Raw genomic sequence first — 114,043 nt, 5'->3', positions numbered from 1 at the left:
CACGATCCAATAGGTTTTTCCGTCAAAGCTGCTCATGTCTGGGCCGTATTGTGATCTGATGCTTATTTTACGGGCGGGCACGGATGCTGGATCACGCCGCCATACAGGAAATTCGGCGCAGAAGTCACAATATAGAGCAGCGTGGAAAATAATCTAATCTGATTGATCCGACATCAAACCTGCTACGTATCCCCTTGTAAAATGTCGCACTAAGGGGATCACATGTTCGACGAAACGCGAGGCGAACGCAAGAAAATCGCAATCGTAGGTGCAGGCATTTCCGGTCTATCCGCAGCCTATTATCTGTCAGAAGATCACGACATTACTATTTACGAGGCCGAACCCCGGCTGGGTGGGCATGCCCGTACTGTCATGGCCGGCAAGAATGGCGATCAGCCTGTCGATACCGGGTTCATCGTCTTCAACTATGCGACCTACCCCTATCTGACCAAGCTGTTTGACGAGTTGAACGTGCCGGTCATCAAATCCGAGATGAGCTTTGGCGCAACCATCGACAACGGTCGGATCGAGTATGGGCTTAACAACCTGCGCACCCTGACCGCGCAGAAACGGAATCTGGCGCGCCCGTCCTACTACAAGATGATCGCCGACATCCTGCGGTTCAGCAAAGAAGCACCCGAGGCTGCCAAGGATGATGACACCACAATCGGAGAGTTGGTGGATCAGATGCGTCTGGGCCATTGGTTCCGCCACAACTATCTGATGCCGATGTGCGGCGCGATCTGGTCGACCCCGGTGGAGTTTGTCGATCAGTTCCCGGCGCGCTCGCTGGTACAATTCTTCCGCAACCATGCGTTGCTGGCCAGTGGCCGGGCCAATCAGCATCAGTGGTATACGGTCAAAGGTGGCAGCATCGAGTATGTTCGCCGCATCGACGCCGCCCTGCGCGAACGGGGCTGCGATATTCGACTGGCTGCCCCGGTCGATCACGTTCAGCGCGACGACATGGGCGTTTCGGTGACAAGCCAGGGACATACCGACCAGTTTGACGAGATCATTCTGGCCACCCATTCCGACCAGTCCCGCGCCATTCTGGGCGACAATGCCACGACCGCCGAAGCTGCAGCATTGGAAGCGATCCGCTATCAGCCCAACAGCGCCATCCTGCATTGCGACCCCGGTCAAATGCCCAAGCGTCGTGCCTGCTGGTCCAGCTGGACCTATCGCTCGCAAGCCGGGAATGTTGGCGTCACCTATTGGATGAACCGGTTGCAGAATATTCCGGACAGCGACCCGCTGTTTGTGACGCTGAACGCGTCGTCAGAAATTCCCGCGGATAAAATCTATGATCAGGTCGAGTTCGCCCATCCGGTGTTCGACAAGGCCGCCCTGAAAGCACAAGGGCAAATCCGCGAGATGCAGGGACAGAACCGGACCTGGTTTGCCGGAGCGTATAACCGGCACGGGTTTCACGAAGACGGGATTGCCAGTGCGATGCACGTTGTGGATCGCATCAAGGGCACCTCGCAAACGATCGGAGCTGACCATGGCACTTTGGAACAAGACCCGGCCATCCCTGCTGTTGCGGCTGAATAGACGCCTGTGGCGCGCTGGGCTTCTGTCCTTGACGCTGCTGGCCCCCGGTGGGTTGGCGGCTGATCCGCTGGCAAGCGAATTGCAAGATCCCAAACAGATCGGCAGCGGGACCTTTCGGTTTCTCGGCCTGCCGCTGTATGATGCGAAACTCTACACACCAAGCGGGGCCGCGTTCAGTTGGAGCCAGGATTTTGGCCTGAAACTGACTTACCGCAAAAACCTGAAACAAAAGGCGCTGGTAGAATCGACGCTGGAAGAAATGGCCCGTCAGGGCAATCCGCAGCCCACGCAGGCGCAGCTTGAAAAGTGCTTTCAGGCTGTCAGCAAAGGGGACAGCTATCTGGCAATCTCAGAGGGGCCAAACAAGGTTGGCTTCTGGCGGAATGGTACCCAGACCTGCACATTGGCGAGCAACGACATCAAGAAGTCCTTCATGTCGATCTTTCTGGGCAACAACACCCGCTCGGCCAGCTTTACGCAAAGCTTGAAGGGCCAGTGATGCTGTACCCCCGTGTCAGCCTGTATGCGCTGATGCTCGCTGCGGCGGGTATTCCGCTTTATATTCACCTGCCACGCTTTGCGGCGGTGAACTTGGGCATTGGTCTTGGGGTGATTGGCACGGTCCTACTGGTTATCCGGTTGGTCGATCTGGTTCAGGACCCGCTGATCGGCTGGGCCATCGACCGCTGGCCAGGCGGGCAGCTTTTGTTCGCCGCCTTGGCCGCGCTGGGTCTGGCCATCGGCTTCCCCCTGCTGTTTGGCCTGCCCGAAGGCGCTAGTATTGCCACTTTGGTGGCGGTCCTGATCTTGCTGTTCTCGGCCTACAGCCTCGGTACGATCCTTTTATATGGTCGCAGCGCGACGCTTGCTAAAAAGGCCGATGCCAAAGAGCTGATGACACTCGCCGCCTACCGTGAAGGTGGGCAATTGACAGGCGTCGTTATCGCCGCCAGCGCCCCGGCGCTGTTCGTGGCCTTGGGTGCATCCGCACAAGGATATCCCGCCTTTGGCCTGTTTCTGGGCCTGTTGGCGCTTTTGACCCTAGCCTTGACCATTCCAATCTGGCGGCGCACACCGATCACCGGTCAGGGCCTGTCCTTCGCCGGGCTCGGACAGGCCGGAGCGCTGCGTCTGCTGGCATTGGCACTGGTCAACAGCCTGCCGGTCGCCATCACATCCACACTGTTCCTGTTCTTTGTCGAAGATCGCCTGCAACTGCCCGGCAAGGCGGGGCCGCTGCTTATCCTGTTCTTCCTCAGCGCAGGCGCAAGCGTTCCGCTTTGGGCCAAGCTCAGCAATCGGATCGGCCCGAAAAAGACCCTGATCATCGCCATGCCGCTCTCCATCGCGGGCTTCATCGGTGCCGCAACGCTATCCTCCGGAGACCTCACCGGTTTCGCCATCATCTGCATCGCGTCTGGTGCCGCGCTTGGGGCGGATATGGTTGTCCTGCCTGCCATGTTCTCGGTCGTGCTGACGCGCGCGGGGCTGAACGCCTCGGCCGCGTTTGGCATCTGGTCTTTTGCCGGCAAGCTGGGCCTCGCGCTCGCTGCCTTTTTCACTCTGCCACTGCTGGAGCGCAGCGGCTTTACACCCGGTCAAACCAATAGTGTCGAGGCTTTAAAAACACTCAACCTCGCCTATGCCGTACTGCCCTGCATCCTCAAGCTTGGCGCATTCGGGATGGTTCTGACCCTGCCCACGGAGGTTACAGCCAAATGAAGACGCTTATCGTGTTTCTGCTCGCCATCCTCGCTGTTCTAGCGGCCAAGGGGCGGTTCCTCAGCTTTCGCTCACAATCGCCTGCCGATTATGCGGGCACGGGCCCCAACTTCTCGCTGAAAGAGCACTTGAATGGCGAAATCCTGTCCGAAGGCCTGATCTATGGCCCGAATGGAAAGATGTCGAACAGCTTTGTCGCCCGCATGGTCGGCGAATGGGATGGCAATTCGGGCACACTGGCCGAATGGTTCACCTATTCCAATGGCAAACAGATGACCCGCAAATGGTATCTGACACTGGGCACCGGCAACACGTTCATCGCCACGGCGGATGACATTGTCGGTGAAGGAAAGGGAGAGATCTCGGGCTCGACCGTCAAACTGACCTATCGGATCATCCTGCCTGAAGATGCAGGCGGGCATACGCTGGATGTCACCGACTGGATGTACCTGACGGAAAATGGCGCGATCATGAACCGCTCGGAAATGCGCAAGTTCGGCATCAAAGTGGCTGAGCTGGTCGCCACGATGCGCCCCGCGCCCGAGGTCAAGACCGCGCATCTGAACGGTGCAAATGGCTATGATGCCAAGGCTGCGGAAAGACCAATTCAATGATCCGCGCCCGCTTTGTCATCACCTTTTCCGCCATCGCGTGCCTTTTGGTTCTGGCCGCCTGCTCGGCCAAGCCCCGCGTGCCAAAGACCTTCCTTTCGGACCGTGAATTGAACCTCGAGGAGTTTTTCGAAGGCAAAACCGTCGCTTATGGTCAGTTTCAGGACATCCTCGGGAACGTCCCGCGTCGTTTCTCTGTCGATATCGACGGAACCTGGGACGGAGAAACGCTGACCTTGGTCGAGGATTTCGTCTATGACGACGGCGCAACCGAACAGCGTATCTGGACCCTGACCAAAACCGGTGCCGATACCTGGACTGGCACCGCCCCCGGTGTGCTTGGCACTGCCGAAGGGATCGAGCGGGGCGATACGTTCAACTGGAAATACAAGATCGACCTGCCGATCAAAGATGGCACCATGCGTGTGAAGTTCGATGACTGGATGTGGCTGCTGGAGGATGACCGCTTGCTAAACCGCGCCTATGTCTCGCGCTTTGGCGTCCGCATTGGTGAGGTGATCCTGTTTTTTGAGAAAAAGTAGGCTCTAAACAGGGTCTTCTACACCTCACGCATCAGCGCGGCCAGCTGATCGGTTTCAGCGCCAAAACCGGTCGACACCTGATCCGCCGCAGCGCGCCGCACCTCATCGGGCTTGTTCTGGCCCAGTTTCCAGGTGCCCTGAATATCCTCGACCTGCATCCGGCAAGGCACGATCATCCGCATCATCCGGGCCAGAGCATCCTCTGACATCTTACCCGTGACCCAAGGGGGTTTCGGCAGCAGCTTCTGTTCGTAGAACGCAGATTGCCGGTTCAGCAGATCCAACAACTCCTCCTGCGGGCGCAACTCAAGGCGGCCGATCAGATGAACCGCCACATAGTTCCAGGTGGGCACTTGATCATCCACGTCATACCAATCGGGCGAGATATACGCATCCGGCCCCGTCACCGCGATCCGCACAGTGCGCGGTTCCTTGAGCAGCCTGACAATCGGGTTTGACCTTACCAGATGCAACTCGGCCAGCTCACCCGTCTCGTCCAGCAATAACGGGACGTGGCTCATGATCGGCGCGGTATCGCCTGACACAGCCAAAACGCCAAAGCCACGGTCACGGGCAAAGGTGATATGCCGGTCGCGCTCTTCGGCACGAAATGCGGGATTGGGGTGCATGAAAATCCTCCTGTCAAATCTCTTGCAGATCAGGTGGGTTCTATGCAAGGTCGCGCCTGTTCTCAGGGCGGGGCGAAATTCCCCACCGGCGGTATGCGGGCAATGATCCGTAAGCCCGCGAGCGGCCCCGAAGTCCGGGGTGTCAGCAGATCTGGTGAGAGGCCAGAGCCGACGGTTACAGTCCGGATGAAAGAGAACGTGCATCGTGCCGCCCAGCGGCGCGCCTGCTCGTGATCGCCTTGGGTGACGTGTCTGTAACTCAGGAGGTCCGAATGACACACACCCGCTATGCCTTCATCAAAGCCAACTGGCACTCCGATATTGTCGACCGTGCACTGGATGGGTTTCTGCAACACATCCCCAGCGATCAGGTTGATGTCTTCGATGTCCCTGGTGCGTTCGAACTGCCGCTACTGGCCCGTGATCTGGCCCAAACCGGACGCTACGCTGCAATCGCCTGTGCGGCGTTTGTGGTGGATGGTGGCATCTACCGGCACGATTTTGTGGCTCAAGCCGTAGTTGATGGGCTAATGCGGGCCGGGCTTGATACGGGCGTTCCCGTCCTCTCGGTCTCATTGACCCCACATCAGTATCAGGAAACCGATCACCACAACGCCATCTATCGCGACCACTTCGTGCAAAAAGGCCGCGAGGCCGCCCAGGCAGCTCTCAGCATCACAAAAACCCACCAGTCCCTGAAAGCACAAGCCTGATCCACTTCATCTGGCCAAAAATATCCCGAGGGTGAATTGAGCCAACGGCTTAAGAGGGGGCTGGCCCCCTCCCCCTTATCCGAAATCCGCTTGAGGCCAAGGGCTCTCCCCGCTAATCACAACCCACAAAGGAGCATGCCCCATGTCGATGAACAGCTTTGGACACCTCTTCCGCGTCACCACCTGGGGTGAAAGCCATGGGCCCGCATTGGGTGCAACCGTTGATGGCTGCCCTCCGGGTGTGACAATCGACGCAGCGATGATCCAACACTGGCTGGACAGGCGCAAACCGGGGCAGAACAAATTCACCACCCAGCGGCGCGAGCCCGATCAGGTGAAAATCCTGTCCGGCGTGTTCGAAGGTCAGACCACCGGCACGCCCGTTCAGCTGATGATCGAGAACACGGACCAGCGCTCGAAAGACTACGGCGATATCATCGACAAGTTTCGCCCGGGACATGCCGATATCACCTACTGGCAGAAATACGGCATCCGCGACTATCGTGGCGGCGGGCGCAGTTCGGCACGGGAAACCGCCTCGCGCGTGGCAGCCGGAGGCTTGGCCCGTGAGGCGATCAAACAAATCGCGCCCAATGTGCAGATCACCGGCTACATGACCCAGATCGGCCCGCACAGGATCGACCGCGCCAATTTCGACTGGTCGCAGATCGAACAGAACCCCTTCTGGACACCTGACCCCCAAGCCGCCGAGGACTGGGCCGCCTATCTGGACGATCTGCGCAAATCCGGCAACTCGGTCGGCGCCGTGGTTGAGGTCGTGGCGCGCGGTGTCCCTGCTGGGATCGGAGCACCCGTTTACGCCAAGTTAGACACTGATCTGGCCGCTGCGATGATGTCGATCAACGCGGTCAAAGGCGTTGAAATTGGAGAAGGCATGGCCGCCGCTGAACTGACCGGCGAGGCCAATGCAGATGAGATTTTCATGGGCCAGAACGGCCCTCAGTACAGCTCGAACCATGCGGGCGGCATTCTGGGCGGCATCTCGACCGGGCAAGACATCGTGGTGCGCTTTGCGGTCAAACCGACGTCGTCGATCCTGACCACGCGCAAGACGATTACCAAATCCGGTGAGGAAACCGAGATCATCACCAAAGGCCGCCACGACCCATGCGTCGGTATCCGCGCCGTGCCGGTGGGTGAGGCAATGATGGCCTGCGTGATCCTGGATCACCTGCTACTCCATCGCGGCCAGATCGGTGAGAACCGTGGCCACATTGGCTAATCTCCGCACCCGGCTGCGCGGCATCGTCGCGCAGCGCATGCGGGCTGATCCGGCCCATGATCTGGCGCATCTGGACCGCGTCTGGTGCAACGCACAGGCCATCGCAGATGATCAGGCCAATATACAGGTCCTCATGGCCGCATGCTATCTGCACGATCTGGTCAACCTGCCGAAAAACGATCCGAACCGGCATCTCGCATCTCGTAAATCGGCACAGATATCAGAGTCTATATTGGACGATTTGGGCTTTGACGCCCCTTCGATCCATGCCACCCAACATGCAATCGAAGCGCACAGCTACTCGGCCAATATCCCGCCTCGCTCACCCGAGGCCCGCATCCTGCGCGATGCGGATCGCCTCGATGCGCTTGGGGCAATTGGGATTGCCCGGTGTTTCACCGTGGCCGGTGCTCTGGACCGGACGCTTTACGATCTTGATGACCCATTTGCAGAAAACCGCAATCTGGACGATCTGACATTCGCGATCGACCATTGGAAGATCAAACTGCTCGACCTACCGTCCGGCATGCTTACACAGAGCGGACGGGATCTGGCGACCGCGCGTGTGTCAGTGATGCTGGGATATCTTGAGGCTCTGGCAGAGGAAATCGGCCACCCCGTTCCCGATCATTGGAAATCTGCATAATTGGTACAATCTCGTCGTTGATCTTTCCGCGCCAAAGGCGCAGGTTCGCCGCACATGGCACAATCCTTAACATCGCATCGACCTATGCTTGCCGTGGGTCTGAAACTGGCCGCGCTGATGCTGTTCACTTCGATGTCGGCACTGGTCAAAGCCCTGTCCGAGGATTTCCCGCCGGGTGAGCTGGTGTTTTTTCGCTCACTCTTTGCCGTTCCGGTGATCATTGCCTGGCTGATCTGGCGCGGAGAGTTGGCGCAAGGCTTTGTCGTCAAGAAGCCTATGGGCCATTTCTGGCGTGGTGTGTTGGGTACCAGCGCGATGGGCTTGACCTTTACCGGCCTCAGCCTGCTGCCCCTGCCTGAGGTCACGGCCATTGGCTACGCCACCCCGATCTTCACCCTGATTCTGGCCGCCGTGATGCTGGGCGAGCGCATTCGCATGATCCGCATTGGTGCGGTTGCATTGGGGCTGCTGGGCGTTTTGATCATGATCTGGCCCCGGCTGGGCAGCACCCAGATGGAAATGGCGGCAACCATAGGCGCGCTATGCGTCTTAGCCGCAACGCTGGCCCGCGCCTTTGTACAGATCCATATCCGCCAACTGGTTAAGGTCGACCATCCCGCCGCCATCGTGTTCTATTTCTCGATGACCGCGACGCTACTCTCCTCATTGACTGCGTTCTGGGGATGGACGATTCCGACCCTGAATCAGGCTCTAATACTGGTTACAATGGGCCTTGTCGGCGGGGTGGCGCAAATTCTGGTGACTTCATCCTATCGGTTCGGGCAAGCCTCAATGCTGGCACCTTATGACTATACGACGATGCTGTTTGCCATCTTCATTGGCTATGTCTGGTTTGATGAACTGCCAACACTGGCCATCCTATTGGGGGCTACTCTGGTGATCGCGGGCAATGTGGTCGTGATCTGGCGCGAGCATCAGCTTGGGCTGGAACGCGGCAAGGCCCGTTCGGTCACGGACCCCAAAGCCTGATCTTTACCTTTCGCAAACTTCGCCTAGGTTGGGCGGAACAATCAATGAGGGTGCCCCATGAGCGACGCGCAGGATCACAAGGAAAAGATGCAGAAGGTGCAGGCCAAGCACCGCAAGAAAGTGTCCGAGGCGGTCGATCCGGGGCGCGGCCTGGTTCTGATTAATACTGGCAAGGGTAAGGGGAAGTCCTCGGCAGCCTTTGGTGTTGTGATCCGTGCGCTGGGCTGGGGGCAAAAGGTTGCCGTTGTTCAGTTCATCAAAGGCAAGTGGAAGACGGGCGAGCGCCGGTTCTTTCAAGACCGCGATCTGGTGACGTGGCACACGATGGGCGAAGGCTTTACCTGGGACACACAAGATCGCGAACGCGATATTGCCGCCGCTACCGCTGCCTTTGACAAAGCCTGCGATCTGATGGCCAGCGGGGATTATGATCTGGTAGTTCTGGACGAGATTAATATCGCGCTGCGGTATGAATACCTGTCGGTCGAGCGTGTACTAGACGGTCTCAAGGCGCGGTCGGATAAGACTAGCGTTTTCCTGACGGGCCGCGACGCGCCGCAAGCACTGCGTGACTATGCCGATCTGGTCACTGAAATGACCGAAGAAAAACACCCTTTCCAATCAGGCATCAAGGCACAGCGGGGCGTTGATTACTAAGGGGTTTCGTGACGGGCAGGATGTGAGAGGGCCACACCTGCCTTATTCGAAGCGCCTTAGAAGTACATTTTCGAAGATGTAGCGTATCGAATCCATGCGGCAGGTGGCGCTTTCAGGTGGTGTCGCGTCCTCGGGCCGTTCAGAAATCGCGCTCTCGCGTTTCGTGCAGTCGAAATAGGCTGCAAAGTCAGTGTCGCAGCAGCTGCAGCCACAAGCGGTTGCAGCGTCATGCCGTGCAATGATCTCTTCAAGCGGATCGCCCATGCCAGAACCCAACGCGGTCGTTTTCGGAGCGGCGACACGCCATCACCAAGTTGCGCGCTAAGCCTGCAAACCGCCCCGAAACCCATGGCCGGACAAGGTACAATCCGGCGTTGGCTTTTATCTGACTATTTTTGTATACTATTGCAAGGAAAAAACGCCCTCGAAAAACAACGAGGGCGCAAGTCACAGGGAAACAAGTATCAGATGGACTGACCTTGCGGATCCAAAGTCACCGACCAAAGCTCAGTATCGGCACGATCCATCAGGCGCACCGTCATCTGTTGCGTAGCACCATCAATGTCGACCAGACCAAAGAACTGCAAACCAGCGCTTGGGGGAAGGTTGACACCCTGCCCTTCGGCCGGGGCTTTGACAAATTTTACCTCGGGACCAAAGGTACCATCCAGCGCATTCGGGCCAAAGGTTCCCGCGTGCAGAGGGCCGGACACAAACTCCCAAAACGGCTCAAAATCCTGGAATTGTGCTTTGTTAGGGTCATAGTAGTGCGCCGCTGTATAGTGTACGTCCGCAGTGAACCAGACAGTGTTGGCGACGCCAGCGGTTTTGATGAACCGCAGCAGATCGGCAATCTCTAGCTCGCGCCCCTTGGCTGGTCCACTATCACCGTTCGAGATCGCCTCTGCCCCGGCCTGTTCCTTCCAGTTGTCCCAGACAATCAAGCCAATCGGCATGTCCGAGGCGATGACTTTCCAGGTCGCTTGTGATGCTGCAAGTTCGCGCTTTAACCAATCCAACTGTGCCGCGCCCAGAATGCGGGACTGGTCCGTGATCTCATCTTCCATCGCCGGGCCGTTCGGGCCGCGATAGCTGCGAAGATCCAGGAAGAAGACGTCCAGCATTGGACCGTATGAAATCTTGCGATAAACCCGACCGGGTTCAGCCGGTGTGATCCGAAGCGGCGTCATCTCATGAAAGGCGCGTCCCGCGCGCGCTTGCAGAACATGCACCGATTTCTCGGAATACCGGTCATCGGAAATCAGGTCTTTGGCATCCGACCAGTTGTTCACCACCTCATGGTCATCCCACTGGAAAAAGGTCGGGCATACCGCATTCATCGCCCGCACATGTTCGTCCATCATGTTGTATTTCCACTGGGCGCGGAATTCATCCAGTGTTTCCGCAACCTTGCGTTTCTCATCGATCAGAGTGGCGTTCTTCCAGATCACCTGCCCGTCTTTTTCAACCTCGTCCTGCATCGGGCCATCGGCGTAGACGGTATCGCCAGAATGGATGAAGAAATCGGGCCGGTGCTGGCTCATGGTCGCATAGGTGCGCATTCCATCGTCGTCGATGCCCCAGCCTTGACCGGCGGTATCCCCTGACCAGGCGAACCGAATATTGCGCCTTGCGGTCGGCGCGGTGCGGAACTGGCCTATAATAGGCTCTGATATGGTATTGATATCGCTCAGATCAGCGGCCACAAAACGATAGAAGATATCCTGATCCGAGGGCAGCCCATCGATGAGACGCTTAACCGCAAAATCGCTGTTTGGGATCGCATCCATTGGCGGCAATTGGCGGGCATCAGCAAAGCTCTCGGTGGTCGAAACCTCCATCATCACGCGCGCCGGGCGATCTGTACGGGTCCAGATCATGCCAGAGCTTGTGTCCACATCGCCCGACTGAACGCCATGGGTAAACACCGGGCGCGAAGCCGCGCGGCTGATTGCTGGCATCGACAGCGAAGCTGCAACAGCGGTGCTGCCAGCCAGAAACATGCGACGGTTGGGGCGAAGGAATTTGGTCATGGGGGCTCTCCTGTCTGGACACCTGTTCGAAGGCGCGCGATTGGTAAGCCGCAGTGAGCCGCCCATTTGTAAAACGGACGGCTCAGTTTCTTGAAACTATCACGATGATATTATGAAGCCCTGTGGATAACTGCTCAGGCAGCTACGCGTTGTTCGGGTGCGCTGAGCGAGATAACCGCGACCACCGCAGCCCCGTTCAGCCAGTAGAATGCTGCGTCCAGACCCGAAAACCCAAACATGCTGGGTGCAAACAGGAATGTAATGCCGACCAGCAGATCGACAGCCAGATGAAATTTGTAGGGCAACACACGCCAGATGCCGAGGTGGTGATCTGTGAGCACGGTTAGCACGAAGGCAGCCGCCCCGGTGACGACAGACAGCCACAATGCCAGCGGATTGGATTGACCCAGTCCAAGCGCGAAGGGCAGCACCATCAAAGCGATAGCAACAGGATAGTCCAGATATGCATGGACAGAGCGGGTGACAAAGCGAACAGACATTGCGATTTCCTTTCCTGGGTTGGTATGGCCCCAAGTTAGGTGCAGGTATTCGGTCGCAGAATTCCGGATCGTTCGCGAAATCGTGCAGATCGTTCAGAAACCTGTTCGATCAGTGCATCGATCGATAGGCTGCCGGGGACAAGCCGATCTGTTTTTTGAACACACGGGAAAAGGCGGCTTCGGAAGCATATCCAACTTCTGCCGCCGCATCAGCCACATTCCAGCGCGCCTCGGTCAGGCCATGGCAAGCGATTTGCATGCGCCAATCGGTCAGATATTGCATTGGCGTGGTCGCCATCTTCTCAGCAAAAAGCTGCGCGAAGGCAGTGCGTGACATCCCCGCCTCACGCGCCAGAGACTCAACGCTCCACTCCTGCGCAGGCGCCTGATGAAATGCAGTCAACGCGCGCGAGATACGAGGGTCAGCAAACCCGGCAAGAGCCGAATCCGTAGGGCTTTGATGTTCAAGATGGGCGCGGATCGCCTGCGCAAACAGCACTTCCGAGAGTTTCAGTGCGATCAAGTCACCGCCAATCCGCGCACCGCTAACCTCAGACCCGATCATGCGAAGCGTGGCTTCGATCCAGGCCCCGGCCTCTTCGCCATAGTTCTCGATCAGGATGTAAGGTGGCAGGCGGTCGATCAGCATATGGCCGGTACCTTGGCGCCCCGGCGGACCCGTGAATGAGAAGTGACCACAGATCAACTGAGTGTCACGCCCGGTCTCTTCACCGCCGTAGACCAGCACACCGTCCCCCTGATAGCCCGACTCCTCCAGCACCTGTTCAAGTGGCAACGCATCCACCGGTTGAACCTCGTTGCACAACAGTGCATGGGCAGAACCGTGGGGGATCAGGATTAGGTCGCCTTGCTTAAGACGCACAGTTTCGCCTGTGTTAGAGACAAATACCTTCAACTCACCCCGTTGCACAAAGTGGAAGCGCGCCACATTCTGATAGGATGGCACCTGGACACCGAAGGGTGGCGTGAAAGAGGTTCGGAAGTAGAACGTTCCCCTTAGGGACAGGCGTGTCAGGATATCGCTCAGCAGGTCTAGCATGGGTGTAACCTACAACGGCTCATGCATTCGTCCAGCTGTCTGAACGATCTGCACAAGAACTTGAACGATGCGCAATGAAAACCCCCGCTTAACGCGAGGGTTCAGAGCTGATGCTTCAACGTTGCTTAGGCGCGCACCAGTTTCTCATAGTCTTCGGCGATCTCACGCGTGATGTCGCCCACCTCAAACGTGTAGTCACCGATTTGGCCTACAGGCGTGACCTCGGCCGCTGTGCCGGTCAGCCAACACTGTTCAAAATCCGCCATTTCTTCGGGCTTGATACGGCGTTCATGGACGGTCAGACCTTTGTCTTTCAGCATTTGAATCACGGTCTGACGTGTAATGCCGTTCAGGAAGCAATCGGCCAGCGGGGTGTGCACCTCTCCGTCCTTGACGAAGAACACGTTCGCACCGGTTGCCTCGGCCACATAGCCGCGCCAATCCATGAACAGCGCGTCGGAACACCCCTTGGCTTCGGCCTTGTGCTTTGAGATCGTGCAGATCATGTACAGGCCTGCCGCTTTGGCGTGTACTGGGATGGTTTCAGGGCTGGGGCGCTTCCATTCCGCGATGTCCAACTTGGCGCCCTGCATCTTGGCATCTCCATAGTAGGCCCCCCAAGGCCAGACCGCGATGGCCATGCGCACTGGGTTCTTGGCCGAGGCCACGCCCATATCCTCACCCGATCCGCGCCAGACCAGCGCTCGTACATAAGCGTCCGTCAGACCGCTGGCTTTCAGGGTTTCTTCCTTGGCGGCTTCGATATCATCGACCGAATAGGGCATCGGCATGTCCAAAGCCTCAGCCGATGCGATCAGACGCTCGGAATGTTCGCGGCTTTTGAAGATCTTGCCGTTATAGGCACGCTCACCCTCGAACACCGAGGACGCATAGTGCATCGCGTGGGTTAGAATATGTACGTTCGCCTCACGCCAGGGCACCAGTTTGCCATCCATCCAGATGGTGCCATCACGATCATCATACCCCGCCATGCGAAACCTCCAGCTTTGGGTTGAATTTCCGATTGTTGCGCTATTTAGGTCCGATGCGGACACAATCTTGCGCAAAAACTGCGATTCGATACCTGTCTGCCCTTGGAATGTCAATAACGCTGACATAAACTCGGAGCCGTGTAACGCATGAGGCATGATATGTCCGAAATCCGCCCCGCCCCGAAGTTTGGGGGCGAAAGCCTGTTGTTTCTTACTGATGAGCAGTTGCGGCAGGGGATCGAGGCCATGTTCTTTGCCTATCGCGGCTTTACTGCTGATCCCGATCGCATCCTGTCCGAGATGTCTTATGGCCGCGCCCACCATCGGGCGATCCATTTCGTCAATCGCGCACCGGGTACGACAGTCAACAACCTGCTGGCCATACTGGGTGTGACAAAGCAATCCCTGAACCGTGTGCTACGGACATTGATCGAGGATGGTATGGTCGAAAGCCGAGTTGGAACCGTTGACAAGCGCGAGCGGCATCTGTTCCTAACCGAAAAAGGCCATGCGCTAGAGGCGACATTGTCCGACGCCCAGCGCGCCCGGATGCGTGCCGCATATAAGGATGCGGGGCCCGAAGCCGTCGCTGGATTTCGTAAAGTTCTTGAAGCGATGATGGATGCTGATATGCGTCATGCTTACACGAAGTTGCGGGATACGACCTCATGAGTGATATGGACGCCCATCTGCTGATCGTCGATGATGACGAGCGCATTCGCGATCTGTTAAAGAAGTTTCTGATGCGGAACGGGTTTCTGGTGACGGCGGCCCGCGATGCGGCCCATGCGCGGCGGGTTCTGTCCGGGTTGGATTTCGACATGATCGTGTTGGATGTGATGATGCCCGGTGAGGACGGCGTGAGCCTGACCAAGGCACTGCGCGAAACCCATAGCACTCCGATCCTGCTATTGACCGCCCGAGGTGAAACCGAGCATCGGATTGCCGGTTTGGAAGCCGGGGCGGATGACTATCTGGCCAAACCGTTTGAGCCCAAAGAGCTTCTGCTGCGCATCAACGCCATTTTGCGCCGCATGCCGGAAGCGCCGGCTCAGGATGCAGCGGCGAAGATTCTGTCCCTTGGACCCATCCGATATGACATCGAACGCGGCGAGATGTGGCAGGGTGAAGACCCGGTGCGTCTGACCGCAACAGAAAGCCAGTTGATGAAGATATTCTCGGCCCAGCCGGGTGAGCCGATCAGCCGGGCAAAACTGGTTGAGGATCTGGGCCGCGACAAGGGACAAGCGCAGGAACGCGCGGTGGATGTACAGATCACACGGTTACGTCGCAAAATCGAGCAGGACCCAAAGCAGCCTCGGTATTTGCAGACGGTCCGGGGCGCAGGGTATATGCTGGCGCCGGATTGATTTAGCCGCTGCGCGGCGATTTTATGCCTTCGGCGAGGATATTTTTAGCCAGACGAAGAAGGGATCCCGATGAAGACTGCCTTGTTGACCCATGCCGATTGTCTTGGGCACGTGACGCCGGACGGGCATCCCGAGCGGGTGGCGCGGCTGGAGCATATTCTTCATGCGCTGGAGCCTTTGGATCTGGACCGCAGGACGGCCCCGATGGCGGCGGATGATGATTTGCTGCGGGTCCATCCCGAAGACCACATCCGGGATATTCGCGCAGCGCGTCCGGCTGAGGGCTATACGCAGATTGATGGGGATACCTTTATGTCTCCGGGCTCGGTCGATGCGGCCTATCGCGCGGCGGGCGCCGTCGTACGGGCGGTCGATCTGGTGCTTGGGGGAGAGGTTTCGAACGCGTTTTGCGCGATCCGGCCGCCGGGGCATCATGCGGAAACGGACAAGGCGATGGGGTTTTGCCTGTTCGGTAATGCGGCGCTTGCAGCGAAACATGCGCTGGATCATCACGGGTTAAGCCGCGTCGCCGTGGTTGATTTCGATGTGCATCATGGCAATGGTACGCAGGATCTGCTGTGGGACGAGAAGCGCGCGTTGGTGATTACCAGCCAGCAGATGCCCCTATGGCCCGGATCGGGACGACCGGATGAGACTGGTGCATATGAAACCATTGTGAACATACCACTGGCCCCGGGCACGGGTGGGTCTGAGATGCGGGCGGCTTATGAAGCGCAGGCGTTTTCGCGTCTGCGTGCGTTCAGGCCTGAGTTGATCATCATCTCAGCCGGGTTTGACGCCCATCAGGACGATCCGCTGGCCAATCTGAACTGGTCCACCGGCGATTTTGCATGGATCACCGCTGAGCTGTGCAAGATCGCCGATGAGGTTTGTGAAGGCCGTATCGTCTCGACTCTGGAAGGCGGGTATGATCTGAACGCACTGGCCGAGGCGACGCGCGCCCATGTGGAAGAACTGATGAAGGCAGCACAATGACCGATACTCCCGTTGAACAGATGACGTTTGAACAGGCGATGAAAGAGCTTGAAGCTGTAGTCGGCCAGTTGGAACGCGGCGACGTGGCTCTGGATCAGTCAATTGCGCTCTATGAACGCGGAGCGGCCCTGAAGAAACGCTGCGAAGATGAGTTGAAGCGGGCCGAAGAGAAGGTCGCCGCGATCACTTTGGACGCGGGCGGCCAGCCGACCGGGACGACACCTGTCGACGGTCAGTAAATGTTTCGGGACAGGCTGGCACAGGACGCCGCGCAGATTCAGGCGCAGTTTGAACATGTGCTGAAGGGCTTCGATGATTTCGACGTGACGCGGGCCATGGGCTATGCCACTCGTGGCGGTAAGCGCTTGCGGGGGTTTTTGGTGCTGGAAAGCGCCCGCCTGCATGACGTGGACGAGGCGCGCGCGATCTGGCCCGCCGCGGCGATTGAAGCACTGCACGCTTATTCACTGGTCCACGACGATCTGCCCTGCATGGATGATGATGACCTGCGGCGCGGGCGCCCCACAACCCATGTGAAATGGGATGAAGGAACGGCGGTTCTGGCCGGAGACGCGCTGCAGACACTGGCCTTTGAGCTGTGCACACGCCCTGAGGTGGGCAATGCCGAAATTCGTGCGGATCTGGCCCTGACGCTGGCCAAAGCCAGCGGTGCGCAGGGCATGGTTATGGGTCAGGCGCTGGATATCGCTGCTGAATCGGCGGCGGAGCCTTTGTCGCTTGAGGCGATCACCCATTTGCAAGCAGGCAAAACTGGCGCCTTGATTGAATGGTCTGCCTGTGCCGGTGCACGGCTGGCACAGGCCGATCCGTCCGCCTTGCGCCAATATGCCCAAGCCCTTGGCCTTGCTTTTCAAATTGCAGATGACATCTTGGATGTGGAAGGTGATGCGGAGCGCGCCGGAAAACGGCTGCAGAAAGATGCGGATGCGGGCAAAGCCACGTTTGTGTCGCTGCTTGGGTTGGGCCCCGCCAAAACCCGTGCGGCAGAACTGGTGGATCGGGCTTGCGCCGCGCTGGATGGATATGGACCAAGGGCCGAAACCTTGAAGGATGCCGCCCGCTTCGTTATTGCCCGGGACAGCTAAGTCAGGAACGCGCTAAATGTCTGATCGCCCGAACACGCCTCTGCTGGATCTTGTGAGCCGTCCTGCCGACCTCAAGCAGTTCTCGGACACGCAGTTGCATCAGGTGGCGCAGGAATTACGGGCCGAGACGATTTCCGCCGTGTCCGTCACCGGCGGCCATCTGGGTGCGGGACTGGGCGTGGTCGAACTGACCACCGCGCTGCACGCCGTGTTCGACACACCCCGCGACAAGATCATCTGGGATGTGGGGCACCAGTGCTATCCGCATAAAATCCTGACCGAACGACGTGATCGCATTCGAACGTTGCGCATGAAAGATGGCCTCAGCGGATTCACCAAACGCAGCGAGAGCCCCTATGACCCCTTTGGGGCTGCGCATAGCTCAACCTCGATCAGTGCAGCGCTTGGTTTTGCGGTTGCGCGCGATCTGGGCGGCGTCACACCCGAAGGGCTGGGCGATGCGATTGCGGTGATCGGCGATGGCTCGATGTCGGCGGGTATGGCCTTTGAGGCGATGAACAATGCGGGCCACCTGAAAAAGCGCCTGATCGTGATTCTGAACGACAATGAGATGAGTATCGCGCCGCCCGTTGGCGCGCTGTCCAACTACCTATCGCGCATCTATGCCGAGGAACCGTTTCACGATCTGAAAGCCGCTGCTAAGGGTGCGGTGTCGCTGCTGCCCGAGCCATTCCGCGAAGGGGCCAAGCGCGCCAAGGAGATGCTGAAAGGCATGGCCGTTGGCGGCACTTTGTTTGAGGAGCTTGGCTTTTCCTATCTCGGTCCAATCGACGGGCATGATCTGGACCAATTGCTGCCGGTGCTCCGCACGGTCAAAGCGCGTGCGACGGGTCCGATCCTTATTCATGTTCTGACCAAGAAGGGCAAAGGCTACGCCCCCGCCGAGCAAGCCCGCGACAAGGGTCACGCCACCGCCAAGTTCGATGTGGTGACGGGTGAGCAGAAAAAGGCGCCATCGAACGCACCATCTTATACGTCGGTCTTTGGTAAGACGCTGGTGGAAGAGGCCGCGCGCGATGACAAGATCGTCGCCGTCACGGCGGCGATGCCAGACGGCACCGGGCTGAACCTGTTTGCGGAACGCTACCCATCGCGCTGTTTCGACGTGGCGATTGCAGAACAGCACGGGGTGACCTTCTCGGCAGCGCTGGCGGCGGGCGGGATGAAACCCTTCTGCGCGATCTATTCGACTTTCTTACAGCGCGGATACGATCAGGTGGTGCATGATGTGGCGATCCAGCGCCTACCTGTCCGCTTTGCCATCGACCGCGCCGGGCTGGTCGGTGCCGATGGCGCAACCCATGCAGGGTCCTTTGACATTGCCTACCTATCAAACCTTCCAGGTATGGTTGTCATGGCCGCCGCAGATGAGGCGGAACTGATGCATATGGTGGCCACCGCAGTCGCACATGACGAAGGCCCCATCGCGTTCCGCTATCCACGTGGCGAAGGTGTGGGCGTTGACCTGCCCGAACGCGGAGAGGTGCTGGAGATCGGCAAAGGCCGCATGATCCAGGAAGGCGCGCGCGTGGCATTGCTCTCCTTTGGCACACGCCTCGCAGAGGTGCAGAAAGCCGCCGAGTCGCTGGCCGCGCGGGGGATCACACCCACCATCGCAGATGCCCGTTTCGCTAAGCCACTGGATCGCGATCTGATTCTGGGTCTGGCGGAAACGCACGAGGCGCTGATCACTATTGAAGAAGGCGCTGTGGGCGGGTTCGGGAGCCACGTAGCGCAATTGTTGGCGGATGAAGGGGTGTTTGATCGGGGCCTGAAATACCGATCAATGGTTTTGCCCGACATCTTTGTCGATCAGGCCAGCCCGGCTGACATGTATGCCGTGGCGGGTATGAATGCCGAGCATATCGAGGCGAAAGTCTTAGATGTTCTGGGCGTCGCATCGATCGGCGAAAAACGCGCGTAAGCGCTAAGCTGAGCTTGGGTGCAACGCTCGCAGGCTTATCTGCGACCGTCAATTCCATCGTTTTGCTTCTCATGGAGCACGCTATGAAAAAGAGCTTTGGTTTCCGATTGGTCTAGGCCCTCATCGAAACGCTCGTCATCAGATGAGTCAGGAGCAAGATTTCCCGGTATGGAAATACGGACTGTTTTGTTTTCCAACCATTGGTTCAGAAGCGACTTAATCGACATTGTTAGACTCCAGCGCGTGTATTTCTTAATCAATGAGGTCGCTGCGGGTCGTTTCCGAACCGTGAGGGGGAAGTGGCTCAAGGAAATTTTGTGAGTGAGCGGAACCCGCAGCGACACGGCGCATCTACGAGTTTTATTTGACCGTGGAAGGTATGGAATTCCGCCAGTTTTTGCGTTTGTTGACCGGTTAGTCAAAATTTTCATTCGAAAGCTTACGTTTACGTCAACTTTCTAACCAAACGGCCTTAAGTTCGGACGTTGCGTCACATTCGTTCGATCGCTTCGGTGAGTGCTTTAAAGCCAGTTTTTGGTGCCGCTGAAGGGACTCGAACCCCCGACCCCATCATTACGAATGACGTGCTCTACCAGCTGAGCTACAGCGGCACCTATGGTCGCCCTGACAGGATACGCCCGGGTGCGGAGCGTCATTTAGACCGTCATGATCGGGCCTGCAAGTCCAGATGCATATGCATGGAAAATCAGCGGGCACCTCGGTTTATGAAAGTTCTGTAAAGAGGTCGAACTTGGATTGATCGGCCGACATTATTTCGATAATTCATGAAGTATGATAGAAAGAATCACAGATCAGCTGGCCATTCTGGGCCACCCACAACGCATCACCGTGTTTCGCATGTTAATGCGTCGGTTTCCTGACACCGTGCCGGCAGGTGAGCTGGCATCTGAGCTGGATATCAAGCCCAGCACCATGTCGAACTATCTGAACGCGCTGCAGCGGTCCGGGTTGGTGACACAGCAACGTTCTGGCACGTCGCTGCTCTACTCCATCGACATGAAGAATGTGCAGGGGATGCTGGATTTCCTGATCGTCGATTGCTGCCGAGGGCGGCCTGATCTCTGTATGCCTTCAACAAAAGGAAAAGGCGAAATGACTGACCGCAAGTTCAACGTTCTGTTTCTGTGCGTGGGAAACTCTGCGCGCTCGATCTTTGCTGAATCGCTGCTGCGCCAGATGGGTGGGGATCGGTTCACCGTCTATTCCGCAGGAACGCAACCCGCGTCCGAGCTGAACCCATTTGCCGTGCAGGTCTTGCACGATAAGGGTCACGATACCTCGGTCCTGCGTTCAAAGCATATGTCCGAGTTCGCCACGGCTGAGGCACCACAGATGGATTTTGTCTTTACCGTCTGTAACAGGGCAGCGAACGAGGAATGCCCCGCCTGGGAGGGCCAACCGATCAGCGGCCATTGGGGCATGGAAGACCCAGTCAAAGCAACCGGAACAGATGCCGAGAAAAGCCTAGCTTTCCAAACCGCATATGGCGCGCTGAAGCGCCGGATCGAAGCTTTCACCTCTTTGCCGGTCGAAAGCCTTGACCGGATCGCCCTACAATCTGCTGTCGATGAAATCGGCAGAACCTCTGTCGGAGACTAAAATGACCACTTATGCTGTGAATGGCCTGGGCCGTATAGGAAAGCTGGCCCTGAAACCGCTGTTGGAAAAAGGCGCCAAGATCGCCTGGATCAATGACGCGGTCGGAGACGCCGAGATGCACGCGCATCTGTTGGAATTCGACACCGTCCATGGCCGCTGGGATGCCACTTTCGAGCATGATGACGACAGCGTCACCATCAACGGCACCCGGCTGCCCTTCATCGGCACCAAGGACCTGAGCGCCCTGCCGCTGGACGGCGTTGATGTGGTGATCGACTGCACCGGTGTCTTCAAGACCGAGGCAAAGCTGGCCCCTTATTTCGAAGCTGGTGCGAAAAAAGTTGTCGTCTCAGCCCCAGTCAAGGACGGCCCGACCGCCAATATCGTGATGGGTGTGAATGACAACATCTACGATCCGGCGACCCATCAGATCGTAACTGCAGCCTCCTGCACGACGAACTGTCTGGCCCCGGTGGTGAAGGTCATCCACGAGAACCTGGGCATCCGCCACGGCTCGATGACCACAATCCATGACGTGACCAACACACAGACCATCGTGGACCGCCCCGCCAAGGACCTCCGCCGGGCGCGGTCTGCGCTGAACTCTCTGATCCCGACCACAACCGGCTCGGCCACGGCGATCACGCTGATCTACCCTGAACTCAAGGGGCGTCTGAACGGCCATGCGGTGCGGGTGCCGCTGTTGAACGCGTCGCTGACCGACTGCGTGTTCGAGGTTGAGCGTGAAACCACTGTCGAAGAGGTCAACGCCTTCTTCAAAGCCGCCGCCGAAGGTGAATTGAATGGCATTCTGGGCTATGAGACCCGTCCGCTGGTGTCAACCGACTACACCAATGACGAACGCTCTTCGATCGTTGATGCGCCGTCGACCATGGTGGTGAACGGGACACAGGTGAAAATCTATGCCTGGTATGACAACGAGATGGGCTATGCCCACCGCCTGGTCGATGTGGCGCTGATGGTTGGGGCCTCGCTGTGACCGATCGGCCCGAGGGGCTGTCGGCCTATATCGCGGTCACGGCGGCCTATTGGGCCTTTATGCTGACCGACGGAGCCTTGCGGATGCTGGTGCTATTGCACTTTCACACGCTGGGTTTCTCGCCGGTGCAGCTCGCCTACCTGTTTGTCCTCTATGAAATCGCCGGGATGGTGACGAACCTTGCAGCGGGCTGGATCGCGGCGCGGTTTGGCTTGACCTCGACGCTCTATGCCGGGCTTGGGTTGCAGGTGGTGGCGCTGCTCGCGTTGACGCAACTAGACCCTAATTGGGCGATTGGCGCATCTGTGGCCTTCGTCATGATCGTGCAAGGCGCAAGCGGAGTGGCCAAGGATCTGGCCAAGATGTCCTCGAAATCCGCGGTGAAACTGCTGGCCCCGACCGAGGGCGGCGGGCTGTTTCGCTGGGTGGCGGTGCTGACCGGATCAAAGAACGCCGTCAAAGGGCTAGGCTTCCTGTTGGGCGCGGCGATGCTGGCAACGCTGGGCTTTCAGGCGGCGATCATCGTGATGGCAGTCGTTCTGGCGGTGATCCTGTTCGCCGTCATCCGCTTCATGCCCTCCGGCCTGCCCAAAGGGCGCAAGGGCGCGAAGTTCTCTGAGGTCTTTTCGAAATCTGCCAACGTCAACTGGCTGTCCGCCGCGCGGGTCTTTCTTTTCGGTGCCCGCGACGTGTGGTTCGTGGTCGGCATCCCGATCTATTTCTACGCCGTCCTCTCGGATGGCACCGAAGAGGGCAACCGCGCCGCCTTTTTCATGATCGGCACCTTTATGGCCTTCTGGATCATCCTCTATGGCGTTATTCAGGCCAACGCGCCCAAGATCCTGCGGGCCTCAGACCGGTCCGAGGGGGATTTGATCCGCGCCGCGCGCAGCTGGGCCGCCATGCTTTTCTGCGTTCCTGCGGCTCTAACACTAGTAGTTTTGCTGCCAGAGGGGCCGGAGACATGGCTGACGATCACGTTGGTTTTGGGCCTTCTGGTGTTTGGAGCAATCTTCGCCGTCAACTCATCCCTGCATTCCTATCTGATCCTCGCCTTCACCAAGTCCGAGCGGGTCACGATGGATGTCGGCTTCTACTACATGGCCAACGCGACGGGGCGCCTTTTGGGCACCGTGCTGTCCGGCTCTACCTATCAGGTCGGCGGCCTGCCCCTTGTGCTGGGCACAGCGGCTGTCATGGTGGCCCTTGCAGCGCTCACTTCGGGCAAGCTGACCGACCAAACAACTGAGGCATATTCATGAGCATCTTCGAGCGCTATCTGACCATCTGGGTCGCCCTCGCCATGGTCGGCGGCGTGCTGATCGGACTGGCAGCACCCGGTCTGGTCGGGTTGGTCGCCTCAGCCGAATTCGCAAGCGTCAACCTGGTTGTCGCCGTTCTGATCTGGGCAATGGTCTACCCGATGATGGTTGGCGTGGATTTCCGAGCGGTCGCCGGTGTCGCACGCCAACCAAAAGGCCTGATTGTGACGCTAGTGGTCAACTGGTTGATCAAACCTTTCACTATGGCCCTCCTGGCCGTTCTGTTCTTTGACTATGTCTTTGCGCCTTGGATCGAACCCGAGGATGCCGCCCAATACACCGCAGGCTTGATCCTGCTGGGCGCAGCGCCTTGTACCGCGATGGTCTTCGTCTGGTCACAGCTGACCAAGGGCGATGCGACCTATACGCTGGTGCAGGTCTCAGTGAACGATCTGATCATGGTGGTAGCCTTCGCACCGATCGTAGCCTTTCTGCTTGGTGTGACCGACATATCTGTCCCATGGCAGACATTGGTTCTGGCCACTGTCCTTTATGTCGTTCTGCCACTGATCGCCGGGCTGCTCACACGCCGGAAGCTGGGATCACAAGACGCAATCGACACGTTTTCTGCACGGGCAAAACCATGGTCCATCATGGGCCTAATCGCTACCGTGGTCATCCTGTTCGGCCTTCAGGGGCAGACGATCCTGTCCAAGCCCATGGTCATCCTCCTGATCGCCATCCCGATCCTGATCCAGAGCTACGGCATCTTTGCCCTGGCCTACGGCGCGGCCTATGCTCTGAAAGTCCCCCACCGCATCGCGGCACCCTGTGCCATGATAGGCACGTCCAACTTCTTCGAACTGGCCGTCGCAGTGGCCATCAGCCTGTTTGGTCTGAACTCGGGCGCTGCATTGGCAACAGTGGTGGGCGTCCTTGTCGAAGTCCCAGTAATGCTGTCCCTGGTCGCCTTCGCCAACCGGACCCGCGGTAGGTTTGCTGAGCCTGTGGTGCAGTAACAATGGCGACCCCGGCAGGATTCGAACCTGCAACCTGCCCCTTAGGAGGGGGCTGCTCTATCCAGTTGAGCCACGGGGCCGCTTGAGGCCTTCTGTAACCGGGAATTTCGCGGTTGTCATTGCCTTTGCACAATTGTTGTACACGTCGACCTGTTCACGCTACCATCGGGCAAAACAACAACGCAGGTGCCTCTCGTGAACACTGAAACCAAACGCCCGCTGACCCTTCGCGATGTATCCGAGGCTTCGGGGGTCTCAGAGATGACGGTCAGTCGGGTCCTGCGCAATCGTGGGGATGTGTCCGACGCCACCCGCACACGTGTTTTGGCCGCCGCGAAAGAGCTGGGATATGTCCCCAACAAAATCGCGGGCGCGCTGGCGTCCAGCCGGGTTAACCTGGTGGCGGTAATCATCCCGTCGCTGTCGAACATGGTGTTCCCCGAAGTGCTGACCGGCGTCAATCAAGTCCTGGAAGACACCGAATTGCAACCCGTCGTTGGCGTCACCGACTACCTGCCCGAGAAAGAAGAGAAGGTGCTGTACGAGATGCTCTCGTGGCGGCCTTCGGGTGTGATCATAGCGGGGCTGGAGCATACCGAGGCAGCACGCGCCATGCTGGATTCATCTGGCATTCCGGTGGTCGAGATCATGGACACCGACGGCAAACCGGTGGATGCGATGGTCGGAATTTCCCATCGTCGCGCGGGCCGCGAGATGGCGCAGGCGATCCTGAAAGCGGGCTATGAACATATCGGTTTCATGGGCACCAAGATGCCGTTGGACCATCGCGCGCGAAAGCGGTTTGAAGGCTTCACCGAAGTGCTCGGCAAGAAAGGGATCGAGATCGAGGATCGGGAATTCTATTCCGGCGGTTCAGCGCTCGCCAAGGGCCGCGAGATGACACAGACCATGTTGGAACGCTCACCCGATTTGGATTTTCTTTATTATTCCAACGACATGATCGGGGCAGGTGGTCTGTTGTATCTACTGGAGCAGGGCATCGATATTCCCGGACAGATCGGTCTGGCCGGGTTTAACAATGTGGAACTGTTGCAAGGCCTACCGCGCAAACTGGCAACGATGGATGCCTGTCGGTTGGAGATTGGTCGGCAAGCGGCCGAAATCATCGCGGAACGGCTCAAGGACCCGGAGTCTGAGATTGAGACCCGCGTGACCTTGACCCCCAAGATTAGCTTTGGCGATACGCTGAAACGGCGCTAGGCCGATGGCACTGCGGCAACTGGACAACCGCGCCGCGCGGGCGATCTTTATGGATCGTCATGCGCTGGCCGAACCGCCTGCGGGACCTTCCAAAGGAGCAGACCTGTTGGAGCTAATCCAGCGGCTGGGCTTTGTTCAACTCGACAGTATCAACACCGTCGCCCGCGCCCATGACATGATCTTGTTCTCGCGCAGGCCCAGCTATCGCAGCGGGAATCTGAAACGCCTCTATGAACGCGATCGGGCGTTGTTTGAACATTGGACCCATGACGCCGCTGTCATCCCGATGGAGTATTACCGTCATTGGCATCTGCGGTTTCTGCGTGATGCTGATCTGTTGAAGTCGCGGTGGAAGAACTGGCGCCGGGATGGGTTCGAACAGCAGTTCGAGACGGTGCTGACCCATATCCGAGACCATGGTGCGGTGTCCTCATCCGATGTCGGGAAGGACGAAAAGAAAGGGTCCGGCGGGTGGTGGGATTGGCATCCCTCCAAGACGGCGCTTGAGTTTCTGTGGCGCTCCGGCGCGCTGACCGTGGTCGGGCGCGACGGGTTTCAAAAACGCTATGACCTGACGGAGCGGGTGATCGAGACGCATCTGTGCCCCGGTCAACACCCATGTGACGCTGAGGCGACCGTCGATTGGCTTTGCAATGCCGCGCTGGACCGGCTTGGCTTCGCCACTTCAGGTGAGATCGCTGCGTTCTGGGATACGGTCAGCCCGGCGGAGGCCAAAGATTGGTGCGCTAATGCGCTGAAATCCGGTGCTTTGGAGGAAATTGAGATTGCCTGTGTTGACGGGCGAATGCGCAAGCTTTTCGCACGACCCGACCTGATCGATGATGTGGCGGACCTGCCCCAGCCAACCGGACGCATCCGCGTGCTCAGCCCGTTTGATCCGATGCTACGTGACCGGAACCGAGCCGAGCGGCTGTTTGGTTTTCACTATCGGATCGAGGTTTTTGTGCCAGAGGCGAAACGGACCTATGGCTACTACGTGTTCCCATTGCTTGAGGGCGACAAGCCAATTGGGCGGATCGATATGAAAGCGCATCGGGATGCGGGCGAACTGCGCGTGCGTGCCCTTTGGCCGGAACGCACCATCCGATGGTCTGACGCGCGCACTCGCCGCCTAGAGGCCGAGTTGGATCGGGTTCGCAGATTTACGGACCTGGATCGTGTTAGCTTTTCACAAGATTGGTTGAAAGAGCCAAAATAGACCCTATTCCGCGTTGCTCAGGGTCAGCCGAAGCGGTGCAAGCCCGTCAATGCCACCTTCGATCATATCCCCCGCAACTACGGGCCCGACGCCGGCAGGCGTTCCTGTCAGGATCAGGTCTCCGGGACGGAGATGATAATAGCCGGACAAATGGCATATGACCTCATCGATCTTCCAGATCAGCTCTTGCAGGGTCGCGTCCTGACGGAGTTCGGAATTGACGCTCAGATGAATGCGCTTGCTATCGTCTGGAGCCCATTCGGTAGCACGGGTCAGCGGTGCAAAAACCGTTCCATTCTCTAAATCCTTGCCCAAATCCCAAGGGCGCTGTTTGTTGCGTTCACGGATTTGCAGATCGCGGCGCGTCATATCCAGCGCACAACCATAGGCATAAACCGCATCCCAGGCCTGAGCGCTGGTCGCTTTGAACACCGATCTACCAATGGCAACGGCCAATTCCATTTCGTGATGGAAATTCTCGGTGCCCGGCGGATATGGCACGGTCGCGCCGGTCAGAATGGCGTTCGACGCGGATTTGGTGAAATAGAATGGCGCTTCACGATCCACCTCATGCCCCATCTCGGCTGCATGGGCAGCATAGTTGCGACCAACGCAGAAAATCCGACCAACCGGATACCGGGCCGTTTCACCCTGCACTGGGATGCCAAGGATATCCGGAATCGGGAACAAATGGTCGGTCATGATGGGCCCTCATGGATGTTTGCGCGCATCTTAATTCACAAGACCAATCCCGCAACCCGCAGAAATCCGCCGGTTTTTACCCAGCTCTCTCTGTAAATTCGGCACGGAACTGCCCAATTTTGACAATTTGGAAACGAATTGTTTCCCGAATCCCGAGGAATCGGTTTTAGATATACACATCGGATGCGCTTTTTGACCCCCGGCGCAGTTCGATACCTGCGATGGGCCCCAGAATCTGCACATCGCCATTTGACGAAAAGTGCTTGGATACCATCCTGTTCGCCCCAGAACGCTGGTTGCCAAAGTAATGAACCAATCTATTTGGCTCTGCGCGATCTGGTGCAGAGCGCTTTATCAACCGCCAGAACCGGATCGTTGGAATGCCGGACAAACAGCACGATCAAAGCGACGAAAAGAAACCACTTGCGGACCAGACAGCAAGTCGGCAAGTGAGCATGACCGCTTCGGAGCACACGCAAAGGTTTAGGTCCATCCCCCTGGATCCTAAGCCTCGGTAACGAACCAATTTTCGGTTCTGCACGTCTTCGAAGCACGGGCCAGGCACATATCCAGTCCGGGTCTGGCCAAACCCCGTCGGAGAGTTCCCCCTACCATCTCCGACGGGGTCATAAACCTAAGGCCGGACCAGATCTTAGCTTTCCAGATCATTGAGTTCATTGAGAAGATCCAGCAGCATTTCATGCTTGTCGGGGCCAAGCTGGCTGCGCACCCGTTTGGCCTGTTCCACACTCACGGCCAAATTAGCGTGAATGATCTGAACACCCGCATCACTGATTTCGACAATCTGACGACGACCATCCTGAGGATGGCGGCGGCGCAAGATCAGGTTTTTCTGCTCTAGCGTTTGCAGAATACGGGTCAGGCTGGGCAACAGCAGGCAGGCGCGTTCAGCAATATGCGTCGGCTCTTGCGGCCCTTCTTCGTTCAAGACACGCAACACCCGCCATTGTTGTTCGGTGACACCGGCATCCACCAACAGCGCACGAATTGGCCCCATCACCTTTTCCCGCGCCCGCAACAGCGCGATGGGTAAAGATCTTGAAGTTAACGGTAAATCATCGGCCATGTTTAACCTTACCACGGTATTGGCGGATCGGCGCTTGCCGAGTTCCAGCCAAGGTCTGCGGCAATGCCTCGGGAATGCGATTGCTTGAAATCTCAAGCGGTTTGTTTCCAAAAGCTATGGATATTGACCGAGACTGCATGACAGAATGTAGCAGAATCTCAAGAGTCTCATACAGGACAGCGCAAAATGCCCGCCCCAAAGAACACGTTCAAACAGGCTCTGGCACAGGGCCAACGGCAGATCGGCTGCTGGATGAGCTTTGCCGAACCCACCACTGCCGAAGTTATGGGAACCACAGGGTTCGACTGGCTGGTCATTGATGGAGAGCACGCGCCCAATGATATCCGGTCGATCCGGGATCAGTTGATCGCCTTAGCCAACAGCCCGTCTCATCCCGTCGTCCGCGTCCCGGTGGGTGAGACCTGGCTGATCAAGATGGTTCTGGATGCGGGCGCGCAGACCATTCTGGTGCCGATTGTGGAAAGCGCAGAACAGGCACGAAAGCTGGTACGTGCTTGCCGTTATCCACCCGAGGGTGCACGCGGTGTTGGCGCGACATCCGCGCGGGCGACGATGTATGGATCAACCCAAGACTACATACAGACCGCCGATCAGGAAATCTGCCTATTGGTGCAAGTAGAAAACCGAGCTGGAATGGCTGCGCTGGACGAAATTTTACAGGTCGACGGGATTGATGGAGTCTTTATCGGGCCCGCTGATCTGTCGACCGATATGGGCTATCAGGGCAACAGCGCCGCGCCCGAAGTGCGCGCAACCATCGCCGACGCGATGAAACGGATCAGGGCCGCAGGCAAAGCGCCGGGGATTCTGGGCACCAATGATGAGGCAACCCAAGCCTATCTGGACATGGATCCACTGTTCCTGGCGGTTGGCATAGATGTCATGCTTCTGGCCAACGCAGCGCGCGCACTGTCGGCGCGATGGAAGTCCTGCTAGCACTAGCCCCGCATCAAAGCCGCCGCCTGCGCATACCCGCCGGATGCACCATCAACGAAATGAACGTGATCATCTCGCGTGGCGGCGGGCACAAAGCAGGTCATCATCGCCTCATCCTGTGCATGCAGGCCAAATCTGATTTTGCCGCGACCTCGCGCCTCTTCCAGCATATGTTCGATCTGGTGCAGCGTGGCATCGTCGCAATCCAGCGTCATCTTCAGCCCATCGTCGAATTTGCGGAAATCGGCATTGCGACTGACCATCCGCTTATAGTGCTCGGGCTCGAACTGACCCATACGCTTATTGGTCCAGAACAGGATCGCAATCAGCAGGTTCTGACCCAGCAGCATCAGCTTTTGCAGCAACAGATTGCGACCGGTTCGCGATACATGCGCATCCAGATCAACACCCGGTGGCGGCCATGTCATGGGCGGTCCGTTTTCAGGCACTGGGTGACCTGCGCGGTCCAACCCGTCCGAAGCACGCAGGACCGATTGCGCCAGATCGGCAAAGTCGCGCTCGGTGGCCTGTGCCGTGGGCTGCACAACAACCGAGACAATGCGCCCATGCTGCGCCGGGCTGTTGGACCAGCGACAGGACAGACCAGTCAGATCTGGCTGGCTACCCGGCTCGGCCAGCGGCACCTGATGCTCTCCGGCCTTCATCTGTGCCTCGGCCCAGGCCAAACCACCGCCTGAGAACATGGCATAGTCGACCCCGTTCGATGGCGCATATCGGGCCACGCGCAAATCCTTTCCCGCCTGGCGCAGCTCTGCCACGGGCACCAACGCCGCCCGCAGCGGCATCGAAAACTCTTCCTCAGCCCAGCGCCGTAGCGCGGCAAGCGTCTGGCGGGCCTGATCGGCGGCACTGGGCGGCACGGCAAGCCCGGCACCGTCTCCACCAAAGACATAAGGAAACAGTTTGCCATCCATCGTGTTGATCATGCCCGAGATCACAGCCGCGCCCACCATGTTCACGGTCTTGTAGCGTCCGCGCGCAATCTCTCCGGTCGAGTCGACGATATCGGCAACGCCCAGAACCCATTCATCCGGGACAGCCGCAAACGAGGACGGATCCGCCAGCTGATTGAAATCGCGCAGCAGCGGCAGGTTTTCGTAAAATGCAGAATGGAGGTCTTTCATGGTCCCCCTCAGATTGAATTGAATGGTCAGATAGCTCAAACGTGATCAATGTCTGTTACCTGCAACATTCTACACGCGCTTGTGCGTTTTACCACAACATGCCAAGGAGTGATCGCAAGATTTGAAGGGGACGTTAGATGAAATCTGGGCTGGTTGTACTGTGTCTGGCCTATGTCCTCAGCCAGTTCTTTCGCGCGTTCCTTGCGGTCCTGAGCCTTGATCTGGAACGCGACATCGGCGCCACGCCCGAAGATCTGGCCTTTGCCTCGGGCCTTTGGTTTTTGGTCTTTGCGGCCATGCAAATCCCGGTCGGCTGGGCGCTGGACCGGGTCGGCCCGCGCCTGACCGCTGCTGTATTGCTGCTGGTCGGCGGTGCAGGTGGGGCGGTTGTGTTTGCCGTGGCCACGTCCGCCGTTCACGTCAGTATTGCGATGGCGCTGATTGGGGTTGGGTGCTCTCCGGTTCTGATGGCGTCGTATTTCATCTTTGCACGCGAGTATCCGCCCGCCCGGTTTGCCACGCTTGCAGCAGTGATGCTGGGCGTGGGATCGGTGGGCAATCTGGTCGCTTCCTACCCAACCGCTCTTGCGGCTGAAATACTGGGCTGGCGTGCCACCCTGCTGGGCCTGGCTTTGGTTTCTGCAGTTGTCGCCCTTGGCATCTGGATCAGCGTGCGCGACCCGGCCAAGGTTGAAACCGAGCATAAGGGATCGGTTCTGGACCTGCTCAAAGAACCCGCCTTATGGCTGATCCTGCCCTTGATGCTGGTGGCTTACGCCCCCTCGGCCGCGCTGCGTGGATTATGGGCCGGTCCTTATCTGAACGATGTCTTTGGGCTCAGCACCACCCAGATCGGCACTGCAACGCTGATCATGGGGGCCGCGATGATTGCAGGGACCTTTGCCTACGGTCCGCTGGATCGCATTCTGGGCACGCGGAAATGGGTGATCTTCGGCGGCAACGCGCTGGGCGCTGCGGCTTTGGGTCTGCTGTGTGTGTGGATCGACAGCGCGGTCTGGGTCTCGGTCCTGCTGCTGGCAGTCATTGGGTTTCTGGGGGCCAGCTTTCCGGTTATCATGGCCCATGGCCGCGCCTTTGTGCCGCCGCATCTGATTGGGCGTGGGGTCACCTTGCTGAATCTGTTTGGAATCGGAGGCGTCGGCATTGCACAATTCGTGACCGGGCGTATCCATGCGGCAAACGCCGCTACCGGAGCCACCGCGCCCTATCTGGCCATCTTCAGCTTTTTTGCCGTGACCCTTGCCATTGGCTGCGTGATCTATCTATTCAGCCGGGACAGCCTGGACTGATTGGAAACCGGAGGAACGGCCCGTGCAGGATATCGAGGTGATCGCACCCAACCTGAAACACAGCCTGTCCGGGGTCACAACCACGGTCATCCGCCTGCTGCCGATCCAGAAAGAGATGATCGGGATCGTCGCTACCGGTCCCGGCCTGCCCGAAGACCTGCCGCATATCCGCCTGATCAAGGTTCCGTTCCTGTCGAACCGCACCTGCCGGGTCTGGCACGCGCGACGCAATACCGAAATGCTGATGGGGCTGTTTCTGCGCAAGGTCCTGCGGCGCAATCTGAAACTGCTATTCACCTCTGCCGCGCAACGGGATCATTCGGGGTTTACCAAGACACTGATCTCGCAAATGGACGCGCTGATCGCGACAACGCCGCAGGCGGCCTCGTTTCTGCAACACCCGTCAACCGTCATCATGCATGGCGTAAACACCGAACTGTTCCATCCAGCGACCGACAAACAAACACTGCGCAACAAGCTGGGCTTACCCAGTGGCACCCTGATCGGTTGTTTCGGGCGCATTCGCCCTCAGAAGGGCGTTGATCTGCTGGTTGACGGCGCACTGAACGTCCTGCCCAATCACCCCGATGCCCACATCATCTTCACCGGCCGCGCCACCAGCGAATTCGAAGGGTTTCAAGCCGAACAGGAATCCAAACTACAAGCCGCAGGTCTAGCTGACCGTGTGCATTTCCTCGGCGAACGCCCGTGGGAAGAGATTATCGAGACCTACCGCGCCCTCGATCTGTTCATCGCCCCTGCCCGCCACGAAGGGTTCGGGCTGACCCCGCTTGAGGCAATGGCCTCGGGCGTGCCCGCGATTGCCTGTCACGGCGTAGGGGCCTTTAGCGCCCAGATTAAGGATGGCGAAACCGGGCGGCTGGTTGAAAAAGACAATGCCCCGGCATTGGCCCAAGCGCTGGATCAGATGCTGTCCGACCCGGCCCAACTGGCTGCCGCCGGACAGGCCGCTCGCGCCCATGTGGAGCGGAATTTTCGAATCGAAGGCGAGGCGGAAGCCATCGTAAAGGTCTATCGATCTCTGCTGGACGCCGATTAGAGTGCGGTGAACGCCTCAAATCCGCGTCATTCATCGAAAACCGATCCGAAAGCTCTTTTTTCTTTGCTGCAACGCGGCTATGAACGCGCGTCCTTAACTTTGGAGACATGAAATGGGCTATCGCGTCGTTGTCGCCGGCGCCACAGGTAACGTGGGCCGCGAAATGCTGAACATCCTGGCGGAACGCCAGTTCCCGATCGATGAAATTGCCGCTCTGGCAAGCCGTCGTTCGCTGGGGACTGAGGTGACATTCGGCGACAAGACACTGACCACCAAAGACATCGACACATTCGACTTCACCGGCTGGGACATGGCGCTGTTTGCCATCGGCTCGGACGCAACCAAGACCTACGGCCCAAAAGCGGCCGCGGCAGGTTGCGTGGTGATCGATAACAGCTCGCTCTATCGCTATGATCCGGAGATTCCGCTGATCGTGCCAGAATGTAACCCGCAAGCGATCCACGACTACAAAAACAAGAACATCATCGCCAACCCCAACTGCTCGACCGCGCAGATGGTTGTCGCGCTGAAACCGCTGCATGACCGCGCCAAGATCAAGCGTGTTGTTGTGTCGACCTATCAGTCGGTTTCGGGTGCCGGTAAAGAGGGCATGGATGAGCTTTGGGATCAAACCAAAGCCATCTACAACCCCACGACCGAGGTTGAGCCGAAGAAGTTCCAGAAACAGATCGCCTTCAACGTCATTCCGCAGATCGACGTCTTCATGGAAGACGGCTCGACCAAGGAAGAATGGAAGATGGTTGTCGAGACCAAAAAGATCGTCGATCCGTCGATCAAAGTCACAGCCACTTGTGTCCGTGTACCTGTGTTTGTCGGCCATTCCGAAGCCGTGAATATCGAGTTCGAGGAATTCCTGGACGAAGACGAGGCCCGCGACATCCTACGCGAGGCCCCGGGTATCATGGTGATCGATAAGCGTGAAGATGGCGGTTATGTATCGCCCATCGAATGCGCCGGCGATTTCGCCACGTTCATCAGCCGCATCCGTCAGGACTCGACGATTGAGAACGGCCTGAACCTGTGGTGCGTCTCGGACAACCTGCGCAAAGGTGCCGCACTGAACGCAGTTCAGATTGCCGAGCTTCTTGGCCGTGAGGTTCTGAAAAAGGGGTAAGAAAACCACCCTGATAAGAATATCCGAAGCCCCGCAGTATCACCTGCGGGGCTTCTTTTTTGTTTGAACACAGCGCAAAAGCGCGAATTCAAACAGTGGCGTGCAAAATCTGAAGAGAGCGGTAGTCGATTAAACCGCCGGTCCGAGCGACCCAGATCAGGACCAGGTCTTGATAGCATCCTCATACAGTAGAACTGCCCGTTCGGATTCGTTTCCAAGCACATCCATCTCGGCGCAGAAATGCAAAACGTCATCAAGGCTGGGAACATCTGCCGCGTCCAAAGCTTCGACTGTGGGCTGAAGCTCGGCCCAATGGGCCTCTACCTGCTTCAACGCTGCAAGCGAGGCGTCGCTTGGAGGCGTGGACATCTTGATATAGTCATTGCCGCCATCAATCAGCGCGTCGACGATCTTGCCAAATTTCGCGGCGTTCTTCTTGAACTTCTCGTGGTGTTCCGCCGTGTCTTTTCCTGTCGCGGCCAGGGCGATTTCCTTGCAGATTTTCTGCGTGATCATCCGCTGCCGACCCGCAAACTCCAGGGCCAAGGCCATGGACGGTTCGATATTGACCTCGCCATAGGCAGCTTCCAGCTTGCGAACGACCACGTGGTTGGCCTCTTCCAGAGGTTCCACATCGCCCACGATCATGGTCAATTGCGCGTCATTCACGGATTTGGTGGCAAAAATATCCTCAACCGCGATCCGATAGGGCGCCCACAAGATGGCAACTTCCTCAAGCGCTTTGTTGACCGAGTAGAACCGTTCGCGATCGATGCCGGACGATCCCTTACCCTCTTTGAAACCAAGCAGAATATCGTCAAATTCATCATGCGCTTGTTGTAGTTCAGTCAGAGCCTTGTCGGCTTCGGCACCCATGCTCAGCAATACGGTTGCTTTTGCGACCTTCTCGGTCAGAAAGCTCAGCTTTTGAGCGGCCAGAATGCGGTGCACCACCTGACCTGCGGCCATTGCAAACGCGTAGCCACCAACCGGCAAGAATGCCGTTAGCCCAAGTCCCAGCGTCCCAGTGACGAAAACACGACGATCGATACTCATTTTTCTTCCTAACCCTGCTGCTTTTGCATGTGCATATCGAGCAACAAGCGCCGCAAATGTCCCAGCGTAGTGTTGAAAATAAGAAAATATAGTGACTTTTCGCGCCTGGGATCAGCAGATTCACACGCTGATCGACCGGATCAGCCAGGGATTCCGTACTGGGTTGTGTCCACCATCGACCCTTCAGCTTTTTGCACAGGTTGATATCAACGGATCGCGCGATCCACTTGGCCCAGACGGGTTTTTCTGTTGATAAATCACCCTGACGGGTACACCAGCCTGAAACCCCTGTTGTTGCATTCACCGGGTGCGTGTTTAGAAATCAGGTGGTCTGGATAAGTCTCAGGCCCACAATCGACCACATCGGCTCAAACAGAAGGCCCCGAGGAACCCTATGACCAACACAGCCTCCGAACAAAACCAACAGGACGCCGTCGAATACAGCCAGTCCCGGGGTTTGGTGGATCGGCTGGCGCGGTTGGGATGCTCGCTTGCGTTTTCCTCCTACCAATCCGGGCTGCTGTACCATATGGGGCGCGGTGTCGACGGGTCGTTGCATGTACATCAGTCGGCCATGCCAAAACCCATGGGGCTGCACTATGATGGCCAAGGCGGGCTGACGCTGGCCGGGGGCGCCCAAATTCTGAGGTTCGAGAACATTCTCGCCCCGCATGAGCGCATCAACAACGTCTTCGATGCCTGTTTTATGCCTCGGGTTATACATAGTGTTGGTGAGTTGGATGTTCATGATATCGGGCTGGATACAGATGGTGCCCCCGTCTTTGTGAACACCCGTTTCAACTGCCTGGCGACCTTGTCCAAGCGCCACAGCTTCGTACCTGTCTGGACCCCTCCGTCGATCACTCAGATCGTGGATGAGGACCGGTGCCACCTGAATGGGATGGCCATGCGCGACGGCCAGCCCGCCTATATCACTGCCGTATCCCAATCCAACACGATTGACGGGTGGAGAGATCGCCGCGTTGATGGAGGCGTGGCCATTAACGTCCAGAACAACCAAGTTGTGTGCAGGGGCCTGTCGATGCCGCATTCGCCGCGCTGGTATGATGGTAAGCTCTGGCTTCTGAACTCTGGCACCGGTGAGCTTGGCTATGTGGACGGGTTGGAGAACGACGCGCCGGGCCAGTTCAAACCAATTGTCTTTTGCCCGGGTTTCCTGCGCGGGCTGCGGTTCTACAAAGGATATGCTTTCGTCGGTCTGTCCAAGCCGCGCTACAAACGGTTCGAAGGGCTGCCATTGGCAGATCGGCTGGACGCCGCAGACAGCGACGCGTGGTGTGGCCTGCAGATCATCGACCTTGCCAGCGGCACCTGTGTCGACTGGTTCCGCATCGATGGCGCGATCGCGGAACTCTATGACGTCGAGATCATACCAGGATTTGCAACGCCCATGACGGTCAGCCCTGGCAGCGCCGAAGCGGCGAGCCTGATCACCTGGGATGAAGCGGGGTCAACCTAGAGCAAAGGCCGTCGCCACGGCCTGAGCACCTGCACCAAATGCTATTTGACCCGCGTGATTTCACCCGGAATATACTCTCCATCCAGCCATTCTTGCCGTGGTCCGTACATCCGCAGAATGGTGAACCAGCTTTTTCCGGGGATGGTCTGGACCCAGTTCTCCTCGAAACCTTCTGGTGCCGTTGGAGCGAAATACACATCGATCGACCCGTCCTCATTAAGTAACGGATCGTTCTGAATGCTGTCGATGGACGGCAGCGGCTGGTTTGTCTGCAACATCGACCGGGTTTGAGCGTCATAGAGCGTGAAGGCCCAAAAATCTTCAGCGGGCGGATTGGGCGGCAGAGTCACCATATAGGTCGCCGACCCGTCGAACGGCTCACCCGCCGCATCAAGATAGGCGATTCTGTAATCCGACCCGACACCCGGCCTTGGTTTGGCCATCGCGGGTGTGACGGCTGTGTAGGGATAGTGGAAGGTAACCCGCGCATCAGTGTTCATCGTCTCATCGTCCGGGCCATTGAAAAAGACATCCTGATTCAGGAATGCTGAATTCCAGTTCATTCCTTCAAAGGTTTGCAAGCCAGCCAGATTCCGGTCTATGCGCGGATGCCAGACAATGGATCGCGCAGCGGCGTTGCCAATGGCCACGGCGTCCTCAAGAATAGCGCGCATTCTGGCATCAGGTTCAAACGGCTTACCCTTTTCAATCCCGATGGATGCCCACAGGCCGCGCGTTTCTGTTGGGAACAGATCGATTGGTTCACGCTGTACGACCGCGTTGAGCTCTTCGTAGAACTGAAAATTGTTCGCATGGATTGTGTTGAAGGATTGACCGGACATCGAAATCAGTTCCAGCGCAGGCGGGTTTTCCGCCTTGCTCAGTGGGTAGACGCGCAGGTTTTCGGCGACATTGTTATATGCGGCCTCCAGACCGTCGGCCACGGACATACGCATGAAGGTCCAAACCGTATAGCTGGGTGATTGCACAACGAAATAGCCGTCAGGCACGTCCCCTTCATAGCCCGGTGGAAGAACAAGATACTTGCCACCTTTCCCTGCGTCCGGACCAGCCGGGCCGACATCACTGATGTATCGGAAATAGGCATCATTAAACGCCCCCAATGCACCCGGCGGCACCTCGACAACCGTTGGCCCATCGCGGTCCAATTCAAGGTTTGGCATCACATACATGGTCGAGCTATTGCCAGTGAGGAACAAAGAATTGGGATCCATCAACCGATCAAAGATACCAACCTGGTGCGCCTCGACCGCACCCAAAGGCTTAACACCTTCGATCAACATATAGACAGACGCAGCCGGGATGCCTTTGAGGAACGCATCAACACCTCTAGCGCGGTCGAGATAATCATAGACCAGCGTTGATGTTTCCGGCAGCGGAGCGCCGTCGATGAACTTGAGTGTTCCAATTGAGGTTTCGACCTCATTCGGCGTCGATATCGCATCCAGTTGTTCTTGTGTGACCTCTGCGGCCACGATGATTGGCAACGCCACAACGACGGCAGCCAATGATCCGGTAGGCTTTGGCAATGTCATTCAATGTCCCCCCTCGATTGGGAAACCAAATACGGTCAAAGTTAGGCATGGACAAAGGATAGGCTGTCAAAACTATGCCGCCAGTGGCTGACCTCTGCACCTACGTCATCGCCCTTCAAGCCGCGCGCGATCAGTAAGGCCAGCCTGTCTGCATGATTCGCTGTCATGCCCCACCTTACCAGTTCCGGGGTGCCTATGCGTAAGCCATTCATATCGCCTTGCACTTCTGGCGCCGGAAGGCCGATGCCACAGGCCAGAAAACCTACCTGTCGCAGGGTTTTGGAGGCTGTTTGCCCGCCGCCAAACGCCTTGGCCAAGACAGCAAACTGGTGGGAGCAGGTGAAACCCTCTCGGCCAGCAAAGACAGGTACGCCATTGTCATTCAGGCGCTCGGCAAGCGCTTGTGCCATTGCGATCATCTGTGCCGCATAGTCGGCCCCGAAATCGCGCCAATCCAGCATAGTGACCGCAAGCGCAGCAGATTTCGCTGCGTCGAAATTGGCCGTCATTCCTGGGAACGCGATTGCGTCCAGACGCTCGGCCAGATCAGCTTCATTGGTGACAATCAGCCCACCGGCAGGGCCGCCAAGGCTTTTGTAGGTGCTCATTGTCATCAGATGCGCCCCTTCAGCCAGCGGGTCTCGCCACGCCTTGCCTGCGATGATCCCGCACTGATGCGCGGCGTCGAACATCACTTTGGCACCAACCTCATCGGCAATGGCGCGTATCTCTTTGACCGGATGTTCGAACAGGTTGAGGCTGCCTCCGACCGTGATCAGTTTGGGTCGTTCGCGTTTCGCCATCACGTGCAGTTGATCCAGATCGATGGTGTATCCATCTGCGTCAGTTGGTGCCTCAACAGTACGCAGCCCGAACAAACCCGCACAGCCCGCCAAATGATGCGTGACATGACCGCCAATCGACGCAGGGGGTGCGATGATCGTGTCACCCGGTTTGCACGTGGCCATAAAGCCATAAAGGTTTGCAATCGCGCCCGACGGCACGCGGATTTCCGCGAAACGCGCGTTGAAAACCTCGGCACAAAGCTGGGTGGCGATCACCTCGATCTCTTCGATGGCCTCAAGGCCCATCTCATATTTGTCGCCCGGATATCCAAGCGAAGGGCGCGACCCGATACCCGAAGACAGCAGCGCCTCGGCTCTCGGGTTCATGACGTTGGTGGCTGGATTGAGGTTGAAACACTCTTTCTCATGAATCTCGCGGTTCCGGTTCGCCAGGTCTTCGATCCGGTCAAGCAATACGGCCGAGGTGCTGCGCGCGGTGGTCGCTGCGATCTGCTGCACAAGCGTTTCACTGGCGTCCGGGACCCAGGATCTTATGTCTATTGTCATTGCTGCATACTCCTTGCTCGGCTTCAGAATGGACGGTCTGCATGACAATGCAAATCAGTTCTGCTATTTCTTGCCCTAGAAAAACTAAGGCTAACACATGGCAGTTCTTCCCGGACGACCCAAAGGGCCACCCCTGAACGCATTGCGCGCCTTCGAGGCTGCCGCCCGTCTGGGCAGTTTCGTTGCGGCAGCCGAGGAATTGGGTGTCACCGCAGGCGCGGTGTCACAGCATGTCAAAGCTGTTGAGGCGTGGTCCGGCACCAGCCTGTTTGAACGCAGCGCACAAGGCGTTTCATTATCTACCGCCGGTCGTTTGTTGACCGAGGATTTCACACAGGCTTTCGATCTTCTGGCAGCTGCAACCCAAAATCTGCGTAATCTGGCACCCAACCCCGAAGTTCACATTGCCGCACTGCCATCAGTCGCGCAGCTTTGGTTGCCGCCCCGTCTGGGTCGATTGCGTGACCTGCATCCCAATCTGAACATATCCGTCACGGCGATGGAGAACCCCCCAAGCCTGTCCAGGGATCTGTTTGATTTGTCCATCTTCATATCCCTGCCCGACGAAACCGAAGATCAGATCATCGTCGAAGACGACATCATCTTTCCGGTTTGCTCGCTTAAGCTGGCGCAGGGTATCGATCTTTCAACGGCGCCGCTGCTGCACGATCAGACCTGGGACAGCGATTGGCCAGCATGGTCAGGCGCCACCGGTATCGACATCGGCGATCCGGCACGCGGCCCTCGGTACTCGCTCTATGCCTTGGCGGTCGAAGAAGCGAAATCAGGCGCGGGGGTGCTGATGGGGCATGCTGCGCTGGTTGCGCAGGCGCTGGATGCGCAGCAGCTCAGCCGTTTGTCCGAGCACAGTCATAAAACCGGCAAAGCCCTGGTGATCGAACGTCCACATCGGTCCCGGCGCCATCCGGAAATTGATCATGTCATCGATCTTCTGTGTAGATAAAGGCCGCAGTTGGTTCTACGAACCCGCAGCATATCCAAGATAGCGGCGGGTCCTGATGTCCTCAGGCCGCGATCCGCACTGTTCGAACAAAGCGCGCGACATGGCAGCACGCGAGGAAAACCCGGTTGCAGCTGCTATTTCGACCAACGACATGTCGGTCTGCCTCAGCAGGTCAATAGCTCTCTCTATACGAAGCTCTTTATACGTATGTAGAAGCGTTGCTCCTGTTTTATACAGGTATCGTCTCTGAAGTTGACGGGTCGAGGCGCCGACCGCCTTTGATAGGTCAGTGATACTCAGAGGCTCCTCGATATGCTCCAGCATGGTCGACAGAGTCAGGATGACCAGTTCGTCCCCACCAGATCTGCGAACAAGCCGATTGGCGGTCTGGCTTTCTACTGCCTGTTTTGGCTCCTCCAGACCGACATATCTGCGTACCGCATCTGCAAGATGTTCGCCATGATCCCTCGACACTAAATCGGCCAGCAGGCGCAGAGCGCTGATGCGTGTGTTGGCGCTGTGCCATCGCCCGTTGAGTGAAAGATACGTTGAGGCACCACAACTTCTTATACCATGCTCTGACGCTGCCGCCTGAAAACTGGAATGTATCGCAGCGATATGCCCGTCACAGCCGCTGGCCTGGGCCAGCAGCATCACAGCGCCCCCAACCAGTACAACCCGAGGCGCCAGGTTCAGCACCTGGGTCGCCCAATGTTTTTGCGAGCCGGTCAGATTCCAGCTGTCCTCCAGATCCCCCCAGATAACAGCCGTCCGCCCGGCCCAATACAACGGCCCACCGACCTTATCCTCGGCAAGAGCGCGCAGAGTGACAACGTAGCGCTGATTTTCCATCAAACCGTTCAGAGCCCGGTAGAAATCCAACGCCAGCTCTGCCGTCGCGCGGGATGCATTCGGGTGCAAAATGACATCAACATATTGAACCCGCTCAGACACCGCTGCAAAGGCGCTTGCCTTGTTTTCGGGTTCGTTACGCAGGACGTAGTGTTTCATATGTCATGACACTTCTGGTTTGAGTGGCAGAGAGCAGGAAGCGCTCTGCTGCCTGTGGGTACCCCCCCTTGGGGGGGTGTTTTTACTCTGCGGCTTCCATGTATTCGGTCATGGGTGGGCATGTGCAGATGAGGTTTCGGTCGCCATATGCGTTATCGACGCGGTTGACGGGAGACCAGTATTTGTCGACGCCCATGGAGCCCGGCGGGAAGCAGGCTTGTTCGCGGGTGTAGGGGCGGTCCCAGTCACCGACCAGATCGCGCACCGTGTGGGGGGCGTTTTTCAGCGGGTTGTTTTCCGCGTCGATGGTGCCGTCGATGATGTCTTGCGCCTCGGATCGGATCGAGAGCATGGCGTCGCAGAAGCGGTCCAGCTCGGCCTTGGGTTCCGATTCCGTGGGCTCGACCATCAGGGTGCCTGCCACCGGCCAGGACATGGTCGGCGCATGGAAGCCTGAATCGATCAGGCGCTTGGCCACATCGTCGACGGTCACATGCGCCGCGGCGTCCAAGGGGCGGGTGTCGAGGATGCATTCATGCGCCACACGACCGGTCTCGGAGGTGTAGAGGATGGGATAGGCATCCTTGAGCCGCGCGGCGATATAGTTGGCATTCAGGATCGCCACTTTGGTCGCTTGCGTCAGACCCGCGCCGCCCATCAGCAGCACATAGGCCCACGAGACCGGCAGAATGGACGGCGAGCCAAAGGGTGCCGCCGAGACCGGACCAACGGCGGTGCCGTATTCCGGGTGGCCGGGCAGGTGCTCAGTCAGATGCGCCTTGACGCCGATCGGGCCCATGCCGGGGCCGCCGCCGCCATGGGGGATGCAGAAGGTCTTGTGCAGGTTCAGGTGGCTGACATCGCCGCCAATGTCTCCCGGACGCGACAGACCCACCATGGCATTCATGTTGGCCCCGTCGATATAGACCTGACCGCCATGATCATGGGTGATCTGGCAGACCTCTTGCACGGTGGTCTCAAACACGCCATGGGTCGAGGGGTAGGTGATCATGCAGCCGGCCAGATGATCGGAATGCTTCTCGGCCTTGGCGCGGAAGTCGTTCAGATCGATATTGCCATTCTCATCCGCCAGAACCGGCACAACCTGCCAGCCGACCATCTGGGCCGAAGCCGGGTTGGTCCCGTGCGCCGAGGTTGGGATCAGGCAGACGTTCCGCTGACCCTGCCCCCGGGCGAAGTGATAGTTGCGGATGGTCAAGAGACCCGCATATTCCCCCTGTGCGCCCGAGTTGGGCTGCTGCGAGATCGCGTCATAGCCGGTGATCTGGCACAGCTTGTCGTTCAGATCGGCAATCATCTCGTGATAGCCCTGCGCCTGATCTTGCGGCACAAACGGGTGCAGATTGCCGAACTCGGGCCAGGTGACCGGGATCATCTCGATCGTGGCGTTCAGCTTCATGGTGCAGGACCCCAGCGGGATCATCGCCCGGTCCAGCGCCAGATCGCGGTCGGCCAGACGGCGCATATAGCGGGTGATCTCGGCCTCGGCCCGGTTCTGGTGGAAGATCGGGTGGGTCAGGTATTCGCTTTCCCGCAGCGCGTAATCGGGCAGGCGATAAGCAACGTTCGAGCTGTCATCGGTGCGGTCGATGCCGAAGGCACCCCAGACGGCCTCGATGGTCTCGGGGCGGGTCTGTTCGTCCAGGCTGATGCCCACCTTCGTCTCGCCAACCTTGCGCAGGTTCACACCACGCGCGACGGCGGCCTCCATCACTGTTGTCTGCAGGGGACCGACCTCAACCGTGATCGTATCGAAGAACACTTCCGGTTCCACGGCAAAGCCCGCCTCTTCCAGACCGGCCGCCAGACGCGAGGTCTTGCGGTGTACCGATTGCGCGATGGCCTTGATGCCATCAGGGCCGTGATAGACCGCATACATCGAGGCAATCACCGCCAGCAGCGCCTGCGCCGTGCAGACATTCGAGTTCGCCTTCTCACGCCGGATATGCTGTTCGCGGGTTTGCAGCGACAAACGGTAGGCCTTGTTGCCGCGGCTGTCGATCGACACACCGATGATCCGGCCCGGCATCGAGCGCTTCAGCTTGTCGGTGGTCGCCATATAAGCCGCGTGCGGGCCGCCATAGCCCATCGGCACACCAAAGCGCTGGGTTGAGCCGATGGCGATATCCGCGCCCATCTCACCCGGTGACTTCAGCAGGGCCAGCGACAGGATGTCAGCGGCCACGATGGCAATGGCTTTGTGTTCATGCAGCGCCGCGATTTCCGATGTGAAGTCGCGCACATGGCCGTGGGTGCCGGGATATTGGAAGATCGCGCCAAAGACCGCGCCCGCATCCAGCGTATCGGGATCGGCGACTTGCACGTCGATGCCCAGAGGTTCGGCGCGGGTTTTGATCACCGCGATAGTCTGCGGGTGGCAGTTCTTGTCGACAAAGAAGGCCGCGTTATTGGCTTTCGAACGCCCGCCGCGCTTGGCCATCGCCATGGCTTCGGCAGCTGCTGTGGCTTCGTCCAGCAAGGACGCGTTCGCCACGTCCAGCCCGGTCAGGTCGCTGACCATGGTCTGGAAGTTCAACAGCGCCTCAAGACGGCCCTGGCTGATCTCGGGCTGATAGGGCGTATAGGCGGTGTACCAGGCCGGGTTTTCCAGGATGTTGCGCAGGATCGGCGCAGGCGTCGTGGTGCCGTAATAGCCCTGACCGATCAGCGAGGTCAGAACGGTGTTCTTGCTCGCCACCTCTTTCATGTGAAAGAGCGCATCGCGTTCCGTCATCGCCGGACCCCAGTCCAGCGGCTCTTTCTGGCGGATCGCGGGCGGGACGGTGGCGTCGATCAGCTGGTCCAGCGTCTTGAAGCCGATCACCTTGAGCATGTCGCGCATCTCGGTCGGGCTGGGCCCGATATGGCGGCGGTTGGCGAAGTCATAGGCTTCGTAATCGGTCAATTTGAAGGCCATCGTTGCGCTCCTGTGAATAAGTCAGGTCGGGCGGAGACCGCGCAGGCCTCCGATACATGACGAGCCGGTCCGGCCCGAATGGGCGGAGCCCCATACAGGGCTCCGGTCTGGATCAGCCGATGAAGGCCTTGTAGCCGGCCTCATCCATCAGATCTTCCAGCTGCGACGCGTCGGTGATCTTGATCTTGTAGATCCAGGCCTCGCCCTCGGGGTCTTCGTTCAGCGCGCCGGGATTGTCGGCCAGCGCTTCGTTCACTTCCGTGATCTCGCCATCGACCGGCGCATAAAGTTCCGAGGCCGCTTTGACGGATTCGATCACGCCGATCTCGCCGTCTTTCTCGAACTCGTCGCCCACTTCCTGCTGCTCAACAAAGACCACTTCGCCCAGCTGTTCAGCCGCGTGTTTGGTGATGCCCAGCGTGGCGGTGTCGCCCTCGACCATCAGCCATTCATGCTCTTCGGAATAATAGGTTGCCATGTCTCTCTCTCCTGGCTTCAACGCTTGTAATTCTGGGTGACAAAGGGCAGCGCCACAATCTGCGCCGGTTGCGCCTTGCCCCGGATGATCAGGTTCACCTTCTCGCCCGGCTCACCGTGACCGGCGGACACGTAGCCCATCGCAACCGGGCCACCCACCGTGGGGCCAAAGCTGCCCGAGGTGATCCGACCGATGGTGTTGCCACTGCTGCACTGGATCTCGACACCCTGACGCGCCGGGGCGCGGCCATCGGGTTTGATGCCCACCAGCTTGCGCGCGGCACCCTCGGCCAGTTCTTTCTGCACGCGATCGGCACCCGGGAAGCCGCCCTCTTCCTTGCGGCGCTTCTGAATGGCCCAGCCAAGGCTGGCTTCAATCGGCGAGGTGCTCTGGTCAATGTCATTGCCATAGAGGCACAGACCCGCCTCAAGCCGCAGGCTGTCGCGCGCGCCCAGACCGGCCGGCTCACAATCCTCATGCGCCAGAAACGCCTTGGTGATCTCAATGGCCTTGTCCTCGGGGATCGAGATCTCATACCCGTCCTCACCGGTATAACCCAGCCGCGAGATACGGCATTCGACGCCGTTGATATCCGCCACGGTGGTTTCCATGAACTTCAACTCGCGCACCGCAGGGCAAAGCTCACCCACCACGTCTTCGGCCTTGGGACCCTGCACCGCCACCAGCGCCCGGTCGAAGATCTCGGTCACTTCAACGCCGTCCAGGTTCGCCTGCATATGTGGAATGTCCTGATGCCGCAGCGCCGCGTTCACCACCACAAAATAATGATCCCCCGCGTTCGACACGATCAGGTCATCCATGATCCCACCGTCTTCGTTGGTAAAGAACCCGTACCGCGCCTTGCCTTCCTTCAGCGTCGCATAAGCCTGCGGGCACAAAGCTTCCAGCTTCTCCCCCACATTCTCACCCCGCAAAATCACCTGACCCATATGAGACACATCAAACACCGCCGCCTTCTCACGACACTGCTTATGCTCCCCCATAATCCCCAACGGATACTGAACAGGCATCTCCCATCCCGCAAAATCAACCATCTTTCCACCCAACTCAACATGAAGAGAGTACAAGGGAGTGCGTTTTAGTTCAGACATAATTCCAACCTTTCGATTAGCGGCACTGATCGCGAACAACCATGACGTTGCAATGTGCATTGCGCACGACTCGGGCCAGGTTCGGGCCAATTTCATAGTTCGGGAAGTCGCCCTTGGTGGAGGCCATGACAATCAGGTCAAACCCCTCTTTGTAGGCGAGTTTCAGGATTTCACGGTAAACGCTGCCTTCTTCGATATGGATCGCCACATCGGAGGCATCAGTGTGATCCAGAATGGCCTGAACCGCGCTGCGGACATGATCCTTGGCACCAGCGCCATAGTTCGCGGGCAGGTTCGGCAGCTGGATAATCTCGGGGATGACAGCGACGGCGTGCAGTTCGGCACCGTAGAACTTCGCCTGTTCTTGCGCCAGTGGCAGGGCGTTTGTCCACGACCGGTCATCGGTGTGATCAATGGGCAGCAGGATTTTCGTCGCCATCATGTCTCTCCTCGTGACTTAGAGTTTTGTTTCGAGGCCGGGGGGCCGGGATGGCCCCCCGGTCATTTCATCCCAGACTACTCGGCAGGTGTTGCGTCCGGCTCTTCGGACTTGCCGCCCGAGGCGAAGAACTCTTTCGTCAATTTGAAGACGATCGGGCTCAGCAGGGCCAGGGCGATCAGGTTAGGAATAGCCATCATGGCGTTCAGCGTATCTGCCAGCAGCCAGATGAAGCCCAGATCTGCAGTTGCGCCGAAGTAGATCATAACGATCCACAGAATGCGGTAGGGCAGCAGCGATTTGACGCCCAGCAGGAACTCGACACATTTCTCGCCGTAGAACGACCAGCCAAGAATGGTGGTGAAGGCAAAGATCGACAGAGCGATGGCGATCAGATACCCACCGATGCCCGGCAGCGACAATTCGAACGCGGCCGAAGTCAACGCCGCACCGGATTCACCCGATGTCCAGGCACCCGACGCGATGATCGCCAGACCGGTGATCGAGCAGACGATGATGGTGTCGATGAAGGTACCCAGCATCGCGATCAGGCCCTGATTAACCGGACCTTTGGTCTCGGCCGCGGCATGTGCGATCGGGGCGGAACCCAGACCGGCTTCGTTCGAGAAAACACCCCGTGCCACACCAAAGCGGATGGCGGCCCAGACGGCTGCACCGGCAAAGCCACCTTCGGCGGCGGACGGGGTGAAGGCGTGAGTGAAGACCAGCGACAGGGCAGAGCCGATGTTGCCGATGTTGATTAGCAGAACCAGCAGGCCGGCGATGATGTAGGCGATGGCCATGAACGGAACAAGTTTACCGGCAACCGCACCGATGCGAGTGATGCCGCCCAGGATCACGGCTGCGGTCAGGACCATGAGAACCAAGCCGGTGACCGAGGTGTTCAGGCCAAAGTTGGCTTCCAGAACCTGCGCCACGCCGTTTGCCTGCACGCCGTTGCCGATGCCAAAGGCCGCAACAGCGCCGAACAAGGCAAATGCAACGCCCAGCCAGGCCCATTTCGCGCCGAGGCCGTTCTTGATGTAGTACATCGGGCCGCCGACAAAGTTACCCAGCTCGTCCTTTTCACGGTATTTCACCGCCAGAACAGCTTCGGCATATTTGGTGGCCATGCCCACCAGGGCGGTCATCCACATCCAGAACAAGGCGCCTGGACCGCCCAGGAAGACAGCAGTGGCCACACCAGCGATGTTACCTGTACCGATGGTTGCCGACAGCGAGGTCATCAGCGCGTTGAACGGGCTGATCTGCCCTTCGCCCTGACCTTCCCGGCCTTTGAACAACAGGCTGAAGCCCGTGCCAATGCGCAGGATCGGCATGAATTTCAGCCCGACCTGCAAGAAGAAGCCGACGCCAAGGATGAGAACCAGCATCAGCGGCCCCCACACGACGCCATTGATGGCCCCTACGATTGAATTTAACGCTTCCATGGTATTCCTCCCTAGTGCGTCTGGTTATGCCCCGGCGGCATTTGCTCGTTGGCGAGCTTGCTTGAGAGCGGCAAAGTCTTCGTCCGCGTGGAACGACGAACGGGTCAGCGGGGTGGCCGACACGTGCAAAAAGCCCTTGGAGCGCGCGATCTGCTCCAGCTGGGCGAACTCTTCCGGTGACCAGAATCGGTCGATCGGGTGATGTTTCGGGGTCGGTTGCAGGTATTGCCCGACTGTCAGGAAATCGACATTTGCGGCGCGCAGATCATCCATCACTTGGCGGACGTCACTGAGGCTTTCGCCAAGGCCGACCATCAGGCCGGATTTCGTAAAGATCTCAGGGTTTGCGCGCTTGGCGTCGTCCAACAGGCGCAAAGACGTATAGTACCGCGCGCCGGGACGAACCGTCGGGTAAAGATTCGGCACAGTTTCCAGATTGTGGTTGAAAACGTCCGGCGCTGCTTCAAATACCAGATCTGCAGAAGTCCCTTTTCCCAAGAAGTCCGGAGTTAGAACTTCGACGGTAGTTTCAGGGTTTTGGTGACGCACTGCTCGGATGGTCTGCGCGATGTGTTCGGCACCGCCGTCTTCCAAATCATCACGATCGACCGATGTGATCACCACATGACGAAGCCCCAGCTTTTTTACAGCGGCCGCAACACGGCCCGGTTCGAACACATCCAATGCGTCCGGCCGACCAGTGGCAACATTGCAGAAGGAACAACCACGGGTGCAGACCTCGCCCATGATCATCATGGTGGCGTGACGTTTGGACCAGCATTCGCCGATATTCGGACAGGCGGCTTCTTCGCAGACCGTGGCGAGGTTATGCTCTCGCATCAAGCGACGGGTCTTATAATACTCGGCGCCATCGCCCTTTTTCTTGCGAATCCACTTAGGCTTGCGCGGAATGACGCTGTCGGCTTTTTTGGCCTTTTCGGGGTGGCGGGGGCGAAGCTGGATGGTCATCTGGTGGCTCCTTCTTACGCGTGGATCGCGCGATCCATGGCGTCGAGGCAGGCTTCTTTGACCGCCTCGCCCATGGCTGGGTGCGCATGACAGGTGGAGGCGACCTCGGACACGGTTGCGCCTTTGGTCATGGCCAGAACCAGTTCGGCAATCAGCTCACCGCCATGGGCACCGCAGATATGCGCACCCAGGATTTTGCCGTTCGGGTCCGCCAAAACCTTGACCGCGCCGTCGGATTCACCTGTCGACCGCGCGCGCGAGTTGGCCATGAACGCGAATTTGCCGACTGCGTATTCGGCACCGGCTTCTTTCAGCGCCTCTTCAGTCACACCGACCGAGGCAACCTCAGGGTCGGTGTAAACGACGCCCGGCACGGTGTTGTAGTCGACATGGCCGCCCTGCCCTGCCAACATCTCAACGCAGGCAACGCCATCTTCCTCGGCCTTATGGGCCAGCATCGGTCCGGGGACGCAGTCCCCGATCGCATAGATGCCGGGAACCGATGTGCGGAAGCTGTTGTCAACTTGAACAAAGCCGCGCGGGTCAAGAGCTATCCCCAATTCTTCCAGCCCCAACCCGCGCGTGACGGGCCGGCGTCCGACGGCGATCAGAACCTTGTCGGCTTCGATCACCGCTTCCTTGTCTTTGCCGACCCGGTCCAGAGTAAGCGTCAATCCGGTTTCAGACTTTTCAATGGCCTTCAGCGCGCGTCCCAACTGGAACTTCAGGCCGCGTTTGATGAGCGCGCGCTGCGCCAGTTTCGCAATCTCGCCGTCGATACCGGGCAGGACACGGTCCAGATACTCAACCACTGTGACCTTGGCTCCAAGACGCGCCCAGACCTGACCCAACTCAAGCCCGATCACCCCTGCCCCGACGACAACCAGATGATCCGGCACCGTGTCCAGCGCCAAGGCACCGGTTGAGCTGAGAACATCCTGCTCATCGATCTCGATACCGTTCAGCGGTGTCGGCTCAGACCCTGTGGCGATCAGGATATTCTTGGCCTCATAGATGTCGTCGCCAACCTGCACCTGCCCGTCGGCGGGAATGCTGGCCCAGCCTTCGATCAGCTCAACGCCGTTCTTCTTGAATAGAAAACCAATGCCCTTGGTCAGATCGCCAACGATCTTGTCCTTGCGCCCCATCATCGCGGGCACGTCGATGCTGGCCCCCTCAACCGCAACGCCATGGGAGGAGAGATGTGCAAGCTCGGCATATTTGGCCGAGGAGGTCAGCAACGCTTTGGAGGGGATGCACCCCACATTCAGACAGGTTCCGCCCAGCGCCCCACGCCCTTCCACGCAAGCCACTTTCATACCCAGTTGAGCCGCGCGGATCGCAGCAACATAACCGCCGGGGCCGCCCCCGATGACGATGAGATCGTAAATGCTCATTGGGTGTTCTTTCAGTAGATTGGATAGTTGGCGCACAAGTCGCGGACTTTTTCGCGAGTCTCTGCCTCGACAGCGGCATTGCCTTCGGGCGTCTCGCGCAGGGCATCCAGAACGTCGCCAATCAGGTGGCCAATCCGGGTGAACTCCTCCGGGCCAAACCCGCGGCTACATCCAGCGGCCGTTCCCAGCCGAATGCCGCTCGTGATCGTCGGTTTTTCCGGATCACCCGGAACACTGTTTTTGTTGCAGGTGAACCCGGCCCGCTCCAGCGCGGCCTCGGCGTCTTTTCCGGTCACGCCAAGCGGCCTCAGATCGACCAGCATCAGGTGGTTTTCCGTGCCGCCCGAAACGATGTCACATCCCCGCGCCATCATCACATCGGCCAGCGCCGCCGCGCTGTCCACGACGCGCTGCATATAGTCCTTGAACTCAGGTTTCAGTGCTTCCCCGAATGCGACGGCTTTACCGGCGATCACGTGCATCAATGGGCCGCCCTGAAGCCCGGGAAACACAGCCGAGTTGATCTTTTTAGCCAGCGCCTCGTCATTTGTCAGGATGATCCCGCCACGCGGACCGCGCAGTGTCTTATGCGTCGTCGACGTCACGATATGCGCATGGCCGATCGGCGAGGGATGCAGCCCAGCCGCAACCAGGCCCGCGATATGAGCCATGTCAGCGAGCAGCCATGCACCAGCTTCGTCGGCAATTTCGCGGAACCGCGCGAAATCGATTTTTTGCGAATAAGCCGATGCGCCTGCGATGATGAGCTTCGGCTTTTCTGCTTTGGCCAGTTCAGCGACCTGATCATAATCGATCAGGCCTTCACCGGTCAGACCATACTGGATCGGGCGGAACCATTTGCCAGACTGCGCGGGTTTCGCGCCATGGGTCAGGTGACCACCTGCGTCCAGCGACATGCCCAGAATGGTGTCACCGGGCTGCAGCAACGCCAGTTTGACTGCACCATTGGCCTGAGCCCCGGAATGCGGCTGGACGTTCGCGTATTCGCAGCCGAACAGCTTTTTGAGCCGTTCGATTGCCTCAACCTCGACTTCATCCACATACTCGCAGCCGCCATAGTAGCGACGACCGGGGTAGCCTTCTGCATATTTATTCGTCAGCACGGAACCCTGCGCATCGATCACGGCCTGCGAGACGATGTTCTCGGATGCGATGAGCTCGATCTGCTGAGCCTGGCGCTGGCGCTCGCGATCAATCGAAGCGGCGATGATCGGGTCAGCATCCTTAAGCGATGTTGTGAACATATTTTCCTCTCTCGCGCTCGAATCTCAAGTACGAAACTTTGTTTCCTATAGGGGAATTTTGTAAAAGATGGCAATACCCATCTCAATTTTGTGAAGTTGTGTCAGGTCGTGGAAATCGTTAACCTACGGAAAACCAGGGAGGTTTCTATGGTCGATGACAGCCTGAATGACGCCGTCGGACCGGAGGAAGAGGATGACGGCGCAGCCTTGGGACGCACGATCCGAGACGCACGCCGTGCCAAAGGGTGGACGTTGGAGGAAGCCGGGCGCGCCGCGGGAATCGGTCGTTCGACGCTGTCCAAGATAGAAAACAACCAGACACGGCCAAGTTTTGATATCGTGCGGCGATTGACTCAGGCGCTGGATATGAGCACCCCGCAATTGTTCCTGCAATCAGGTCAAACTGGGATCGCGGGTCGACGGGATTTCACCCCAAAAGGTGAAGGTGAGATGCGGGACACCCCCACCTATCTGCACGAGCTTTTGTGCCCGGAACTGACCAGCAAACGCATGCTGCCTTACATTGCGACCATCAAAGCCCGCGATTTATCCGAATTCGAGAACTGGATCAGGCACAGTGGGGAAGAGTTCCTGTATGTCATCAGCGGAGAGCTGACCTTTCTGTCCGAACACTATCGCCCCCTGCCGATGAAAGCTGGGGACTCACTGTATTACGACAGCGGCATGGGGCATGGCTGTATCTCGACCAGCGAAGAAGACGCTCGCGTTTTGTGGGTGTCCTTGGAGTAAGCCGCCCGGATCACCCCTGCGATTCAACAAGCACCTTCAGGTTCGACAAACCGCGCTCGTAGTCGCCACCGACCCAACTATCCATCATCAGGCCCATCCAGCGCGACATGGGATTGAGGCCCAGATTAGTTTCAAAACCCCAAGTGACCTGAGTCTGCCCACCTTCGGGCTGCAGGACAAACGCAGCCATTGCCGTCCCCATCGGGCCGAAATCAAGCGCCGTGCGGACGGTTTCGTTTTCAATGCTCTCAACAATCTCCTGCGATCCGGTGCCAACTTGAGGGTGGTCCGAACTCCAGTTCAGGGTGTTGCCAACTCCGGCCTCCGGACCGGAATAGGACAGTTTGGTTTCGGGATCGCGATGCAGCCACGGGGACCATTGTTCGGTCTCTTGCATGGAGTTCACGTAAGGAAAGATCGCCTCAGCCGGGGCGTCGATGGTGATTGAACGAGACACCTCGGCCTTTCCAGGCAGCAGATAAGAGACGCCCACAAGCGCCACGACAATCACAAGCAGAAAGACAAAAAGACGTTTGATAAATCTCATGGGTCCGATCCGATTCCAAAAATACTATTTGACGGGATCATATCAAAAAATGGCCCGGAATCAGAGGTCTGATCCGAGCCATGTTCAATGTTCCTGATGGGACAGCGTCGGAACTACGGCTGATAGGGCAGCGATGAGTGGTGCAAGACAATTCGCAGCACGCCATCGGCGTCTTTCTTGTAACCAAAACTTTTGTCGACCTGCGTCACGTTCCCGTCCTTATTGGTCAGGATGACGGCGCCCATCCACATGGCTACGTCGCCTTCTACAAAACTGGCCGAAGTGACGCTTTCCATCTCGCGCCAACCTTTGATCCCAAAACCGCCGTCCAACGGGTAGACGTCGTCATGACCAACGAAATAGGCCAGCGCACCGTGGCGTGTCGGGCGAAAGGTCTGATCTCCTGATGCAAGTGTCGGCTTGAACAAAACCGGACCCAGATTGTAGCCATAGGCCGCATCCAGAACGGTTTCGGCAACCTGTCGTGCCGCGTCAATGCCACCTTCCTCGTAGGCTTTTGAGATTGCAATCAATCCATCGCCCCAGGCCACGCGGGCAGCAGTCAGTTCGTCAGCAGTGATCGACATAACTCGGTCCTTTTCCGTTGGTTTCGATGGTAAGTGTCAGCATGACGGTTTCATTTCAAGGGTGGCTGCGTCGATTTGCGCGCGCTTATTGCCTCACATCCGGAAACAAGCCTGAATTCACTGAAAATTCGAACCATTCTTGTGGCCAGGGGCAAGGTTTTGCAAAGGAATTCCCGACCAATATCTGGTCTACGCCGTGGGGGCGACAGAACTAGGGTGAATGTGGTGGAAAAAATACTCACGCTTGAACATACAGAAACGGTGCGGCTGGACCCGGACAGGTTGAGCGGCCTGTACCGGCAATTGGGTGACAAGAACGCACTGGACGTTCTGTGCCGCACGGTCGAGGAACTCGCCGTGCGCCTGTCGAATTGCGAACGGTTCTGGCGGAAACGCGATTGGGACAATCTGCGCAAATGCTCGAAATCACTGGTGGCGATCGCCGATCAGATCGGGATGACGGCGCTGGCAAGGGTTGCCGGCGATGTTTCGCAATCGGTTGATGCCGGGGATGCGGTTGCCGCCGGGGCGACGCTTGGGCGGCTGATCCGCATCGGCGAACGGTCTTTGACCGCGATTTGGGATCAGCAGGACCTGTCTGTCTGACGGGGGTTGCAGGCGGATCGCGGGTGACTAGTCTGGGCGCAAAGTCAAACAATCGAGACATCCATGCCCCTCAGCTTTGCCGAACCGACCGATCCTTTTGTCCCGCTTCATGTCATCGCCCAACCTGATCTGGACGCTTGGTTAGCGGATCAGCCCGAACATGTTGGCCGCTGGGTCGTGGCAAACGGGTTCACCGCTGCGCTGGGTCAGACACTGTTGGTGCCCGATGACGCAGGCGGTACCACTTGTGCGCTTGCAGGTTACGGGACCGAGTCAAAACGCACGCGCAAACGCTTTGCCTTGGCCACCGTGGCCGAGTCACTGCCCGAAGGCACCTATAAGATTGTATCTGGCCTTGATGCGAGCCGGGCTGAGATCGAATGCCTGGGCTGGCTGCTCACTGGATACACGTTCGACCGCTACGCAAGCCAATCCCCCGCAAAGGCACGGTTGATCGTGCCAGATGGTGTCGATGCTAAACGCATCGAAGCGATGGCCAATGCCGAGGCGCTGACCCGTGATCTGGTCAACACGCCCGCCTCGGATATGGGACCCGAGCACCTGCAACAGGCCATTGAAACACTGGCGGAAGAATTCGGCGCATCCTGCAAGACCATCCTGGCTGATGCGCTGTTGGAACAGAACTTTCCCATGATCCACACTGTGGGGCGCGCAGCGGATCAGGCCCCGCGATTGATCGAGATGAATTGGGGATCGGTTGGCCCAAAGCTAACGCTTGTCGGCAAAGGCGTGTGCTTTGACACGGGTGGGCTGAACCTGAAGCCCGGTGCCTCGATGGGTTTGATGAAAAAGGATATGGGTGGCGCGGCCAATGTCTTGGGTCTTGCCCGGATGATCATGGCGCTGAACCTGCCCCTGCAATTGAGGGTGCTGATTCCGGCGGTCGAGAACGCGGTGGCGGGCAATGCCTTCCGGCCCGGCGACATCCTGACCTCGCGCAAGGGGCTGACGGTTGAGATCAACAATACCGATGCCGAGGGGCGGCTGGTGCTGGCCGATGCGCTTGCGCTGGCGGATGAGGGCAACCCCGATCTGGTAATCTCGATGGCAACTCTAACTGGGGCGGCGCGCGTTGCACTGGGCCCCGATCTGGCCCCGTTCTACACGGATGACGATCAGACCGCAGCCGCACTGTCGGACGCCGCGCAACGCTCGGCCGATCCGGTTTGGCGGTTACCCTTCCACACGCCTTATGAGGCAATGATCGAACCCGGCATCGCCGATCTGGACAATGCGCCTTCGGGCGGGTTTGCGGGGTCCATCACCGCTGCCCTGTTCCTGCGCCGCTTTGTCGAGAACAGCGCCTACATGCATTTCGACATCTACGCATGGCAGCCCAGCAAATCGCCCGGACGCAGCAAGGGGGGGCTGGGCCAGGGCCCCCGCGCTATCCTCGGCGCACTGCCGGAGATATTGGGCCTATGACCCGGCTGCGCGTCATCCAGCCTGTGATCGACCTGCTGCGCCAGCCAGACGGTCCACGCGACCGGCAATTGCTTTACGGCGACACGGTCGAGGTTACGGACGAGAAAGACGGGTGGAGCCGGATCACAGCGGATAAGGACAACTATTCCGGCTGGGCCCGCTCAACGCATCTCGGCCCGAATGTCCCGCATACTCATATGATCACAGCCCCCGCAACTCATGCCTATGAGCAGGCGGATATGAAGACGCGCGATCTGACCTCGCTGAGTTTCGGCAGCACTGTGCAAGCCCTGTCAGAAACCGAGAGGTTTGTGGAAACCGAACTGGGGTTCGTACCAGCGGTGCACACCACCCCAATCGCTGAGGTGCAACCCGATCCGGTGGCAGTGGCCGAGCTGTTTCTGGGCACGCCCTACCTATGGGGAGGCAACAGCCGGCTCGGGATCGATTGTTCGGGTCTGGTTCAGGCCGGGTTGCTGGCCTGTGGTATCCCCTGCCCAGGCGACAGCGGGGATCAGGAACAGGCTGTGGGCACTGCTCAGCCAGAGGATACAGAGCCCTTGCGCGGTGACTTGCTGTTTTGGAAAGGCCACGTCGCCTGGGTCTCAGGTCCCAATACGCTGCTTCATGCGAATGCGTACCATATGGCGGTGGCCTATGAGCCAATGGATCAGGCGATTGCGCGCATTCTGGCGCAAGGCGACGGACCTGTGACCGCTCATAAACGGCTCTAATCCGGAGAAACTGAGCGGATCAACTTACGCTCCAACACACGCAACACCGTGCGCAGGTCGTGGCCGCGTTTCAGGATGCGCCCGTCCATACCAACAACAGAATACATCCCCTGTTTCTGCCGCAGGCGCGGATGCTTTTCGATGCGATAGATCGGGTGTTCGGCTGTGCGCCGGAAGATCGAGAAGATTGCCGTATCGCGCAGGTTGGATATTCCGTAGTCGCGCCATTCTCCGGCGGCGACCATCCGACCATAGACAGACAGGATATGGGACATCTCGCGCCGGTCGAACGCGACGGGCATCTGGGCCGAGTTTGCAGAGAACCGGCTGGGAGGCTGCATATTCATATCTCAAGCCTTGCCGGAAATCGCGCCTGAATCAAGCCTGATGCGCATCAACGCTGTATTTCCCTATCGCCGCCCGATCTGTCGACAGATCAGGATCACCGGCAACAAGCCAACGGCCAGAATGACCAGCGACGGCACGGCAGCCCCTTCGAGCCGTTCGTCCGAGGCCAAGCGGTAAGCCTGCACCGCCAGTGTATCAAAGTTGAACGGGCGCATGATCAGGGTCGCGGGCAACTCTTTCATCACATCGACGAAGACGATCAGCAAAGCGGTGAGCAGCGATGGGGTCAGAATGGGCAGATGGACCCGCCGCAGCGTTCCCAACGGAGTTTGGCCCAAAGACCGAGCGGCGGCGTCCATATTGGCGTGAACTGTGCTCTGCCCGCCTTCATACGCGCCCAGTGCGGCAGCCAGAAACCGCACCATATAGGCCGCGACCAACAGCCAGATAGACCCTGTAACCAACAAGCCGGTCGAGATATCAAAGGTCTGGCGCATCCAGGCGTCCAGTGCGTTGTCAAACGCAGCGAAGGGCACAAGCAGCCCAACCGCAATCACACCGCCGGGCACCGCATATCCCAGCCGAGCCAGATAAGCCGCGCTGGTCGAGGCGCGCCCGGGTCTGAGGCGCTGAAAGAACCCGACGCTGACCGCCGCCGCTACAGTGACCAGAGCCGCGGTGCCCGCCAGGATCAATGAGTTCTGGATGAACCCAAGGTACCGGTCCGACAGCAGGTTCTGTTCAGACTCCAATCCCATGTCGACCAGAATGAGAACCGGAAATACGAACCCAAACAGGACAGGCACTGCGCAAAGAAGAAACGCTCCAAGGGCGCGCCACCCGGTCAGATGCGCGGTGGGGTGCGCCACATGGTGTTTGCCGCTTTGATGATACTTTGCCTTCCCGCGCAACGTTCGTTCAGCCACGGCCAGCATCAAGGCAAACCCCAACAAACATAGCGCCAGTTGCGCGGCCCCAGCGCGATCACCCAGCGAAAACCAGCTTGTGTAAATGCCGGTCGCAAAAGTCTGAACGCCGAAATAGGAGACGGTTCCGAAATCCGCGATGGTCTCCATGATTGCAAGCAGCACCCCGCCCGCAATCGCCGGGCGCGCCATGGGCAACGACACACGCCGAAACGCCAGCCACGGATTGTTCCCCAAGGCGCGCGCCGCCAGAAACGCCGTAGCGCTTTGCTGCAGAAACGCGGCGCGGGCCAGCAGGTAGACATAAGGATAAAGTACAAGGATCAGCATCGCCGCCGCACCCTCGGTCGAGCGGATCTCGGGGAACCAATAGTCGCGCGGGCCCCATCCCGTCACGTTACGCAGGGTAGTCTGTACGATGCCTGGGTGATCCAGAACAAAGGTATAGGCGTAGGCAAGCACATAGGCCGGAAAGGCCAACGGCAGGACCAGCGCAATCTCCAGCAATCGTAAACCGGGGAACCGAGTCATTGTCACCAGCCAGGCGGCGCCGGTTCCGATACAAAACGTGCCGATAGCCACCAATATGACCAGAATAATCGTGGTGACTGTATACCTGGGCAATACCGTCTCGGCCAAATGCGTTATTGCATCGGTCCCACCGGTCAGCGCAGCCAGAACAACCGCGATCATCGGCAACAGGCACGCCCCAGCCACGACGTAGGCCAGCCCGGCCAAAAGCCGGGTCCCGCGCACGCCGCGGTTTCGCGATCCGTTTTCAGAATAGTCGATCTGGGTCATTGCCCCGCTGCGTTGATGCCGAAGACTTCGCCTTTAATCGACCAAAACGCTCGGAAACACCAGTGTGCGGGCAACAAATCTGCGACACATACTGCCGCAGACCTTACTCATAAACCCGCTGGTCCTCGATCACCAAACCGTCTTTGGGCAGGGAACCAGGGGCGACTACCTCGATCGCGCCTTTCAGCTTCAGCACTTCGGCCACGGATTTGGCATAGGCCATGTCATCGCCGCCGGGGCTTTCGATCTGGACAGTCATAGTGTCCATCTCACCCTGCCGCGCGGCAATCACGCGGGCTTTGACGATCTCGTCATGCTTTTCGACCAAAGCGGCGACCTGTTCAGGGCGCACGAACATCCCCTTGATCTTGGTGGTCTGGTCGGCACGACCCATCCAGCCTTTGATCCGCATATTGGTCCGGCCACAGGGCGAGACACCCGGCATCAGGGCCGACAGATCCCCGGTGGCAAAGCGGATCAGGGGATAGTCGGGGTTCAACGAGGTCACGACCACCTCACCCACCTCACCCAAGGACACAGGAATGCCGGTTCCGGGGGTCACGATCTCGACGATCACATGCTCGTCGATGATCATCCCTTCCATCGCGGCGCTTTCATAGGCGACATTGCCCAGATCCGCTGTGGCATAGCATTGCAGGCAGGAAATCCCGCGATCCGCATAGTCCTGACGCAGTGACGGGAACAGTGCCCCGCCACCCACGGCGGCTTTGGAGAACTTGAGTTCGACCCCCATCGCATCAGCCTTGTCCAGGATGACCTTCAGGTAATCGGGGGTGCCCGCATAGGCGGTACATCCGATATCGCGCGCGGCGGTGACCTGTAGTTCGGTCTGGCCGGTTCCGGCGGGCAGGACGGCGGCACCAACCGCGCGCGCGCCGCTTTCAAAGATCATGCCAGCCGGGGTCAGATGATAGCCAAAGCAGTTCTGAACGATATCGCCCACGCCAATGCCAACCGCATTCAGGAAGCGACCCATGCGCCACCAGTCGTGATCGGTATTGCCGGGCTCGTAGATTGGCCCCGGCGACTGGAACACGTGATGGAACTGATGCGCTGGCTTCACGGTGAACCCGCCGAATGGCGAATGGGCGGCCTGCGCGCGGGTCAGGTCTGACTTGCGTAGAACCGGCAACAGGGGCAAATCTTCGGCAGAATTGACCTTGTTAGTGTCTATTTCAGCAAGATGCTCCGCAAAACCGGATGCGGATGCCACCTGCACCAGCTGCGCCCGCAAAGCTGCGGCCTGATCCGAGGCGCGCTGATCGGCAGAGCGCGTTTCGAGTGTGTCGAAATAGGTCATCGCCATATCCTCCATCAGATCACAACCACCGCTTGCGGCGACGATAAGACCGCACGTCTCGAAAGCTCTTGCGGCCGTCCTCGGACATGCCGAGGTAGAACTCTTTCACATCGGGATTTTCACGCAGCTCAGCCGCTGGGCCATCCATCACGACGCGACCGGATTCCAGAATGTAGCCATAATGCGCAAAGCGCAGCGCAACATTGGTGTTCTGTTCGGCCAGCAGGAAGGACACGCCTTCTTTCTCGTTCAAATCCTTCACGATGCCGAAAATCTCTTCTACCAGCTGCGGCGCTAGACCCATCGAGGGTTCGTCTAGCAGGATCGTCTCGGGCCGTGACATCAGGGCCCGGCCCATCGCGACCATCTGCTGTTCCCCGCCCGAGGTATAGCCGGCCTGCGACCGGCGACGCTCTTTCAGGCGTGGAAAGTAATTGTAAACAAGTTCCAGATCCTGCTGGATCGCGGCACTCCCGTCCTTGCGGGTATAGGCGCCGGTCAGCAGGTTTTCTTCGACTGTCAGGTGTTCAAAACAGTGGCGGCCTTCCATCACCTGGATAACGCCCTTTTCAACCAGATCAGCCGGATCGCTTTCATGTACGCTTTGACCGCGATACTTGATCGTGCCTTTGGTCACCTCGCCGCGTTCGGAATGCAGCAGGTTCGAAATCGCCTTCAGCGTCGTGGTTTTGCCCGCGCCATTGCCGCCCAGCAAAGCCGTAATTCCGCCCTTGGGCACAGTCAGGCTGACGCCTTTCAACACAAGGATCACATGGTTGTAGATCACCTCGATATTGTTGACCTCAAGCAGGGTTTCCGCCTGTACATCTGTGGTTTGTGCCGCATCCAGCATCAGCGCGTATCCTCATGCCTGCCCAGTAAGGGCGGTTCGTGAGGAGCGGCAAGCAACCTGCCGCTCCGTTTGTCTGGGGCGCCCAGGAATTCCCGGGGCGCGCGCTCAGTTTCTTACTCGCAGCGCTGCGAGATGTTGTTTTCAGCCGCGTATGCGCCCGAATCTTCTTCGATCAGGGCATTGATCACTTCGGCATCGGTCGGTTTGAAATCCTGAACCGAGTTCCACGTGCCTGCTGCTGCATCCCACTGAACGACGCCGACAAGGCCGGGACCACCGTGGTTTTCACAGCTGACCGAGAATTCGGGGCCGAAACCAGACATGCCCAGCGCTTCCATCTTGGCGTTGGTCATCTCCAGCGCTTCCATGCCGTCGCGCATCATCGATGCGTCGATTTCTGCAGTGCCGTGCATGTCCTGTGCGGTTTTCACCGCTTCGGCAGCCAGCATCGCAGCATAGAGACCACGGTTATACTGCACCGTGCCCAGCTGATCACCCGCGCCTGCGGCTTTGCCCGCATCGACAACATATTTCTGCAGATCGGCGTAAACAGGGTAGTCGTCGCCCAAACCGGTGAAGGTCAGCGCCTTGTAACCGGTGGCTTTGTCACCCGCAGGCTGCACGTCGAATTCCGCACCGGACCACCAGACGCCAATGAAGTTCTCCATGGGGAAGCGGATGTTGGCGGCTTCTTGCACCGCAACCTGGTTCATCACGCCCCAGCCCCACATGATCACATAGTCGGGCTTCTCACGGCGGATTTGCAGCCACTGAGACTTCTGCTCTTGCCCTGGATGATCCACCGGCAGCAGGGTCAGGTCATAGCCGTGCTTTTCGGCTAGCGTTTCCAGCGTACGGATCGGTTCCTTTCCATAGGCCGAGTTGTGATAGACCAGAGCAATTTTCTTGCCACCAAGATCTCCGCCATTCTGATCCAGCAGATAGTTGATCGCGCCCGAGGCACCGTTCCAGTAGTTGGCGGGGTAGTTGAACACGTGGCTGAACACTTTGCCGTTCGCGGCCGACGTCCGGCCATAACCCATCGTGTGAAGCGGGATACCATCTGCAGTCACTTTGGGGATCAGCTGATAGGTGATACCGGTCGACAGCGGCTGATACACCAACGCGCCTTCGCCCTTAGTGGACTCATAGCATTCCACACCTTTTTCGGTGTTATAGCCGGTTTCACATTCCAGAACGCGGGCCGGAACACCGCCGATCCCACCGTCCCGCTCGTTCAGCAGGGTAAAGTAGTCAGCATAGCCATCCGCAAACGGGATACCGCCCGCCGCATAAGGTCCCGTCCGATAGCTGAGTGACGGGAATACGAGGTCGGCCATGACCGGACCTGCGGCCATCACGGCGCCCAGCGCCAGGGTTGCCAGTTTCTTGTTCATCGGGTGTCTCCTCCCTTGGTTAGTCCGATGTTGGGTTTCGGGCTTGAGCTGCCCGTCTTTTGATTGGGCCGGTCCTTTAGTGCGGGAACGGCCAGAGTCTGAGTTTTTCTTTCGCGACGCGCCACAGCTGTGCTAGCCCATGCGGTTCGAGGATCAGGAACATGATGATCAAAGCACCAACGATCACCAGATTGAGGTGCGCCACGATATCGGTGGGCCAACCCAGCAGATCAACGCCAACCAGTTTCAGAACAACCGGCAGCAACACCAGGAATGCGGCCCCGGCAAAGGATCCGAAGATCGAACCCAATCCACCGATGATGACCATGAACAGCACTAGGAATGATTTCTGGATGCCAAAGACTTCACCAACCTCGACCGCGCCAAGATAGACGGCAAAGAACAGCGCTCCGGCCACGCCTACGAAGAACGAGCTGACGGCAAAGGCGGTCAGTTTTGCCTTGAGCGGGTTCACACCGATGATCTCGGCTGCGATATCCATATCGCGGATCGCCATCCATGTCCGGCCTGTGGTGCCGCGCGTCAGGTTACGGGCGACAATGGCGCAGACCGTCAGAAAGATCAGGCAGAACAGATAGGTCGCCCATGCGGGCGCGTTCGGCCCGGTGATGATGATGCCAAACACATCGCGCTCTGGCGCATTGATCTGACCCGAGGCCGAGTAGTTGTAGAACCACGGCACCCGGTTGAACAGCCACACCAGAAAGAACTGTGCCGCCAGTGTGGCCACGGCAAGATAGAACCCTTTGATCCGCAGCGAAGGCAGGCCAAACAGCACGCCAACAATCGCGGTTATGCCACCTGCCAGCAGAACATGGATGAACATGCTGACATCGGGGAACGCCGTCATCAGCTTGTAGCAGGCATAGGCCCCAACGGCCATGAAACCCCCGGTCCCCAGGCTGACCTGTCCGCAATAGCCGACCAGAATGTTCAACCCAATCGCGGCAATCGCATAGATCAAGAAAGGCAGCAGCAGGGCGTTTGCCCAATAGTCGTTGATGATGAACGGAATGATGCCAAACGCCACCGCCAGCACGACATAGTAGCGATACCGGTCAAACTTGATCGGGAAGGTTTGGCTGTCGGCAATGTACGAGGTTTTGAAATCCCCGGCCTCACGATAGAACATGCGTCACTTTCCCCATTGTTCCTGTGCCCGACCCCGGGCAGCAGCATCCAGTTGATTGGACCCTTTGGCATATCCGCTCGCCTCGGACGCGCGGACCAGTTTCATGTAAGCCATGATGCCGGTGACCAGCCCGGCAAAAGCCAGGATCGCCGCCACGACCAGTTGACGATCGCTCAGATCATCCGAGGTAACGGCGATGTACCCAAACGCCCAGAACCCGGCCCATGCGATAACGTTGACGATGGCGATCAGCTTGTGCATGGCTAAACCCTCTCAATGATCTTCTCACCGAACAGGCCCTGAGGCCGGAACACGAGGAAGATCAAAGCCAGCACATAGGCAAACCAGTTCTCGGTCGCACCGCCGACTAAGGGGCCAATGGCGAATTCGAACAGCTTCTCGCCCACCCCGATGATCAGCCCGCCGACGATGGCACCGGGGATCGAAGTGAAGCCACCCAGCATCAGCACTGGCAGAGCCTTGAGCGCGATCAGCGACAGCGAGAACTGCACGCCCGATTTGGTGCCCCACATAATCCCGGCGACCAGAGCGACGAAACCGGCGACTGACCAGACCATGATCCAGATGAAATTCAGCGAAATCCCAACCGACAACGCCGCCTGATGGTCATCCGCCACGGCGCGCATCGCCCGACCCTGTTTTGTGTACTGGCTGAACGCGACCAGAGCCGCCACCAGAAGCGCCGCGATGATCGTCGCCACGATGTCCAGATTGTCGATGAAGAAGCCGTAATCGAAAATCTGGAAGGTCGTCTCATCAATCCACAGGTTGATTCCCTGCGGCAACCCAACATCCAATGTCTTGATCTCGGAGCCCCACATCAGGTCGGCCACACCCTCAAGGAAATAGGCCAGACCAATGGTGGCCATGAACAGAATGATCGGCTCCTGCCCGACCAGATGGCGCATGACGAAGCGCTGCACAGCCCAGGCCAACAACACCATCACCGCCATGGTCAACAGGATCGCCAAAAGCGCAGGCACGTTCCAACCAAAATAGTGGATCTTCGTCCCAAAAATCGCATTGATCAGGTGGGCAAAAGGCACCTGTCCCTTCATGATCCCGACCAGCGTCATCGCCGCAAATAGGGCCATAACCCCTTGGGCATAATTGAAAATCCCCGAGGCCTTGTAGATCAGCACAAAGCCCAGCGCGACCAATGCGTAAAGCACCCCGGCCATCAGACCGTTGAGGATGACCTCCATCGCAAATACGAGTTGTTCAGGCATAGGTGCCTCCCCAATTGACTACCCCGATGTCAGTCATGGCTGACCCCCAGATAGGCGTCGATGACCTCTTGGTTGTTGCGCACCTCATCGGGTGTGCCGTCCCCAATTTTCTTGCCGTAATCCATCACAACGACCCGGTCGCTCAGGTCCATAACCACGCCCATGTCGTGTTCGATCAGAGCAATGGTGGTGCCAAATTCGTCATTCACGTCGAGGATGAAGCGGCTCATGTCCTCTTTCTCTTCGACATTCATGCCCGCCATGGGCTCATCCAACAGCAACAGCTTCGGCTCTGCGGCCAGAGCACGCGCAAGCTCAACCCGCTTCTTCAACCCGTAAGGCAGGCGTGACACAGGCGTCTTGCGGATGTGCTGGATCTCGAGGAAATCGATGATCCGCTCAACCGCCTCACGATTCTCGGTCTCTTCGACTTCGGCTTTCCCCTTCCACCACGCCTGTTGAAGGATATTGGTCTTCATAAAGCTCAGACGCCCGGTCATGACGTTGTCCAGAACGCTCATGCCTTCGAACAAGGCGATGTTCTGGAACGTCCGCGCAATGCCCTGCTGCGCCACCTCAAAAGGCCGCATTTGCGGGCGCTTGGCTCCGTGAAACCAAACCTCACCTTCCTGCGGGACATAAAACCCCGAGATCACATTCAGCATAGAGGACTTGCCGGCCCCGTTCGGCCCGATAATGGCACGGATTTCGCCCTCACGAATATCGAACGAGATATCCTTGATCGCCACCACGCCGCCAAATCGCAGGGTGATGTTCTTCATCTCCATCACCACACCGCCGATCTTGCGGCCGTCTTCGGTGACATATCCTTCGGAATGATCCAGCATCAGCCTCTCCCAGACTTACGCAAAAACGGGACGGCGGGCGGGGCGATGACCGCAGGTCGAGCGGCGCTCGAACGGCCCATCATTCCGCCGCAACCTTGTGCTGCGCGACCGACACAACCGGCGCATCAACGATCTCGAGCGTCGCTGAAATCGACCCTTTGCGCCCATCCTCATAGGTCACCTCGGTCGTGGTCGAAACGCTCAAGGACCCGTCATAAAGCGCGGCAATAATGTCGTGGAACTTGTCCTCAACAAAGCCGCGACGCACCTTGCGGGTCCGGGTCATCTCGCCATCATCAGCATCCAGTTCCTTGTGCAGAACCACAAAACGATGCACCTGACAGCCCGACAGCATCTCATCCGCTGCGACCGACTTGTTCACCTCTTCCACGTGGGCCTTAATCGTCTCTAATACACGCGGATGGCCCGCCAGCTCCTGGTATGACGCATAAGCCACGTTGTTGCGCTCGGCCCAGTTTCCGACCGCCGTCAGGTCGATATTGATGAAGGCCACGCAACGATCCTTGCCGTTCCCGAACAGCACAACCTCAAGAATATCAGGATAGAACTTCAGTTTGTTCTCGACATATTTCGGCGCAAACATCGACCCATCAGCCATCTTGCCCACGTCCTTGGCGCGGTCGATGATCCGCAGATGACCTGAGTTCTCCTCGATGAACCCGGCATCCCCGGTCGCAACCCAACCCTCAGCATCCTTGGTCGAGGCCGTCGAGTCTGGGTTGTTATAATATTCGACAAACACACCGGGCGAGCGGTAGTGGATCTCGCCACTGTCGTCGATTTTCAACTCGACCGCAGGGGCCGGAACACCGACCGTATCTGCCCGCACCTCGCCATCCGGCTGTTGGGTGATAAAGACGGTTGCTTCGGTCTGACCATAGAGTTGCTTCAGGTTGATGCCCAAAGAGCGATAGAAGTCAAAGATTTCCGGCCCGATGGCCTCACCCGCCGTGTAGCCTACGCGGAACCGTCCGTACCCAAGCGTATCCTTCAACGGGCCGTAAACCAGCATATTGCCCAGCGCGTATTTCAGCTTGTCGCCAAAGCCCACCGACTTGCCGTCCAGCAACAGCCCGCCGACCTTCTTGGCATGGGCCATGAAGTAATGGAACATATTGCGCTTAAGCTTGTCCGCATCCTCCATCCGGATCATCACGTTGGTCAGCTGGGTTTCGAACACGCGCGGCGGAGCAAAGAAATAGGTCGGCCCGATTTCGCGCAGGTCCGTCATCATCGTATCAGCGCTTTCGGGGCAGTTCACGCAGAAGCCACACCAATAGGCCTGACCGATCGAGAAGATGAAATCTCCCACCCAGGCCATGGGCAGATAAGAGAGAATATCCTCATCTCGAGTCAGATGATCGAATTCAGCCGAGTTCTTTGCGCTTTCAATGACATTCCGGTTCGACAGCACCACGCCTTTGGGCTTACCCGTCGTACCCGAGGTATAAAGCATCACGCAGGTATCGTCATAGGTGATCGCTGCGATGCGCTTGTCCAACTCGGTATCGAACCGCGCATGCCCAGCGCTACCTTCGGCCATAATGTCCTCAAGCGCGTTCATCTGGGAGTGGTCATACTTCCGCATCCCGCGCTTATCAGTATAGAGGATGTGTTTGACCTGATGCAGGTTTTCCTGAATCTCGACGACCTTGTCGACCTGCTCCTGATCGCCACAGACGACATATTTCGCGCCGCAGTGTTCTAGCACATAGGCCATCTCTTCAGCGACCGAGTCCTGATACAGAGGCACCGGAACCGCGCCCACCATCTGCGCGGCCACCATTGACCAGTAATGCGCCGGGCGGTTGCGGCCTATGACAGCAATGTGGTCGCCTTTTTCAACGCCCAACTCCAGAAAACCCAGCGCGATGGCGCGGATTTCCTTGGCCGCTTCTGCCCAGGTCCAGCATTGCCAGATCCCGAATTCCTTTTCCCGATAGGCCGGGGCATCCCCGAACTGGGTCGCATTGCGGTGTAACAGCGCCGGAAGGGACTGCATCCCTTCAGCGCCCGACTGCGTCTGAGCCAATCTTTCTCTCCTCCCCATCCGACCCCTCCCCGGGCCGGAACCGGCAGGCCGGGATCACGCCCCGAATGCCGATGCCCCGATAAGGGACGCACGAAAGATCGACGTCAAGTTTTGCCTGATGTTTTCTCAATTCTTACGAATTGTAACAGGAGTGCACCGCAAACCGTCCCTGCCCTAAAGCCTCTTCTTTTCAAGACGTGTCCGCGATGCTATGGGGGCTGTCACACACTCTGGCGATGGCGTCGCCGGATACCACTCGTGTTCACCCCACATCCTGTACGCCGGGACTTTCAATCACGGGATTGAGGGCCCCGCCCCGATCTCCGCCACAGCAGGAGGCACTCATGGTCTGGTCGCCAGACAAAACCGAAGTCAAAAGCTGGAACGAATGGGACACCCTGCGCCACGTCATCGTGGGCCGCGCAGATGATTGCCACATTCCGCCCGAAGAACCCGCGCTGGACGCCAAAGTGCCTGAAGACAGCGACATGCGTGGCCAGTGGGGCCGCCGTCCGCAGGAAACGATCGACCAGGCCAACGAGTTGCTGGACAATTTCGCCGATCAACTGCGCAAGCGCGGTATTCGTGTGGATCGCCCCACGTCCATCGATCATTCTCAACCGGCAACCACACCGGATTTCCACACCGACAGCCAGTTTGGCTGCATGCCCCCGCGCGATGTGCTGCTGACCGTCGGACACGAAATCCTCGAAGCGACGATGTCCTATCGCTGCCGCTGGTTCGAATACCTGAACTATCGCCCGCTAATGCAACAATACTGGGACGAAGACCCGAACTTCCGCCACGAGGCCGCGCCAAAGCCGCGCCTGACCGATGCGGATTACCATCCCGATTACCTCAGCGACAAAATCGGCGTCGAAAAGCGCCTGCAATGGGCGGCCGAGAAGTTCTTTGTCACCACCGAGGAAGAGCCTCTGTTCGACGCCGCCGACGTGCTGCGTTTTGGCCGCGATCTGGTGGTGCAGCACGGGTTTACCACCAACCTCAAAGGGATCGAGTGGCTGCGCCGCCACTTCCCCGATCACCGCGTCCACACGGTGAACTTCCCGGGCGATCCCTACCCGATCCATATCGACGCCACCTTCACACCGCTGCGCCCCGGCCTTATCCTCAATAACCCGCAGCGCCGCCTGCCCGAAGACCAACGCGGCATGTTCGAGAAAAACGGCTGGGAGATCGTGGACGCCGCCCAACCCGCCCATAACACGCCGCCGCCGCTCTGCTATTCCTCGACCTGGCTGTCGATGAACGTGCTGGTGCTGGACCCGAAAACGGTCTGTGTCGAGAAGTCCGAGGTCTATCAGGCCGAGCAGATGGACAAGCTGGGCATGGAAGTGGTCGAAGTCGACCTGCGCGACGCTTATGCCTTTGGTGGCGGCCTGCATTGCTGTACGGCGGATGTCTATCGTGATGGCGAGTGTGAGGATTACTTCCCGAATATGTAGGGTTTTCGGTTTGAAAACAGGGTGCCCGAGTTTTGCTCGGGCATCTGCACTCAGGCACGGAAGACGGTGCTGCATAGGTGTTGTGGTAAAGGAAGTGATGATCCCACCCTGACCCCTTGGCGGCGCAGGCCACCCGGTCTTTTTTCGTTTTAGTAGTCGGCGAAAGCCTATATCAAGGGTCGTCGCGCTATTTGAATTGGGATTGAGATATAAAATCGCGAATTACATTGTCCTTGACTGAAAATGGACAGTTCGAACTGTGGCTCAACGAAGCGGGCCGAGACAAACTTATTGAATTTCTCCGATCGCTTGACCGAGATGATGAACACTTTCACATAGCGCCAGAAGGTTATGATGGGGACTGCGCTGTTTCAGAAATCCCTTATCGCAATACAGACCGTGTTCTTTCTTGGGGAAAGGTGTTGCTTCGCCCGGATGAATGGGATCGACAGTATTTTCCACATGTAATGGGGGATGAAACTTGAATGACTGTTTCGTCCGCAAATTAGGCAAATGATCAAAACGCTGGCACTAACCTGCAACTACAACCAATCCCTCAAGATCGGGATAAGGGGCACATCCGCCGCAGGCATTGGATAGTTCCGAAGGTCATTCGCGCGCACCCATTTCAAAGCCTGCCCTTCCTTAGACTGCGGGATACCCTCCCATTTGCGGCAGGCAAACAGAGGCATCAGCAAGTGGAAATCGTCATAGCTGTGGCTGGCGAAGGTCAGCGGAGCGAGGCATGAAGCCCAGGTGTTGATGCCCAGCTCCTCCTCCAACTCTCGGATCAGCGCAGCCTCGGGGGTTTCACCGGGTTCGATTTTGCCGCCGGGGAATTCCCAGAGGCCAGCCATGGATTTGCCCTCGGGCCGTTGGGCCAGCAACACACGGCCCTCGATGTCGATCAGGGCGACGGCGGAAACAAGAACCGTTTTCACGAGCGATAATCCGCGTTGATCTCGATATAGCCATGGGTCAGGTCGCAGGTCCAAACGGTGGATTGCCCCTCGCCCAGCCCCAGATCGACCGTGATCACCAGGTCCTGACCTTTCATATATGTGGCGGCTTCTTCTTCGCGATAATCGGGACTGACCCAGCCTTTTTCTGCCACTAGGATACCTCCGAACGAGATGCTCAGGCGGTCGCGGTCGGCTGCGGCACCGGATTTGCCGATGGCCATAACCACACGGCCCCAGTTTGGGTCCTCACCCGCAATGGCGGTTTTGACCAGAGGGGAGTTGGCGATGGCTAGCCCGTGGGTCTTGGCGTCGGCATCGGTGGCCGCGCCGGTCACGCGGATCTCCACGAATTTCGTGGCCCCTTCGCCGTCGCGCACCACTTGCTGGGCAAGGTCCAGCATCACCGTTTCAAGCGCTTCGGCAAATGCAGCATTTCCAGTGGCATCTACGCCAGAGGCCCCGGTGGCGCATAAAAGCAGGCTATCCGAGGTGGATGTATCACTATCCACGGTAATGCAGTTGAACGTCCGGTCCGTTTGCGCGCCCAGCATCGCTTGCAGCGCGGATTGGTCCACCTGCGCATCGGTGAAGACATAAACCAGCATCGTCGCCATATCCGGCGCGATCATGCCCGATCCCTTCGCAATCCCAGAAATAGAGACTGTTTTGCCATCAATCTCGACCTTAGCGCTCGCCCCTTTCGGGAAGGTATCGGTGGTCATGATCGCCCGCGCCGCATCTTCGATTGCATGGCGGCTGAGACGCGATTTCAACGCCTCAAGCTGCGCAACGATTTTGTCATGCGGCAGTGGCTCACCAATCACGCCGGTCGATGAGGTAAAGACTCGCTCAACTGGCACTCCGGTCGCTTTGGACACGGCCTGCGTGACCTCGGCCACCGAGGTCTGGCCATAATGACCGGTAAAGGCATTGGCGTTGCCCGAATTCACCAAGATTGCTGCCGTGCCGTCGCTGGGCCCGCCGATCTTGTCCTGACAATCCAGCACAGGCGCGGCGCGGGTGGCGGATCGGGTGAAAACCCCGGCGACCGAGGTGCCAGGGTCCAGAACAGCCAGCATGACGTCTGTCCGACCTTGATACCGCACCCCGGCTTCAACGGTGGCGAACCTTACACCGTCGATTGCGGGCAGGTCAGGGAAACCGGCGGGGGCCAGCGGCGAAACCTTGGTGATCGTGGCCACGCAGATTACTCCTGAATCAGGTCCAGCTGGCGGATGATCTCGGGGCCTGCCCCTTCCAACGGCGAGCGTTCGATCTGCGCCTGCTGGGTCAGTTCATCGATACGCGCCTGAATCGCGTCCTGCTGAAGGGTCTGAGTAAGCTCATCGCGAACCGCCTCCAGTGCGGGGGCTTCGGATTTGCGTTTGTCGTTCAGGATCACCAGATGCCAGCCGAACTGGGTTTGAACGGGGTCCGAGATCTGGCCCTTTTCCAGACCAACGACAGCGTTTTCGAATTCTGGCACCATCTGACCCTTGCCGAACCAACCCAGCGATCCGCCATTGGGACCGGACGGACCGGTGGAATGCTCGCGCGCCATCTCCGCAAAATCTGCGCCATCATCCAACTGTGCTTTGATCACCTTGGCCTCGTCTTCGCTTTCAACCAGAATGTGGCTGGCGTCGAACTCGTCTTCACCTTCGAACTCGGCATATTGCGCGTCATAGGCGGCCTGAATGGCTTCATCCGTTACAACCGAGTCGGTCAGGGCACCTACCGTCTGCACCGCCAGCAAGGACCGCTTTTCGTTGTCCAGAGTCAGCGCGTTCTGCGACGTCAGCTCTTGTTGCTGTTGGCCCAGCAACTGTTGCTGAATCAGCTGTTCCAGCACGAAGTCAAACAGAACGTCGTCTTCGATCTGCGTGTATTGTGGCGGCAGCACTGCGACAGTGGCGATGATATGACCCAATGTGATCTCATCGCCATTAACCCGCGCCATTACAGTGCTGGCGTCAGACTTGGTTTCGGCGGCCAACGGCAGCGCCATCACGGCAGTCAAAGCCAGCGATGGCAGAAAAGTGAGGCCTTTGGGCATGGAATCATCCTATTTCTTTGCCGCGACAGGGCGCGGCGTTGACACTTCAGAACCTGCCGCTTACATCGCTTTGAAGCCTTGGACAGGGCCGCCTTTCACCCCCCGTATCTATGGGTTGCGCGCAAGGTGGGCAAGCCTGTCGCAACCAAGACAAGAACAGATCCGCTGGAGTGAACATGCTGGGATTCGGAACGCTCGCCAAAAAGGTCTTCGGAACGCCGAACGACCGCAAGATCAAGGCGACCCGCCCGCTGGTCGAAAAGATCAATGCGCTGGAGCCCGAGTTCGAACAACTCTCTGACGATGGTCTGAAGAAAAAGACAGAGGAACTGCGCAAACGAGCGCTGGAGGGCGAAAGCCTGGATGCGTTGCTGCCCGAAGCTTTTGCCAATGTCCGTGAAGGGGCGCGGCGCGCGCTGGGTCTGCGTGCCTTTGACGTGCAGTTGATGGGCGGCGCCTTCCTACATCAGGGCAATATCTCGGAAATGAAAACGGGTGAGGGCAAGACGCTTGTCGCCACGTTCCCGGCCTATCTGAACGCGTTGACCGGCAAAGGCGTGCATGTCGTTACTGTGAACGAATACCTCGCCAAGCGGGATGCGGAATGGATGGGCAAAGTGTTTGCGGCCCTGGGCATGACAACCGGTGTGATCTGGTCGGGCCAGCCCGATCCAGACAAAAAAGCCGCCTATGCCTGCGATGTGACCTACGCCACTAATAACGAGCTGGGTTTCGACTATCTGCGCGACAACATGAAGGCCGATCTGGGCGAGATTTATCAAAAGCACCACAATTTCGCGATTGTGGATGAGGTCGATTCGATCCTGATTGATGAGGCGCGGACACCACTGATCATCTCGGGGCCGTCACAGGATCGCTCGGATCTTTACACCGCGATTGACGCCCTGATCCCGTCGCTGAGCGATGAGCATTTCACGCTGGACGAAAAGTCCCGCAACGTGACCTTCACCGATGAAGGCAACGAATTCCTGGAACAGCAACTGATCGAGGCAGGCCTGATCCCCGAAGGACATTCCCTGTATGATCCCGAAAGCACGACCGTGGTGCACCATGTGAACCAGGGTCTGCGCGCGCATAAACTGTTTCAGCGCGACAAGGATTACATCGTCCGCGATGGCAATGTGGTTCTGATCGACGAATTCACCGGCCGGATGATGCCGGGCCGCCGCCTGTCAGAAGGCTTGCACCAAGCCATCGAAGCCAAGGAAGGCGCACCGATCCAGCCCGAGAACGTGACCTTGGCCAGTGTCACGTTCCAGAACTACTTCCGCCTCTATGGCAAATTGGGCGGCATGACCGGTACTGCGCTGACCGAAGCCGAAGAGTTCGCCGAAATCTATGGCCTTGGTGTCGTCGAAGTGCCGACCAACAAGCCGATTGCGCGACTGGACGAAGACGATCAGGTCTATCGCACAGCAATGGAAAAATACGGCGCGATCATCAAAGAAGCGAAAGAGGCCAGTGAAAAAGGCCAGCCGGTTCTGATCGGCACCACCTCGATTGAGAAATCCGAAGTGCTCAGCCAAATGCTGGGCAAGGAAAAGATCGAGCACAACGTTCTGAACGCTCGCCAGCATGAACAAGAAGCTCAGATCGTTGCCGATGCGGGCCGCTATGGGGCAGTGACCATCGCCACCAACATGGCCGGTCGCGGCACCGACATTCAGCTGGGCGGCAATGTGGAAATGAAGGTTCTGCAGGCACTGGCCGAGAACCCCGAAGCCGACCCGGCCGAATTGCGTACGGCAGAAGAGGCCAAGCACGCAGAAGAAAAGCAAAAGGTTCTGAATGCGGGCGGTCTGTATGTTATGGCGTCCGAGCGCCACGAAAGCCGCCGCATCGACAATCAGCTGCGTGGTCGTTCTGGCCGTCAGGGTGACCCGGGCCGCACCGTGTTCTACCTGAGCCTCGAAGACGATTTGATGCGCATCTTCGGCTCGGAACGGCTGGACAAGGTGCTGACCACATTGGGCATGAAAGAAGGCGAAGCCATCATTCACCCCTGGGTCAACAAATCTCTGGAGCGCGCGCAATCCAAAGTCGAAGGCCGCAACTTTGACATGCGTAAAAACGTTCTGAAATTCGACGATGTGATGAACGACCAGCGGAAGGTGGTCTTTAGCCAACGGCGCGAGATCATGTCGGCAGACGACCTGTCCGAGATCGTCTCGGATATGCGCGAGCAGGTGATTGACGATCTGATCGACGAATACATGCCGCCGAAATCCTATGCGGATCAGTGGGATACTGAGGGTCTGCATGAGGCCATCAAAGACAAGCTGACCATCGACGCGCCGGTTCAGGACTGGGCCGCCGAGGAAGGCGTGGATGATGAACAGGTGCGCGAACGCCTGATCAAATCCGCCGATGAAATGATGGCGCAGAAGGCCGTTGCCTTTGGCCCCGAAAACATGCGCAACATCGAAAAGCAGGTGCTGCTACAAACCATCGACAGCAAGTGGCGCGAGCATCTGCTGACGCTGGAACATCTGCGCTCGGTCGTTGGGTTCCGGGGCTACGCACAGCGCGATCCGCTGAACGAATACAAAACCGAAAGTTTCCAACTGTTCGAAGGCATGCTGGATTCCCTGCGCGAAACCGTGACACAGCAGCTTTCACGCGTTCGTCCGCTGACCGAAGAAGAGCAGAAAGAGATGCTGGCGCAGATGGCGGCACAGCAGGCTCAGACGCAAGCTGCGGTGGATCAGGCAACAGATCGCGCCGAGGCCAAAGCCGAAGCTGCAGCGTCAGGTGACGCGCTGCCGGGCTTTGACGAAACCGATCCGTCGACCTGGGGTAACCCGTCGCGAAACGACCCTTGCCCCTGCGGATCTGGCAAGAAGTTCAAACATTGCCATGGCAGGTTAACCTAACGTCATCGACATCCTGATCACAATGAGTCCGTTTCGAGGACACAAATAAGCCTCGATTCAGGATCAGTGTGCGACTCGCTCCTTCAACTGGGGAGGGTGTCTTGTTTGTTGTAAGAAACTACGTGACCATGTGCGGCACAGTCGCCTGTGCCCTGGGCATTGGTTACCTGATGCAATATGGAACAGCTGCGCAGCCAAACGATGCGCAGAACCAAATTGCTGCGGCTACGCAAACAAATCAAACGTCGGTTCTGGCAGGGTTGGATAGCATCGTGCTGACCTCAGCCTCAGCAACCGCATCTGGCGCTGACGACGCTGTTGTTGCGACCAAAACCACCCGTGTCGAACCCCGACAGAAGCCCACACAGAAATCCTGTAACCTAAGCGCCCGCGCTGTTGCCGTGCCCGGCGCGCAGGCCCGCCTGACCATCAAATCTCCGTGTCGCGGCAATGAGCGGATCAGCATTCACCACAGCGGCCTGACCCTGACGCAGGTCACCGATCAGAACGGCACGCTCAGGGTAACCATCCCGGCGCTGTCTGAATATGCGATCTTTCTGATCTCATTCCCGGATCAAACCGGGACCGTCGCCACGACCCATGTCCCTGATCTGCAGGAATATGATCGTGTGGCACTGCAGTGGAAGGGCGACAAAGCGTTGCAAATTCACGCACTGGAATTCGGCGCCAGCTATGGTGGCGATGGTCACGTCTGGTCGAACAGCGCCACAGCAGGCGCTGGCAGTGTTGTCAGTCTGGGCCATTCAGGACTGACAGACGCCCAAAATATCGAAGTATATTCGTTCCCGGCGGGCCAGTCCCAGCAAACGGGAACCATCGACCTGACCGTCGAAGCGGAAGTGACCGAAAACAATTGCGGTCACACCTTGAACGTTCAGTCCATCGAGCTGCGGGCCAACACAGGCCTACGGTCACGTGAACTGAGCGTGGCCGTACCGGACTGCTCGCAATTGGGCGAGTTTCTGGTGTTGAATAATCTGCTCCAAGACCTGACAATCGCGGCAAAGTAACCCGCAGGCAGGCTCGACTTTCTGATGACTTTTTTCCGTGTGGCGATGTCCACGCTGTTCTTGGCAACACTTGGTACAAGTGCTGTGGCGCAGGACATCACCCTCACTTCGCATGACGGCCAGGTCGAAATCACGGGCGACCTGCTGGGCTTCGATGGCGAATTCTACCGCGTCGACACACAATTCGGAGAGCTGACTGTGGATGGCTCGGGCGTTACCTGTGATGGCCCAGCCTGCCCCAACCTGACGGATTTTGTGGCCGAGGTCTGGTTTTCGGGCTCGTCGGTCATGGCCGAAACCGTGTTGCCCGCTCTGATCATCGGGTTTGCGCGGCAAGAAGGGCTGACCGCAACACCAAAACGGGTGGATGAACGCAGCTTTGCCTATGAGCTTTTTCAAACCGGTCGGACCGCTCCGCTTGCGCGATTGTTCTTTCGCGTTGGAAACACGGATCAGGGATTTGCCGATCTGATCGCAAATGATGCCGACATCGTCATGGCCCTGCGCGAAATCCGCGAGGCGGAACGGACCGCGGCGGTAGAGGCCGGGCTAGGCGACCTGACCCGCCCTCGCCGGTCGCGGGTGATTGCATTGGATGCCATGGTCCCGGTTGTTGCCCGGGACAACATTACCGGTCAGATTTCACCCGCCGATCTGGCACGTGTTCTGTCCGGTGAGGTCACAAACTGGGCGGATCTGGGTGGACCTGATGCACCTATCGCGCTGCATATGCCGGATGCGGGGTCGGGGCTTGCCCAAGCTGTCGAGAATCAGCTGTTGGCCCCGGCAGATGTGGAGCTGTCTTCTGATGCCATACGCCACGGGCGCAACGGCGATCTGGTACAGGCCGTGGCGAAGGATTCCTACGCGATTGGGATAGCCAGCCATGCCTCGGCCGATATCACGCGCGCCCTGCCTCTGACCGGCGGGTGCGGGCATGCGCTCGCCGCATCACGTGACGCCATCAAGACCGAAGATTATCCGCTGACGCTGCCGATGTTCCTCTACCTGCCGGAACGCCGCCTACCCCGGATCGCGCGGCAACTGCTGGCCTATAGCTTGGGCGCTGATGCCCAATTGGCCATCCGTCAGGCCGGGTTTGTTGATCAGACACCGGAAAGAACACGAATTGGTCTGCAAGGCGACCGGCTGTCCAACGCCATTGTGTCCGGTGGGGCAGAGGTCGGATTGGAAGAGGTTCAGCGCATGGTCGATACACTACGTCCGATGGCGCGTTTGTCGCTGTCGGTTCGGTTCGAGCCCGGATCGTCCAGACCCGACGCCCAATCACGCTCGAACATTCAATATCTCGCGCAGGCGCTTGAGACCGGAACGCTGAACGCCCGCAAACTGCTGTTTGTCGGGTTCAGTGACGGGGATGGGCCTGCCAGCACCAATGCCCGCATCGCCCTGCGCCGTGCGCAAACCGTTCGGAACTCGGTTCTCGGGGCTGTTGAGACCGAGATACCCGACAGTATCGAGATCGCGGTCGACGGGTTCGGTGAGGCGATGCCCATGGCCTGCGACGACACCGAATGGGGCCGCAAAGTCAACCGCCGCGTTGAAATCTGGGTCGAATGACACGCTAGAGGTATCCTTCGGACCGAAAACTCAGCTCGGTCGATTTGCCAATGATGAGATGGTCATGCAGGGTCAGGCCCAACGCGGTGCAGGCATCTTGAATGCGGTTGGTCATATCGATATCGGATTTCGACGGCGTCGGGTCGCCTGACGGGTGGTTATGCACCAGGATCAGGGCCGAAGCATTCAGCTCCAGTGCGCGCTTCGCCACCTCGCGCGGATAGACCGGTACGTGATCAACGGTGCCCTTGGCCTGCTCTTCATCCGCGATCAGTACGTTCTTGCGGTCCAGATAGAACACGCGGAACTGCTCGGTCTCACGATGGGCCATGGTGGTATGGCAATAGTCCAGCAGCGCGTCCCAGCCTGAGATCACATGCCGCTGCATCACCCGTGCGCGCGCCATACGGTGGGCGCAGGCCTCAAGGATTTTCAGGTCGGTGATCACTGTATCCCCAACACCCTTAATCTGCCGCAGCCGTTCTTCGGGCGCGGTCAGAACGCGGTTGAAATCGCCAAACGTATCCATCAGCGCGCGGGCCAGCGGCTTCACGTCTTGCCGGGGGATGGAGCGGAACAGGACCAGTTCCAACAGCTCATAATCCGGCATCGCGGCGGAGCCGCCCGCCATGAACCGTTCGCGCAGCCGCTTGCGATGGTCTTTGATGTAGGAGGGTAACCGACCCGTCGGCAGCGGCTGCGCTGGCGCTTCGTCCGTATCGAAGAGCATGGGGGCTTCGGCAAAGGCGTCCTGTGTCATGATCTGACACTGGCGCAGAATCGGTTTCTGAATGGTTAACGCATCTCACCCGCCATACGCGCCGTGGCGCGTCGGACGACCATGTGTAGAACAATCGAGAACACGCCCAGCGTCAGCATTGCGGCAAACATCAGATCGGTTTTGGCGCGACCATTGGCCAGCAGCATCAGATAGCCCAAACCTTGTGACGACCCGACCCATTCGCCGATCACCGCCCCAATCGGCGCATAGACCGCCGCCAACCGCATCCCCGAGGCCAGCGAAGGCAAGGCCGCTGGGATTCGAATATACCAGAGTACAGATCGTCTGCTGGCCTGCATGGTCCGCGCAAGGTCCAGATAACCGGACGGGGTGCGCATTAACCCGTCAAAGAAAGACGAGGTGATCGGGAAATAGATGATCAGCACCGCCATCGCGACCTTGGACCAAAGGCCATAACCCAGCCACAGCGTCAGCAGAGGGGCCAGCGCAAAGACCGGCAGCGCCTGCGTGAACACCAGCATCGGCTGCACCAGCACACGTGCGGCGCGAGAATTGGCCAGCTGCAGTGCAGTGACCACGCCCAGAAGCGTACCGCACGCCAGACCAATCAGCACTTCGATAGCGGTGATCCAGGTGTGTTCCGCAATCAACCACCGGTTCTGCCACCAGGTCTCGGCCACGACCGCAGGCCCGGGCAGGATGAATTTGGGCAGGCCGGTAATCGAGACAATGGTTTGCCAGATGGCCACGGCGAACAAAGTCGCGGCGAGGGCAGAGAGGTACTTCATGATGCCTCTCTCAGTAGTTTGAGCAATGCACCCTGAGTCTCGAGTGTCTCAAGGTCGTCCACATGGCGCGGCGCCGGGGCCTTGGGTGGAGTGCAAGGCGTCAGACCATCCTGTGTCATGACGGTGATGGATTGGCCCAGACGCGCGGCCTCCGCCGGATCATGGGTAACCAGTAGAACGGTTCGCCCTTGCAAAACCTCAGCGGCCAGATCCTGCATATCCGCACGGGTTCGGGCATCGAGGGCTGAAAACGGCTCATCCAGCAGGACAATGGGGCGATCTTCCATCAACGTGCGGGCCAAAGCCACGCGCTGGCGTTGGCCGCCCGACAGTTCCGACGGTTTCTTGGTCATGTGATCTTGCAAGCGCATCCGTTCGATCAGACGGTCACGACGGTCCAGATTGGGCTTTTCGCCCCGCAACCGCGCGCCAAGCGAGACGTTTTGTGCCACATTCGCCCAAGGCAGCAGCAAATCGTCCTGCGCCATATAGGCGACACGATCCGGCACCGGCTGTCCGTCACCAGCAGTGATCTGGCCCGTGAAGACTGCCCCGGTCTCCAGCCCTGCAATCAGCCGCAGGACCGTGGTTTTACCAACGCCCGATCCGCCCAACAGACACGTCCACGACCCGGCCCCAAGGGTCAAGGTCAACGGCGCGAACAAAGGCACGCCGTCGATGGTGGCAGCGCCGCTGATGGTCAGATCAGGCGCTGGGGTCACGGTGTCAGACCCATTTGCCAGAAATTGACCTCAAGCTGCGTCGCCATCTCAAAGGTTTTGCAAAGGTCTGACCAGATTGGCAGAGCTGCATAGTCCGGGCCAAGCCGTCGAACCAAAGCGCCATCCATCAGCGCTCCGATGTCATGGCAATAGCTTTGATACTGCTCACCCGCATAAGTATCGATCCAGGGGCGATAGGTCTCGGATGTTGCCTCTTGCGTCAAACGCGCACCGATCTCGGCATAGCCAATGACGCATGGCAACAGAGCAGCCAGCAGGTTCAGATAATCACCTGAATAGCCAGATTCGAGCACAAAGCGGGTATAGGCGAGGTTTTCAGGCCGCTCAGGCGTCGCCGTCAAATCCTCACGAGAAATGCCCTCAGCTTCGCAAACGCCAATATGCAGCATCATCTCTTCATGCATCAGCCCGTTTACCGTTGCGGCGGCCACCTGCATTTCCTCATGCGTCTGTGCCTTGACCACGGCCAGCGCCCAAGCGCGGGAAAAATGAGTGAGGAACACATAATCCTGCCGCAGATAGTGCAGGAACGCGTCGCGCGGCAGGGTTCCATCCTTCAGGCCCTCGACAAAGGCATGGCGGGTATACTCCTGCCACGACCCCTGTGCCGCATCGCGCATCAGCGCGAAGGCTGTACCATATCCGCTCATTGCGCGGTCACATCAATTGTGATGTCGCCAACCGGGTTGATGCTGTCGATCATGCCGCTGTCTTTCAGGAACTGCTCGAACCGCGCATACCGACCCGCGTCAAAACCGGCAGGGCGCAAAGCAAAGCGGGGCAGTGTGTCAACCCAAGCACGCGCGTTCAGCTCATCCTGCAACTCTGGCGAAGTGGAGGCAAAAATTTCCCAGCTTTTTTCGGGATTGTTGACGATATACTGTGTCGCCTTTTCGGTCGCGGCCAGAAAACGCGCGATCTTGTCCTTGTCCATGGTCTCGGCGTTGGCGACATAGATCAGCTCATCATAGGGCGGCACGCCTTCTTCCTCGATGTAAAAGCAGGTGCCGGGGACACCTTCGATATCCATTTGGTTCAGCTCGAAGTTGCGATACGCACCGATCACCGCATCCACTTGACCGGTCATCAGCGACGGAGACAGAGAGAAGTTCACGTTGATCAGTTCAACATCGTCCAGTGCTACGTCATATTTGCCCAGCACAGTGGTCAAAACCGCTTCTTCCACACCAGCGACCGAGAAGCCGATTTTCTTGCCTTTCAGGTCAGCAGGCGATTTGATCGGGCCGTCTTCCAGAACCAGCAGACAGTTCAGAGGGGTCGCAACCAGCGTGCCGACGCGTTTCAGCGGCAGACCCTCGTGGATCTGCAGGTGCAGTTGCGGCTGGTAGGATACGGCCAGTTCGGCCTGACCAGCGGCCACCAGACGCGGCGGGGCAGAGGGATCGGCGGGTGGAACGATCTCAACCTCGAGGCCCTGCTCGGCGAAATAGCCGTTTTCCTGCGCCACAATGATGGGGCCGTGATCGGGGTTTACGAACCAGTCCAGCAGGACAGTCATCTTGTCTTCGGCCCAAGCGGGCGCAGCGGCAAGCAGGGCAATAGCAGCGATCAGTTTCTTCATGTCTCGCGTTTCCTTTTCACTCACGAGGTTGAGGCCGCAACGAGGACAATCTCGCCCGACCAATCCGGTTCAATCTGTTCAGCCGCACGCCACGCGCGCAGGCCGGTCGCACAGCACAAAGCCAGTCGTTTTGCCTTGTTAGGCTCTGATTTCAGGTGTTCCACGCTTAGGCGACGTGCCAGGGGATGGATGGGTTGAGGAGCTTCGTCTTCACTTCGAAGCTCAACAATCACATCGTCCGAAGACAGTTGTGTGGCAGCCACGAAGGCGAAGGATTGCTCAGGCTCGGGCGCTGCGTCAAAGCGGAAGCTGGAGCTTCGGAAGGTCTGGGCATCCACCTGCACCATCTGGCCAAGGGGCGACGGGTTGAGGCCGAGGATCAAAGCCAACGCCATCTGCGCCTGCATCGCGCCGATCATCCCCACAACCGGTCCCAGAACACCTGCCGTGGCACAGCTCGCCCCGCTGGTCGGGGCCTCGGGGAACACGGCCCGCAATGACGGCGCACCGCCGCAGAACGCACCCACATAGCCAGACAGACCCAGCACCGAGGCGCTGACCAATGGCTTGCCGAAGGTGAGGCATATATCCGACAGGGTGTAGCTGGCGGCATAGCTGTCCGCACAGTCGAGGATCAGATCAGCTTGTGAAACAAAATCAGCCGCATTTTTACATGTTAGAGCCTGATGTACCGCCATGACGTCGATATCTGAATTCAAAGCACGACAACGATCGGCTGCAACTTCGGCTTTTGGGCGTCCGCAATCGGTCTCGGTAAACAGCGTCTGTCGATGCAGGTTCGACTGGGCCACGTCATCCGCATCGAGGATGGTCAGATGCCCAACGCCTGCCCCGGCCAGCAAAGGCAGGGCCGGAGCCGCCAATCCCCCCGCCCCGACAACCAAAACCCGAGCCCCGGACAGGCGCGCCTGCCCTTCGGCCCCGACCTCAGGCAGGATCATCTGACGAGCGTAGCGGCTCATCTGGTGGCCTCGATCCACTGGCGCACCCGCGCCTCGGGGTCGGCGTTCAGGGTGATGTCCGTAACGACCGAGACAATGTCGGCACCCGCCTCAAGCACGCCGGACGCGCGTTCGACGCTCATACCGCCGATCCCGACCAGAGGGATATCGCCCACACGGGCCTTCCACTCGGTGACGCGCGGCAAGCCCTGCTGCTCCCACTTCATCTTTTTCAGGATCGTCGGATAGACCGGCCCTAGCGCGACATAGTCGGGGTCCATGGCCAGAACGCGCTCAAGCTCATCATCGTCATGGGTGGAAACGCCCAGCTTTAGACCCGCTTTTCGGATCGCCTTGAGGTCGGCGTTATCCAAGTCCTCCTGCCCCAGATGGATCCAGTCGCAGCCAGCATCTATCGCAGCCTGCCAATAGTCGTTCACCACCAGAACCGCGCCAGACTGCTTACACAGATCGCGAGAGGTCGCGATCTCGGCCCGGACAACATCGTCCGGCTGATCCTTCATGCGCAACTGCACCAGCTTTACACCCAAGGGCAGCATCCGCCGCAGCCAGTCGGAGTGATCAAAGATCGGGTAGAAACGGTCCAAACTCATGACAGGAACGCCTTTCCAACAACGGGGGTTGAGGGTTCGGCCATATCCCGGGCCTCAATCGGGTCGGCCTGATGGGCCAGCCGCCCTGCCTCAACCGCGCGCATCATGGCCTTTGCCATCAACACCGGATCACCGGCGCGCGCGACGGCTGTGTTCAGCAATACGGCGTCATATCCCAGCTCCATCGCGTGGGCCGCATGGCTGGGCAGGCCGATCCCAGCATCAATCACCAGCGGCACATCCGGGAACTCGGCCCGCATTGCGCGCAGGGCGTATTCATTGTTCAACCCCCGGCCCGAGCCGATGGGCGCACCCCAGGGCATCAGAACCTCGCATCCGGCCTCAAGCAGTCGCTCGCCCACGATCAGGTCGTCGGTTGTGTAAGGAAAGACCTCGAACCCATCCTCGGTCAGGATGCGCGCGGCCTCAACCAGTTGGAAAACGTCCGGTTGCAGACTGTCGGTATGGCCGATCAGTTCAAGTTTGATCCACTTGGTCTCAAACACTTCGCGAGCCATATGCGCGGTGGTCACCGCCTCTTTCACCGTATGACACCCGGCCGTATTGGGCAGCACCAGCACGCCCAGATCGCGGATCATCTGCCAAAAGGTCTGACCGGCCCCCGCTTCCCGCCGCAAAGAGACCGTCGCCACACCTGCGCCGCTGTCGCGGAACGCCTGTTCGAGGATAGCGGGGCTGGGATATTGCGCGGTGCCCAGCATCAGCGGATTGGGCAGATCGACACCATAGAAGCTTTTCATCCTCACCCTCCTTGCATCGGCGACAGGATTTCGACCCGGTCACCTTCGGATAGAGCATGGGCAATGCGCAGACTGGAGGGGACGAATTCCTCGTTCACCGCCGTTGCGACACGGCCCGAGAAACCGCATTCCTCCAGCAACTCTGCCAAGTTGGAGGCCTTTACCTCCTTGGGGTCGCCATTAAGCACGATCTTCATCGACCATCTCCGAATGTTTGTTCTCAAGCGCCAGATCGGCCACGCCCTGTGCCAAGGCAGGCGCCAACAGGTAGCCATGGCGGTAGAGGCCATTGGCATAGATCGCCCGGCCCAAACGCCGAATACGCGGCAGGTTGTCAGGAAAGGCAGGGCGCAGATCGACGCCGATTTCCAGCACCTCAGCCTCACCAAAGGCCGGGTTCAGAGCGTAGGCCGCGCTGAGCAGTTCCAGCATTGAGCGTGCGGTAATCCGGCTGCTGTCTTCGCTTTCGATCATGGTCGCGCCCAGCATGTAAGTGCCCTCACCACGCGGCACGATGTAAAGCGGCATCCGCGGATGCAGAAGGCGCACAGGACGATTCAGCGTCACGTCTGGGCAGCGCACAACCAGCATCTCGCCCTTCACGCCCCGCAAATCAGGCAAAGCATCCCGCGCTTGAAGCCCCCTGCAATCGATCGCTCTCTCCAACTGCGCGGGCGCGGGCTTGTGGTGAAACACCACACCTTGGCCTTCCAAGTCCTTATACAGATCACTCAGCGCTTGCCTTGGATCAAGATGCGCCTCTTGTCTGAAGTACAGCCCCTTGCTGAATCCATGCAAATCAGGCTCTAATACGGCGATTTTTTCCCTATCTGCCTCGCAAAACGCTTCGGTCCTGCGCGCGAAACGTCGCAAGTCAGGCACATCCCGAGCGTTGGCAACAACCAGTGTACCGCACCGGCTCACGGCTGTACGATCCGCCCACCACGCGATGGCTTCTTGGCCTAGTCGCAAAACCGGTTCTTCGGCATTTTCATATTCACACCAAGGCGCCAACATGCCACCTGCCCACCAGGAACACCCATGCGGGCCAGGCGGGCCTTTGGGATCGAACACCTGTACCTTTGCCCCGCGCGCGGTCAGCTCGCTGGCGACGGCCAGCCCTGCCACACCGGCCCCTATGACGGACCAGATCGTCACGCCGACCACATCCGGTAAAAGTGATGCACCGGGCCGTGACCCGCTCCTACCCTTAGTGTATCTGCCTGTGCAATCGCGCCCTGCAGATACCCATGCGCTTCACGTGTCGAATCGATCAGGGACAGTCCTTTGGCCAAACCGGCAGCAATCGAAGACGACAGCGTGCAGCCGGTTCCATGCGTGTTTGTTGTGTTCTGCCGCGGGGCCTGAAACTCGGCGATCACGCCCGTTTCATCGACCAGAAGATCATGACAAATAACACCCGCGCCATGCCCTCCCTTCATCAAGACCGCCCCTGCGCCCAACGCGCACAGCGCTTTACCTTGAGTGATCAACTCTGCAGGTGAAGCCGCGCCGCACTGCCCCAACAGACACGCCGCCTCGGGCAGGTTGGGTGTCAGGACCGTCGCGCGCGGCAGCAAGACCTCGCGCAAGGTTTGAACCGCCTCTTGCGCCAACAAAGCGTCACCGGATTTTGCCACCATAACCGGGTCGAGTACGACAGGTCCGCGATATCTTGAAATCCTGTCCGCTACCGTTTGGATGATCTCAGACGTGGCCAACATTCCAATCTTGATGGCCCGTACATCCAAATCACTCAGAACAGCCTCGATCTGAGCGGCAATTACATCCAGCGGAATACCATGCACAGCCGTAACAGCTTGCGTGTTTTGAGCTGTAACGGCGGTGATCACGCTGCAGCCAAACACTCCCAATGCTGACATGGCCTTGAGATCGGCCTGAATGCCCGCTCCGCCGCCGCTGTCAGATCCCGCAATGGTCAAGGCAATTTGTACCACGTCGTTGCTCCACTTACTTGGGCAACGCGGGCATAGAAAACGTCTGTTTGTGTTAGACCGTTCCCTCCGCCGGTATTGCCCGGATCAGGTTCGATGGGTTGACGCACGCGCCTCTCAGCCCTGAATTCAGGGCACCCCAACGGTTGATTGGGACAATCTCAGGACAGGTCTCGGAAATCAAGCATCAATCTGCGGGTCATAAGGCCACATCCAACAAGGAAATAAGACCAATTCAGGTTGAATACATGCGAGGCTCTGCCTCGCGCTCCGGGATATTTCTGGCCAGATGAAGCAGGGGATCCAAACTTCATCTGGCTCTAGATATCCCGGGGGAGACGCCCGTAGGGCGGCGGGGGCAGAGCCCCCAATGCAAAAGGCCGCCCCATTTTGGAGTGGCCTGTTTCTTGCTCTAGCTTTTCATCCCATCCCAGAAAGATTTGACGGACGAGAAAAAACTTTTTGATTCCGGATGGTTATCTTCACCCAGATCATCGAATTCTCGAAGCAGCTCTTTCTGGCGGCTGGTCAGATTAACCGGCGTTTCCACAGCCAGCTCGATAAACATGTCTCCAACACCACCGCCACGAAGGGCTGGCATGCCTTTGCTGCGCAGACGCATCTGGCGGCCCGACTGACTACCAGCTGGTATTTGCACGCGGCCGCGGCCACCATCAATCGTAGGTACTTCGATGGACCCACCCAGCGCGGCTTTGGCCATGCTGACGGGCACACGGCAATAAAGGTTCACGCTATCGCGCTCGAACAGCTTGTGTTCGGAGACCTCGACAAAGATATAGAGATCGCCGGGAGGGCCACCGCGCATTCCCGCCTCGCCTTCGCCAGCCAGACGAATGCGAGTTCCGGTTTCAACGCCTGCGGGGATGTTCACCGACAGGGCGCGTTCTTTTTCCACCCGGCCAGAGCCGCTGCAAACCTTGCAGGGGTTTTTGATGATCTGACCCAGCCCGGAACAGGTGGGGCAGGTGCGCTCAACGGTGAAAAACCCTTGCTGCGCGCGTACTTTGCCCATGCCGGAACAGGTGGGGCAGGTAATCGGCTCGGCGCCGCCCTCGGCCCCGGTTCCGTCACAAGACGAACAGGCCACAGCAGCAGGGACATTGATGGTTTTTTGCAGGCCTGCATAGGCCTCTTCCAGCGTCACGCGCAGGTTGTAGCGCAGGTCTGATCCGCGTGCGGCCCGGCGTCCACCGCCGCCGCCACGCTGGCCACCCATAAAATCGCCAAACAGATCATCGAATACATCCGAAAATGCACTAGAGAAATCACCCTGCCCAAAGCCACCGCTAGGTCGACCGCCACCACCCATGCCGTTTTCAAAGGCGGCATGGCCAAACCGGTCATAAGCGGCCTTGCGGTCCGCGTCCTTCAGCACGTCATAGGCTTCGTTCGCTTCTTTGAACTGCGCCTCAGCATCCGGGTTGTCTTTGTTGCGATCGGGATGCAACTCTTTGGCTTTCTTGCGAAAACCCTTTTTGATCTCGTCCGCCGATGCGCCCTTGGTCACGCCGAGCACATCGTAATAGTCGCGTTTTGACATCAGTGTTTCCTTCTGCCTCAACGTAATCGGGCCGGCCCGGCGAGCGGACCGGCCCAAATTGGCCCGGTTACCCGTTACTTACGTTTGTCGTCGTCCAGATCTTCGAACTCGGCATCGACAATGTCATCTTCGGCTGGCGCTTCGTCAGCTGCCGCAGGCTCATCTTCGCCCTCTTCGGCTTGCGCCTTGTAGATGGCTTCACCCAGCTTCATGGCCGCTTCAGTGACGTTCTGGATGCCCGACTTGATCTTGTCGGCATTCTCGGTTTCCAGCTCGTCCTTCAGCGCGGCAATCGCCAGCTCGATGGCTTCGATGGTGGTCGGGTCGACCTTGTCGGCATGCTCTTCCATCGATTTCTCGGTCGAGTGGATGAGGCTTTCCGCTTGGTTTTTGGCGTCGACCAGCTCGCGGCGTTCCTTGTCGGCTTCCGCGTTCTCTTCGGCGTCCTTGACCATCTTTTCGATGTCCTCATCGGACAGACCGCCCGAGGCCTGGATCGTGATCTTCTGCTCTTTGCCGGTGCCTTTGTCCTTGGCCGAAACCGAGACAATACCGTTGGCGTCGATGTCAAAAGTCACCTCGATCTGAGGCATACCGCGCGGTGCGGGTGGGATATCTTCGAGGTTGAACTGACCCAGGATCTTGTTGTCCGCAGCCATTTCACGCTCACCCTGGAACACGCGGATTGTCACGGCGTTCTGGTTGTCCTCGGCAGTCGAGAAGACCTGAGATTTCTTGGTCGGAATGGTCGTGTTGCGGTCGATTAGACGGGTGAACACGCCACCCAGCGTTTCAATGCCCAGCGATAGCGGGGTCACGTCCAGCAGAACCACGTCTTTGACGTCGCCCTGCAGAACACCGGCCTGAATGGCGGCGCCCATGGCAACAACTTCGTCCGGGTTCACACCCTTGTGCGGCTCTTTGCCGAAGAATTTTGTGACCTCTTCGATCACTTTCGGCATCCGGGTCATACCACCGACCAGAACAACTTCGTCTACGTCAGCAGCCGATAGACCGGCGTCTTTCAGGGCTGCCTGACAGGGCTTCATCGACTTCTTGATCAGGTCCGCAACCAGCGATTCCAGCTTGGCACGGGTCAGCTTCATGACCATGTGCAGCGGCTGACCGTTCGAGCCCATCGAGATGAACGGCTGGTTAATTTCGGTCTGCGAGGTCGAGGACAGTTCGATCTTGGCTTTCTCAGCGGCTTCTTTCAGACGCTGCAGGGCCATCTTGTCGGCAGACAGGTCGACACCGTGTTCCTTTTTGAACTCATCCGCCAGGTAGTTGACGATGCGCATGTCAAAGTCTTCACCACCCAGGAAGGTGTCACCATTGGTCGACTTAACTTCGAACAGGCCGTCGTCGATTTCCAGAATGGTCACGTCGAAGGTACCGCCACCAAGGTCATAGACCGCGATGGTTTGGGTTTCTTCTTTGTCCAGGCCATAGGCAAGCGCAGCAGCTGTCGGTTCGTTGATGATCCGCAGGACTTCCAGACCGGCGATTTTACCGGCGTCCTTGGTGGCCTGACGCTGTGCGTCGTTGAAATAGGCCGGAACAGTGATAACCGCCTGCGTGACTTCCTCACCCAAATAGCTCTCGGCGGTTTCCTTCATCTTGCCCAGAGTGAAGGCCGAGATCTGGCTTGGGGAGTACTTTTCACCACGGGCTTCCACCCATGCGTCACCATTGCCGCCATCGACGATGGCATAGGGCACCATTTTCTTGTCTTTTTCGACTTCAGCATCATCCACACGACGACCGATCAGACGCTTGACGCCGAAAATCGTGTTGTCGGGGTTGGTGACCGCCTGACGTTTTGCAGGCTGACCGACCAGTCGCTCATCTTCGGTGAAGGCGACGATCGAGGGCGTGGTCCGCGCCCCTTCTGCGTTTTCGATGACCTTCGGCTGCGAGCCGTCCATGATGGCAACGCACGAGTTTGTGGTACCAAGGTCAATGCCGATTACTTTTCCCATAATTTTGATCCCTTTCAATTTAAGGCGATGTCCCGAGGGCCGGACCCGTTATGGCATCCTGTCCCCGATCTGATGTGCGCGACAGCACTACACCATCGCGCGTCCCGGCGTATATAAGGTCCGGACCAATGGCCTGCAAGCACTCTGAATCGCAGGTTTTCGGGAATCTGCAGCCTTTTTTGGCAAGGATTTGGTAAGGAATGGGGAATCAGGTATGGCGCAGCTGCTTTTGCGGGGGTTCGATATCAGGAAAGGGTATCTGGACAGTACCGCCCAGACCCGACTGATCGAGGCATTGCGCCCGATTATGAAAGCCGCGCCATTGGTGCGGCCTGTGACACCCTCAGGCAAGGAGATGTCGGTGCGCATGACCTCAGCCGGAGCGCTGGGTTGGGTCACCGACAGATCAGGCTATCGCTATCAGGATCACCACCCCAAAGGTGCAAGATGGCCCGCGATACCCGAGGCGATCTTGGCCATTTGGAAAGATTTGGTCGGCGCCGAACGTGAACCCGATTGCTGTCTGATCAACTACTATGACGACAGCGCCAAAATGGGCCTGCATCAGGACAAGGACGAGGCGGACTTTTCTTGGCCGGTCCTGTCAATCTCGCTAGGGGATGACGCCCTGTTTCGCATTGGCAATACAAGGCGCGGCGGCAAGACGGAATCGGTTTGGCTAAGCTCGGGCGATGTGGTGATCATGGGCGGCCCGGCCCGGCTGACCTATCATGGCGTTGATCGGATCAGGCCTGGATCATCCCGGCTGTTGCCAAAAGGCGGGCGGATCAACCTGACCCTGCGCGTGGCAAGTTAACGTCGGGCGTTCCAGCTTTGGGACATGTGCTTGCGCGAGAAGAACTCACCCAACAATCCAATCATTAACAGGGCAATACCAACCCATAACGCATATTCCCAACTGGTGTTTCGAGGAAAATAGTTGCGAAAGACGAACCCGCGGCACTGATCAATGATGTGAAACAAAGGGTTCCACGCAAACATCAGCAGAATACTTCCGCCCAGCGCATTGGCGATGAACATTTTACCTGAAAACACCATGTTCAGGCGCCGATAGATGGTGCTCAGCATTGTAGCTGTTGTTGGAAACCATGGTTTGAGCGCCATAAACACCAAACCAACGGCGCAGCCCGTGAACCAGGCCAGCATAAGCATGGAAAAGGCCCCGCCAGGGTCCTGAATATCAAGCGGTGATACTGCGAAGCTGTAGATGAACAGGATTACCAACATCGACATCAGTTGCTTGTATAGCGAACCAAAGGCAGCGGCCAGAAGTGTAACCATCGGGTTCATAGGAGAATGCAACATCATCGGGCTGTTCTTCCCGCCCAGTTTCGAGATACTTCCAACAGCCTGAACATGCATCATAAACGGGAAAATCCCCGACAGGATGTAGAGGATGAATTCCCCCCTGATCTTGGCGACGCGTGCGCCCATAAACGACATGATCAGGTAAAACACCAGCGCCATCAGAACCACCTGCAATATGCTTGTCAGGATCGCGAAAACCGCATTCGCGTGTTGAGCGCGCACCTCGCGAACCACGCCGTGAAACACCAGCTCGGCCGTGGTAAATGCGCCGCCCAACAGCGTTTGGTTGCGTTTGAAGTAAAACACGCGAGGGGTCTTTCCGTTTTGTTGCCCTCAAACTGGCACGAATACCTTGCCGTTCGGTAACCGGCACATCATAAGTCCGTCAGAGATTTGGATCAACAAACCACGTAAACGGAGCATTTTTGTGACCTACGATGCGCTTATCCCCGTCATCCGGCGTCTGGCCCTGGAAGCTGGCGACAAGATCATGGAGATCTACCAGGCGGATGATTTCGACGTGAAGGTCAAATCAGATGCAAGCCCCGTGACCGAGGCGGACGAAGCTGCCGACGCCCTGATTTCTGAAGGGCTGCGCGCAGCTTTCCCGGATATCCTGCTTGTGACCGAGGAACAGGCCGCGTCGCATTCGACCAAGGGGGAAACATTCCTGATCGTTGATCCGCTGGATGGAACCAAGGAGTTCATCAACCGGCGCGGCGATTTCACTGTCAATATCGCATTGGTCGAAAATGGCGTTCCCACGCGCGGCGTCGTCTATGCTCCGGCGCGCGGTCGCATGTTCTATACGCAAGCTGACGGGCAGGCGGTGGAAGAAACAGGCACATTGGACAAAGTTCAAGCTGGTGAGGTCACGCCCATCTCGGTCTCAGACCCAGACAATTCAGCGCTCTTGGTGGTGGCGTCGAAATCCCACCGCGATCAGGCCACAGATGACTACATCAACAAATATCAGGTGCAGGATAGCAAGAGCGCGGGCTCGTCACTGAAATTCTGCCTGGTCGCAACGGGTGAGGCCGATATCTATCCGCGCGTCGGTCGCACCATGGAGTGGGACACCGCCGCCGGTCACGCCGTTCTGGCTGGCGCGGGCGGCAAGGTCGTGCGGTTCGACAATCACGAATCCCTGACCTATGGCAAGGACGGCTATGCAAACCCGTTCTTCATCGCCTACGCTCCGGGTGTTGAGCTGAAAGAAGCCTGATGTCTGTTCTGATCGCCATCCCCACCCGCTATGCCTCGACCCGGTATCCCGGCAAACCTCTGGTTCCACTGACCGGTGCGACGGGCAAAGCGATGACGCTGATTGAACGATCCTGGCGCGCAGCCTGTTCGGTTTCGGGCGTGGATAAGGTGGTCGTGGCCACCGATGATGACCGCATCCGCGACGCCGCCGAGGGCTTCGGAGCCGAAGTCGTGATGACTTCGGAAGCCTGCCAGAACGGCACCGAACGCTGTGCCGAGGCGCATACCGTGCTGGGCGGAGGGTACGACATCATCGTCAACCTGCAAGGCGACGCCCCCCTGACCCCGCATTGGTTTGTCGAAGACCTGATCGCAGGCCTGCGCGCCGCACCTGATGCGGGTGTGGCGACCCCGGTTCTGCGCTGTGACGGTGACGCACTGAACAGCCTTTTGAATGACCGCAAACATGGGCGCGTCGGTGGAACCACGGCGGTGTTCACCCACGACAATAGTGCGATGTATTTCTCGAAAGAGGTGGTCCCCTTCACCTCGGATATATTCGCTGGCGATACCCCAACTCCGATTTTTCACCACGTCGGCGTTTACGCCTATCGCCCGGATGCTCTGGCGGCATACCCCGACTGGCCAACCGGGCCGCTGGAACAGCTGGAAGGTCTGGAACAGCTGCGTTTCATGGAAAACGGCCGCAAAGTGCTGTGTGTCGAGGTCGAAGCCAAAGGCCGTCAGTTTTGGGAACTCAACAACCCCGAGGACGTGCCGAAGATCGAAGAAATGATGGCCACTATGGGTCTGGAGTGACCTCTTTTCCCCCTGACCCCTAACCCAACATGGCGTAGGAACGCCTAACCCTGACCCCATGGATCGCCTATGAAAACTGTTCTTGTCACCGGTGGCGCTGGCTATATCGGATCCCATGCTTGCAAGGCGTTGTCGCAGGCGGGGTATGTTCCGGTGACCTATGATAACCTGATCACCGGCTGGCAGGATGCAGTTAAGTTCGGCCCGTTCGAACAAGGCGACCTGCTGGATCGCGCCCATTTGGACGAGGTGTTCACAAAATACCAGCCCGTCGCCGTGATGCATTTCGCAGCGCTTAGCCAGGTGGGCGAGGCGATGGCGGAGCCTGGGAAATACTGGTCCAACAACGTGACCGGCTCCCTGACTTTGATCGAGGCTGCGGTCGCAGCGGGATGTCTGGACTTTGTGTTTTCATCGACCTGCGCCACCTATGGTGAACATGACAACGTGGTGCTGGACGAGACTACCTCACAGCACCCGCTGAACGCCTATGGCGCGTCAAAGCGCGCCATCGAGGATATCCTGCATGATTTCGAGGCCGCATATGGTCTGCGCCACGTGATCTTCCGCTATTTCAACGTCGCCGGTGCAGACCCGGATGGCGAAGTGGGCGAGTTCCACCGCCCAGAGACGCATCTGGTCCCGCTTATGTTGGATGCCATCGACGGCAAACGCGACGGGCTGACGGTGTTCGGCACAGACTATGATACGCCCGACGGCACCTGCATCCGCGATTATGTGCATGTCTGCGATCTGGTCGACGCCCATGTGCTTGGGTTGAACTGGCTGGAGCAGGGCAAGGGCAGTCAGGTCTTCAACCTGGGCACCGGCTCAGGCTTTTCGGTTCTTGAGGTGATTGAACACTCCAAAGCCGTGACCAACCGGGCGGTGCCTTACACCGTTGGCGCCCGCCGCGAGGGCGATTGCACCAAGCTGGTCTCAGGCTCTGTCCGCGCCGAGGCTGAACTGGGCTGGAAGCCCAAAAGATCCACATTGGAGACGATGATTGCCGATGCCTGGCGCTGGCATCAGAACGGGCATTACGACCAATGAGGCCGGATTGAGCGGCGCTTCGCTACAAACCCTGCCCCGGATCGGATGGGCCGAGGCGTACCGCCTGCGCTGGAAACGCCGCCGCCTGTTGCTACGGTCCTGGCGCAGCCGTCATCAGCTGACCTGTCGGAACGATCAGACCCATAAGATTAAGCGCGGCGACATCCTGTCCTTTACCACGCTGCGGAATGAAATCACCCGGCTCCCTTGGTTTCTGCACCACTATCGACAGCTGGGTGTTGATCATTTTCTGATCGTCGACAACGGCAGCGACGATCGCTCGACCGAGCTGCTGCTGGATCAACCCGATATCTCGCTTTGGCAAACTCATGCCAGCTATCGCGCGTCGCGCTACGGGTTGGACTGGCTGACCTGGCTGCAAATGCGGCACGGTCATGGGCATTGGTGCCTGATGGTGGATGCGGATGAGCTGTTGATCTACGCCCACCACCAGACAAAAACACTGCATGACCTGACCGCGTGGCTGGACCAATCTGGGTGCCGGGCCTTTGGGGCGCTGATGCTGGACCTTTATCCAAAGGGCGCATTAGGGGATCAAGGTTATGACCCCGCAACTGACCCTACCGACGTGCTGAACTGGTTCGACGCAGCGCCGTATCGCGCCCAGCGCCAAAGCCCGTTGGGCAATCTTTGGGTTCAGGGCGGGGCGCGCGAGCGCATGTTCTTTGCAAAAACACGCCAACGGTCACCAACATTGAACAAGATCCCTTTGGTGCGCTGGTCCCGACACTATGCCTACGTGAATTCCTGCCACTCGGCCCTGCCGCGGCGGCTGAACGCGGCCTATGACGGGCCCGGTGGGGAAACACCATCGGGCGTTTTGCTCCACACCAAGTTCCTGCCTGAAATCATCCAGAAATCTCGGATCGAAAAGCAGCGCCGCCAGCACTTTCACGACCCCGACCAGTTCGGATCGTACTATAACGGGATCATCGATGGCCCGACACTTTGGAATGCTCAGTCGATGCCGTTTGAAGGGTGGGAACAGCTAGAGCAACTTGGGCTAATGAATGCCGGAGGATGGCAGCCATGACAAATACATACACATATATGTCATGTTTTCTGCTAACCGGTTCTAAATCCATTGCCCTGCAATATGCAAAGATGACATAACTTGGCATAATCCCGGCCCTTTTTCTGAAAGGGGTGGTGAATGCTCGCGTCACAATAAGGGTAGGCTAAACGCGTGAGCCTGTTGGATTCGTATCGGATGAGATTGCGGCGCAAGCGCCGTATCTTGTGCTGTGTGCGACGCCGACGCGAACTTGAGCCTGCCAGCAACAACACCGCCGCAATTCGGCGCGACGACATCCTGTTGATGAGCGTTGTGCGCAACGAAAAAATCCGCCTGCCCTTTTTTCTGGAATACTACAGAAAGCTGGGCATCGATCATTTTCTGTTTGTCGACAACGACAGCGATGACGGCAGCTTTGAATTCCTACGGGCACAGCCGGATGTCTCGGTCTGGCGCACAAGAACCAGCTATAAACGTGCGGGGTTCGGTCTGGATTGGTCAAACTACCTGCTGCGCAAATATGCCCACAAACACTGGGTTCTGACCGTCGATCCGGATGAATTCTTTATCTACCCGTTCTGCGATACCCGCCCGATCCGGGCCCTGACCGATTGGCTGGATGGCAGCGCTGTGCGCAGTTTCGGCACCATGCTGATTGATATGTACCCCCAAGGCCCCGTCCAGGATGAACCCTATCGCGAAGGTCAGGATCCGTTCGAGATTGCGCGCTGGTTCGATGCGGGCAACTACATGATCACCAAGAATCCAGAATATAAAAACCTCTGGATTCAAGGTGGTGCGCGGGCGCGCGTGTTCTTTGGCGACAACCCGTCGAAAGCGCCAGCTTTGAACAAAATCCCCCTGGTGAAATGGGACCGGCGCTATGTCTATGTCAGTTCGACCCATTCTTTGCTGCCACGCGGGCTGAACCAGGTTTACGACGAATGGGGCGGTGAAAAGACCAGCGGCGCTCTGCTACATGCCAAATTGATCAACACGCTAGGCGACAAAGCACGCGAAGAGCTGCAGCGCGGCCAGCATTATCGCGGGTCCGGCGAATACAAAGCCTATGCCCAACAATTGGATGAAAAGCCTGTATTCTGGTGCGATTTCTCTGAAACCTATATCAATTGGCGGCAGCTTGAAATTCTGGGCCTCATGTCAAAAGGAAACTGGGCATGAGCTCTTTGGGCGTTGTTATGCTGGTCCATACGGCCTTGGATCGCGCCGAACAGGTGGCACGGCATTGGACCGCAGCGGGCTGCCCGGTTGTGATCCATGTGGACCAGAAAGTCCCTGATCAGGTGTGTTCGGAATTCATCGCCTCTTGCGCCGACAACCCCCTGATCACGTTTTGCAATCGCCACAAATGCGACTGGGGTGGCTGGGGTATAGTTGCCGGAACACAGGCTGCATCCGAACAAATGCTAAAGAAATTTCCGGAAGTGCGGCATGTATTTCTGTCATCGGGGTCCTGCCTGCCCCTGCGCCCGGTGCAAGAGCTTGTAAGCTACCTGTCCGATCGCCCCCGTGTGGACTTTATCGAAAGTGCAACCACCGCTGATGTCAGCTGGACCATTGGTGGGCTGGATCATGAGCGTTTCACGCTGCGTTTTCCGTTTTCCTGGCGCAAGCACCGAAAGCTGTTCGACACCTATGTCAGGCTGCAGCGCGCCCTGGGTTTGCGCCGCCAAATCCCCGATGGCCTAATGCCCCATATGGGCAGCCAGTGGTGGTGCCTGACCCGCCAGACACTCTCTGCAATTCTGCAGGACCCTAAACGTAAAACCTATGATCGTTATTTCCGGCATGTCTGGATACCGGATGAAAGCTATTTTCAAACGTTGGCGCGGCTCTATTCGACCCATATCGAAAGTCGCTCGCTGACGTTGTCGAAATTCGACTATCAGGGGCGTCCACACATCTTCTACGACGACCACCTGCAATTACTGCGCCGCTCAGACTGCTTTGTCGCACGCAAGATCTGGTGGCGCGCAGATCGTTTGTATCAGACTTTTCTGACCGATCAGGCGGGCGCACTACGACCCGCAGAGCCCAACCCCGGCAAGATCGACCGGGTCTTTGCCAAGGCGGTCGAACGTCGAACCCATGGTCGCGATGGGCTGTATATGCAAAGTCGCTTTCCCAAACATGGCAGCGAAAATGGCCTGACCTCATCGGCCTACTCGATGTTTCAGGGCTTTAGTGAGTTATTTGAGGGTTTTGAGGCCTGGCTGGAAACTACAACTGGCGCTCGGGTGCATGGTCATCTGTTTGGCCCTGATCGTGCTGAATTTTCCAAAGACCAGACCATCACGAATGGTGCGCTCAGCGATTGCGCGACATTGCGCGACTATAATCCCACGGCGTTTCTGTCGAACCTGGTCTGGAACACACGGGGTGAGCGTCAATGCTTTCAATTCGGACCTAACGACACCCAAGACATCAACTGGTTCATGGCGCGGGACCGAAATGCGCAAATCTCGGTCATTACTGGTGCCTGGGCGGTTCCGCTATTCCGGTCAAACCTGAACTTCGCCGATATCCGGTTTGAGGCTGCGCGCCTGCAACAGATTGAAACCAAACAGATCGAGGTTCTAACTTCGGTCTGGACCAAGGCTAATGTGCGCAGCTGGACCTTGTCGGACTTTGTCGAAGCGCCAATGGAGCCGCTGCAAACCATCATTGACGAGATCGGCACGCAAATGCCCAGCCATCTGACCGAAGCACCCACGATGGTTGATCTGTCCGGCTTTGGCCAGTTTCTGCAAAACCTGAAGAACCAAGGAATGCACCCGAAACTTATGGGTGATTTCCCCGCCGATGACGTGTTTGGAACCCAGACCAAACCGTTCCGAAAGCCCTATCTGGTTCAGTGATGGCCGATGACGCGACCGTTTGACTACTTCATCATACTGGCCGCCATGCGCACAGGCTCAAACCTGCTTGAGGCCAATCTGAACGCGCTGGATGGCATCACCTGTCATGGGGAAGCCTTCAACCCGCATTTCATCGGTCGCGTCAAAGCGCAGGATGTATTGGGCATAACCTTGGAACAAAGGGATAAGGATCCCGCACAACTGATAGAGGCGATGCGCTCTGACGCAAATGCGTTGAACGGCTTTCGGTATTTTCAGGACCATGATTCCCGGGTGCTGGAATCGGCCCTGAAAGATCCACGTTGTGCCAAGATCATTCTGACCCGCAATCCGCTGGACAGCTATCTGTCGCTCAAGATTGTGCGCAAAACCAAGCAGTGGCAGCTAAAGAACATCAAACGACGGCTTGAGGCCCAAGTTGACTTCGACGGGCCCGAATTCTCTGACTATCTGGATGGGCACTATGGGTTTCAGTCCCGCCTGCGTGCCCATCTGCAACGCACTGGTCAGGCCGCGTTCTACATTGACTACAACGACCTGACCGATCTGAGCATTCTGAACGGCCTTGCCGCCTGGCTTGGGGTTTCGTCAAGGCTGGGCCAATTGGATGACCAGTTGAAACCGCAGAACCCGACACCGGCCCTGTCCAAAGTTACCAACCCGGATGAAATGCAAAAAGCACTATCCGGGCTGGACCTTCTGTCCATTTCGCGCAGCCCGAATTTTGAACCCAAACGTGACCCTGCGGTGGATGGATATATCATCGCGGCCGAAACACCGCTGATCTACATGCCACTGCGTGGGGCTATCGAACCGATCGTGCGCCAATGGATGATCGCACTGGACGGTGTGGGTGCCGGTGCATTGCGCACTGATTTGACGCCTAACATGGTTCGCGATTGGATGCGATCTTCGCCCGGTCATCGCAAATTCACGATCCTACGCCATCCCCTGGCACGTGCCCATAGCGCGTTCTGCACCCATATCCTGAACAAAGGGCCGGAGTGTTATGAAGACCTCCGCACGCAATTACGCAATCGGTTCAAGCTGCCGATCCCCGGCCAGGTGCGCGAAAAGAACTATTCCAAAGACCAGCACTATGAAGCATTTTCTGCCTTCCTGACCTTTCTGCGCCACAACATTGCGGGCCAAACCCCAATCCGCGTGGATGCAAGCTGGTGCACCCAGGCGCAAGCACTAGAGGGGATATCAACCTTCGCGATGCCTGACCTGATCCTGCGCGAGGATGAGTTGCCAACCACCCTGCCCGATCTGGCGCGGATCATGGGCCATGACAATCCGCCAGCGCCGGGTACCAGCGCAGCGGAAACTCCGTTTTCACTGAATCAGATCTGCGATGACAGGTTGCAGGCGCTGGCAGCTGAAACCTACCAGCGCGACTTTGATCAGTTCGGGTTTGGCGAATGGCGCCCGGTCAGGCCCGCAGGGTGATCAAAGTGCCCCGGTTGACCATCGCGTAGATCTCTTCCATCTCGTCATTCTTGACCGCGATGCAGCCCGCCGTCCAATCCGGCGTCTTTTTCGCGCGCTTGAATTCTGACCGCAGGTTCGGCTGGCCGTGGATAAAGATATCCCCGCCGGGATCGACTCCGGCGGCTTTGGCCTTGGCGATATCAGCCGAGTTTGGATAGGAAATCCCCAGCGACAGATGATACCGGCTGCGCGGGTTACGGCGGTCGATCAGATATGTGCCCTCAGGCGTGCGCCCGTCGCCACGCTTGGTTTTGGTACCTCTGGGCGCAAAGCCCAGATCGACATCATATTGTCGAAGTATCTGTTCGTTGTGCAGAAGATACAGCTTCCGCGCACCCTTGTTGACGACCAAAGAGGTCACCTCGGGCCCATTGTAAGATAGAATTCTAGGGCTGGCTGAGGCACAAGCCGAAAGGCTTAGCGTAGCCATCGCACCCAATCCAAATGCTCGACGATCCATGTTTCACTGCCTGCTACTCTGGTTTTTTTTGGCTATTATGCCAAAAAATCAAAAAACTGAAATCACTTTTTGATGTTCGATTGCTCAATTAAGCGGCGTTCGATGGCTTCCAGCCGCTCAAGTACCTCATCACGGTAGGCATCGGTTTTGACCTCATCCTCGGCATGATGCGCATCCTGCATCGAGTTTACGATCAGACCAACCAGCAGGTTCACCACCGCGAAGGTCGTCACCATGATGAACGGAACAAAGAAAAGCCATGCGTAGGGATACACTTCCATCACGGGGCGGACGATGCCCATGGACCAGCTTTCCAGCGTCATGATCTGGAACAATGTATAGGCTGACAGGCCCAGATCGCCGAACCAGTTTGGGAAGCTTTCCGAGAACAGCTTGGTCGAGATCACCGAGCCGATATAGAACAGGATCGCCATCAGCAGGAACACACTGGCCATACCCGGTAAGGCCGAGATGAAGCCTTCGACCACCCGGCGCAGGCGCGGTGCAACCGAAATGACGCGCAACACCCGCAGTATCCGCAGCGCCCGCAGAACCGACAGGCTGCCAGCACTGGGCACCAAAGCGATCCCCACGATCACAAAATCGAACAGATTCCAGCCGCTTTTGAAAAAGTTGCGCCCTGTCGCCACCAGTTTCATCGCAATCTCAGCAACGAAAATGGCAAGGCAAAGCTTATCAAGCGTCACAATCAGCGGGCCTGCGATCTCCATCAAGGTCGGAGAGGTTTCCATACCTAGCAGCACGGCGTTGAACATGATCACACCAGTGATGAAACGCCCGAACATGGGTGTTTCGATGATGTGCTGCAATCGCTGTCGAAAGCCCATGTTCGCTGTCTCCTCAGGATGCGGGGTTCAACACAAACCGCGCGGCCAGTTCCGTATGTGACGACCACCGAAATTGGTCAACAACCTGTACCCATTCAAGGGTGTAGCCTGCATTAACAAGCATTTTTGCATCGCGCGCGAAGGTCACCGGGTTACAGGACACATAAGCGATCACTGGGCGCAGCGCTTGTGCCAGTTCAGCCACCTGCGCCTCTGCCCCCGCGCGTGGTGGGTCCAGAATGACCGCATCAAAGGCCTTCAACTCATCGGGCATCAATGGGCGGCGAAACAGATCGCGCGCCTCGGTCGTGACGCGCTTCAACCCCGTCGCCCTGCGCCAGCCCTGATCCAGTGCTTGGGCCATCGCGGCTTCGCCCTCAACTGCATGAACCTCGGCCTTCTGAGCCAGAGGCAATGAAAACGTACCGCTGCCCGCGAACAGATCAACAACGCGCTTGGCACCTTCAGTTGCCTCTAAAACAGCCTGTGTTAGAGCCTGTTCGCCATCCTTCGTCGCCTGCAGGAACGCGCCCGGAGGCGGTGTGACCGTCGCCTGCCCGAACCGCTGAATTGGGGGCTGGCGCATGGCGATGACCTCACCATCCCAGCTGAGCCGGGCAAGCCCGTGCTTTTCGGTCGCTTGCGCAAGGGCCAGCTCTAACGGCCCATCCAGCGGCTTGCCACCCGTAACCGCAACATCCAGCCCGCCGTCGGACAAGGTCAGTGTCACGGCCAGAACGCCCTTGCGGCTGCCGCCCTGCATCGCAAGCGCTTCGGCCACGGGAATACCGGCGATCAATGCGGGATCCAGCAGATGGCAATCTGGGATTTCGGTGATCACGTCAGATGAGCGCCCGTGAAACCCGGCGAGCGTACCTTTCTTTGTGCGCCTCACAGCGACCGTTGCACGACGACGCGAGCGTTCGGGCGAGGTATGGATTGGACGCATAGGCGCCTCCAACCCCTGTGCGGACAACGCGTTTCGGACAACATCCACCTTCCAATCAGCAACAAAAGCGTCCGATGCATGCTGCAGCTGGCACCCGCCGCAGGCTTTGTAATGACGGCAAGGCGCTTTCACGCGTTGGTCCGATGGAGTTTCCACGCGGATGTCCGATAGAAACTGGCCCAGCAACGTACCCGAAACCACCTCACCCGGAAGGGTGCGGGGCGCATAGATCGGGCCGTCGGCGATGCCGTCGCCCTGATGGCCAAGCCGGTTTATGGTGTAGGTTTCGGTCATACCGGGCCTGATAACGGGGGTTTGGCCGCAACAAAACCCTTATTCGGCGGCTTCTGCCTGAATGAAACCACCAGACTGGCGATGCCAGAACCGCGCATACAGACCGCCCTGGTCCAACAGCGCGTCATGCGTACCGGTTTCGACGATGCGTCCCTCATCCAGAACGACGATCCGATCCATTTCGCTGAGTGTGGACAGACGGTGCGCAATGGCCAGAACGGTTTTGCCCTGCATGACCCGATGCAGCGCAGTCTGGATCGAGGCTTCGACCTCAGAATCCAACGCCGATGTGGCCTCATCCAGCACCAGGATCGGGGCATCTTTCAAAATGGCGCGGGCCAATGCGATCCGTTGTCGCTGCCCCCCACTGAGCTTCACACCGCGCTCACCCAGATGCGCATCATAGCCTTTGCGGCCCTGCGCATCCTCTAGACTCAGGATGAACTCATGCGCCTCGGCCTTTTCGGCGGCCTCGATCATTTCATCCTCGGATGCATCTGGGCGCCCATACAGGATATTTTCACGTGCGGACCGATTGAACATGGCCGTTTCCTGCGTGACCATGCCAATCTGACGGCGCAAACTGTCCTGCGTCACCTGCGAGACGTCCTGCCCATCAATGCGAATGGCGCCATTTTCCCCATCGTAGAGTCTGAGAAGTAGCGAAACGAGGGTAGATTTGCCTGCCCCGGATGCCCCGACAATCCCAAGCTTTTCGCCCGGTTTAATGGTCAATTCCAGTTCTGAAACGCCCCCGATTTCCCGGCCATAGGCAAAGCTGACGTCGTCAAATGTGATCGCGCCATGGGTCACTACCAGATCTTTGGCCTGCGATGCATCCTCGACCCGGTCGCGCTTGGCCAGGGTTTTCATCCCGTTCTCAATCTCACCAACATTGGCGTACAGCCCCATCAGCGTGAAGCTGACCCAACCAGTCATCTGCGAGATACGGACCGAAACAGCCCCTGCCGCCACGATATCACCGGTGGTCGCAACACCGCTCTGCCAAAGCCACAGCGTCGCCCCAATAAGCATCACGGGCAGCACACCCGCCAAAGTCATAAGAATGACCCGAAAGCTGGCCGAAAGTAGCCCGAACTCTAACGAACGCTCCCGCAGATCAACCATCGAATTGCGCGCTGCCTGATCCTCATGCCGGGCATGGGCAAACAGTTTGACCGTTTTGATATTGGTGATCGTATCGACGATTTGCCCCGACACCATTGCACGCGCACCTGCCCGTGCACCTGATCGTTTGCGAATACGCGGCAAATACCAACGCACCAGCAGAAAATAGACCGCCAACCAGGCAATAAAGGGCAGCATGACCAGAGGATGAATCGACCCTAACAAAAGCAAAGAGCCCACGAGAGAAGCCAAAGCAAAGACAATTGCGCTGATCGTTTCCGAGACGACCGAAGCCAGAGCTGTCGCGGTCTGAACCTGTTTCTGTGCAATCCGTCCTGCGAAATCATCGTCGAAATACGTGACAGACTGGCCCAGCGTCCATCGGTTCAGCTTGGCCAGAACAAGTGGCGGGATATTCGGCATGACCACATAGTTGTTCGAGAAGGCTGAGAACCCAAAAAACACTGGCCGCAACAGCATAAAGAACGCAACGCCGCCCAAAATCATCCATAGATTGCCACCAGTCAGAAACCCGTCCGGCCCGCTGGTCGTGGCCACATCGATGACACGACCCAGGATCCAGGCTGTTCCCGCCTCCATCGTACCGGCTGCTGCCGAGAAGAAGGCCGCGACAAAAAGCATGGGCCAAGCTCCGGATAGCGCCCAGCGAATGAACGCCCCCAACGTTTGTGGTGGGGGCGTTTCGATGTTTTTGAACGGGTTGATGAGGTCAGCGACCCTCATTCAGCGGCCTCCGGGTTCATGAAGCCACCAGATTGTCGCGCCCAGAACTGCGCGTAAAGGCCGCCCTGCGCCAAAAGATCGGCATGCGCGCCTTCTTCGACGATCCGGCCCGCATCCATCACCAGAATACGGTCCATCTGCGCAATGGTACTCAGCCTGTGGGCAATCGCGATCACGGTTTTACCTTGCATCATACCGTAGAGGGTTTCCTGAATGGACGCTTCAACCTCGGAATCTAGGGCAGATGTCGCCTCATCCAACAGCAAGATCGGCGCGTCCTTCAAAATCACCCTGGCAAGAGTCACCCGCTGCCGCTGACCGCCGGACAGTTTCACGCCCCGCTCACCCACATGCGCGTCATAGCCAGTCCGCCCCTGCGGGTCTTGCAGGTCAAGAATGAACTCGTGCGCCTCGGCCTGCTTCGCAGCGGCAATCATCTGTTCTTCAGTCGCATCCGGGCGACCATAAAGGATGTTGTCACGCACCGAACGGTGTAGCAACGCGCTGTCCTGCTGAACCATGCCGATATGCCCGCGCAAACTGTCTTGCGTGACTTGCGCGATGTTCTGATCGTCGATCAGGATCGCGCCCCGTTCGACGTCATAAAACCGCAAAAGCAGCTTAACTAGGGTCGATTTGCCTGCACCAGATCGACCAATCAGACCGATCTTTTCGCCCGGCTGAATGGTCAGGTTGATATGATCCAGACCACCCGTTTCACGACCGTAGTGGTGCGACAGATCGCGGATTTCGATCTGGCCTTTGCTGAGCTGCAACGGCTTTGAGCCGGGCGCGTCCAGCAGATCGATGGGCTGAGCAATCGTCTCCATCCCTTCGGCCACGATGCCAAGCTGGCGGAAGAAGCTGGTCAGCGCCCACATGATCCATCCGGTCATCGCGTTCAAGCGCAGGGTCAGCGCCGTTGCAGCCGCAACAACGCCAACCGAAGCGGTACCCTGCATCCAAAGGGTAATTGCCCAGCCAACAACCCCAACGATCAGAAAGCCGTTCAAAGTAACCAAAACCGCATCCATAATCGTAAATATCCGCATCTCGACCTGAAAGGTCCGACGCGTTTCCTCGATCGCTTCTCGCGCGTAATCAAGCTCCTGTCGGCCATGAGCAAACATCTTGACCGAGTGGATGTTGGTGTAGCTGTCGACAACCCGGCCCGTGACAGTCGAACGCGCATCAGATGCAGCCTGAGACGCGGGGCCGACTCGTTTCACCGTCCAGTGGACAAGCAGCCCATACAACGCAAACCAGATAAGCAAAGGGATCAGCAGGCGTGCATCAGCCGCATAAAGCAAGATCGCAGCACCAATCAAATAAGCCAGCGAGAATGAGATGGCGTCAAAGACCTGAAACACCACCTCGCCTGCCGCGGGCGGGGTTTGCATGATCCGGTTGGCAATGCGGCCTGCAAAGTCATTCTCGAACCAGCCAACGGACTGACGCAGAACGTGTTTATGTGCCCGCCAGCGGATCAGCGTACCAAAGTTCGGCAGGATCGTGTTGTTCAGCAGCAGCACATCGACCAGATGCAGCAGCGGACGCAACAGCAGGATAAAGCCTGCCATCAACAACAGCTCGGTCCCGTGGTTTTGCCAGACCTCTGCGGGGGTGCCCCCCAACAGGTCCACGACACGGCCCATATAGTAGATCAACCCGATCTCAACAGCAGCCACGATGATGGAAATCAGCGCAGCCCAAAAGAAAACCCGGAAAAATGGGCGCGAGTAATCCAGCATGAACGGCCACAGCCGTGTGGGTGGCTTATCGGTCTCACGATAGGCGACAAAAGGGTCAACGAGGTTTTCGAAATAGCGAAACATGGAGAGTGCTCCGATTGAGCAGAAATATAGACATGCGAAGAAGAATGGCGCCTGAACACCACCCTTTACGGGGAAAGTGCCCTGGCTTTAGCCGAACCAGATCCCGTAATACATTCGCATTCCTCCATCCATGAGTCTGCCGCACGTAACCACAAACAAAATCGTTTGTCATCCCTTTTTGAGACTTCACTTCAACCGGCCAGCAATTCCTCGCGGGTCAGGGTGAAGTCAGATGCGATCCACCGCGCCTCAAGCTCGGCCAGTTTCTTGCCCAGCGCGGGGCCGGTGAAGTTGGGGATCAGATCGGCGGCGCTGATCGGGAAACGTGCCGCTGCACCGTGATGGAGAGCTTGGCGCAAGTCCTCTGACCAGGGGTGTTCGAAGAAGGCACAGCGCAGCAAGGTTTCGTGCAGGCCTCCGTCGTCGCCGTAGCGATAGCCCAACTCTTCGATGCTGGTTGAGGCCTGCGCCTCCTCGCGCATTCGGGTCATGCGTTGCAGTTGCGCCCGGCTCAAGCGCAGTGTCGCGGCATCCTCGGGTGTGGCGATCGCGGCCAGCCTGCGCACCGGATCAGGTTCTGCGCCGGCTGCCTGTTCTATGGCTATCAGCGGGGCCATGGCACGGTCATCCGCACCGGGCAACAGATGAGCCAAGACACCCGCGCTGCGCATCGCAGCCACCGAGGGCGCAGGGTCTGGCGCGCCTAGCAGTTTTATCAGCTCAGCCCCGACCCGTTCACGGGATAGCGTTGTCAGCCCATCCAGATTGGACGCAATCGCAGCGAGCGCATCGGCGTCAAATCCGGCATCGGCGTCGCCATACCAGGCGTGAAACCGGAAATAGCGCAGCGAGCGCAGATAGTCCTCGCGGATGCGGTTTTCGGCCGTTCCAATAAACCGCACGCGCCGCGCCTGAAGGTCAGGCAAGCCTGACAGCGGGTCCAGCACCGTGCCGTCGGGCTGCGCGTAGATCGCGTTCATTGTGAAATCGCGGCGCGCGGCGTCTTCTTCAACGGTGTCGGCAAAGTCCACAACCGCACGGCGGCCATCGGTTTCCACATCGCGTCGAAAGGTCGTGACTTCATGTGGGGTATGATCGCAAACGATGGTAATCGTGCCGTGTTCCAACCCCGTCGGAATCGCCTTAAGGCCAGCCTTTTGAGCCAGTTCCATCACCCGTTCGGGATGCGCATCCGTGGCAATATCAATATCCGAAACGGGCGCGCCCAGCAGGGCGTTGCGCACGCATCCGCCCACGAACAGGGCCTGCGCCCCTCCTGTGGTGAGGGCTTCACAAACCGCCTGAGTCGCCGGGTCCGAAACCCAAGGCGCGCTGATCTGCTTCATTCACTTACCCGTGCTGCAAGCCCGCGCAATATGCGAGCCGTCGCGCCCCAGATGTAATAAGGACCATAGGGAACAGCGAAGTATTTCCGCCGTTGGCCACGCCACCGGCGCGACTCGATCACATAATTCTCGGGCTTTAGCAGATGTGCAAGTGGAACTGAGAAAACCTCATCCACTTCGCCCGGCTCGGGCACTGGATCAAAACCTTGGCGGATGATGGCCACAACCGGGGTAACAGCGAACGAGGTCACCGTTTCATGGCTGGGTAGAAAGCCGATCACTTCGGGCAACTCTGGATGCAGGCCAATTTCCTCATGCGCTTCGCGCAGGGCGGCGGCGGTGATATCCGCGTCACCTTCATCCTGTTTGCCCCCAGGAAAGGCGATCTGGCCGGGATGGTGTTTCAAAGCCGATGACCGCTTTGTCAGGATCAAACGCGGCACATCCCCGGAAACTGAGATCGGCACCAGAACCCCGGCCGGACGCAATTTGCGCCCGGGGGGAAGTACAGTTTCAGGGTTCAGATCAAAATCACTGGACCCATGGCCCGGACGATGCAACGCCGCAGCAATCTGATCCGTCGGATCATGCACCGCTGGCGTCTTCCGCATCAAAACCAACCGTCGCGGGATCCAGCACATAATGCGCCCCGCAAAACTGACAATCGGCAGTAACCTTGCATTCGGGCGTCGTCATCTTTTCAATGTCCCTAGCCGAATAGATCGATAAGCTTTGACGCACGCGTTCTTCCGAACAGGTGCAGCCAAACTGTACCATCTGCGCATCATAGACGCGTGGGCTTTCCTCGTGAAACAGGCGGATCAACAGATCAGTCGGCGCGATAGATGGGCCGATCAGTTCCAGATCATCAACGGTATCCAGAAGGATGTTGACCCGGCCCCAGTTTTCACCTTCTTCGCCGTCGACCAGATCGTTGGCGGTGAGGATTTCACCCGTCCCCTCACCCGAGGCCGCAAAAGGCGAAGCTTTGGGCATGTGCTGCAACATGATCCCACCGGCGCGCCAATGCTCACCCACTTCAGGTTCGGTCGATTTGCCGAAGCTCAGCGAGAAGCGGGTCGGCAGCTGTTCGGACTGGGCGAAGTATGCCTCGGCCGAGGCGCTGATCGACGCTCCGTCCAACGGAGTAATGCCCTGATAAGGCTGCGTGCCTTCGCCCTGATCGATCATGATCGCGAAATACCCTTCGCCCACCTGATCAAATGGGGCGCTGTTAGTCAGTCGATCCCGGTCAAAGCTGGCATAGGCGCGGATACGCGCCGGTTCACCTTCGACAGTGGGCGCATAATAATCGGTTGCTATCATGCGCACCGCGCCCTTGGATTGAACCTGTAACGACAGCTTCCAACGCAACGAAACGGTCTGGCCAATCAATGCTGTCAGCAAAGCCATCTCGGCCACCAGCGCCTCGACCTGTTCGGGATAGTCATGCTGCTTCAGGATGCCATCCAGCACCCCGTCCAGGCGGGCGACGCGGCCACGCATGTCCGACACATCAAGTTGAAAGGGCAGGACGGTATCGTCCCACGCGATTTTTGTTCCAAGAGACATGGGGTTTCCTTACACGCCACAGGTTGGCATACCGGCACCATATAGGTCACAGAGTTTGGGTTGTAAGGGGCCATACATGATCAGACGGTTTGGTGAAAGCCCTGAACCCGGGCGATCCTATACGCGCAGGGTAGGCGCTTATGCGTTGCTTCCACGCGAAAAGCACCTGCTTTTGACCTGTCAGACCGAACCGGGCCCCGATCTGCAACTGCCGGGCGGTGGTATTGATCCCGGCGAATCGCCCATTACCGCGCTGCATCGTGAGGTTTATGAGGAAACCGGATGGCGCATCGCCACGCCGGAACGCGTCGGCGCGTTTCGCCGCTTCACCTATATGCCCGAATACGATTTATGGGCCGAGAAGGTCTGCCTGATTTACCGCGCCCGCCCTGTCCTGCAATTGGGCCCGCCGACCGAAGCCTTTCACGAGGCGCTTTGGATGCACAGCGCGGATGCGGTTGAACTGTTGGGAAATGACGGCGACCGCCACTTTGCAGCCCTGCACCTGAACGGTCTTTAGTGCCCGTTATATTCAAAAAATACCGCCGAAACGTCGTCTCCCATGCCTTCGTTGGGCGGCATGCGCTGGGTCAGCCGCCAGAACATATCATCCAGAAATTCTGATCCACCCTGGCCAGACGCACAGTCCAACGCCATTTCACGCAGCCCCTCCTCCTCCAGCAGCCCGCCTTCTGCCAGGTGACATTCCGTGAAACCATCAGAGTGCAGCAAAAGCCGGTCACCTGGATTCAGCGTTGTTTCAACCTGCTGAAAACTCGCGTCTGGGATCAATCCTATAGGAAGGCCGCCATCACCAAGATATTCGGTGCTGCCATCCTGCCGCAGCAGCAACGGGTGCGGATGTCCGGCCTGCACCATTTTCATATGCCCGCTGCGCAGATCGACAATGGCGTAGACCATGGTGAAGTATTCCTCGATCCCGGTGTCCACCATCAAACGTGAATTGAGCGTTTCGGCCACTTGCTGCGGTGGCAACAGCGCATAGAACTTGTTCATCCGCTTTTCCAGCGCCACATTCTGATCGAAATGCTGGCTGGACAGATAGCCACCTAGTCGCGCGGTCATCATCGCTGACGTGATCCCATGGCCCGAGACATCGATACTGTAGAATCCCAATCGGTTCGGACCGGGCGAGAACATGCCCACCAGATCGCCGCCAATGTGACCGCAGGGCTTCAACAACAGACTGACCCGGGAAACACCGAACTCTCGCGTCAATTCCGGGACCAGTGATTCCTGTATCTTGCGGGCCTGTTTCAGGTCTTTGTCGATCGCATCATGGGCCAGCTTCAGTTCGTCGAGTGCAGATTCGATCAGTCGGTTCTTATCCGAAAGCTCTCTCTGCATATCCAATATGCGTGCGCCAGCAGAAATACGGGCCCGCAATTCATCTGCCTCTAGCGGCTTGATTAGAAAATCATCCGCCCCGGCATCCAGCCCACGCGCGACTTCCTGCTTTTCGCTTTTCGATGTCAGAAGGATGAAATAGCTGTAGTGTTCAGAATCGAGCGCGCGAAAATCACGGCAGAACTCCAGTCCGCTCATGCCTGGCATCACCCAATCGCTGAGCACGAGATCAGGTGCAAATTCAGCGCAAAGCTCCAGGGCCTTTTCACCGTTGTCTGCCTCAAGCACCTCAAATCCCCATTTCTTGAGCGAGGCCACCAGAATGCGCCTTTGCAGGCGGCTGTCATCCACGACCAGCACCTTTCGGATCGCACCGAAATCCAGTTCAGAACCGGTTTGTTCAAGACTTAGTGCTGACACCCTTTAACCCCAGGCTTCCTTCTTCAGGGACGCGGCAAACCTATCGCGCTGGGGTTTAACATCCCGTGAAGGCGCTATGGTCTTTGGCCTTAACCGCACATTTACCGGACATGCGTTAGCAAAGATCACCCTTATTCCGATTCAGGAGGATGACGATGATCCACTGGCCGCGAGTCAGACAATTGCGGGACGAGGTCGGCGCAGATGAAATTGATGAGGTCATCGAAATCTTTCTGGACGAGGTGCAGGAAGTGATCGCGCGCCTGCATGCCGATACCGAACGGCTTGAGTTGGAACAAAACCTGCATTTCCTCAAAGGCAGCGCCATGAGCTTGGGCTTCAATCAGTTCTCGAAACTCTGTCAGGATGGCGAACGCCGGGCTGCCGCCGGGCAAGCGGCAGAGGTGGATCTAACCGAAATCCTGGCCGTTTATGACGCATCCAAATCTGTGTTTCAGGCCGAATTACCTAGCAATCTGACCTAAATCACGAACTGTGCCAGCGTCTCATCTTCGGTGATGTCGGTATAGGTAAACCCGGCCTCATCCAGATGCGCAAACAGGCGCGCAAAATTCTCGGGCTTGCGGGTTTCGATCCCGATCAGGACTGACCCGAAGTTGCGCGCGGATTTCTTCATGTATTCAAACCGGGCAATGTCATCCTCGGGGCCTAGGATGTTCAGGAACTCTTTCAACGCGCCAGGGCGCTGCGGCAGGCGCAAAATGAAGTATTTCTTGACCCCGGAATAGCGCTGCGCGCGCTCCTTGACCTCGGGCAGGCGTTCAAAATCGAAATTGCCGCCCGATGTCACGCAAACAACAGTTTTGCCGCGAATAAAGCTTTGCACATCTGCAATCGCTTCGATTGCCAAGGCGCCAGCGGGTTCCAGCACGATGCCCTCGACATTCAGCATCTCGATCATGGTGGTGCAGATACGATCCTCAGATAGAACCAGCACATCTGACAGATGCCGTGATTTCAGCAATTCGAACGGCTTGGCCCCGATCTTCCCAACCGCCGCACCATCGACGAAATTGTCCACGTGATCCAACGCCACCGGATGCCCCGCCGCCATCGCCGCATGCAGACAGGCACCGCCCTTGGGTTCGACAAACAGGCAATGGGTGCGATCCCTGAACCAGGTCGCCACTCCAGCGGACATACCACCGCCACCCACAGGCAGCAGCACATGGTCAGGCACTTGGCCCAGCTGTTCTTCGATCTCAACCGCCAAAGACGCCTGACCTTCGATCACATCCTCATCATCAAAGGGAGACAGGAAATGCCCGCCCTGCGCCGCGCACCACGCCTGCGCCGCGGCCAAAGTGTCGTCGAAATAGTCCCCGGTCAGGTAAACCTCGATATTGTCACCACCAAAGATGCGGGTTTTTTGGATTTTTTGCTGCGGGGTCGTCACCGGCATGAAGATCACGCCCTTCACGCCCAGATGCTTGCACATATAGGCCACGCCCTGCGCGTGGTTGCCCGCGCTGGCGCAAACGAACAGGTCCTGCCCCTGCTGTTTGCGCATCGCATTAAACGCGCCACGAATCTTGTAGGACCGCACCGGGCTGAGGTCTTCGCGCTTCAGCCAAATATCCGCACCATAACGGTCGGACAAATGCGCGTTTCGCTGCAACGGTGTTGCAGGGAACACGGTACGCATCGCCTGTTCGGCGGTTCGGGCACAGGTCATGAAGTCAGTCATGACCGTTTCAGTGGCCTATCCTGACTAAAAGGGCAAGGAATACATATGTGTACGACGTGTCCGCCCTCATATGTTCAAAATAGGTATCCTGTCCCGTTCAGGCACGTTTTTGGGTGCGCCATCGCAATTCCCATGCATGGTCAACGCACATAACTTGCCCCCGCGTTCAAAACCCGCTAGGGGCCAGTCGTTCTTCGCACAAAGGGAAATCAGATGTCCGCGCCCAAGAAAGTTGTTTTGGCCTATTCCGGTGGCCTTGATACCTCGATCATTCTGAAATGGTTGCAGACCGAGTATGGTTGTGAGGTCGTGACCTTCACCGCCGATCTGGGTCAGGGCGAGGAGCTGGAACCCGCTCGTCAGAAGGCCGAGCTGCTGGGGATCAAGCCCGAAAACATCTACATTGAGGACATCCGCGAAGAGTTTGTCCGCGACTTTGTCTTCCCGATGTTCCGCGCCAATGCGCAGTACGAAGGACTGTACTTGCTGGGCACTTCGATCGCACGCCCGCTGATCTCGAAACGTCTGGTCGAAATTGCGCAAGCCACTGGGGCCGATGCCGTGGCCCATGGCGCGACGGGCAAGGGCAACGATCAGGTGCGCTTCGAACTGGCGGCTTACGCGCTGAACCCCGACATCAAGGTCATTGCACCTTGGCGTGAATGGGACCTGTCCAGCCGCACCAAGCTGCTGGAATTCGCCGAACAGAACCAGATCCCGATTGCCAAGGACAAACGGGGCGAGGCGCCCTTCTCGGTCGATGCCAACCTGCTGCACACCTCGTCCGAGGGCAAGGTACTGGAAGACCCCGCCGATATGGCGCCCGATTATGTCTATCAGCGCACCGTCCACCCCGAGGACGCGCCGAATGAGCCCGAGTTCATCGAGATCGGTTTCGAAAAAGGTGACGCCGTCAGCATCAATGGCGAGGCGATGAGCCCGGCCACCATCCTGACCAAGCTGAACGAATATGGCGGCAAGCACGGCATCGGTCGTCTGGACCTGGTCGAAGGCCGGTTCGTTGGCATGAAGTCGCGCGGTATTTATGAAACGCCCGGCGGCACCATCCTACTGGAAGCACATCGTGGTATCGAATCCATCACCATGGACCGCGGCGCAATGCATCTGAAAGACCAGCTCATGCCGCAATATGCGGAACTGATCTATAACGGCTTCTGGTACTCGCCTGAGCGCGAGATGCTGCAGGCCGCCATCGACAAATCGCAGGAACATGTCACCGGAACCGTGCGGGTGAAGCTATACAAAGGTCTGGCCTCAACAGTGGGCCGCTGGTCCGATCACTCGCTGTATTCCGAGGCGCATGTGACCTTCGAGGAAGATGCCGGCGCCTATGACCAGAAAGACGCGGCAGGCTTTATCCAGCTAAACGCGTTGCGCCTGAAACTGCTGGCTGCGCGCGACAAGCGGCTGAGCAAGTAAGCCGTCCCAGAACAATTTGGAAACCCGGCAATCCTTTGGATGCCGGGTTTTTTATATGCTGCTTCCCGTAGGGTCAGGCTTGCCTGTTGGGTCTGGATATCTTTACGCCTGCGTCAACCAAGAAGGGACGCTCAATGCTGCAAGATATCGCCGACGGAATTCAAAAAGGGCTGAACGGCAAAAGCTTTGATGGCTCGCTCAAGTTCGATTGCGGCGAGGCGGGTGTCATCGTGCTGGCCGACAATCAGGCCAGTACGCTGGATCGGGAAACCGACTGCACGATCCGGATTTCACAGGACAACCTGACCAAATTGCTGACTGGTAAGCTGAATCCGATGACCGGCGTGGCCATGGGCAAGCTCAAGATTTCGGGCAATATGGGCGTTGCGATGAAGCTGGGGCAGCTGCTGGGATAGACGATAAAATCGTCTCACCAGCGCGTGACAATCGATGTCAGCGCATTGCAAGGCGAGGCATCTACGGGCAGCTTGGTCTCGGAAGGAGACCTGCCATGACCCGGACTGCTTATCTCGATTGTATAAAACCCTCCTTACTTTTTGTGCTAATCTTGCTGGCGGCACTACTGCGCGCCCTGCCGGGTTCTGCCGCAGAAACCGAAACGCTAACGGTCGCCGGCGGATGTTTCTGGTGTGTCGAATCCGATTTTGAAACGGTACCCGGCGTAATTGGTGCGGTGTCCGGTTATACCGGTGGCACCACCGCCAACCCCAGCTACAAGGACGTGACCAAGGGCGAAACCGGCCATTATGAGGCGGTTCAGATCACCTTTGATCCCAGCAAAGTCTCTCGGGATACCTTGCTGGACATGTTCTTCCGTTCTGTTGATCCCACCGATGCAGGCGGACAGTTCTGCGACCGGGGTGACAGCTATCGCACAGCTATTTTCGTCTCTAACACAGGCGAAAAAGCCTTAGCCGAGCAAGCAAAGGCTGAGGCCCAATCCGCGCTCGGCCAAACCGTTGTGACGCCCATTCTACAGGAAACCACCTTTTATCCGGCCGAAGCCTATCATCAGGATTACTATAAGGGCGAAAAGGTTGTGTTCACCCGCTTTGGGCCCAAGCGCCAAAAGAACGCCTATAAGGCTTATCGCAAAGCCTGCGGTCGGGACGCGCGGGTCAAACAGCTTTGGGGTACAGATGCACCGTTTGCCGGGTCCTAATCGAACTGCGCGTCGCGCACCTCCCGCAGGTCCGGAATAACATCCGCCGTGCCGTGCCGTGTCACCATCAAGGCAGCGGCGCGGTTGGCTTGCAGAATTGCCTGTTCCATCGGCA

The 114,043-nt window shown here is 58.2% G+C and carries 111 protein-coding genes, 2 tRNA genes and 2 riboswitches (2 of these 115 running past the window's edge); of the genes, 49 read left to right on the top strand and 64 right to left on the bottom strand.

From position 1 onward, the window contains the following. Positions 1–36, bottom strand: the start of a protein-coding gene (locus tag ACR0JE_RS06920; protein ID WP_480543506.1) for an SDR family NAD(P)-dependent oxidoreductase. Its footprint begins 690 nt before the window's first position; the window shows 36 of its 726 coding nt (coding positions 1–36); the start codon lies at positions 34–36; the stop codon falls past the left edge of the window. Between the two features lie 186 nt (positions 37–222). Between ACR0JE_RS06920 and ACR0JE_RS06915 the strand changes: the two genes are divergently transcribed. The 5 genes from ACR0JE_RS06915 to ACR0JE_RS06895 are packed head-to-tail and all read left to right on the top strand — an operon-like array spanning position 223 to position 4,432. Then, entirely contained in the window at positions 223–1,557 is a 1,335-nt protein-coding gene (locus ACR0JE_RS06915; protein ID WP_480863625.1) for an NAD(P)/FAD-dependent oxidoreductase, read from the top strand. Further along, positions 1,508–2,056 (top strand): hypothetical protein, encoded by a 549-nt coding sequence (locus tag ACR0JE_RS06910; RefSeq protein ID WP_480543509.1) that lies wholly within the window; start codon positions 1,508–1,510, stop codon positions 2,054–2,056. The genes ACR0JE_RS06915 and ACR0JE_RS06910 overlap by 50 nt, the downstream gene beginning before the upstream one ends. After that, the gene (locus ACR0JE_RS06905) at positions 2,056–3,279 is read left to right on the top strand and encodes an MFS transporter (RefSeq protein WP_480863624.1); all 1,224 of its coding nucleotides are present in this window, start codon (positions 2,056–2,058) and stop codon (positions 3,277–3,279) included. Before ACR0JE_RS06910 ends, ACR0JE_RS06905 begins: the two co-directional genes overlap by 1 nt. Further along, positions 3,276–3,893 (top strand): DUF3833 domain-containing protein, encoded by a 618-nt coding sequence (locus ACR0JE_RS06900; RefSeq protein WP_480863623.1) that lies wholly within the window; start codon positions 3,276–3,278, stop codon positions 3,891–3,893. The genes ACR0JE_RS06905 and ACR0JE_RS06900 overlap by 4 nt, the downstream gene beginning before the upstream one ends. Next, complete coding sequence (locus tag ACR0JE_RS06895) at positions 3,890–4,432, top strand: DUF3833 domain-containing protein (RefSeq protein WP_480863622.1); 543 nt, start codon at positions 3,890–3,892, stop codon at positions 4,430–4,432. Before ACR0JE_RS06900 ends, ACR0JE_RS06895 begins: the two co-directional genes overlap by 4 nt. 17 nt (positions 4,433–4,449) lie before the next feature. Here ACR0JE_RS06895 and ACR0JE_RS06890 read toward each other — a convergent pair whose 3' ends face one another. Continuing rightward, the gene (locus tag ACR0JE_RS06890) at positions 4,450–5,061 is read right to left on the bottom strand and encodes an FMN-binding negative transcriptional regulator (protein WP_480863621.1); all 612 of its coding nucleotides are present in this window, start codon (positions 5,059–5,061) and stop codon (positions 4,450–4,452) included. 54 nt (positions 5,062–5,115) lie between these two features. Beyond that, positions 5,116–5,263, top strand: a riboswitch (FMN riboswitch). Positions 5,264–5,333: 70 nt separating this feature from the next. Here ACR0JE_RS06890 and ACR0JE_RS06885 point away from each other — a divergent pair. From ACR0JE_RS06885 to cobO, 5 genes are all read left to right on the top strand, one after another. After that, positions 5,334–5,774 (top strand): 6,7-dimethyl-8-ribityllumazine synthase, encoded by a 441-nt coding sequence (locus tag ACR0JE_RS06885; RefSeq protein WP_480863620.1) that lies wholly within the window; start codon positions 5,334–5,336, stop codon positions 5,772–5,774. A 142-nt stretch (positions 5,775–5,916) separates the two neighbouring features. Further along, positions 5,917–7,017 carry a chorismate synthase gene (aroC, locus tag ACR0JE_RS06880; RefSeq protein ID WP_480863619.1) on the top strand — a complete coding sequence of 367 codons (1,101 nt, stop codon included), beginning with the start codon at positions 5,917–5,919 and terminating at the stop codon, positions 7,015–7,017. Then, on the top strand, positions 7,001–7,663 hold the full coding sequence (locus ACR0JE_RS06875) for an HD domain-containing protein (protein ID WP_480863618.1): 663 nt from the start codon (positions 7,001–7,003) through the stop codon (positions 7,661–7,663). Before aroC ends, ACR0JE_RS06875 begins: the two co-directional genes overlap by 17 nt. A gap of 54 nt (positions 7,664–7,717) precedes the next feature. Next, on the top strand, positions 7,718–8,653 hold the full coding sequence (locus tag ACR0JE_RS06870; protein WP_480863617.1) for a DMT family transporter: 936 nt from the start codon (positions 7,718–7,720) through the stop codon (positions 8,651–8,653). Between the two features lie 57 nt (positions 8,654–8,710). Then, complete coding sequence (gene cobO, locus ACR0JE_RS06865) at positions 8,711–9,310, top strand: cob(I)yrinic acid a,c-diamide adenosyltransferase (RefSeq protein ID WP_480543527.1); 600 nt, start codon at positions 8,711–8,713, stop codon at positions 9,308–9,310. Between the two features lie 42 nt (positions 9,311–9,352). On the opposite strand, the gene ACR0JE_RS06860 is transcribed toward cobO, so the two are convergent. The 5 genes from ACR0JE_RS06860 to ACR0JE_RS06840 all read right to left on the bottom strand — a co-directional run bounded on the left by ACR0JE_RS06860 (position 9,353) and on the right by ACR0JE_RS06840 (position 13,895). Further along, on the bottom strand, positions 9,353–9,574 hold the full coding sequence (locus tag ACR0JE_RS06860) for a hypothetical protein (protein WP_480550917.1): 222 nt from the start codon (positions 9,572–9,574) through the stop codon (positions 9,353–9,355). 200 nt (positions 9,575–9,774) lie between these two features. Continuing rightward, the gene (locus tag ACR0JE_RS06855) at positions 9,775–11,343 is read right to left on the bottom strand and encodes an alkaline phosphatase D family protein (RefSeq protein WP_480863616.1); all 1,569 of its coding nucleotides are present in this window, start codon (positions 11,341–11,343) and stop codon (positions 9,775–9,777) included. Positions 11,344–11,477: 134 nt separating this feature from the next. Then, entirely contained in the window at positions 11,478–11,843 is a 366-nt protein-coding gene (locus tag ACR0JE_RS06850; protein WP_480863615.1) for a hypothetical protein, read from the bottom strand. A 109-nt stretch (positions 11,844–11,952) separates the two neighbouring features. After that, positions 11,953–12,903 (bottom strand): AraC family transcriptional regulator, encoded by a 951-nt coding sequence (locus ACR0JE_RS06845; protein WP_480863614.1) that lies wholly within the window; start codon positions 12,901–12,903, stop codon positions 11,953–11,955. 125 nt (positions 12,904–13,028) lie between these two features. Then, positions 13,029–13,895: a branched-chain amino acid aminotransferase gene (locus tag ACR0JE_RS06840; protein WP_480863613.1), complete on the bottom strand. Its 867-nt coding sequence runs from the start codon at positions 13,893–13,895 to the stop codon at positions 13,029–13,031. A 159-nt stretch (positions 13,896–14,054) separates the two neighbouring features. Here ACR0JE_RS06840 and ACR0JE_RS06835 point away from each other — a divergent pair, with 159 nt between their 5' ends. The 6 genes from ACR0JE_RS06835 to dxs all read left to right on the top strand — a co-directional run bounded on the left by ACR0JE_RS06835 (position 14,055) and on the right by dxs (position 19,312). After that, complete coding sequence (locus ACR0JE_RS06835; RefSeq protein ID WP_353008633.1) at positions 14,055–14,567, top strand: MarR family winged helix-turn-helix transcriptional regulator; 513 nt, start codon at positions 14,055–14,057, stop codon at positions 14,565–14,567. Next, positions 14,564–15,265 (top strand): response regulator, encoded by a 702-nt coding sequence (locus ACR0JE_RS06830; RefSeq protein WP_480863612.1) that lies wholly within the window; start codon positions 14,564–14,566, stop codon positions 15,263–15,265. Before ACR0JE_RS06835 ends, ACR0JE_RS06830 begins: the two co-directional genes overlap by 4 nt. A 69-nt stretch (positions 15,266–15,334) precedes the next feature. After that, the gene (locus ACR0JE_RS06825; RefSeq protein WP_480863611.1) at positions 15,335–16,261 is read left to right on the top strand and encodes a histone deacetylase family protein; all 927 of its coding nucleotides are present in this window, start codon (positions 15,335–15,337) and stop codon (positions 16,259–16,261) included. Further along, positions 16,258–16,500, top strand: coding sequence for an exodeoxyribonuclease VII small subunit (locus ACR0JE_RS06820; protein ID WP_170534025.1), 243 nt, complete (start codon positions 16,258–16,260; stop codon positions 16,498–16,500). The genes ACR0JE_RS06825 and ACR0JE_RS06820 overlap by 4 nt, the downstream gene beginning before the upstream one ends. Beyond that, positions 16,501–17,367 (top strand): polyprenyl synthetase family protein, encoded by an 867-nt coding sequence (locus ACR0JE_RS06815; RefSeq protein ID WP_480863610.1) that lies wholly within the window; start codon positions 16,501–16,503, stop codon positions 17,365–17,367. A gap of 16 nt (positions 17,368–17,383) precedes the next feature. Beyond that, positions 17,384–19,312: a 1-deoxy-D-xylulose-5-phosphate synthase gene (gene dxs / locus ACR0JE_RS06810; protein ID WP_480863609.1), complete on the top strand. Its 1,929-nt coding sequence runs from the start codon at positions 17,384–17,386 to the stop codon at positions 19,310–19,312. Positions 19,313–19,847: 535 nt separating this feature from the next. Here the strand turns inward: dxs and ACR0JE_RS06805 are convergent. After that, a tRNA-Thr gene (locus ACR0JE_RS06805) sits at positions 19,848–19,923 on the bottom strand. Positions 19,924–20,104: 181 nt separating this feature from the next. Here ACR0JE_RS06805 and ACR0JE_RS06800 point away from each other — a divergent pair. The 4 genes from ACR0JE_RS06800 to arsB are packed head-to-tail and all read left to right on the top strand — an operon-like array spanning position 20,105 to position 24,213. Next, positions 20,105–20,932 (top strand): arsenate reductase/protein-tyrosine-phosphatase family protein, encoded by an 828-nt coding sequence (locus ACR0JE_RS06800; RefSeq protein WP_480863608.1) that lies wholly within the window; start codon positions 20,105–20,107, stop codon positions 20,930–20,932. Position 20,933: 1 nt separating this feature from the next. Then, positions 20,934–21,932 carry an ArsJ-associated glyceraldehyde-3-phosphate dehydrogenase gene (locus ACR0JE_RS06795; RefSeq protein WP_480550896.1) on the top strand — a complete coding sequence of 333 codons (999 nt, stop codon included), beginning with the start codon at positions 20,934–20,936 and terminating at the stop codon, positions 21,930–21,932. Further along, positions 21,929–23,194 carry an organoarsenical effux MFS transporter ArsJ gene (gene arsJ / locus ACR0JE_RS06790; protein WP_480863607.1) on the top strand — a complete coding sequence of 422 codons (1,266 nt, stop codon included), beginning with the start codon at positions 21,929–21,931 and terminating at the stop codon, positions 23,192–23,194. Before ACR0JE_RS06795 ends, arsJ begins: the two co-directional genes overlap by 4 nt. Continuing rightward, positions 23,191–24,213 (top strand): ACR3 family arsenite efflux transporter, encoded by a 1,023-nt coding sequence (gene arsB / locus ACR0JE_RS06785; protein WP_480863606.1) that lies wholly within the window; start codon positions 23,191–23,193, stop codon positions 24,211–24,213. The genes arsJ and arsB overlap by 4 nt, the downstream gene beginning before the upstream one ends. Before the next feature lie 3 nt (positions 24,214–24,216). Here the strand turns inward: arsB and ACR0JE_RS06780 are convergent. Continuing rightward, positions 24,217–24,293 (bottom strand) — tRNA-Arg (locus ACR0JE_RS06780). Positions 24,294–24,408: 115 nt separating this feature from the next. Here ACR0JE_RS06780 and ACR0JE_RS06775 point away from each other — a divergent pair. Then, positions 24,409–25,434 (top strand): LacI family DNA-binding transcriptional regulator, encoded by a 1,026-nt coding sequence (locus ACR0JE_RS06775; protein ID WP_480543550.1) that lies wholly within the window; start codon positions 24,409–24,411, stop codon positions 25,432–25,434. Positions 25,435–25,438: 4 nt separating this feature from the next. Beyond that, positions 25,439–26,653: a winged helix-turn-helix domain-containing protein gene (locus tag ACR0JE_RS06770; protein ID WP_480863605.1), complete on the top strand. Its 1,215-nt coding sequence runs from the start codon at positions 25,439–25,441 to the stop codon at positions 26,651–26,653. A gap of 3 nt (positions 26,654–26,656) precedes the next feature. Here ACR0JE_RS06770 and ACR0JE_RS06765 read toward each other — a convergent pair whose 3' ends face one another. Further along, entirely contained in the window at positions 26,657–27,355 is a 699-nt protein-coding gene (locus ACR0JE_RS06765; protein ID WP_480863604.1) for a fumarylacetoacetate hydrolase family protein, read from the bottom strand. A gap of 652 nt (positions 27,356–28,007) precedes the next feature. Then, a complete protein-coding gene (gene hpaR, locus ACR0JE_RS06760; RefSeq protein ID WP_480543556.1) occupies positions 28,008–28,442 on the bottom strand; it encodes a homoprotocatechuate degradation operon regulator HpaR in 435 nt (144 codons plus the stop codon). 186 nt (positions 28,443–28,628) lie between these two features. Here hpaR and ACR0JE_RS06755 point away from each other — a divergent pair, with 186 nt between their 5' ends. Beyond that, entirely contained in the window at positions 28,629–29,399 is a 771-nt protein-coding gene (locus tag ACR0JE_RS06755) for an HpcH/HpaI aldolase family protein (RefSeq protein WP_480863603.1), read from the top strand. Between the two features lie 2 nt (positions 29,400–29,401). Here ACR0JE_RS06755 and ACR0JE_RS06750 read toward each other — a convergent pair whose 3' ends face one another. Continuing rightward, the gene (locus ACR0JE_RS06750) at positions 29,402–30,544 is read right to left on the bottom strand and encodes a DUF3095 domain-containing protein (RefSeq protein ID WP_480863602.1); all 1,143 of its coding nucleotides are present in this window, start codon (positions 30,542–30,544) and stop codon (positions 29,402–29,404) included. A 137-nt stretch (positions 30,545–30,681) separates the two neighbouring features. On the opposite strand from ACR0JE_RS06750, the gene ACR0JE_RS06745 reads away from it, so the two are divergent. From ACR0JE_RS06745 to ACR0JE_RS06735, 3 genes are all read left to right on the top strand, one after another. Beyond that, a complete protein-coding gene (locus ACR0JE_RS06745; protein ID WP_480543562.1) occupies positions 30,682–31,854 on the top strand; it encodes an MFS transporter in 1,173 nt (390 codons plus the stop codon). Between the two features lie 22 nt (positions 31,855–31,876). After that, entirely contained in the window at positions 31,877–32,914 is a 1,038-nt protein-coding gene (locus ACR0JE_RS06740; protein WP_480863601.1) for a glycosyltransferase family 4 protein, read from the top strand. A gap of 112 nt (positions 32,915–33,026) precedes the next feature. Further along, positions 33,027–34,049 carry an aspartate-semialdehyde dehydrogenase gene (locus tag ACR0JE_RS06735; protein ID WP_480863600.1) on the top strand — a complete coding sequence of 341 codons (1,023 nt, stop codon included), beginning with the start codon at positions 33,027–33,029 and terminating at the stop codon, positions 34,047–34,049. Positions 34,050–34,205: 156 nt separating this feature from the next. Here the strand turns inward: ACR0JE_RS06735 and ACR0JE_RS06730 are convergent, their stop codons facing one another. Further along, positions 34,206–35,105 (bottom strand): type IV pili methyl-accepting chemotaxis transducer N-terminal domain-containing protein, encoded by a 900-nt coding sequence (locus ACR0JE_RS06730; RefSeq protein WP_480863599.1) that lies wholly within the window; start codon positions 35,103–35,105, stop codon positions 34,206–34,208. 394 nt (positions 35,106–35,499) lie between these two features. Here ACR0JE_RS06730 and ACR0JE_RS06725 point away from each other — a divergent pair, with 394 nt between their 5' ends. Continuing rightward, the gene (locus ACR0JE_RS06725) at positions 35,500–36,585 is read left to right on the top strand and encodes a TIGR03032 family protein (RefSeq protein WP_480863598.1); all 1,086 of its coding nucleotides are present in this window, start codon (positions 35,500–35,502) and stop codon (positions 36,583–36,585) included. Positions 36,586–36,626: 41 nt separating this feature from the next. Here the strand turns inward: ACR0JE_RS06725 and ACR0JE_RS06720 are convergent, their stop codons facing one another. After that, on the bottom strand, positions 36,627–38,141 hold the full coding sequence (locus ACR0JE_RS06720) for a DUF1254 domain-containing protein (protein WP_480863597.1): 1,515 nt from the start codon (positions 38,139–38,141) through the stop codon (positions 36,627–36,629). 41 nt (positions 38,142–38,182) lie between these two features. Then, positions 38,183–39,493 carry an aminotransferase class I/II-fold pyridoxal phosphate-dependent enzyme gene (locus tag ACR0JE_RS06715; protein ID WP_480863596.1) on the bottom strand — a complete coding sequence of 437 codons (1,311 nt, stop codon included), beginning with the start codon at positions 39,491–39,493 and terminating at the stop codon, positions 38,183–38,185. A gap of 97 nt (positions 39,494–39,590) precedes the next feature. Between ACR0JE_RS06715 and ACR0JE_RS06710 the strand changes: the two genes are divergently transcribed. Continuing rightward, entirely contained in the window at positions 39,591–40,457 is an 867-nt protein-coding gene (locus ACR0JE_RS06710; protein ID WP_480863595.1) for a LysR family transcriptional regulator, read from the top strand. A gap of 15 nt (positions 40,458–40,472) precedes the next feature. On the opposite strand, the gene ACR0JE_RS06705 is transcribed toward ACR0JE_RS06710, so the two are convergent. The 9 genes from ACR0JE_RS06705 to glyA form a co-directional block, all read right to left on the bottom strand. Then, positions 40,473–41,468 carry a helix-turn-helix domain-containing protein gene (locus ACR0JE_RS06705; protein WP_480863594.1) on the bottom strand — a complete coding sequence of 332 codons (996 nt, stop codon included), beginning with the start codon at positions 41,466–41,468 and terminating at the stop codon, positions 40,473–40,475. A gap of 82 nt (positions 41,469–41,550) precedes the next feature. Continuing rightward, entirely contained in the window at positions 41,551–44,406 is a 2,856-nt protein-coding gene (gene gcvP, locus ACR0JE_RS06700; protein ID WP_480863593.1) for an aminomethyl-transferring glycine dehydrogenase, read from the bottom strand. A 112-nt stretch (positions 44,407–44,518) separates the two neighbouring features. Continuing rightward, complete coding sequence (gene gcvH / locus ACR0JE_RS06695) at positions 44,519–44,884, bottom strand: glycine cleavage system protein GcvH (protein WP_170430849.1); 366 nt, start codon at positions 44,882–44,884, stop codon at positions 44,519–44,521. A gap of 17 nt (positions 44,885–44,901) precedes the next feature. Then, complete coding sequence (gene gcvT / locus ACR0JE_RS06690; RefSeq protein WP_480863592.1) at positions 44,902–45,996, bottom strand: glycine cleavage system aminomethyltransferase GcvT; 1,095 nt, start codon at positions 45,994–45,996, stop codon at positions 44,902–44,904. A gap of 16 nt (positions 45,997–46,012) precedes the next feature. Next, the gene (locus tag ACR0JE_RS06685; RefSeq protein WP_480550561.1) at positions 46,013–46,435 is read right to left on the bottom strand and encodes a universal stress protein; all 423 of its coding nucleotides are present in this window, start codon (positions 46,433–46,435) and stop codon (positions 46,013–46,015) included. Positions 46,436–46,512: 77 nt separating this feature from the next. Further along, entirely contained in the window at positions 46,513–47,886 is a 1,374-nt protein-coding gene (locus ACR0JE_RS06680; RefSeq protein ID WP_480863591.1) for an alanine/glycine:cation symporter family protein, read from the bottom strand. Between the two features lie 24 nt (positions 47,887–47,910). Continuing rightward, a complete protein-coding gene (gene lipA / locus ACR0JE_RS06675) occupies positions 47,911–48,855 on the bottom strand; it encodes a lipoyl synthase (protein WP_480863590.1) in 945 nt (314 codons plus the stop codon). Between the two features lie 14 nt (positions 48,856–48,869). After that, the gene (lpdA, locus tag ACR0JE_RS06670) at positions 48,870–50,252 is read right to left on the bottom strand and encodes a dihydrolipoyl dehydrogenase (RefSeq protein WP_480863589.1); all 1,383 of its coding nucleotides are present in this window, start codon (positions 50,250–50,252) and stop codon (positions 48,870–48,872) included. A gap of 11 nt (positions 50,253–50,263) precedes the next feature. Further along, on the bottom strand, positions 50,264–51,517 hold the full coding sequence (glyA, locus tag ACR0JE_RS06665; protein ID WP_480863588.1) for a serine hydroxymethyltransferase: 1,254 nt from the start codon (positions 51,515–51,517) through the stop codon (positions 50,264–50,266). Between the two features lie 147 nt (positions 51,518–51,664). Between glyA and ACR0JE_RS06660 the strand changes: the two genes are divergently transcribed. After that, a complete protein-coding gene (locus tag ACR0JE_RS06660; protein WP_480863587.1) occupies positions 51,665–52,267 on the top strand; it encodes a helix-turn-helix domain-containing protein in 603 nt (200 codons plus the stop codon). A 10-nt stretch (positions 52,268–52,277) separates the two neighbouring features. Here the strand turns inward: ACR0JE_RS06660 and ACR0JE_RS06655 are convergent, their stop codons facing one another. Further along, on the bottom strand, positions 52,278–52,814 hold the full coding sequence (locus ACR0JE_RS06655) for an SRPBCC family protein (RefSeq protein WP_480826209.1): 537 nt from the start codon (positions 52,812–52,814) through the stop codon (positions 52,278–52,280). Between the two features lie 113 nt (positions 52,815–52,927). Continuing rightward, positions 52,928–53,401: a phosphoribosyl-AMP cyclohydrolase gene (locus ACR0JE_RS06650; protein WP_480863586.1), complete on the bottom strand. Its 474-nt coding sequence runs from the start codon at positions 53,399–53,401 to the stop codon at positions 52,928–52,930. A gap of 216 nt (positions 53,402–53,617) precedes the next feature. Here ACR0JE_RS06650 and ACR0JE_RS06645 point away from each other — a divergent pair, with 216 nt between their 5' ends. The 3 genes from ACR0JE_RS06645 (at position 53,618) to ACR0JE_RS06635 (ending at position 56,187) form a co-directional block, all read left to right on the top strand. Continuing rightward, positions 53,618–54,007, top strand: a complete 390-nt coding sequence (locus ACR0JE_RS06645) for a hypothetical protein (RefSeq protein ID WP_480863585.1) — start codon at positions 53,618–53,620, stop codon at positions 54,005–54,007. 63 nt (positions 54,008–54,070) lie between these two features. Then, positions 54,071–55,453 carry a leucyl aminopeptidase family protein gene (locus tag ACR0JE_RS06640; RefSeq protein WP_480863584.1) on the top strand — a complete coding sequence of 461 codons (1,383 nt, stop codon included), beginning with the start codon at positions 54,071–54,073 and terminating at the stop codon, positions 55,451–55,453. Continuing rightward, a complete protein-coding gene (locus ACR0JE_RS06635) occupies positions 55,450–56,187 on the top strand; it encodes a C40 family peptidase (protein ID WP_480543606.1) in 738 nt (245 codons plus the stop codon). The genes ACR0JE_RS06640 and ACR0JE_RS06635 overlap by 4 nt, the downstream gene beginning before the upstream one ends. Here ACR0JE_RS06635 and ACR0JE_RS06630 read toward each other — a convergent pair. The 10 genes from ACR0JE_RS06630 to ACR0JE_RS06585 all read right to left on the bottom strand — a co-directional run bounded on the left by ACR0JE_RS06630 (position 56,184) and on the right by ACR0JE_RS06585 (position 67,107). After that, positions 56,184–56,534, bottom strand: a complete 351-nt coding sequence (locus ACR0JE_RS06630) for a DUF2794 domain-containing protein (protein WP_353009256.1) — start codon at positions 56,532–56,534, stop codon at positions 56,184–56,186. The genes ACR0JE_RS06635 and ACR0JE_RS06630 overlap by 4 nt on opposite strands. 63 nt (positions 56,535–56,597) lie before the next feature. After that, positions 56,598–58,262 (bottom strand): ABC transporter permease, encoded by a 1,665-nt coding sequence (locus tag ACR0JE_RS06625; RefSeq protein ID WP_480863583.1) that lies wholly within the window; start codon positions 58,260–58,262, stop codon positions 56,598–56,600. Between the two features lie 103 nt (positions 58,263–58,365). Then, positions 58,366–59,583: a phenylacetate--CoA ligase family protein gene (locus ACR0JE_RS06620; RefSeq protein ID WP_480863582.1), complete on the bottom strand. Its 1,218-nt coding sequence runs from the start codon at positions 59,581–59,583 to the stop codon at positions 58,366–58,368. A gap of 19 nt (positions 59,584–59,602) precedes the next feature. Continuing rightward, positions 59,603–60,436: an ABC transporter ATP-binding protein gene (locus ACR0JE_RS06615; RefSeq protein WP_170534149.1), complete on the bottom strand. Its 834-nt coding sequence runs from the start codon at positions 60,434–60,436 to the stop codon at positions 59,603–59,605. A 113-nt stretch (positions 60,437–60,549) separates the two neighbouring features. Beyond that, positions 60,550–61,833, bottom strand: coding sequence for an ABC transporter substrate-binding protein (locus ACR0JE_RS06610; RefSeq protein ID WP_480826204.1), 1,284 nt, complete (start codon positions 61,831–61,833; stop codon positions 60,550–60,552). Between the two features lie 76 nt (positions 61,834–61,909). After that, positions 61,910–62,986 carry a branched-chain amino acid ABC transporter permease gene (locus ACR0JE_RS06605; RefSeq protein ID WP_480500931.1) on the bottom strand — a complete coding sequence of 359 codons (1,077 nt, stop codon included), beginning with the start codon at positions 62,984–62,986 and terminating at the stop codon, positions 61,910–61,912. 3 nt (positions 62,987–62,989) lie between these two features. After that, positions 62,990–63,247, bottom strand: coding sequence for a hypothetical protein (locus tag ACR0JE_RS06600; protein WP_480863581.1), 258 nt, complete (start codon positions 63,245–63,247; stop codon positions 62,990–62,992). A gap of 2 nt (positions 63,248–63,249) precedes the next feature. Beyond that, positions 63,250–64,236, bottom strand: coding sequence for a branched-chain amino acid ABC transporter permease (locus ACR0JE_RS06595; protein ID WP_480863580.1), 987 nt, complete (start codon positions 64,234–64,236; stop codon positions 63,250–63,252). 29 nt (positions 64,237–64,265) lie between these two features. After that, positions 64,266–65,084 (bottom strand): ABC transporter ATP-binding protein, encoded by an 819-nt coding sequence (locus tag ACR0JE_RS06590; protein WP_480863579.1) that lies wholly within the window; start codon positions 65,082–65,084, stop codon positions 64,266–64,268. A gap of 79 nt (positions 65,085–65,163) precedes the next feature. Next, on the bottom strand, positions 65,164–67,107 hold the full coding sequence (locus tag ACR0JE_RS06585) for an AMP-binding protein (RefSeq protein ID WP_480863736.1): 1,944 nt from the start codon (positions 67,105–67,107) through the stop codon (positions 65,164–65,166). Between the two features lie 374 nt (positions 67,108–67,481). Between ACR0JE_RS06585 and ACR0JE_RS06580 the strand changes: the two genes are divergently transcribed. After that, on the top strand, positions 67,482–68,603 hold the full coding sequence (locus ACR0JE_RS06580; protein ID WP_480863578.1) for a serine/threonine protein kinase: 1,122 nt from the start codon (positions 67,482–67,484) through the stop codon (positions 68,601–68,603). A gap of 542 nt (positions 68,604–69,145) precedes the next feature. Here the strand turns inward: ACR0JE_RS06580 and mutT are convergent. The 3 genes from mutT to ACR0JE_RS06565 are packed head-to-tail and all read right to left on the bottom strand — an operon-like array spanning position 69,146 to position 71,621. Next, entirely contained in the window at positions 69,146–69,544 is a 399-nt protein-coding gene (gene mutT, locus ACR0JE_RS06575) for an 8-oxo-dGTP diphosphatase MutT (protein ID WP_170534165.1), read from the bottom strand. Beyond that, the gene (argJ, locus tag ACR0JE_RS06570) at positions 69,541–70,767 is read right to left on the bottom strand and encodes a bifunctional glutamate N-acetyltransferase/amino-acid acetyltransferase ArgJ (RefSeq protein ID WP_480863577.1); all 1,227 of its coding nucleotides are present in this window, start codon (positions 70,765–70,767) and stop codon (positions 69,541–69,543) included. Before argJ ends, mutT begins: the two co-directional genes overlap by 4 nt. Positions 70,768–70,772: 5 nt before the next feature. Then, complete coding sequence (locus ACR0JE_RS06565) at positions 70,773–71,621, bottom strand: peptidylprolyl isomerase (protein WP_480543631.1); 849 nt, start codon at positions 71,619–71,621, stop codon at positions 70,773–70,775. Positions 71,622–71,797: 176 nt separating this feature from the next. Between ACR0JE_RS06565 and secA the strand changes: the two genes are divergently transcribed. The 3 genes from secA to ACR0JE_RS06550 all read left to right on the top strand — a co-directional run bounded on the left by secA (position 71,798) and on the right by ACR0JE_RS06550 (position 77,127). After that, positions 71,798–74,515 carry a preprotein translocase subunit SecA gene (gene secA, locus ACR0JE_RS06560; protein WP_480863576.1) on the top strand — a complete coding sequence of 906 codons (2,718 nt, stop codon included), beginning with the start codon at positions 71,798–71,800 and terminating at the stop codon, positions 74,513–74,515. A 101-nt stretch (positions 74,516–74,616) separates the two neighbouring features. After that, entirely contained in the window at positions 74,617–75,546 is a 930-nt protein-coding gene (locus tag ACR0JE_RS06555; protein WP_480863575.1) for a hypothetical protein, read from the top strand. Positions 75,547–75,570: 24 nt separating this feature from the next. Beyond that, positions 75,571–77,127 (top strand): phosphate ABC transporter substrate-binding/OmpA family protein, encoded by a 1,557-nt coding sequence (locus tag ACR0JE_RS06550; protein ID WP_480863574.1) that lies wholly within the window; start codon positions 75,571–75,573, stop codon positions 77,125–77,127. 4 nt (positions 77,128–77,131) lie between these two features. On the opposite strand, the gene radC is transcribed toward ACR0JE_RS06550, so the two are convergent. The 13 genes from radC to dnaK all read right to left on the bottom strand — a co-directional run bounded on the left by radC (position 77,132) and on the right by dnaK (position 88,817). Next, on the bottom strand, positions 77,132–77,887 hold the full coding sequence (gene radC / locus ACR0JE_RS06545; RefSeq protein ID WP_170534177.1) for a RadC family protein: 756 nt from the start codon (positions 77,885–77,887) through the stop codon (positions 77,132–77,134). Between the two features lie 35 nt (positions 77,888–77,922). After that, positions 77,923–78,657: an ABC transporter permease gene (locus ACR0JE_RS06540; protein WP_480863573.1), complete on the bottom strand. Its 735-nt coding sequence runs from the start codon at positions 78,655–78,657 to the stop codon at positions 77,923–77,925. Further along, on the bottom strand, positions 78,654–79,379 hold the full coding sequence (locus tag ACR0JE_RS06535) for an ABC transporter ATP-binding protein (protein ID WP_480863572.1): 726 nt from the start codon (positions 79,377–79,379) through the stop codon (positions 78,654–78,656). The genes ACR0JE_RS06540 and ACR0JE_RS06535 overlap by 4 nt, the downstream gene beginning before the upstream one ends. Further along, the gene (tenA, locus tag ACR0JE_RS06530) at positions 79,376–80,050 is read right to left on the bottom strand and encodes a thiaminase II (protein WP_480863571.1); all 675 of its coding nucleotides are present in this window, start codon (positions 80,048–80,050) and stop codon (positions 79,376–79,378) included. The genes ACR0JE_RS06535 and tenA overlap by 4 nt, the downstream gene beginning before the upstream one ends. Further along, the gene (locus tag ACR0JE_RS06525; protein WP_480863570.1) at positions 80,047–80,982 is read right to left on the bottom strand and encodes an ABC transporter substrate-binding protein; all 936 of its coding nucleotides are present in this window, start codon (positions 80,980–80,982) and stop codon (positions 80,047–80,049) included. The genes tenA and ACR0JE_RS06525 overlap by 4 nt, the downstream gene beginning before the upstream one ends. Positions 80,983–81,002: 20 nt before the next feature. Further along, positions 81,003–81,965, bottom strand: a complete 963-nt coding sequence (locus ACR0JE_RS06520; RefSeq protein WP_480863569.1) for a HesA/MoeB/ThiF family protein — start codon at positions 81,963–81,965, stop codon at positions 81,003–81,005. Beyond that, positions 81,962–82,558 carry a thiamine phosphate synthase gene (locus tag ACR0JE_RS06515; protein ID WP_480863568.1) on the bottom strand — a complete coding sequence of 199 codons (597 nt, stop codon included), beginning with the start codon at positions 82,556–82,558 and terminating at the stop codon, positions 81,962–81,964. Before ACR0JE_RS06515 ends, ACR0JE_RS06520 begins: the two co-directional genes overlap by 4 nt. Then, positions 82,555–83,319, bottom strand: coding sequence for a thiazole synthase (locus ACR0JE_RS06510; RefSeq protein ID WP_480863567.1), 765 nt, complete (start codon positions 83,317–83,319; stop codon positions 82,555–82,557). The genes ACR0JE_RS06515 and ACR0JE_RS06510 overlap by 4 nt, the downstream gene beginning before the upstream one ends. A gap of 2 nt (positions 83,320–83,321) precedes the next feature. Beyond that, positions 83,322–83,516, bottom strand: coding sequence for a sulfur carrier protein ThiS (gene thiS, locus ACR0JE_RS06505; protein ID WP_480826191.1), 195 nt, complete (start codon positions 83,514–83,516; stop codon positions 83,322–83,324). After that, positions 83,500–84,477, bottom strand: coding sequence for a glycine oxidase ThiO (gene thiO, locus ACR0JE_RS06500; RefSeq protein ID WP_480863566.1), 978 nt, complete (start codon positions 84,475–84,477; stop codon positions 83,500–83,502). The genes thiS and thiO overlap by 17 nt, the downstream gene beginning before the upstream one ends. Further along, positions 84,474–85,277, bottom strand: a complete 804-nt coding sequence (gene thiD, locus ACR0JE_RS06495; protein WP_480863565.1) for a bifunctional hydroxymethylpyrimidine kinase/phosphomethylpyrimidine kinase — start codon at positions 85,275–85,277, stop codon at positions 84,474–84,476. The genes thiO and thiD overlap by 4 nt, the downstream gene beginning before the upstream one ends. Before the next feature lie 44 nt (positions 85,278–85,321). After that, a riboswitch (TPP riboswitch) is annotated at positions 85,322–85,426 on the bottom strand. Positions 85,427–85,686: 260 nt separating this feature from the next. Continuing rightward, positions 85,687–86,835: a molecular chaperone DnaJ gene (gene dnaJ / locus ACR0JE_RS06490; protein WP_480863564.1), complete on the bottom strand. Its 1,149-nt coding sequence runs from the start codon at positions 86,833–86,835 to the stop codon at positions 85,687–85,689. A gap of 74 nt (positions 86,836–86,909) precedes the next feature. Next, the gene (gene dnaK, locus ACR0JE_RS06485; protein ID WP_480863563.1) at positions 86,910–88,817 is read right to left on the bottom strand and encodes a molecular chaperone DnaK; all 1,908 of its coding nucleotides are present in this window, start codon (positions 88,815–88,817) and stop codon (positions 86,910–86,912) included. Positions 88,818–89,031: 214 nt separating this feature from the next. Here dnaK and ACR0JE_RS06480 point away from each other — a divergent pair, with 214 nt between their 5' ends. Further along, entirely contained in the window at positions 89,032–89,634 is a 603-nt protein-coding gene (locus ACR0JE_RS06480) for an alpha-ketoglutarate-dependent dioxygenase AlkB family protein (protein WP_480863562.1), read from the top strand. Here the strand turns inward: ACR0JE_RS06480 and ACR0JE_RS06475 are convergent. Next, positions 89,631–90,452 carry an ABC transporter permease gene (locus ACR0JE_RS06475; RefSeq protein WP_480863561.1) on the bottom strand — a complete coding sequence of 274 codons (822 nt, stop codon included), beginning with the start codon at positions 90,450–90,452 and terminating at the stop codon, positions 89,631–89,633. The two genes, ACR0JE_RS06480 and ACR0JE_RS06475, sit on opposite strands and share 4 nt — an antisense overlap. A 121-nt stretch (positions 90,453–90,573) precedes the next feature. Here ACR0JE_RS06475 and cysQ point away from each other — a divergent pair, with 121 nt between their 5' ends. From cysQ to ACR0JE_RS06440, 7 genes are all read left to right on the top strand, one after another. Beyond that, entirely contained in the window at positions 90,574–91,371 is a 798-nt protein-coding gene (cysQ, locus tag ACR0JE_RS06470; RefSeq protein ID WP_480550495.1) for a 3'(2'),5'-bisphosphate nucleotidase CysQ, read from the top strand. Then, a complete protein-coding gene (locus ACR0JE_RS06465) occupies positions 91,371–92,171 on the top strand; it encodes a 3-deoxy-manno-octulosonate cytidylyltransferase family protein (RefSeq protein ID WP_480863560.1) in 801 nt (266 codons plus the stop codon). Before cysQ ends, ACR0JE_RS06465 begins: the two co-directional genes overlap by 1 nt. A 69-nt stretch (positions 92,172–92,240) precedes the next feature. Continuing rightward, positions 92,241–93,224, top strand: coding sequence for a UDP-glucose 4-epimerase GalE (galE, locus tag ACR0JE_RS06460; protein WP_480863559.1), 984 nt, complete (start codon positions 92,241–92,243; stop codon positions 93,222–93,224). Further along, the gene (locus ACR0JE_RS06455; protein ID WP_480863735.1) at positions 93,184–94,278 is read left to right on the top strand and encodes a glycosyltransferase family 2 protein; all 1,095 of its coding nucleotides are present in this window, start codon (positions 93,184–93,186) and stop codon (positions 94,276–94,278) included. Before galE ends, ACR0JE_RS06455 begins: the two co-directional genes overlap by 41 nt. A 177-nt stretch (positions 94,279–94,455) precedes the next feature. Beyond that, complete coding sequence (locus tag ACR0JE_RS06450) at positions 94,456–95,442, top strand: glycosyltransferase family 2 protein (protein ID WP_480863734.1); 987 nt, start codon at positions 94,456–94,458, stop codon at positions 95,440–95,442. Continuing rightward, positions 95,439–97,139 (top strand): DUF5927 domain-containing protein, encoded by a 1,701-nt coding sequence (locus tag ACR0JE_RS06445; RefSeq protein WP_480863558.1) that lies wholly within the window; start codon positions 95,439–95,441, stop codon positions 97,137–97,139. Before ACR0JE_RS06450 ends, ACR0JE_RS06445 begins: the two co-directional genes overlap by 4 nt. A gap of 6 nt (positions 97,140–97,145) precedes the next feature. Further along, positions 97,146–98,591 (top strand): sulfotransferase family 2 domain-containing protein, encoded by a 1,446-nt coding sequence (locus tag ACR0JE_RS06440; protein ID WP_480863557.1) that lies wholly within the window; start codon positions 97,146–97,148, stop codon positions 98,589–98,591. On the opposite strand, the gene ACR0JE_RS06435 is transcribed toward ACR0JE_RS06440, so the two are convergent. From ACR0JE_RS06435 to hslO, 8 genes are all read right to left on the bottom strand, one after another. Next, positions 98,575–99,093: a L,D-transpeptidase family protein gene (locus tag ACR0JE_RS06435; RefSeq protein WP_480543680.1), complete on the bottom strand. Its 519-nt coding sequence runs from the start codon at positions 99,091–99,093 to the stop codon at positions 98,575–98,577. The genes ACR0JE_RS06440 and ACR0JE_RS06435 overlap by 17 nt on opposite strands. 62 nt (positions 99,094–99,155) lie before the next feature. Next, positions 99,156–99,941 carry an ion transporter gene (locus tag ACR0JE_RS06430; RefSeq protein WP_480550485.1) on the bottom strand — a complete coding sequence of 262 codons (786 nt, stop codon included), beginning with the start codon at positions 99,939–99,941 and terminating at the stop codon, positions 99,156–99,158. 13 nt (positions 99,942–99,954) lie between these two features. Then, positions 99,955–101,184, bottom strand: a complete 1,230-nt coding sequence (locus tag ACR0JE_RS06425) for a class I SAM-dependent RNA methyltransferase (RefSeq protein ID WP_480863556.1) — start codon at positions 101,182–101,184, stop codon at positions 99,955–99,957. A gap of 39 nt (positions 101,185–101,223) precedes the next feature. Beyond that, positions 101,224–103,056 (bottom strand): ABC transporter ATP-binding protein, encoded by a 1,833-nt coding sequence (locus ACR0JE_RS06420; protein WP_480863555.1) that lies wholly within the window; start codon positions 103,054–103,056, stop codon positions 101,224–101,226. Continuing rightward, on the bottom strand, positions 103,053–104,891 hold the full coding sequence (locus ACR0JE_RS06415; protein ID WP_480863554.1) for an ABC transporter ATP-binding protein: 1,839 nt from the start codon (positions 104,889–104,891) through the stop codon (positions 103,053–103,055). The genes ACR0JE_RS06420 and ACR0JE_RS06415 overlap by 4 nt, the downstream gene beginning before the upstream one ends. Positions 104,892–105,082: 191 nt before the next feature. After that, positions 105,083–106,237: a CCA tRNA nucleotidyltransferase gene (locus ACR0JE_RS06410; RefSeq protein WP_480863553.1), complete on the bottom strand. Its 1,155-nt coding sequence runs from the start codon at positions 106,235–106,237 to the stop codon at positions 105,083–105,085. Next, complete coding sequence (locus ACR0JE_RS06405) at positions 106,234–106,848, bottom strand: CoA pyrophosphatase (RefSeq protein ID WP_480550475.1); 615 nt, start codon at positions 106,846–106,848, stop codon at positions 106,234–106,236. Before ACR0JE_RS06405 ends, ACR0JE_RS06410 begins: the two co-directional genes overlap by 4 nt. Beyond that, positions 106,823–107,809, bottom strand: coding sequence for an Hsp33 family molecular chaperone HslO (gene hslO / locus ACR0JE_RS06400; RefSeq protein WP_480863552.1), 987 nt, complete (start codon positions 107,807–107,809; stop codon positions 106,823–106,825). Before hslO ends, ACR0JE_RS06405 begins: the two co-directional genes overlap by 26 nt. Before the next feature lie 76 nt (positions 107,810–107,885). On the opposite strand from hslO, the gene ACR0JE_RS06395 reads away from it, so the two are divergent. Next, the gene (locus ACR0JE_RS06395; RefSeq protein WP_480543696.1) at positions 107,886–108,329 is read left to right on the top strand and encodes an NUDIX hydrolase; all 444 of its coding nucleotides are present in this window, start codon (positions 107,886–107,888) and stop codon (positions 108,327–108,329) included. On the opposite strand, the gene ACR0JE_RS06390 is transcribed toward ACR0JE_RS06395, so the two are convergent. Continuing rightward, entirely contained in the window at positions 108,326–109,597 is a 1,272-nt protein-coding gene (locus tag ACR0JE_RS06390; protein ID WP_480543698.1) for a PP2C family protein-serine/threonine phosphatase, read from the bottom strand. The genes ACR0JE_RS06395 and ACR0JE_RS06390 overlap by 4 nt on opposite strands. A 155-nt stretch (positions 109,598–109,752) precedes the next feature. On the opposite strand from ACR0JE_RS06390, the gene ACR0JE_RS06385 reads away from it, so the two are divergent. Next, positions 109,753–110,082 carry an Hpt domain-containing protein gene (locus tag ACR0JE_RS06385; protein ID WP_480550467.1) on the top strand — a complete coding sequence of 110 codons (330 nt, stop codon included), beginning with the start codon at positions 109,753–109,755 and terminating at the stop codon, positions 110,080–110,082. Here the strand turns inward: ACR0JE_RS06385 and ilvA are convergent. Further along, positions 110,079–111,305 carry a threonine ammonia-lyase IlvA gene (gene ilvA / locus ACR0JE_RS06380; RefSeq protein ID WP_480863551.1) on the bottom strand — a complete coding sequence of 409 codons (1,227 nt, stop codon included), beginning with the start codon at positions 111,303–111,305 and terminating at the stop codon, positions 110,079–110,081. The genes ACR0JE_RS06385 and ilvA overlap by 4 nt on opposite strands. 213 nt (positions 111,306–111,518) lie before the next feature. On the opposite strand from ilvA, the gene ACR0JE_RS06375 reads away from it, so the two are divergent. The 3 genes from ACR0JE_RS06375 (at position 111,519) to msrA (ending at position 113,928) form a co-directional block, all read left to right on the top strand. After that, the gene (locus tag ACR0JE_RS06375) at positions 111,519–112,745 is read left to right on the top strand and encodes an argininosuccinate synthase (RefSeq protein ID WP_480863550.1); all 1,227 of its coding nucleotides are present in this window, start codon (positions 111,519–111,521) and stop codon (positions 112,743–112,745) included. A gap of 134 nt (positions 112,746–112,879) precedes the next feature. Continuing rightward, positions 112,880–113,161: an SCP2 sterol-binding domain-containing protein gene (locus tag ACR0JE_RS06370; protein ID WP_480543702.1), complete on the top strand. Its 282-nt coding sequence runs from the start codon at positions 112,880–112,882 to the stop codon at positions 113,159–113,161. 95 nt (positions 113,162–113,256) lie between these two features. Continuing rightward, a complete protein-coding gene (gene msrA / locus ACR0JE_RS06365; protein WP_480543703.1) occupies positions 113,257–113,928 on the top strand; it encodes a peptide-methionine (S)-S-oxide reductase MsrA in 672 nt (223 codons plus the stop codon). Here the strand turns inward: msrA and ACR0JE_RS06360 are convergent. Continuing rightward, positions 113,925–114,043, bottom strand: partial view of a ribokinase gene (locus ACR0JE_RS06360; protein WP_480543704.1) — the end only. Its footprint extends 754 nt past the window's final position; 119 of the gene's 873 nt are visible here — the last part of the coding sequence; its start codon lies beyond the right edge, outside the window — the gene reads right to left on this strand; it ends in the stop codon at positions 113,925–113,927. The genes msrA and ACR0JE_RS06360 overlap by 4 nt on opposite strands.

This window comes from Ruegeria sp. H3 (genome assembly GCF_056533095.1).
The sequence above is the reverse complement of the archived record's forward strand: the minus strand, read 5'-3'. Positions and strand labels throughout refer to the sequence as shown.

Coding starts and splice junctions, on each gene's coding strand:
- ACR0JE_RS06915 (WP_480863625.1), top strand. CDS start 223: ATGTTCGACGAAACGCGAGGCGAACGCAAGAAAATCGCAATCGTAGGT.
- ACR0JE_RS06910 (WP_480543509.1), top strand. CDS start 1,508: ATGGCACTTTGGAACAAGACCCGGCCATCCCTGCTGTTGCGGCTGAAT.
- ACR0JE_RS06905 (WP_480863624.1), top strand. CDS start 2,056: ATGCTGTACCCCCGTGTCAGCCTGTATGCGCTGATGCTCGCTGCGGCG.
- ACR0JE_RS06900 (WP_480863623.1), top strand. CDS start 3,276: ATGAAGACGCTTATCGTGTTTCTGCTCGCCATCCTCGCTGTTCTAGCG.
- ACR0JE_RS06895 (WP_480863622.1), top strand. CDS start 3,890: ATGATCCGCGCCCGCTTTGTCATCACCTTTTCCGCCATCGCGTGCCTT.
- ACR0JE_RS06890 (WP_480863621.1), bottom strand. CDS start 5,061: ATGCACCCCAATCCCGCATTTCGTGCCGAAGAGCGCGACCGGCATATC.
- ACR0JE_RS06885 (WP_480863620.1), top strand. CDS start 5,334: ATGACACACACCCGCTATGCCTTCATCAAAGCCAACTGGCACTCCGAT.
- aroC (WP_480863619.1), top strand. CDS start 5,917: ATGTCGATGAACAGCTTTGGACACCTCTTCCGCGTCACCACCTGGGGT.
- ACR0JE_RS06870 (WP_480863617.1), top strand. CDS start 7,718: ATGGCACAATCCTTAACATCGCATCGACCTATGCTTGCCGTGGGTCTG.
- cobO (WP_480543527.1), top strand. CDS start 8,711: ATGAGCGACGCGCAGGATCACAAGGAAAAGATGCAGAAGGTGCAGGCC.
- ACR0JE_RS06860 (WP_480550917.1), bottom strand. CDS start 9,574: ATGGGCGATCCGCTTGAAGAGATCATTGCACGGCATGACGCTGCAACC.
- ACR0JE_RS06855 (WP_480863616.1), bottom strand. CDS start 11,343: ATGACCAAATTCCTTCGCCCCAACCGTCGCATGTTTCTGGCTGGCAGC.
- ACR0JE_RS06850 (WP_480863615.1), bottom strand. CDS start 11,843: ATGTCTGTTCGCTTTGTCACCCGCTCTGTCCATGCATATCTGGACTAT.
- ACR0JE_RS06845 (WP_480863614.1), bottom strand. CDS start 12,903: ATGCTAGACCTGCTGAGCGATATCCTGACACGCCTGTCCCTAAGGGGA.
- ACR0JE_RS06840 (WP_480863613.1), bottom strand. CDS start 13,895: ATGGCGGGGTATGATGATCGTGATGGCACCATCTGGATGGATGGCAAA.
- ACR0JE_RS06835 (WP_353008633.1), top strand. CDS start 14,055: ATGTCCGAAATCCGCCCCGCCCCGAAGTTTGGGGGCGAAAGCCTGTTG.
- ACR0JE_RS06830 (WP_480863612.1), top strand. CDS start 14,564: ATGAGTGATATGGACGCCCATCTGCTGATCGTCGATGATGACGAGCGC.
- ACR0JE_RS06825 (WP_480863611.1), top strand. CDS start 15,335: ATGAAGACTGCCTTGTTGACCCATGCCGATTGTCTTGGGCACGTGACG.
- ACR0JE_RS06820 (WP_170534025.1), top strand. CDS start 16,258: ATGACCGATACTCCCGTTGAACAGATGACGTTTGAACAGGCGATGAAA.
- ACR0JE_RS06815 (WP_480863610.1), top strand. CDS start 16,501: ATGTTTCGGGACAGGCTGGCACAGGACGCCGCGCAGATTCAGGCGCAG.
- dxs (WP_480863609.1), top strand. CDS start 17,384: ATGTCTGATCGCCCGAACACGCCTCTGCTGGATCTTGTGAGCCGTCCT.
- ACR0JE_RS06800 (WP_480863608.1), top strand. CDS start 20,105: ATGATAGAAAGAATCACAGATCAGCTGGCCATTCTGGGCCACCCACAA.
- ACR0JE_RS06795 (WP_480550896.1), top strand. CDS start 20,934: ATGACCACTTATGCTGTGAATGGCCTGGGCCGTATAGGAAAGCTGGCC.
- arsB (WP_480863606.1), top strand. CDS start 23,191: ATGAGCATCTTCGAGCGCTATCTGACCATCTGGGTCGCCCTCGCCATG.
- ACR0JE_RS06770 (WP_480863605.1), top strand. CDS start 25,439: ATGGCACTGCGGCAACTGGACAACCGCGCCGCGCGGGCGATCTTTATG.
- ACR0JE_RS06765 (WP_480863604.1), bottom strand. CDS start 27,355: ATGACCGACCATTTGTTCCCGATTCCGGATATCCTTGGCATCCCAGTG.
- hpaR (WP_480543556.1), bottom strand. CDS start 28,442: ATGGCCGATGATTTACCGTTAACTTCAAGATCTTTACCCATCGCGCTG.
- ACR0JE_RS06755 (WP_480863603.1), top strand. CDS start 28,629: ATGCCCGCCCCAAAGAACACGTTCAAACAGGCTCTGGCACAGGGCCAA.
- ACR0JE_RS06750 (WP_480863602.1), bottom strand. CDS start 30,544: ATGAAAGACCTCCATTCTGCATTTTACGAAAACCTGCCGCTGCTGCGC.
- ACR0JE_RS06745 (WP_480543562.1), top strand. CDS start 30,682: ATGAAATCTGGGCTGGTTGTACTGTGTCTGGCCTATGTCCTCAGCCAG.
- ACR0JE_RS06735 (WP_480863600.1), top strand. CDS start 33,027: ATGGGCTATCGCGTCGTTGTCGCCGGCGCCACAGGTAACGTGGGCCGC.
- ACR0JE_RS06730 (WP_480863599.1), bottom strand. CDS start 35,105: ATGAGTATCGATCGTCGTGTTTTCGTCACTGGGACGCTGGGACTTGGG.
- ACR0JE_RS06725 (WP_480863598.1), top strand. CDS start 35,500: ATGACCAACACAGCCTCCGAACAAAACCAACAGGACGCCGTCGAATAC.
- ACR0JE_RS06720 (WP_480863597.1), bottom strand. CDS start 38,141: ATGACATTGCCAAAGCCTACCGGATCATTGGCTGCCGTCGTTGTGGCG.
- ACR0JE_RS06715 (WP_480863596.1), bottom strand. CDS start 39,493: ATGACAATAGACATAAGATCCTGGGTCCCGGACGCCAGTGAAACGCTT.
- ACR0JE_RS06710 (WP_480863595.1), top strand. CDS start 39,591: ATGGCAGTTCTTCCCGGACGACCCAAAGGGCCACCCCTGAACGCATTG.
- ACR0JE_RS06705 (WP_480863594.1), bottom strand. CDS start 41,468: ATGAAACACTACGTCCTGCGTAACGAACCCGAAAACAAGGCAAGCGCC.
- gcvP (WP_480863593.1), bottom strand. CDS start 44,406: ATGGCCTTCAAATTGACCGATTACGAAGCCTATGACTTCGCCAACCGC.
- gcvH (WP_170430849.1), bottom strand. CDS start 44,884: ATGGCAACCTATTATTCCGAAGAGCATGAATGGCTGATGGTCGAGGGC.
- gcvT (WP_480863592.1), bottom strand. CDS start 45,996: ATGTCTGAACTAAAACGCACTCCCTTGTACTCTCTTCATGTTGAGTTG.
- ACR0JE_RS06685 (WP_480550561.1), bottom strand. CDS start 46,435: ATGGCGACGAAAATCCTGCTGCCCATTGATCACACCGATGACCGGTCG.
- ACR0JE_RS06680 (WP_480863591.1), bottom strand. CDS start 47,886: ATGGAAGCGTTAAATTCAATCGTAGGGGCCATCAATGGCGTCGTGTGG.
- lipA (WP_480863590.1), bottom strand. CDS start 48,855: ATGACCATCCAGCTTCGCCCCCGCCACCCCGAAAAGGCCAAAAAAGCC.
- lpdA (WP_480863589.1), bottom strand. CDS start 50,252: ATGAGCATTTACGATCTCATCGTCATCGGGGGCGGCCCCGGCGGTTAT.
- glyA (WP_480863588.1), bottom strand. CDS start 51,517: ATGTTCACAACATCGCTTAAGGATGCTGACCCGATCATCGCCGCTTCG.
- ACR0JE_RS06660 (WP_480863587.1), top strand. CDS start 51,665: ATGGTCGATGACAGCCTGAATGACGCCGTCGGACCGGAGGAAGAGGAT.
- ACR0JE_RS06655 (WP_480826209.1), bottom strand. CDS start 52,814: ATGAGATTTATCAAACGTCTTTTTGTCTTTCTGCTTGTGATTGTCGTG.
- ACR0JE_RS06650 (WP_480863586.1), bottom strand. CDS start 53,401: ATGTCGATCACTGCTGACGAACTGACTGCTGCCCGCGTGGCCTGGGGC.
- ACR0JE_RS06640 (WP_480863584.1), top strand. CDS start 54,071: ATGCCCCTCAGCTTTGCCGAACCGACCGATCCTTTTGTCCCGCTTCAT.
- ACR0JE_RS06635 (WP_480543606.1), top strand. CDS start 55,450: ATGACCCGGCTGCGCGTCATCCAGCCTGTGATCGACCTGCTGCGCCAG.
- ACR0JE_RS06630 (WP_353009256.1), bottom strand. CDS start 56,534: ATGAATATGCAGCCTCCCAGCCGGTTCTCTGCAAACTCGGCCCAGATG.
- ACR0JE_RS06625 (WP_480863583.1), bottom strand. CDS start 58,262: ATGACCCAGATCGACTATTCTGAAAACGGATCGCGAAACCGCGGCGTG.
- ACR0JE_RS06620 (WP_480863582.1), bottom strand. CDS start 59,583: ATGACCTATTTCGACACACTCGAAACGCGCTCTGCCGATCAGCGCGCC.
- ACR0JE_RS06615 (WP_170534149.1), bottom strand. CDS start 60,436: ATGCTGGATGCGGCACAAACCACAGATGTACAGGCGGAAACCCTGCTT.
- ACR0JE_RS06610 (WP_480826204.1), bottom strand. CDS start 61,833: ATGAACAAGAAACTGGCAACCCTGGCGCTGGGCGCCGTGATGGCCGCA.
- ACR0JE_RS06605 (WP_480500931.1), bottom strand. CDS start 62,986: ATGTTCTATCGTGAGGCCGGGGATTTCAAAACCTCGTACATTGCCGAC.
- ACR0JE_RS06600 (WP_480863581.1), bottom strand. CDS start 63,247: ATGCACAAGCTGATCGCCATCGTCAACGTTATCGCATGGGCCGGGTTC.
- ACR0JE_RS06595 (WP_480863580.1), bottom strand. CDS start 64,236: ATGCCTGAACAACTCGTATTTGCGATGGAGGTCATCCTCAACGGTCTG.
- ACR0JE_RS06590 (WP_480863579.1), bottom strand. CDS start 65,084: ATGCTGGATCATTCCGAAGGATATGTCACCGAAGACGGCCGCAAGATC.
- ACR0JE_RS06585 (WP_480863736.1), bottom strand. CDS start 67,107: ATGCAGTCCCTTCCGGCGCTGTTACACCGCAATGCGACCCAGTTCGGG.
- ACR0JE_RS06580 (WP_480863578.1), top strand. CDS start 67,482: ATGGTCTGGTCGCCAGACAAAACCGAAGTCAAAAGCTGGAACGAATGG.
- ACR0JE_RS06565 (WP_480543631.1), bottom strand. CDS start 71,621: ATGCCCAAAGGCCTCACTTTTCTGCCATCGCTGGCTTTGACTGCCGTG.
- secA (WP_480863576.1), top strand. CDS start 71,798: ATGCTGGGATTCGGAACGCTCGCCAAAAAGGTCTTCGGAACGCCGAAC.
- ACR0JE_RS06550 (WP_480863574.1), top strand. CDS start 75,571: ATGACTTTTTTCCGTGTGGCGATGTCCACGCTGTTCTTGGCAACACTT.
- radC (WP_170534177.1), bottom strand. CDS start 77,887: ATGACACAGGACGCCTTTGCCGAAGCCCCCATGCTCTTCGATACGGAC.
- ACR0JE_RS06540 (WP_480863573.1), bottom strand. CDS start 78,657: ATGAAGTACCTCTCTGCCCTCGCCGCGACTTTGTTCGCCGTGGCCATC.
- tenA (WP_480863571.1), bottom strand. CDS start 80,050: ATGAGCGGATATGGTACAGCCTTCGCGCTGATGCGCGATGCGGCACAG.
- ACR0JE_RS06525 (WP_480863570.1), bottom strand. CDS start 80,982: ATGAAGAAACTGATCGCTGCTATTGCCCTGCTTGCCGCTGCGCCCGCT.
- ACR0JE_RS06520 (WP_480863569.1), bottom strand. CDS start 81,965: ATGAGCCGCTACGCTCGTCAGATGATCCTGCCTGAGGTCGGGGCCGAA.
- ACR0JE_RS06515 (WP_480863568.1), bottom strand. CDS start 82,558: ATGAGTTTGGACCGTTTCTACCCGATCTTTGATCACTCCGACTGGCTG.
- ACR0JE_RS06510 (WP_480863567.1), bottom strand. CDS start 83,319: ATGAAAAGCTTCTATGGTGTCGATCTGCCCAATCCGCTGATGCTGGGC.
- thiS (WP_480826191.1), bottom strand. CDS start 83,516: ATGAAGATCGTGCTTAATGGCGACCCCAAGGAGGTAAAGGCCTCCAAC.
- dnaJ (WP_480863564.1), bottom strand. CDS start 86,835: ATGTCAAAACGCGACTATTACGATGTGCTCGGCGTGACCAAGGGCGCA.
- dnaK (WP_480863563.1), bottom strand. CDS start 88,817: ATGGGAAAAGTAATCGGCATTGACCTTGGTACCACAAACTCGTGCGTT.
- ACR0JE_RS06480 (WP_480863562.1), top strand. CDS start 89,032: ATGGCGCAGCTGCTTTTGCGGGGGTTCGATATCAGGAAAGGGTATCTG.
- ACR0JE_RS06465 (WP_480863560.1), top strand. CDS start 91,371: ATGTCTGTTCTGATCGCCATCCCCACCCGCTATGCCTCGACCCGGTAT.
- galE (WP_480863559.1), top strand. CDS start 92,241: ATGAAAACTGTTCTTGTCACCGGTGGCGCTGGCTATATCGGATCCCAT.
- ACR0JE_RS06455 (WP_480863735.1), top strand. CDS start 93,184: ATGCCTGGCGCTGGCATCAGAACGGGCATTACGACCAATGAGGCCGGA.
- ACR0JE_RS06450 (WP_480863734.1), top strand. CDS start 94,456: ATGAGATTGCGGCGCAAGCGCCGTATCTTGTGCTGTGTGCGACGCCGA.
- ACR0JE_RS06445 (WP_480863558.1), top strand. CDS start 95,439: ATGAGCTCTTTGGGCGTTGTTATGCTGGTCCATACGGCCTTGGATCGC.
- ACR0JE_RS06440 (WP_480863557.1), top strand. CDS start 97,146: ATGACGCGACCGTTTGACTACTTCATCATACTGGCCGCCATGCGCACA.
- ACR0JE_RS06435 (WP_480543680.1), bottom strand. CDS start 99,093: ATGGATCGTCGAGCATTTGGATTGGGTGCGATGGCTACGCTAAGCCTT.
- ACR0JE_RS06430 (WP_480550485.1), bottom strand. CDS start 99,941: ATGGGCTTTCGACAGCGATTGCAGCACATCATCGAAACACCCATGTTC.
- ACR0JE_RS06425 (WP_480863556.1), bottom strand. CDS start 101,184: ATGACCGAAACCTACACCATAAACCGGCTTGGCCATCAGGGCGACGGC.
- ACR0JE_RS06420 (WP_480863555.1), bottom strand. CDS start 103,056: ATGAGGGTCGCTGACCTCATCAACCCGTTCAAAAACATCGAAACGCCC.
- ACR0JE_RS06415 (WP_480863554.1), bottom strand. CDS start 104,891: ATGTTTCGCTATTTCGAAAACCTCGTTGACCCTTTTGTCGCCTATCGT.
- ACR0JE_RS06410 (WP_480863553.1), bottom strand. CDS start 106,237: ATGAAGCAGATCAGCGCGCCTTGGGTTTCGGACCCGGCGACTCAGGCG.
- ACR0JE_RS06405 (WP_480550475.1), bottom strand. CDS start 106,848: ATGCGGAAGACGCCAGCGGTGCATGATCCGACGGATCAGATTGCTGCG.
- hslO (WP_480863552.1), bottom strand. CDS start 107,809: ATGTCTCTTGGAACAAAAATCGCGTGGGACGATACCGTCCTGCCCTTT.
- ACR0JE_RS06395 (WP_480543696.1), top strand. CDS start 107,886: ATGATCAGACGGTTTGGTGAAAGCCCTGAACCCGGGCGATCCTATACG.
- ACR0JE_RS06385 (WP_480550467.1), top strand. CDS start 109,753: ATGATCCACTGGCCGCGAGTCAGACAATTGCGGGACGAGGTCGGCGCA.
- ilvA (WP_480863551.1), bottom strand. CDS start 111,305: ATGACTGACTTCATGACCTGTGCCCGAACCGCCGAACAGGCGATGCGT.
- ACR0JE_RS06375 (WP_480863550.1), top strand. CDS start 111,519: ATGTCCGCGCCCAAGAAAGTTGTTTTGGCCTATTCCGGTGGCCTTGAT.
- ACR0JE_RS06370 (WP_480543702.1), top strand. CDS start 112,880: ATGCTGCAAGATATCGCCGACGGAATTCAAAAAGGGCTGAACGGCAAA.
- msrA (WP_480543703.1), top strand. CDS start 113,257: ATGACCCGGACTGCTTATCTCGATTGTATAAAACCCTCCTTACTTTTT.